The organism is Pseudomonas sp. DWRC2-2 (assembly GCF_049897885.1).
Taxonomy (GTDB): Bacteria; Pseudomonadota; Gammaproteobacteria; order Pseudomonadales; family Pseudomonadaceae; genus Aquipseudomonas; species Aquipseudomonas azotoformans_A.
Map to the genome: position 1 here is coordinate 513,898 of NZ_JAFCXD010000004.1, position 115,343 is coordinate 629,240.

85 protein-coding genes (1 of these 85 running past the window's edge) are annotated in these 115,343 nt (G+C 61.9%); 31 read left to right on the forward strand and 54 right to left on the reverse strand.

Going from position 1 to position 115,343, the window contains the following annotated elements; all coding sequences use genetic code 11:
- Nucleotides 1-382, reverse strand: the 5' portion of a protein-coding gene (locus ACP7EW_RS21160) for a ferritin-like domain-containing protein (RefSeq protein ID WP_016976947.1). Its footprint begins 149 nt before the window's first position; 382 of the gene's 531 nt are visible here — the first part of the coding sequence; its start codon is at nt 380-382; the stop codon falls past the left edge of the window.
- Between the two features lie 98 nt (nt 383-480).
- A complete protein-coding gene (locus ACP7EW_RS21165) occupies nt 481-1,380 on the reverse strand; it encodes a LysR substrate-binding domain-containing protein (protein WP_426219434.1) in 900 nt (299 codons plus the stop codon).
- A gap of 135 nt (nt 1,381-1,515) precedes the next feature.
- Here ACP7EW_RS21165 and ACP7EW_RS21170 point away from each other — a divergent pair, with 135 nt between their 5' ends.
- Nucleotides 1,516-2,157: an FMN-dependent NADH-azoreductase gene (locus ACP7EW_RS21170; RefSeq protein ID WP_426219436.1), complete on the forward strand. Its 642-nt coding sequence runs from the start codon at nt 1,516-1,518 to the stop codon at nt 2,155-2,157.
- An 80-nt stretch (nt 2,158-2,237) separates the two neighbouring features.
- Nucleotides 2,238-3,128 (forward strand): esterase/lipase family protein, encoded by an 891-nt coding sequence (locus ACP7EW_RS21175; protein WP_426219438.1) that lies wholly within the window; start codon nt 2,238-2,240, stop codon nt 3,126-3,128.
- On the opposite strand, the gene ACP7EW_RS21180 is transcribed toward ACP7EW_RS21175, so the two are convergent.
- Complete coding sequence (locus tag ACP7EW_RS21180) at nt 3,125-3,994, reverse strand: DMT family transporter (RefSeq protein ID WP_028615544.1); 870 nt, start codon at nt 3,992-3,994, stop codon at nt 3,125-3,127. The two genes, ACP7EW_RS21175 and ACP7EW_RS21180, sit on opposite strands and share 4 nt — an antisense overlap.
- Before the next feature lie 97 nt (nt 3,995-4,091).
- On the opposite strand from ACP7EW_RS21180, the gene ACP7EW_RS21185 reads away from it, so the two are divergent.
- From ACP7EW_RS21185 to ACP7EW_RS21200, 4 genes are all read left to right on the forward strand, one after another.
- Entirely contained in the window at nt 4,092-4,880 is a 789-nt protein-coding gene (locus ACP7EW_RS21185; RefSeq protein ID WP_033897379.1) for an AraC family transcriptional regulator, read from the forward strand.
- A 71-nt stretch (nt 4,881-4,951) separates the two neighbouring features.
- Nucleotides 4,952-5,251 carry a PsiF family protein gene (locus ACP7EW_RS21190; RefSeq protein ID WP_005784310.1) on the forward strand — a complete coding sequence of 100 codons (300 nt, stop codon included), beginning with the start codon at nt 4,952-4,954 and terminating at the stop codon, nt 5,249-5,251.
- Nucleotides 5,252-5,374: 123 nt separating this feature from the next.
- On the forward strand, nt 5,375-6,388 hold the full coding sequence (locus ACP7EW_RS21195) for an AI-2E family transporter (RefSeq protein ID WP_038851213.1): 1,014 nt from the start codon (nt 5,375-5,377) through the stop codon (nt 6,386-6,388).
- Between the two features lie 60 nt (nt 6,389-6,448).
- On the forward strand, nt 6,449-7,027 hold the full coding sequence (locus ACP7EW_RS21200) for a hypothetical protein (protein WP_426219440.1): 579 nt from the start codon (nt 6,449-6,451) through the stop codon (nt 7,025-7,027).
- Between the two features lie 150 nt (nt 7,028-7,177).
- Here ACP7EW_RS21200 and ACP7EW_RS21205 read toward each other — a convergent pair whose 3' ends face one another.
- Complete coding sequence (locus ACP7EW_RS21205; protein ID WP_426219442.1) at nt 7,178-8,446, reverse strand: Hsp70 family protein; 1,269 nt, start codon at nt 8,444-8,446, stop codon at nt 7,178-7,180.
- Between the two features lie 238 nt (nt 8,447-8,684).
- On the opposite strand from ACP7EW_RS21205, the gene ACP7EW_RS21210 reads away from it, so the two are divergent.
- The 4 genes from ACP7EW_RS21210 (at nt 8,685) to ACP7EW_RS21225 (ending at nt 27,412) form a co-directional block, all read left to right on the forward strand.
- A complete protein-coding gene (locus ACP7EW_RS21210) occupies nt 8,685-9,623 on the forward strand; it encodes a DnaJ C-terminal domain-containing protein (protein WP_426219444.1) in 939 nt (312 codons plus the stop codon).
- 86 nt (nt 9,624-9,709) lie between these two features.
- Nucleotides 9,710-16,483 carry an NEL-type E3 ubiquitin ligase domain-containing protein gene (locus ACP7EW_RS21215; protein WP_426219446.1) on the forward strand — a complete coding sequence of 2,258 codons (6,774 nt, stop codon included), beginning with the start codon at nt 9,710-9,712 and terminating at the stop codon, nt 16,481-16,483.
- Between the two features lie 70 nt (nt 16,484-16,553).
- Nucleotides 16,554-22,271 (forward strand): NEL-type E3 ubiquitin ligase domain-containing protein, encoded by a 5,718-nt coding sequence (locus ACP7EW_RS21220; protein ID WP_426219448.1) that lies wholly within the window; start codon nt 16,554-16,556, stop codon nt 22,269-22,271.
- Nucleotides 22,272-22,348: 77 nt separating this feature from the next.
- Complete coding sequence (locus ACP7EW_RS21225) at nt 22,349-27,412, forward strand: dermonecrotic toxin domain-containing protein (RefSeq protein WP_426219450.1); 5,064 nt, start codon at nt 22,349-22,351, stop codon at nt 27,410-27,412.
- Here the strand turns inward: ACP7EW_RS21225 and ureC are convergent.
- The 11 genes from ureC to urtA form a co-directional block, all read right to left on the reverse strand.
- Nucleotides 27,409-29,109 carry an urease subunit alpha gene (gene ureC, locus ACP7EW_RS21230; RefSeq protein ID WP_426219452.1) on the reverse strand — a complete coding sequence of 567 codons (1,701 nt, stop codon included), beginning with the start codon at nt 29,107-29,109 and terminating at the stop codon, nt 27,409-27,411. The two genes, ACP7EW_RS21225 and ureC, sit on opposite strands and share 4 nt — an antisense overlap.
- Before the next feature lie 15 nt (nt 29,110-29,124).
- Entirely contained in the window at nt 29,125-29,433 is a 309-nt protein-coding gene (locus tag ACP7EW_RS21235; protein WP_426219454.1) for an urease subunit beta, read from the reverse strand.
- Complete coding sequence (locus ACP7EW_RS21240) at nt 29,430-29,963, reverse strand: GNAT family N-acetyltransferase (protein WP_426219456.1); 534 nt, start codon at nt 29,961-29,963, stop codon at nt 29,430-29,432. Before ACP7EW_RS21240 ends, ACP7EW_RS21235 begins: the two co-directional genes overlap by 4 nt.
- 5 nt (nt 29,964-29,968) lie before the next feature.
- Complete coding sequence (locus ACP7EW_RS21245) at nt 29,969-30,481, reverse strand: GNAT family N-acetyltransferase (RefSeq protein ID WP_426219589.1); 513 nt, start codon at nt 30,479-30,481, stop codon at nt 29,969-29,971.
- A gap of 9 nt (nt 30,482-30,490) precedes the next feature.
- The gene (locus tag ACP7EW_RS21250) at nt 30,491-30,793 is read right to left on the reverse strand and encodes an urease subunit gamma (protein ID WP_010213535.1); all 303 of its coding nucleotides are present in this window, start codon (nt 30,791-30,793) and stop codon (nt 30,491-30,493) included.
- Between the two features lie 3 nt (nt 30,794-30,796).
- Nucleotides 30,797-31,636, reverse strand: coding sequence for an urease accessory protein UreD (locus ACP7EW_RS21255; protein WP_426219458.1), 840 nt, complete (start codon nt 31,634-31,636; stop codon nt 30,797-30,799).
- A gap of 31 nt (nt 31,637-31,667) precedes the next feature.
- Nucleotides 31,668-32,366, reverse strand: a complete 699-nt coding sequence (urtE, locus tag ACP7EW_RS21260; protein ID WP_033897371.1) for an urea ABC transporter ATP-binding subunit UrtE — start codon at nt 32,364-32,366, stop codon at nt 31,668-31,670.
- A 12-nt stretch (nt 32,367-32,378) separates the two neighbouring features.
- Nucleotides 32,379-33,212, reverse strand: a complete 834-nt coding sequence (gene urtD, locus ACP7EW_RS21265) for an urea ABC transporter ATP-binding protein UrtD (protein WP_426219460.1) — start codon at nt 33,210-33,212, stop codon at nt 32,379-32,381.
- Nucleotides 33,209-34,276: an urea ABC transporter permease subunit UrtC gene (gene urtC, locus ACP7EW_RS21270; protein WP_177001547.1), complete on the reverse strand. Its 1,068-nt coding sequence runs from the start codon at nt 34,274-34,276 to the stop codon at nt 33,209-33,211. Before urtC ends, urtD begins: the two co-directional genes overlap by 4 nt.
- Complete coding sequence (gene urtB, locus ACP7EW_RS21275; protein ID WP_426219463.1) at nt 34,276-35,778, reverse strand: urea ABC transporter permease subunit UrtB; 1,503 nt, start codon at nt 35,776-35,778, stop codon at nt 34,276-34,278. The genes urtC and urtB overlap by 1 nt, the downstream gene beginning before the upstream one ends.
- A 140-nt stretch (nt 35,779-35,918) precedes the next feature.
- On the reverse strand, nt 35,919-37,184 hold the full coding sequence (gene urtA / locus ACP7EW_RS21280) for an urea ABC transporter substrate-binding protein (RefSeq protein WP_065874307.1): 1,266 nt from the start codon (nt 37,182-37,184) through the stop codon (nt 35,919-35,921).
- A 263-nt stretch (nt 37,185-37,447) separates the two neighbouring features.
- Here urtA and ACP7EW_RS21285 point away from each other — a divergent pair, with 263 nt between their 5' ends.
- Complete coding sequence (locus ACP7EW_RS21285) at nt 37,448-43,336, forward strand: DUF4329 domain-containing protein (RefSeq protein ID WP_426219466.1); 5,889 nt, start codon at nt 37,448-37,450, stop codon at nt 43,334-43,336.
- A 127-nt stretch (nt 43,337-43,463) separates the two neighbouring features.
- Nucleotides 43,464-48,053 carry a DUF4329 domain-containing protein gene (locus tag ACP7EW_RS21290; RefSeq protein WP_426219468.1) on the forward strand — a complete coding sequence of 1,530 codons (4,590 nt, stop codon included), beginning with the start codon at nt 43,464-43,466 and terminating at the stop codon, nt 48,051-48,053.
- Between the two features lie 2 nt (nt 48,054-48,055).
- Here the strand turns inward: ACP7EW_RS21290 and ACP7EW_RS21295 are convergent, their stop codons facing one another.
- From ACP7EW_RS21295 to cbiE, 13 genes are all read right to left on the reverse strand, one after another.
- Entirely contained in the window at nt 48,056-49,066 is a 1,011-nt protein-coding gene (locus tag ACP7EW_RS21295; protein WP_426219470.1) for a FecCD family ABC transporter permease, read from the reverse strand.
- Nucleotides 49,063-50,010 carry an ABC transporter substrate-binding protein gene (locus ACP7EW_RS21300; protein ID WP_426219472.1) on the reverse strand — a complete coding sequence of 316 codons (948 nt, stop codon included), beginning with the start codon at nt 50,008-50,010 and terminating at the stop codon, nt 49,063-49,065. Before ACP7EW_RS21300 ends, ACP7EW_RS21295 begins: the two co-directional genes overlap by 4 nt.
- Complete coding sequence (locus tag ACP7EW_RS21305; RefSeq protein WP_426219474.1) at nt 50,007-50,795, reverse strand: ABC transporter ATP-binding protein; 789 nt, start codon at nt 50,793-50,795, stop codon at nt 50,007-50,009. Before ACP7EW_RS21305 ends, ACP7EW_RS21300 begins: the two co-directional genes overlap by 4 nt.
- The gene (locus tag ACP7EW_RS21310) at nt 50,795-52,903 is read right to left on the reverse strand and encodes a TonB-dependent receptor (protein ID WP_426219476.1); all 2,109 of its coding nucleotides are present in this window, start codon (nt 52,901-52,903) and stop codon (nt 50,795-50,797) included. Before ACP7EW_RS21310 ends, ACP7EW_RS21305 begins: the two co-directional genes overlap by 1 nt.
- A 150-nt stretch (nt 52,904-53,053) precedes the next feature.
- On the reverse strand, nt 53,054-54,436 hold the full coding sequence (locus ACP7EW_RS21315) for a PepSY-associated TM helix domain-containing protein (RefSeq protein ID WP_426219478.1): 1,383 nt from the start codon (nt 54,434-54,436) through the stop codon (nt 53,054-53,056).
- 43 nt (nt 54,437-54,479) lie between these two features.
- Nucleotides 54,480-56,540: a TonB-dependent copper receptor gene (locus ACP7EW_RS21320; RefSeq protein ID WP_426219480.1), complete on the reverse strand. Its 2,061-nt coding sequence runs from the start codon at nt 56,538-56,540 to the stop codon at nt 54,480-54,482.
- A 93-nt stretch (nt 56,541-56,633) separates the two neighbouring features.
- On the reverse strand, nt 56,634-57,023 hold the full coding sequence (locus ACP7EW_RS21325) for a DUF2946 domain-containing protein (protein ID WP_016976979.1): 390 nt from the start codon (nt 57,021-57,023) through the stop codon (nt 56,634-56,636).
- Nucleotides 57,024-57,034: 11 nt separating this feature from the next.
- Nucleotides 57,035-57,517 carry a copper chaperone PCu(A)C gene (locus ACP7EW_RS21330; RefSeq protein ID WP_426219482.1) on the reverse strand — a complete coding sequence of 161 codons (483 nt, stop codon included), beginning with the start codon at nt 57,515-57,517 and terminating at the stop codon, nt 57,035-57,037.
- A 47-nt stretch (nt 57,518-57,564) separates the two neighbouring features.
- Nucleotides 57,565-57,960: a DUF2946 domain-containing protein gene (locus ACP7EW_RS21335; protein ID WP_426219484.1), complete on the reverse strand. Its 396-nt coding sequence runs from the start codon at nt 57,958-57,960 to the stop codon at nt 57,565-57,567.
- A gap of 97 nt (nt 57,961-58,057) precedes the next feature.
- Complete coding sequence (locus ACP7EW_RS21340; protein WP_038842899.1) at nt 58,058-58,348, reverse strand: addiction module antidote protein; 291 nt, start codon at nt 58,346-58,348, stop codon at nt 58,058-58,060.
- 3 nt (nt 58,349-58,351) lie between these two features.
- Nucleotides 58,352-58,654 carry a type II toxin-antitoxin system RelE/ParE family toxin gene (locus ACP7EW_RS21345; RefSeq protein WP_426219486.1) on the reverse strand — a complete coding sequence of 101 codons (303 nt, stop codon included), beginning with the start codon at nt 58,652-58,654 and terminating at the stop codon, nt 58,352-58,354.
- A 429-nt stretch (nt 58,655-59,083) separates the two neighbouring features.
- Nucleotides 59,084-59,803, reverse strand: a complete 720-nt coding sequence (locus tag ACP7EW_RS21350; protein WP_426219488.1) for a cobalt-precorrin-6A reductase — start codon at nt 59,801-59,803, stop codon at nt 59,084-59,086.
- Nucleotides 59,800-61,005: a precorrin-6y C5,15-methyltransferase (decarboxylating) subunit CbiE gene (gene cbiE, locus ACP7EW_RS21355; RefSeq protein WP_426219490.1), complete on the reverse strand. Its 1,206-nt coding sequence runs from the start codon at nt 61,003-61,005 to the stop codon at nt 59,800-59,802. The genes ACP7EW_RS21350 and cbiE overlap by 4 nt, the downstream gene beginning before the upstream one ends.
- A 38-nt stretch (nt 61,006-61,043) precedes the next feature.
- Here cbiE and cobG point away from each other — a divergent pair, with 38 nt between their 5' ends.
- The 5 genes from cobG to ACP7EW_RS21380 all read left to right on the forward strand — a co-directional run bounded on the left by cobG (nt 61,044) and on the right by ACP7EW_RS21380 (nt 66,393).
- Nucleotides 61,044-62,390, forward strand: coding sequence for a precorrin-3B synthase (gene cobG / locus ACP7EW_RS21360; protein WP_426219492.1), 1,347 nt, complete (start codon nt 61,044-61,046; stop codon nt 62,388-62,390).
- Nucleotides 62,383-63,009, forward strand: a complete 627-nt coding sequence (locus tag ACP7EW_RS21365; protein ID WP_426219494.1) for a precorrin-8X methylmutase — start codon at nt 62,383-62,385, stop codon at nt 63,007-63,009. Before cobG ends, ACP7EW_RS21365 begins: the two co-directional genes overlap by 8 nt.
- Nucleotides 63,009-63,740, forward strand: a complete 732-nt coding sequence (locus tag ACP7EW_RS21370; protein ID WP_178918436.1) for a precorrin-2 C(20)-methyltransferase — start codon at nt 63,009-63,011, stop codon at nt 63,738-63,740. Before ACP7EW_RS21365 ends, ACP7EW_RS21370 begins: the two co-directional genes overlap by 1 nt.
- Entirely contained in the window at nt 63,740-65,377 is a 1,638-nt protein-coding gene (gene cobJ, locus ACP7EW_RS21375) for a precorrin-3B C(17)-methyltransferase (RefSeq protein ID WP_426219496.1), read from the forward strand. The genes ACP7EW_RS21370 and cobJ overlap by 1 nt, the downstream gene beginning before the upstream one ends.
- Before the next feature lie 236 nt (nt 65,378-65,613).
- Nucleotides 65,614-66,393: a hypothetical protein gene (locus ACP7EW_RS21380; RefSeq protein WP_426219498.1), complete on the forward strand. Its 780-nt coding sequence runs from the start codon at nt 65,614-65,616 to the stop codon at nt 66,391-66,393.
- On the opposite strand, the gene ACP7EW_RS21385 is transcribed toward ACP7EW_RS21380, so the two are convergent.
- The 13 genes from ACP7EW_RS21385 to ACP7EW_RS21445 all read right to left on the reverse strand — a co-directional run bounded on the left by ACP7EW_RS21385 (nt 66,390) and on the right by ACP7EW_RS21445 (nt 83,146).
- On the reverse strand, nt 66,390-66,986 hold the full coding sequence (locus ACP7EW_RS21385; protein WP_003171467.1) for a MarC family protein: 597 nt from the start codon (nt 66,984-66,986) through the stop codon (nt 66,390-66,392). The two genes, ACP7EW_RS21380 and ACP7EW_RS21385, sit on opposite strands and share 4 nt — an antisense overlap.
- Before the next feature lie 165 nt (nt 66,987-67,151).
- The gene (locus ACP7EW_RS21390) at nt 67,152-69,923 is read right to left on the reverse strand and encodes a hybrid sensor histidine kinase/response regulator (protein WP_314531990.1); all 2,772 of its coding nucleotides are present in this window, start codon (nt 69,921-69,923) and stop codon (nt 67,152-67,154) included.
- Between the two features lie 100 nt (nt 69,924-70,023).
- Nucleotides 70,024-71,316 carry a phosphoribosylamine--glycine ligase gene (gene purD / locus ACP7EW_RS21395; RefSeq protein WP_426219500.1) on the reverse strand — a complete coding sequence of 431 codons (1,293 nt, stop codon included), beginning with the start codon at nt 71,314-71,316 and terminating at the stop codon, nt 70,024-70,026.
- A gap of 20 nt (nt 71,317-71,336) precedes the next feature.
- On the reverse strand, nt 71,337-72,944 hold the full coding sequence (gene purH / locus ACP7EW_RS21400; protein ID WP_177077401.1) for a bifunctional phosphoribosylaminoimidazolecarboxamide formyltransferase/IMP cyclohydrolase: 1,608 nt from the start codon (nt 72,942-72,944) through the stop codon (nt 71,337-71,339).
- An 82-nt stretch (nt 72,945-73,026) separates the two neighbouring features.
- Nucleotides 73,027-73,347 (reverse strand): DNA-binding transcriptional regulator Fis, encoded by a 321-nt coding sequence (gene fis, locus ACP7EW_RS21405; protein ID WP_002555375.1) that lies wholly within the window; start codon nt 73,345-73,347, stop codon nt 73,027-73,029.
- On the reverse strand, nt 73,344-74,357 hold the full coding sequence (gene dusB / locus ACP7EW_RS21410; protein WP_016976994.1) for a tRNA dihydrouridine synthase DusB: 1,014 nt from the start codon (nt 74,355-74,357) through the stop codon (nt 73,344-73,346). The genes fis and dusB overlap by 4 nt, the downstream gene beginning before the upstream one ends.
- A 185-nt stretch (nt 74,358-74,542) precedes the next feature.
- Nucleotides 74,543-75,775, reverse strand: coding sequence for a DUF3426 domain-containing protein (locus tag ACP7EW_RS21415; RefSeq protein WP_426219503.1), 1,233 nt, complete (start codon nt 75,773-75,775; stop codon nt 74,543-74,545).
- Nucleotides 75,776-75,805: 30 nt separating this feature from the next.
- A complete protein-coding gene (gene prmA, locus ACP7EW_RS21420; RefSeq protein ID WP_426219505.1) occupies nt 75,806-76,684 on the reverse strand; it encodes a 50S ribosomal protein L11 methyltransferase in 879 nt (292 codons plus the stop codon).
- Between the two features lie 310 nt (nt 76,685-76,994).
- On the reverse strand, nt 76,995-78,356 hold the full coding sequence (accC, locus tag ACP7EW_RS21425; RefSeq protein WP_010213490.1) for an acetyl-CoA carboxylase biotin carboxylase subunit: 1,362 nt from the start codon (nt 78,354-78,356) through the stop codon (nt 76,995-76,997).
- A gap of 17 nt (nt 78,357-78,373) precedes the next feature.
- Nucleotides 78,374-78,835, reverse strand: a complete 462-nt coding sequence (gene accB, locus ACP7EW_RS21430; protein WP_017136744.1) for an acetyl-CoA carboxylase biotin carboxyl carrier protein — start codon at nt 78,833-78,835, stop codon at nt 78,374-78,376.
- A 24-nt stretch (nt 78,836-78,859) separates the two neighbouring features.
- Complete coding sequence (gene aroQ / locus ACP7EW_RS21435) at nt 78,860-79,315, reverse strand: type II 3-dehydroquinate dehydratase (RefSeq protein ID WP_010213488.1); 456 nt, start codon at nt 79,313-79,315, stop codon at nt 78,860-78,862.
- Nucleotides 79,316-79,460: 145 nt separating this feature from the next.
- Nucleotides 79,461-80,009 carry a methyl-accepting chemotaxis protein gene (locus ACP7EW_RS21440; RefSeq protein WP_405045891.1) on the reverse strand — a complete coding sequence of 183 codons (549 nt, stop codon included), beginning with the start codon at nt 80,007-80,009 and terminating at the stop codon, nt 79,461-79,463.
- Between the two features lie 1,466 nt (nt 80,010-81,475).
- A complete protein-coding gene (locus ACP7EW_RS21445; RefSeq protein WP_033897341.1) occupies nt 81,476-83,146 on the reverse strand; it encodes a response regulator in 1,671 nt (556 codons plus the stop codon).
- Between the two features lie 324 nt (nt 83,147-83,470).
- On the opposite strand from ACP7EW_RS21445, the gene ACP7EW_RS21450 reads away from it, so the two are divergent.
- The 5 genes from ACP7EW_RS21450 (at nt 83,471) to ACP7EW_RS21470 (ending at nt 88,590) form a co-directional block, all read left to right on the forward strand.
- Complete coding sequence (locus ACP7EW_RS21450) at nt 83,471-84,448, forward strand: DUF2333 family protein (protein ID WP_370468598.1); 978 nt, start codon at nt 83,471-83,473, stop codon at nt 84,446-84,448.
- A gap of 2 nt (nt 84,449-84,450) precedes the next feature.
- On the forward strand, nt 84,451-84,987 hold the full coding sequence (locus tag ACP7EW_RS21455; protein ID WP_426219508.1) for an NUDIX hydrolase: 537 nt from the start codon (nt 84,451-84,453) through the stop codon (nt 84,985-84,987).
- A 182-nt stretch (nt 84,988-85,169) separates the two neighbouring features.
- The gene (locus tag ACP7EW_RS21460; RefSeq protein ID WP_426219510.1) at nt 85,170-85,541 is read left to right on the forward strand and encodes a translation initiation factor Sui1; all 372 of its coding nucleotides are present in this window, start codon (nt 85,170-85,172) and stop codon (nt 85,539-85,541) included.
- Nucleotides 85,542-85,684: 143 nt separating this feature from the next.
- On the forward strand, nt 85,685-87,598 hold the full coding sequence (gene speA / locus ACP7EW_RS21465; RefSeq protein WP_028615582.1) for an arginine decarboxylase: 1,914 nt from the start codon (nt 85,685-85,687) through the stop codon (nt 87,596-87,598).
- A 98-nt stretch (nt 87,599-87,696) separates the two neighbouring features.
- Nucleotides 87,697-88,590 carry an alpha/beta hydrolase gene (locus tag ACP7EW_RS21470; RefSeq protein WP_426219513.1) on the forward strand — a complete coding sequence of 298 codons (894 nt, stop codon included), beginning with the start codon at nt 87,697-87,699 and terminating at the stop codon, nt 88,588-88,590.
- Here ACP7EW_RS21470 and ACP7EW_RS21475 read toward each other — a convergent pair.
- Nucleotides 88,535-89,872, reverse strand: coding sequence for an MATE family efflux transporter (locus ACP7EW_RS21475; RefSeq protein WP_426219515.1), 1,338 nt, complete (start codon nt 89,870-89,872; stop codon nt 88,535-88,537). The two genes, ACP7EW_RS21470 and ACP7EW_RS21475, sit on opposite strands and share 56 nt — an antisense overlap.
- Before the next feature lie 112 nt (nt 89,873-89,984).
- Entirely contained in the window at nt 89,985-90,866 is an 882-nt protein-coding gene (locus ACP7EW_RS21480; protein WP_426219517.1) for a hypothetical protein, read from the reverse strand.
- Between the two features lie 338 nt (nt 90,867-91,204).
- On the opposite strand from ACP7EW_RS21480, the gene ACP7EW_RS21485 reads away from it, so the two are divergent.
- Nucleotides 91,205-96,103 (forward strand): alpha-2-macroglobulin, encoded by a 4,899-nt coding sequence (locus ACP7EW_RS21485; RefSeq protein ID WP_426219519.1) that lies wholly within the window; start codon nt 91,205-91,207, stop codon nt 96,101-96,103.
- Between the two features lie 36 nt (nt 96,104-96,139).
- Here ACP7EW_RS21485 and ACP7EW_RS21490 read toward each other — a convergent pair whose 3' ends face one another.
- On the reverse strand, nt 96,140-96,433 hold the full coding sequence (locus ACP7EW_RS21490) for a hypothetical protein (RefSeq protein ID WP_016977007.1): 294 nt from the start codon (nt 96,431-96,433) through the stop codon (nt 96,140-96,142).
- Nucleotides 96,434-96,523: 90 nt separating this feature from the next.
- Between ACP7EW_RS21490 and pbpC the strand changes: the two genes are divergently transcribed.
- The 6 genes from pbpC (at nt 96,524) to ACP7EW_RS21520 (ending at nt 103,242) form a co-directional block, all read left to right on the forward strand.
- Nucleotides 96,524-98,854, forward strand: coding sequence for a peptidoglycan glycosyltransferase PbpC (pbpC, locus tag ACP7EW_RS21495; RefSeq protein WP_426219521.1), 2,331 nt, complete (start codon nt 96,524-96,526; stop codon nt 98,852-98,854).
- A 53-nt stretch (nt 98,855-98,907) separates the two neighbouring features.
- Nucleotides 98,908-99,216: a MazG-like family protein gene (locus ACP7EW_RS21500; RefSeq protein ID WP_276196331.1), complete on the forward strand. Its 309-nt coding sequence runs from the start codon at nt 98,908-98,910 to the stop codon at nt 99,214-99,216.
- Entirely contained in the window at nt 99,209-99,958 is a 750-nt protein-coding gene (locus ACP7EW_RS21505) for a methyltransferase (RefSeq protein WP_033897334.1), read from the forward strand. The genes ACP7EW_RS21500 and ACP7EW_RS21505 overlap by 8 nt, the downstream gene beginning before the upstream one ends.
- A 24-nt stretch (nt 99,959-99,982) precedes the next feature.
- Nucleotides 99,983-100,585, forward strand: a complete 603-nt coding sequence (locus ACP7EW_RS21510) for a DUF4136 domain-containing protein (protein ID WP_016977011.1) — start codon at nt 99,983-99,985, stop codon at nt 100,583-100,585.
- Nucleotides 100,586-100,630: 45 nt separating this feature from the next.
- On the forward strand, nt 100,631-101,188 hold the full coding sequence (locus ACP7EW_RS21515; protein ID WP_426219523.1) for a DUF4136 domain-containing protein: 558 nt from the start codon (nt 100,631-100,633) through the stop codon (nt 101,186-101,188).
- Nucleotides 101,189-101,292: 104 nt separating this feature from the next.
- On the forward strand, nt 101,293-103,242 hold the full coding sequence (locus ACP7EW_RS21520) for a pilus assembly protein TadG-related protein (RefSeq protein WP_426219525.1): 1,950 nt from the start codon (nt 101,293-101,295) through the stop codon (nt 103,240-103,242).
- Here the strand turns inward: ACP7EW_RS21520 and ACP7EW_RS21525 are convergent.
- Together ACP7EW_RS21525 and ACP7EW_RS21530 are read right to left on the reverse strand one after the other, a co-directional pair.
- A complete protein-coding gene (locus ACP7EW_RS21525) occupies nt 103,239-105,956 on the reverse strand; it encodes an ATP-binding protein (RefSeq protein WP_426219528.1) in 2,718 nt (905 codons plus the stop codon). The genes ACP7EW_RS21520 and ACP7EW_RS21525 overlap by 4 nt on opposite strands.
- Nucleotides 105,953-106,402 (reverse strand): TadE family protein, encoded by a 450-nt coding sequence (locus tag ACP7EW_RS21530; protein ID WP_426219530.1) that lies wholly within the window; start codon nt 106,400-106,402, stop codon nt 105,953-105,955. The genes ACP7EW_RS21525 and ACP7EW_RS21530 overlap by 4 nt, the downstream gene beginning before the upstream one ends.
- Before the next feature lie 72 nt (nt 106,403-106,474).
- Here ACP7EW_RS21530 and ACP7EW_RS21535 point away from each other — a divergent pair, with 72 nt between their 5' ends.
- On the forward strand, nt 106,475-106,924 hold the full coding sequence (locus ACP7EW_RS21535) for a prepilin peptidase (RefSeq protein ID WP_426219532.1): 450 nt from the start codon (nt 106,475-106,477) through the stop codon (nt 106,922-106,924).
- 126 nt (nt 106,925-107,050) lie between these two features.
- Nucleotides 107,051-107,839, forward strand: coding sequence for a response regulator transcription factor (locus ACP7EW_RS21540; protein WP_033897327.1), 789 nt, complete (start codon nt 107,051-107,053; stop codon nt 107,837-107,839).
- Nucleotides 107,840-107,842: 3 nt separating this feature from the next.
- On the opposite strand, the gene ACP7EW_RS21545 is transcribed toward ACP7EW_RS21540, so the two are convergent.
- Genes ACP7EW_RS21545 through cpaB form a run of 8 tightly spaced genes read right to left on the reverse strand, consistent with a single transcriptional unit; the run spans nt 107,843 to nt 115,264 of the window.
- On the reverse strand, nt 107,843-108,112 hold the full coding sequence (locus ACP7EW_RS21545; protein WP_061435169.1) for a DUF3613 domain-containing protein: 270 nt from the start codon (nt 108,110-108,112) through the stop codon (nt 107,843-107,845).
- A 10-nt stretch (nt 108,113-108,122) separates the two neighbouring features.
- Nucleotides 108,123-108,833, reverse strand: a complete 711-nt coding sequence (locus ACP7EW_RS21550) for a hypothetical protein (protein WP_426219535.1) — start codon at nt 108,831-108,833, stop codon at nt 108,123-108,125.
- 10 nt (nt 108,834-108,843) lie between these two features.
- A complete protein-coding gene (locus ACP7EW_RS21555; RefSeq protein WP_033897324.1) occupies nt 108,844-109,731 on the reverse strand; it encodes a type II secretion system F family protein in 888 nt (295 codons plus the stop codon).
- Nucleotide 109,732: 1 nt separating this feature from the next.
- Nucleotides 109,733-110,614, reverse strand: a complete 882-nt coding sequence (locus tag ACP7EW_RS21560) for a type II secretion system F family protein (protein ID WP_426219538.1) — start codon at nt 110,612-110,614, stop codon at nt 109,733-109,735.
- 10 nt (nt 110,615-110,624) lie between these two features.
- Nucleotides 110,625-111,896: a CpaF family protein gene (locus ACP7EW_RS21565; protein ID WP_426219540.1), complete on the reverse strand. Its 1,272-nt coding sequence runs from the start codon at nt 111,894-111,896 to the stop codon at nt 110,625-110,627.
- Entirely contained in the window at nt 111,893-113,086 is a 1,194-nt protein-coding gene (locus ACP7EW_RS21570) for a pilus assembly protein (protein WP_269132752.1), read from the reverse strand. Before ACP7EW_RS21570 ends, ACP7EW_RS21565 begins: the two co-directional genes overlap by 4 nt.
- Nucleotides 113,083-114,300, reverse strand: a complete 1,218-nt coding sequence (locus ACP7EW_RS21575) for a type II and III secretion system protein family protein (RefSeq protein ID WP_033897320.1) — start codon at nt 114,298-114,300, stop codon at nt 113,083-113,085. The genes ACP7EW_RS21570 and ACP7EW_RS21575 overlap by 4 nt, the downstream gene beginning before the upstream one ends.
- 19 nt (nt 114,301-114,319) lie before the next feature.
- Nucleotides 114,320-115,264 carry a Flp pilus assembly protein CpaB gene (gene cpaB, locus ACP7EW_RS21580; protein WP_269132753.1) on the reverse strand — a complete coding sequence of 315 codons (945 nt, stop codon included), beginning with the start codon at nt 115,262-115,264 and terminating at the stop codon, nt 114,320-114,322.
- Nucleotides 115,265-115,343 lie beyond the last annotated feature (79 nt).

Sequence of the window (115,343 nt, forward strand, 5' to 3'; positions counted from 1 at the left end):
CCAGGTCTTCGTAGACCATTTCCTTGAGGTCCTTGCCGGCCACGTATTGGGCGTGGGAGTTCTTGGTCAGCAGGTCCGGGTTGAACTCCGGCTCACCGCCCAGCTGCACGATGCGCTCGGCGAGTTTGTCCGCGTGTTCGGCTTCCTGGGTGGCGTGTTCGAGGAACTCGTCGGCGGCGACGGACGCTTTGATACCGCTGGCCATGAAGTAGTGGCGCTTGTAGCGCAGCACGCAGACCAACTCGGTGGCCAGCGATGCGTTGAGCAGGCGGATGATTTCTTCGCGGTCGGCGTCATAACCTTCGGTCACTGCACCGTTTTCGACGTTCTGGCGGGCGCGGCTGCGTAGGGTCGCAACGTCAGTCAAGTTTGCTTCGGTCATCTCAATCTCCTGGTACTAATCCGGTTTTGCGCCACGCTCTGCCGGCGTGATCGCTCCAAGTTGTGAGTCCCGCGTCACGCAAAAAGTTTTATCGGATTTTACAAGGCGTGACCGCAAAGCCTGACTTCCTCCTGCATCCACTGGAAAAATGCCCGCACTGGCGGATGGCGCTCGCGGCCCGGTACGCACAAGGCGCTGTAACCGGCGCCATCCACACTGATCTGCGGCCGGTAAGGCACCAGTAAACCCGACGCGAGACTTTCCGATACCAAAATGTTGCTGGCCAGGACCAGGCCCTGACCGGCGATGGCGGCTTGCAAGGCGTAATGCTCTTCATCGTATTCGCGCAATGCCGGCGCATCCTGCAACCAGCGTTCCCCAGCCTTTTCGCACCAGGCTTGCCAACCCAGTGCGTAGAGCTTGGAGTTGTGCCAGCGCACGCTGATCAATGTGGGGGGTTGCGTTTGCGCCAGCGCCGCCTGCTCGGGGGAGCCGTATACCGCAAAATATTCATCGAACAGGCACAGCCCGTAGAGGTTGGGGTAGTCATCAAGGCTGTAGCGGATCACCAGATCGACGCTGGCATCCTGCTGCAGGTCGACCACGTCGCATTGGGTATCCAGGCGCAGGTTGATACCGGGGTGCGCGGCATAAAAACGCCCCAGCCGTGGCACCAGCCATAAGGCGGCGAAGGCTGGCGTAGTGGATACGGTGAGGTGCCCGACGCTGCGTTGTGGGCGCAGGGTGTCGAGGCTTTGCGCCACGTCCAGCAGGGCGCCGTGCAAACTGTGGAACAGTCGCTCACCACACTCCGTCAGGCGCACCTGGCGTGGCAGGCGTTCGAACAGTGGCACCCCCAGCCAGGTTTCCAAACTGCGGATCTGGTGGGAGACCGCTGTCGGCGTGACCGACAGTTCCTGGGCTGCGGCCTTGAAGCTGAGAAGGCGCGACGCCGATTCAAAGGTGCGCAGGGCGGTGAGGGGCAACGAGGCAAACATCTCAGCTCCATGGATGAAATGGATTCATCCAGATCAACTATTGCTCATTTGTCGGAAGTACCACGCAACTCTAGATTTGCTGCAAGAACGGCGGCCATCCAGGTCGTCTGAGTCTAACTCGCGAAGGTCCTACAGATGAAACAAATGCTTGTCATCCACGCTAGCCCCCGTGGCGAACGCTCCCACTCGCGGCGTCTGGCCGAATCGTTCCTCGACGTGTGGCAGGCCGCCAACCCTGGTGCGCAGATCACGCGGCGCGAAGTGGGCCGAGCGTCCATTCCCCACGTCAGCGAAGCCTTCGTGGCAGCGAATTTCTACCCTGAGCCACAATCCATGCCCAAGGTGATGAAGGCTGACCTGCAACTGAGCGATCAACTGGTCGGTGAGTTGATCGACCACGAAATCCTGGTGATTTCCATGCCCCTGTACAACTTCGGTGTGCCCAGTGGCCTCAAGGCCTGGATTGATCAGATCGTGCGCATGGGGCTGACCTTTGACATCACCCAGGACAGCCAGGGCATCGCGCAATACCAACCTTTGCTTCAGGGTAAGCGCGCGCTGATCATCACCAGCCGGGGCGGCAATGGCTTTGGTCCGGGCGGTGAGTTCGAGTGGATGAACCATGCCGACCCGCACCTGCGCACAGTGCTGGGCTATATCGGCATCGATGACGTCCGGGTGATTGCTGCCGAGGGTGAAGAGTCTGACAAGAGCGTTTTCCAGCGGGCCTATGCAGAAGCCGAACGCCAGTTGCACGACCTGGCTGGGCATTTCTAAAAAGGCCCGGATGTCATAGGGCGGTCACGTCGATTAGTCTAGGATGGACCTCTCACCTCGTCGCCCTGGACGCCTGCTCCATGCCTCAATCCCTCGCCACGCGTTACCCCCTGGTGCTGGTCCCCGGCATGCTCGGGTTTGTGCGCCTGGGTTGGTTCCCCTATTGGTATGGCATCGTCCCGGCGCTACAGGCGGGCGGGGCGCAGGTGATTCCCGTGCAGGTGGCGCCGCTGGACTCCAGCGAGGTGCGTGGCGAGCAGCTGCTGGTGCAGATCGAGCGCATTCGCCGTGAAACAGGTGCCGAGAAGGTCAACCTGATTGGCCACAGCCAGGGCTCGCTTACAGCGCGATATGCAGCAGCCAAGCGCCCGGAGTGGGTGGCCTCGGTGACGTCCGTGGCCGGGCCCAACCATGGCTCGGAGCTGGCGGACCATATTCACCTCAATTACCCCGTGGACGGCGTGAAAGGTCGAATCATGAGCGCGCTGTTTCACTTGGTTGCCCGGGTGATGGGCGTGCTGGAAACCGGCTATCGCGGACCGCGCTTCAAGGCGGACTTGCAGGCCTCCCACCATTCGCTGACCAGTGCGGGCGTGGCGCTGTTCAATCAGCGCTATCCACAGGGGTTGCCGTCGACATGGGGCGGGCAGGGGCCCGAAGAGGTCAACGGCGTGCGGTATTACTCATGGTCCGGCACCTTGCAGCCGGGCATCACCGACCGGGGGCGCAACCTGTTCGACGGTACGCATCGCAGTTGCCGCCTGTTCGCCCGCAGCTTTGTGCGCGAAAAGGGCCAGTGCGACGGCATGGTCGGACGCTACAGCTCACACCTGGGGTTGGTGATCGGCGATGACTATGCCCTGGACCATTTCGATATCGTCAACCAGTCCATGGGGTTGGTGGGCAAGGGCGCCGAGCCGATCCGACTGTTTGTCGAACATGCCCGGCGCTTGAAGGCGGCTGGGGTTTAACGCACCGGCGTGGTCCAACGCTCCGACAAAATCACCCCGCCCAGCGTCAGCAAACCGCCCACCAGGTGGTACAGCGCCAACTCTTCCTTCAGCACGACGGCCGCAATCAATGCGGTAATCAGCGGCAGCAGGTTGAAAAACAACGTAGTGCGGCTCGGGCCCAAGGTCTTTACCGAATGCATCCACGCCAGCGGCGCGACCATCGAGGCCAACAGGCACGCATACAGCACCAGCGGAATGTTCGCCCAACCCAAGCCGGCCTTCGCCGAGAACAGAAACAGCGGAAACAGCACCACCACCGCCACCAGCACCTGCAGATACAGCAACACCAACGGCGGCAGGCGCAGCTGCCATTTCTTCAACAGGGTGCTGTAGACCGCGTAGGCCAGGGTCGCGACCAGCATCATGCCGTCGCCCAGATTGACCCCGTGTTGCAGCAGTGCGTCGAGGCTACCGGCGGAGACCACCACCACCACGCCGGCGAATGACAGCACGGCACCAGTCATCGCGCCGTAGGTGAGGCGTTGGCCGAGGCTGATGATCGCTGCTGTGAGTGCCATCAATGGCATCAACGACAGGATGATGCCCATGTTGGTCGCTGTGGTCAGCGACGCGGCGTAATACGCCAGGCTCTGGTACACCGCCATGCCCAGCACGCCGAGGATGAACACCTTGCCCAGGTTCGGACGGATCAACGCCCAGTTGGCGATCACCGGCTTGATCATGAACGGCGTGAACAGCAGCGCCGCCAGCAACCAGCGGTAAAAGCCGATTTCCGCCGGGAACAGTGCGCCCACAGCCAGCTTGTTGACGACGGTGTTGCCGGCCCAGATGAAAATGGCCAGCAAGGGATACGCGTATTGCATCGAAAGGAACCCAGTATGTTGATGAGGCAGGATTATCCATTGTCTGGATCGAAGCCTATACTGCGATCCAGACAAACCACCTCTGTATCCAGACAATATGGCCAAGCACAACGTACGCCTTGCGGATTTCCCCCAGCTGCCGAGCCCGGTGTACTTCCGTTATTCGGATTTCGCCCCCGACACCGAGTGCACCCCGCACCAGCATTTCTGGGGTTCGTTGGATTACTCGGCCAGCGGTGTAATGCGCATGGAAGTGGCTGGCAACCGCTTTATGTCGCCGCCGCAATACGCGGTGTGGGTGCCGCCGCATACCCAGCACAGTTCCTACAACGCCGAGGCGATCGTCTATCACTCGGTCGGGTTGGCGCCGGAACTCTGCGAGCAGTTGCCCCAACAGCCGTGCACCCTGGCCATCAGCGATATCCTCAAGGCCATTCTCAGCGATTTCGCCGGGCGTGACGTGAACATGCCGCAGACCGAGTCCGACATCCGCCTGGCCCAGGTGCTGGTGGACCAGCTCAAGCAGGCGCCGATCCACGAATGCTTTTTGCCTTACGCCCGTCACCCCGGCTTGCTTGGCGTACTCGAAGGCATGCAGGCCGACCCTGCCGACAACCGCCCCTTGGCGCACTGGGCCGAGCAAGTCCACGTGAGCGAACGCACCCTGGCGCGCCTGTTTGTGCGGGAGCTGGGCATGAGCTTCGGCGAATGGCGTCAACGCCTGCGCTACCTGGCGGCCATCGAAGCCCTCGACAGCCCGCGCAGCGTGCAACATGTGGCGTTTGACCTGGGCTATAGCACCGCCTCGGCCTTTATTGCCATGTTCCAGCGCCAGGCGGGCTGCACGCCGGAGCAGTACCGACGGACGCATATCCGTAGCCGGTGAAGTTGTAACAGGCTTTGACTACACTGCTGGGTAGGCCGTGCCGCCCGGCACGGTAACAGGGAGAAAACTCCATGAAGATGCTGCGAATTCCGCTGTTGATGATGGGCCTGCTGCTGTGTTCCCAGGGTTTTGCCGCCACTGCCCAGCAAAACAAAATGACCACCTGCAATGCCGAAGCCACCACCAAGACGCTCAAGGGTGATGACCGCAAGGCCTTCATGAAGACCTGCCTGTCGGCCCCGGCGGCCAATGACGCCAAGACCCTGACGCCGCAGCAGCAGAAGATGAAGGATTGCAATGCCTCAGCGAAAACCAAGGCGCTGACCGGCGATGCGCGCAAAACCTTCATGAGCACTTGCCTCAAAGGCTGATCACACAGGTGGGAGCAGGCTGCCTGCTCCCACACTTGATCGCATTCACCACTGACCCACTCGCTTGATTCTCTCAAGGCTGGCAGACTGCCCATCCTTTAACGCCGTTCGTTTTGAGGCTGTATGCCAACGTTTTCTCAGCGTCACGTGATATTGCTGGCCAGCTACATCATCATTTTCGGCGGACTGCTGCTGGTACTGCCGCTCAAATTACTGCCCAGCCTGCTGGCCGGTCTGTTGGTGTTCGAGCTGGTCAACATGCTCACTCCCCAACTGCAACGGCTGATCGAAGGCCGGCGCGCGCGCTGGCTGGCGGTGGCCTTGCTCGGCACCTTGATCGTCAGTGTGCTGACTTTGATCTTCGCCGGCGCCATCAGCTTCCTGCTCCATGAAGCGGAAAATCCTGGCGCTTCCCTGGACAAATTCATGGGGGTGGTCGACCGCGCGCGCGGCCAGTTGCCGCCGTTTATCGACGCCTACCTGCCCGCCAGCGCCGCCGAGTTTCGCGTGGCCATCGGCGACTGGATGAGCAAGCACCTGAGCGAACTGCAGCTGGTCGGCAAAGACGCCGCCCACATGTTCGTCACCCTGCTGATCGGCATGGTGCTCGGTGCGATCATCGCCCTGCAACGCGTGCCCGACCTGACCAAACGCAAACCCCTGGCTGCCGCGTTGTTCGACCGCCTGCACCTGCTGGTCCAGGCCTTTCGCAATATCGTCTTCGCACAGATCAAGATCGCAGCGCTCAACACCGCCTTCACCGCCGTGTTCCTCGCCGTGGTACTGCCGCTGTGCGGGATTCACCTGCCGCTGACCAAAACCCTGATCGTGCTGACCTTCCTGCTGGGCTTGCTGCCGGTCATCGGCAACCTGATGTCCAACACGCTGATCACCATCGTCGCGCTGTCGCTGTCGATCTGGGTGGCGGTGGCGGCGCTGGGCTATCTGATTGTGATCCACAAGATCGAATACTTCCTCAATGCGCGGATCGTCGGCGGGCAGATCAGTGCCAAGTCGTGGGAGTTGCTGCTGGCGATGCTGGTGTTTGAGGCGGCATTCGGGCTGCCTGGTGTGGTGGCGGGGCCGATTTATTATGCGTATCTCAAGAGTGAGTTGAAGCTCGGCGGGATGGTTTGACGCGATAACGCAAGTGCTTTGGCTTCACAAACTTTAAAGGGACTTAGAGGGAAACCCGCAGTGAGCGACAATATCTATGCACCGCCAACGGCGCAGTTGAGCGATACGGTTAAGACGTCGCCTGAGTTTTACGTCATTTCCAAAAAGAAGCTGCTGATTCTCAGCGTGCTCAGTTTTGGGCTGTACACCTATATCTGGTCGTATAAAAACTGGCGCTTGTACAAGGATTTCCACCAGTTGGATATCAGGCCTTTGGCGCGGGCCATTTTCTTCATCTTCTTCATGCATCAGTTGTATCGCCGGGCTGATGATCGGGTAGCCCGTAGCGGTCGGAAATTCGATTTTGACTTCGAGCAGTGGGCGACCGTGTTTGTGGTGGTCACCGTAGGGTCACGGGTTTTCGAGATGGCGGCGAACCGGATCGACAGCTGGTTGGCCTACAAACCCCTGGTCATCCTGGCAGTGCCGTTGTGTGCCTATATCCTCCAGCAAGCCCAGGGCCTGATCAATTTTGCAGCGGACGACCCGGAAGGCGTGAGCAATAACCGTTTCACGCTATGGAACTACCTGGTGATCGTGCCGGGTGTGGTCATGTGGTGCCTGACAGGGCTTGGGCTTTGGGCCATCTACCACCCTTAGGCACCACTCTAAAAAGGACTGCGCCATCACTACGGATTTGAAACTTGCGTTTTGCGCCATGGCGTTTAGAAAGTAGTGTGCCGAACTGAGTCTTTGTGGTGAGCGGGGCAAGCCCGCTCACTACAGGAAGCTCGCTCAGCATTCGACAGATCAGTGCCCGTAGCGCTTGCTGGCCTCAATTGCCAGACCACTGCCGATACTGCCAAAGATATTGCCTTCCACATGCCGCGCATTCGGCAACATCGCCGAGATGCTGTGGCGCAGCGCCGGGATCCCGCTGGAACCGCCGGTAAAGAACACCGTGTCCACTTGCGCCACACTCACCGAAGCGTCGTTGAGCAGCTGCGTCACGCTGCCGCGCACACGCTCCAGCAAGGCGTCAATGGACGACTCGAACAACGCCCGGCTCAGGTCCACACTCAGGCCGGCTTCGATACGGTCCAGCGCCACGTGGCGGCTGTCTTCGTGGGTCAGCTGGATCTTGGTTTCTTCCACTTCCATGGCCAACCAATGCCCGGCGCGCTGTTCGATCAACTTGAACAGGCGGTCGATGCCGCCGGTGTCTTCGATGTCGTAGCGCATGCTGCCCAGGGCCAGCTGGGATTTTTGCGAGTACACCGAGTTGATGGTGTGCCAGGTCGCCAGGTTCATGTGGTGGCTGGTGGGCATGTAGGCGCCACTCTTCATGCGGCTGCCGTAGCCAAACAGCGGCATCATGCCGTTGAGCGAGAGTTGCTTGTCGAAGTCGGTCCCGCCGATGTGCACGCCGCCGGTGGCAAGGATGTCGCTCTGGCGGTTGTCGTTGTGACGACGGTCCGGCGACAGGCGCACCAGGGAGAAGTCAGACGTACCACCGCCGATATCGACGATCAGTACCAGCTCTTCCTTCTGGATGGTGGACTCGTAGTCGAACGCGGCCGCAATTGGCTCGTACTGGAACGAGATGTCCTTGAAACCGATTTTGCGCGCCACGTCCACCAGGGTGTTCTCGGCTTCCTGGTCGGCCATCGGGTCGTCATCGACGAAAAACACCGGGCGGCCCAGCACCACTTCTTCGAACTCACGGCCAGCGTTGGCTTCGGCGCGGCTCTTGAGCTGGCCGATAAACAACGCCAACAGGTCGGTGAACGGCATCGCCGTGCCGAGCACGCTGGTGTCGTGCTTGATCAGCTTGGAACCCAGCAGGCTCTTGAGCGAGCGCATCAGCCGGCCTTCGTAGTTTTCCAGGTACTCGTGCAGCGCCAGGCGACCGTACACCGGGCGGCGTTCCTCGAAGTTGAAGAACACCACTGACGGCAGGGTGATCTTGTCGTCCTCCAGCGCAATAAGCGTCTCCTCGCCGGGGCGGATCCAGCCGACGGTGGAGTTGGACGTGCCAAAGTCGATGCCGCAGGCACGGGCTGGGGATGAGTTTTCCATGACAATCAGGTTCCGGTTGAAAAACGGCCGCGCAGTGTATGCCAGTCGGCGGCGGATGCGTAGGCCGACCATCTGTTAAATCTTCCTTGAAACCTGGGGATTCGCCCCCACATCTGCTGCATACGGCAAGCGCCGATAACACTTTGACGCACCCCCAGGCCACAAGACTCAACAGGTGCAAACCACCGCACGTTGTGCCCCGGGCTGTGCGATCTCGATTAAGGATGGTGAACCGCCGATGGATTTCAAAGATTACTACAAGATATTGGGCGTAGAGCCGACGGCCGACGACAAGGAAATCAAGGCGGCCTACCGCAAGCTCGCGCGTAAATATCACCCGGATGTCAGCAAGGAAAAAGACGCCGAAGCCAAGTTCAAGGACGCGTCGGAAGCCTACGAAGCGCTCAAGAGCGCCGATAAACGCGCCGAATACGACGAGCTGCGCAAATACGGCCAGCATGGCCAGCCGTTCCAAGGGCCACCGGGCTGGCAGAGCCGTGGCGGTTTTGGCGGCGGTGGCGGCGGTGAGGACTTCTCGGACTTCTTCAGCTCGATCTTTGGCTCGCGTGGCGATGCCTTTGGTGGCGGCCAGCGCCGTCCAACCGGGCGCAAGGGCCAGGACGTGGAGATGCAACTGACGGTGTCCCTTGAAGAGACGCTGTCCACCGAGTCCAAGCAGATCAGCTTCCAGGTGCCGCAATACGACGCCTCGGGCCGGCACGTGACCAACACCACCAAGAGCCTGAACGTGAAGATCCCCGCCGGCGTGGCCGACGGTGAGCGCATCCGCCTCAAGGCACAGGGTGCTCCGGGAATCGGTGGCGGGGCCAATGGCGACCTGTACCTGATCATCAAGTTTGCGCCCCATTCGAAGTTCGAAGTCGAAGGTGAAAACCTGGTGATCACGCTGCCGCTGGCGCCATGGGAACTGGCGTTGGGCGCAGAAGTGGCCGTGCCGACGCTGACCGGCAAGATCAACCTCAAGGTGCCCGCCGGCAGCCAGAATGGCCAGCGCATGCGCGCCAAGGGCCATGGCTTGATGAACAAGGCAGGGGAGCGGGGTTTCCTGTACATCCAGCTCAAGGCCGTGATGCCCAAGCAGGCCGACGACGAAACCATCGCCCTGTGGCAGGAACTGGCGAAAAAGGCCGCGTTCAACCCACGGGAACACTTCTGAAAAAAAGCGGCCCGGCGCTAACTATCTAGCGCGGCTGTCTGCCTCGGCCATGGTGTGCTGATGCTCCCTTTAACTGGAGCAACATCATGGCTGATCTTCCTGCCGCACCCCCTGCGGCAACCCTGAGCATTCACCGCGACTACCTTGAACAAGCCAGCCCTGCGTGGCTCACCGATGCCACGCCGTCACGGCGCGCCCAGCTCAAGCAGGCAGCGGCGCCGGTGCCGGACTGGTACCGCAACGCTACCCCCACCCAGCGCCAGACCCTGCACGACAAAACCCGCGCCAGCTTCACCGCGCAAACCGCCCTCGACAAGGCCATGGCCCCCGTGCAAGACATCGACGCTTTTGCCGAGCCCTTGCTGGTCAAGGCCTTGAGTGAGCAGTTCAAGGTCGATCTGGATGTGCATAAAACCCTGCTGGTCCTGAGAAAACCCCTGGAAGTGACACTCTTCGACATTCGTGTGGGCCGCTTCGAAGTGCTGCGTATCCCGCTGTTGCAGGCGGCGTTGCACAATTTCGAAGAGGGCGAATGCACGGCCGACGCCTTTGATCGAACGTCCGGGTTTTTCACGCTCACGGCGGCTGGCGATCACATCGAACCGGTCACTACTCCGTTGACAGTGATGCAGTTCACCAGCCTATGCCGCTCCCTGGATATCGGCGCGCAGTATCAACGTTATCTCAAAGACTTTCTGCTACCAAAGGACTCAGTGGCGGAGCAGGTGCTGCGCCACAAATTCATCAGTGCGCGCAAAGCCGACCTGGCAGCTGCGGCCGAGGCAGCCTTGTTGAGCAAGGATATCGAGCCTGCGGACCATGCGATGATCCTGTCGATGATCAACGGTGAGCGGCATCCCTGGATGGGGGATAAGCAGGTGTGGCTGCGCGACCTGGGCTTGATGAAAAAACGCATGATCGGCTGCGTGGCCTTCGTGATCGTGAAGAAATATCGCTATGGCGACGAGGTGATTGTCTACATCCCCAACGATCCGTTTCATCCCCTGAAGCGCTATAACTGGGCGCAGTTCGCCGCCATGTTCAAACAACGCTTCAACGCCCGCGACCAGCCCGATCCCGGCGATGGCACGCCCACTGCCTACCAGCAGTTTTTCAGCCAGTTCGTGGCCTATGCCGACCTTCCCGACTATTTCGCCGGGCTGACCGAAGAAGCCCCCGCCGCCAATTTCGGCGCAGCCTTGGCGCCTTATGCGCCGTTGCTCAATTCACTGAACAAAGGCATCAATCCGTTCGCCGGGCTGACCGGCATCAAGGAGTTGCCCCCCATTGCGCCCCGGGCCAGGCTGCCCAACCCGGACCCTTACCTCAATCCCGGTTCCATTCTGATCAAAGGCCGTGGGCTGTGGGAAGAAAACCCCGACCTCTGGGACCACCTCTACACCCGTCACCGCGACAAAATCCTCAACGACGCCGCCGCCCATGCGGTGCCAACGGCGGATGTGGACGCCCGTGTGCGTTCGGCCAAGATCGCCGCTTTGCTCAATGCCGGTCTGATGGTGCTCAACACCGTGTCGATGTTCGTGCCCGTACTGGGCGAAGTGATGATGACGGTGATGGCCGGTCAGTTGTTATACGAAACCTTCGAAGGCAGCCTGGAATGGGCCGAAGGCGACCGCCGCGCCGCCAAGGCGCACTTGGTGGATGTTGCCGAGAACCTGGCGACCCTGGCAGTAATGGCGGGTGTCGGCAAGGTCGTTTCCAGCTTCGCGGCGGCCAGGCCCGCGCCGCTGATTGAGGCCCTCGACCCCGTGACGTTGCCCAATGGGCAGGTGCGCTTGGGCAAGCCAGACCTCAAGGGTTATGCCAGCCCCGACCCCCTGCCGGCCAACATTGCCGCCAATGCCCGGGGCCAATACCTGCACGCCGGCAAAAGCTATATCCGCCAGGGCGACGAGTTTTATGAAAAAACCTACGACTCAGCCCTCGGCCGCTGGCGTATTCGCCACCCCACGGACCCGAATGCCTACCAACCGGTCTTGATGGATAACGGCGTCGGGGCCTGGCGGCACACCCTGGAGCGCCCGCAGGCCTGGGACCGGCTGACCCTGATGCGCCGCCTCGGCCCGCTCACGCACGGGTTCGACGATGAGCAACTGCTGAAAATCGCCGATATCAGCGCCACGTCCGATGGCGCCTTGCGCCAGATGTATCTGGATGAGGCGCCGCTTCCGGCAGCATTGGCCGACACCTTGCGCCTATTCAAGGCCGACCGGGATGTTGCGCAGGTCATCGAGCAAGTCAGCACCGGCAAGGCCGTGGACGGTCGCTACCTGTACGTCCTGCCGTTGCTCACCGACATGCCGCGCTGGCCCATGGGCCGGGTGCTGGAGGTATTCGAGGGGGCGGATCTTGCCGGTCCCGTCCAGCGTTACGGCACCGAGCGCCTGTATCACGGGGTCGAACGCAAAGCGCCGATTCGCATCAGCCGCGCCGACGTGCTCGGCAGCCAATTGCCGGCCCGCATCCTGGCGGCGCTCGATGAGTCGGAAATTGTCGGCATGCTCGGTGGCGAGCCTGCACGAGTGCCCGAGAACCGGCCTCTGGAGCTGCGCAAACAATTGGCCGATTTCGCCCGCAGCCGCCAGCCGGCGCTGTTCGACAGTCTCTATAAAGGCGCCGAGTTGTCCGACCCCGTTGTCGCCAAACTGCAACGCCTGTACCCCGGTCTGAGCGAGCACGCCGCGCAACGGGTGCTGACCGACGCCGACGCCGAGCAAATCGCCCGGCTGCGCGCTACCGGCCGCGTGCCCCTGGCCATGCAGGAACATGCCCGCTGGCAGGTCATCCAGGGCCGCCTGGGGCGCGCCTACACCGGCTTGCACATGCAAAACCTCATCTCTGCCGACAGCAAGCGCCTGGCCTTGCACACGTTGAGCAAATTGCCGGGCTGGTCGGATCAACTGCGCCTGGAGGTGCGCGAGGGCTCCATCAGTGGCGCGCTGCTCGACGGAATCGGCAGTGAGACGGCCACCCAGCGCAAGTATCTGGTCAAGCGCGGGCCGCAATACCAGGCGTTCAACGAGCGTGGCGAGGCCCTCAACAGCCTGGGGCGCGATGGCGACAACTTCTACGCCTCGTTGATGCATGCCATGCCCGACGAGGCGCGTCAGGCACTTGGCCTGCCCCATGTCGGCCAGAGCCTCGACCTGCGCCGCGCCATCATCGACTACGCCACCGCGCACCGGTTGGAGTCGGCGCGCCTGATCGAGCAACAGTCGGTGCTGCGCAACGCCTTCAAGCCGCCCCAGCGTATCGCCGGCAAAGGGCTGGGCTATCCCGCCAGCGGCCGAGGCCAGGGCACATCGCCGTCATTGGTCAGTCGTGTGCAGGATGTGTACCCGCAGATGACCGACGACCAGGCCAACGGTTTTATCCTCAGGCAAATACTTGCCGGCCAGAGCAATGCGCAGATCCTTACGCTGCTCAACAATCGCCTGAGCGAATGGCGGCAGTTGGAGTCGACCCTCAACACCTGGATGCTCACCGAGCCGCCTGACCCGTATCTGGACCTGCGCCCCCGCAACGTGCGAGCGCTCAAGGACTGCTGGCGCAATGCCCCTCTGGCCGAGCTGGCCGGGCAAGCCGAGTTGCATTTGGACGATTGGGTGCCCTTGCCGCCCCTGAGTGCAGACTTTTCCCATGTGCGCACCTTGTTTCTCGGTGGAGAGGGCATGATCAATGAGCAAGTCGACCAGCTCCTGGGCTACTTTCCCAATGTGCAGGAACTGACATTGACGGGCGCCGATACGTCACCGTTCATTGTGCCTCAGGCTCTGGAGGGGATGGTGAAGTTACGGCGGCTCAGGATTCAACCTTGTGCCGATTTGTCGATCGAGGAGCTGAACCGGCTGCAAGGTCTGACCGGCCTGGAAACGCTGGAACTGGACTCATCCTACAGTGCACCCCAGCCGCTGGATGTGAGCCGGCTAAGGCGCCTGCGTGGCCTGAGGATCGCGGGGTACGGGCAAACGCAGTTCCCGTTGGGCGCACTCGAACTGCCCCAGTTGCAACGCCTGGACCTGAGGGCATCGTATATCGATCAACTACCGCAACAAATGTTTGCGCCTGGCCAGGAGAGGCAGTGGGCCAAGCTGTCAGTGAACTGGGGGCACTTCAATCGCGAGCGGTTCAAGGCAGCCTATGAATTTGTGTGCACCCATCCGGAGCACTTGATGGACCAGGACGAGATGGTCTACCAGTACTGTCTCAAGCTGCTGGAAGAGGGCCTTGGCTATAGAGTCGCCTCCGACACAGGGTTGAACCGGCCACTCGCGCGCTTGTTCTTCGAGCGCTGGACCAGCGCGCAGACACGGTTCGACGCCATAGAGGCACTGAGCAGCGAATATGCCGAGTTGTCCCGCAACCTGGACGAGTGGTTAACCCAGGATGCCCGCGATCAGGAACTGTTTGCGCGCACGGAATTTGCCAATGCCTTGCGCGAGGCCTGGAACGACAATCTGTTGCGGCGCTACGGGCGGCCCGACCCCGTCACATTGAAGGTGCCGAGCCTGGTCGTCAGCGACATGCCCCACTTGCCCACCGGCCTATTCGATGGGGTAGCCACCCTGCAGATGCCGGATGCCAAAGTCCCCTCGGCGCAACTGAGCCGCTTTCTGCGCGGCTTCGGCGGGTTGCGCAGCCTGGATGTCTCTGGCGCGAGTCTGACCGAACTGACGGTGGCGCCGGGCGAGTGGCCGGCGCTGGAGCACCTGAACCTGCGCGCCAGCCACTTGAGCCAATGGCCCACCGGCGCCGAGCACCTGCCGCAGCTCACCTGGCTGGACCTGCGCGATACCCGGATTACCCAACTGCCGGCCACGATACTGGCCGAAGACCGGCTGTTGCTCGACAGCCAGTTGTCCGGCCTGCCCCTGACACCCAAGGCTCAGGCCGAACTGGCCACGGCGTACCAGCGGGTCGAGCGCAACCTGGGGCTTGAAGACTCAAGCTTGAGCCGGTTCCATGAACAGCCAATGCGCGACATTTTCCCGCCCCGCGAGAGTGGCAGCGCCATTGCCCGGCAGTTGTTGCCAATGCCTGCAACCGATGCGATCGAGGCCGGGTTGACCCGGTGTCTGAATAGCTGGCTGTTCACCCGTGAGTTCTCGTTCAGTCGCACTCTGAAGGTGACTGCCGGCAACCGGCGAGTGGCCGCGCAACGCCTCCTCGATTGCTGGCGCGCGAGCCAGTCCACGCCGGTGGGAGAGGCGGCCGTCGAGCTCAACTTGCACGGTCTGACGCTTGGCGAGCTGCCAGCGTTGCCCGTTACCTTGCACCCTGTCGAGCGCCTGAACCTTAACGGTGTGCAGCTTACCGGGCCTGGGTCCGACGCTTTCCTGCGGGCCTTCCCCGAGGTCAAAACCCTCACTCTCAGCGGTAATCAACTGGTGTCACTGCCGCCGGCTCTGGAAGGCATGGCCTTACTGGAGAGGCTGGACCTGTCGGGGGTTGGCATCAGCGATCCCGAACAGCTCTATCCCACGCTGGAGCAAATCGAAAACCTGCGCTGGCTGGATGTCAGTTACTGTGATCTGGAAACCTTCAGCCTCGACACTCTGGACGGCCTGGAGTCCCTGAACCTGAGCAACAATGAGCTGGCCCATTGGCCTGACGGCGTGCTGCGGGCCACGCAGCTGCGTACCCTGGACCTGAGCAGCAACCCGCTCGAAGCGATTCCGCCCGGCGCGCTTGAGGGCGAACACGACGCGTTGATGGCCGGCATCGACCTGTCCGAAAACTTCAATTTTGACCTCGAAGACCTGCGCCGCTTGCAGGCCTATGCCCGGCGCGTCGGCAGCGACACTGCCCTGGGCATGAGCCGTGCCGATGTGCAGCAGCAAATCAGCGAGCTGGAGCATCCCACCTCCAGTGACACCGAAAGCGAGCGGGATGAGGACGACGAGTTTTGGGCATTGTCTGATGAAATCCTGGGGGAAGCGCCTGTCACCGCTGTCGACCGTGAAACCTGGCTACGCAACCTGCCGGCCGATGAGCAGGCACGACTGGGCACGCTGTGGGATCAACTGGTGCACGAGCCGGACAATGCCGCGTTCTTCAACTTGCTGTCGCTGCTGCCCCAGACCAAGGACTTCGACCTGGCCCGCGCCTCACTCTCTGCGCGGGTGTGGCGGGTGATAGAAGCGGCGGGCAGCAATGCCGAACTGCGTGAAACCCTGTTCGGCATGTCCAACACCCACGGCACTTGCAGCGACGGGCGGATCCTGACCTTCAGTGCCCTGGAGATCAAGGTGCTGGAGTTCGACACCTTGCGCGACCTCGACCCCACCGATCTTGCGGGCAAGGGCCCGGCGCTGCTGAGGTTGTCGCGCAATCTGTTTCGCCTGGAGCAGGTCGAGCAATTGGCGGCCAGGCATATCCGCCCCAACGCCGACGCCGCCGAAGTGCGCCTGCAATACCTGATCGGTCTGCGCCAGCGCCTGGACCTGCAAGGCGTGCCGGAAAAAATGCGCTACGCCATCCCCATCAGCGGCGCGACCATGGAAGCCCACGCCCGCGCCATCGAGGCCCTGGAACGCACCGATACGTTCCACGAAAACCTGATCAGCCGCGACTATTGGGTGGCCTACCTCAAGGAGCGCTACCCCGAGGACATCGCCGCGCTGGAGCAGCGCAACGCGCAAAAGCGCGACGCGCTGGAGGACGCGTTTGCCAGCGTCAATGACGTGGGCTACGTCATGGGCCTGGAGACCCTCAACGTGCAACTGCTGGCGGATGAAACGCACACCCTGATGGCCCTCTCGCGCAGGGCGGACGAGGCGTTGAACCCGTCTGCGCACGACCCCAGCCAGCCAGGCACGTCCGCAGGCCTGACACGCTAACTACCTACCGCAGCGAGGGCTGCCGGGCATGGTCTGCTGATGCTTTCCTTGGCATCAGTGAGGAGTCACCATGCCCGTTGATACATCCAGCCTCGAACCGCAAACCGCCGCTCACGAGGTGATCAAACAAACAGTGCCCGCCTGGCTGACCCAGGCGTCGGCCAGCACCCGCGAGGCCCTCAAGGCCGCGCCCACCCATGAAGTCGATTGGCTCGACCGCCTCAACGGCAGCGAACGCCGCCAGTTGCAGCAGTACACCAGTGCCTGCGCGCACTCGCAAAATGCCCTCGACCAGGCCATGGCCGGCCTGCCCAGCGCCGAGGCGTTCGCCAAGCCGTTGCTGGCGGCGGCGCTCAAGGCGCAGTTTGGTATCGAGCCGGACCTGGACAGCACTTACCTGGACTTGCGCAAGCCCGTGGAGCTGGGCGCGTTTGGCATCCGCATCGGCAGTTTTTCGGTGTTGACCCTGTGCCTGCTGCAAGCGGCACTGCACAACTTCGAAGAGGATGAATGCGCGTCAGGTGCCTTTGCCTCCACGTCACGTTTCAAGCGCGGGCCGGCTGAACACGACGCCAGTGTGACCCTGGGCATGAGCATCGAAGCCTTCCTGAGCCTGTGCCGTCGCCTCGACATCGGTGCGCAGTATCAGGCGCGGCTGACGGCGTTTTTCCACAACGCCAGCGGCCTGCGCGACCTGGTGATCCAGGCCCAGAAAGACGCCCTTCAAGCGGCCGCCTACACCGCATTGCTCAAGCACGACATCGGGCCCGGTGACTACGCCGTGATGGGCGCGGTGATCGCAGGGGAGCGAGAGATCCGCGCCAACGGCAAGCCGGTCTGGTTCAACGACCTGAGCCTGATGGGCCTGCGCCTGTCGGGCTGCACCGCGTTCGTGGCCGTCGACAAATACCAGCACGCCCAAGAGGTGCTGGTGTACATCCCCCACGACCCGCAACACCCGCTGAAAAAGTACCCCAACCTTCAAGCCTTGCAGGCAGAGCTGACCCGCCAATTGATGGCCGATGCCAAGCGGGGCGCGGGGCTCACTGCCTATCAAGGGTTTCTCAAGAACTCCATCGCCTACACCGACCAGCCGACCTACCTGCGCCGCCTCACCGAGGACGCATCCGACGCGCCCGGTGATCCCTACGGCACCCTGCGCATCGGTCAATACATCTTGCCGTTCGTCTCGGCGACCCTCTCGCTGCTGATCGGCCCCAAACAATTGCCCCCCGCGCCCACCGCTCGCGAGCCGATCAAGGACCCGAACTTTTACGTCCAGGTCATTGCCAAGCGCGAGCCGTGGCAGGACAACGTCGAACTCTGGGGGGATAACTTCGATAAGCTGCGCGACAAGCTGATCGCCGACGCCCGTGGCCATGCCGTGCCCACGGCGGATGTGGACGCGGCGGTGCGCGCCAGAAAGGTTGCCGCCCTGGAAAGCGCCGGGCTGCTGGCGCTGAACCTGGTCTCAATGTTTGTGCCGGGGCTTGGGGAAGTGATGATGGCGGTCATGGCCGCGCAACTGCTCTACGAGACCTTCGAAGGCGTGGTGGAGTGGCATGAAGGCGACCGCGAGGCGGCGTTGGGGCACCTGGCCGATGTGGCCGAAAACCTGGTGTTTATCGGCGTGATGGCGGCTGGCGGCAGGGTCGTGCACAAGGCGCTCAGCACCCCGGCGGTGGTTGAGTCACTCAAGCCTGTGAGGCTGCCCAATGGCCAGCAAAAACTGTGGAAGGCCGATCTGGCTCCCTACAAGGTGCCGGTGCAGCTGGCACCCGATGCCAAGCCGGATGTACTGGGCCTGTATGCCCATCAAGGGCAAACCGTGTTGCCATTGGAGGGCGACCACTTTGCCGTGGCCTACGACGCGCAAAGCGCCGAATACCGCATCCAGCATCCGACCCGTCCTCAGGCCTACGCGCCGCGCCTGGCGCATAACCATGAGGGTGCCTGGCAGCATGAGCTTGAACACCCGTTGACCTGGGATGCTCCGACGACCCAGCGCCGCCTGGGGCAGCCTGCGCAAGGCCTGAGTGCCGAGCGCCTGCGCCAGGCCTGTGAGGCCAGCGGCATCGACGCCGATGCCTTGCGCGCCGGGCATCTGGACCAGGAACCGGTGCCCCTGGCGCTCGCCGATACGTTGCAGCGCTTCAAGGCAGCGGACGAGGTGGCCGACTTTATTGCGCAGATGAGGTCGGAGAGTGCCTTGGTGTACGCCAAGGCCGACCCGGTGCTGCAAATGGACCTGTTGCGCCGCCGGGGCATGCTGCCGAGTGAGTCGTACGTGGTGCTTGAGCGCGATGGCACACACGTCTGGAGTGATCCGGTGCTGCCCGGTCAGTCTCGCCAGACGTGTGTGCTTGCCGAGGGTGCGCAAGCGCGTGGTGAGTTGTTGCAAGAGGTGCTGGGTTACTTTCAAGCGGATGATCCGGCGCTAAGCGAGTTTCCCGGCCAGGCGAGTGAGTCGTTGCCCGAGCGCGCACGCCAACTGCGCCACTACCTCGGTGCGCAGGCCCAATCCTTTGAAAACGCGCTGGTGGAGGAGCGCTATAAGGCGCGCAATTTCAGCGCCAACCCCGATGTCACGCGGCTCCAGGGGCAGTTCCCCAGCCTGCCGGGCGCGATGGCCGAGCACATGCTCAAAACCCTCGATGACGACGCATTGCAGCGTTTTCGCAGCGCCGGCCAGTTGCCGCCCAACGTGCAGGAGCAGGCCCAATGGCAGGTCCAGGAGTTGCGCCTGACCCGCGCCTGGGAAGGGCTGTTCGTCGACTCGCTGACCACCGACGACACCCCGCGCCTGCAAGCCCTGGGTACCGATTCACGCGCGAACCTGCGCACGGCATTACTCGAACAGCCGCTGCGCAAGCCGGCCTACGACCCTTCGATGCGCTTGCTCGGCGGCGGTCGTGGTGTACGGCAACTGATGGACACGGCCGCCAACGCCCTGCGCTCACCGGCCGAACGCGTGCGCCGGCTGTTCCCGGACTATACCGCGGACCAGACCCAGGCCTTGCTGCACTCACTGGGCTCCGAGGTGCGCAGCGGGTTGTCGCGCCTGGAGGACGAATACGCCACCCTGGAGCGTGACCTCAAGCACTGGGTGCGTGACAACGCTCCGCCGGTCAGCTTCACTGCCTTTGATCGCCAGGGAGGTTTCGTCAAGACGTTCGCCGATGCGATCAAGCGTTGCTGGCGTCGCCAGACCAACACCCTCAGCATCGTCCCTGGCCATCCGCTCAACCTGCCTGCGCTCACGGCGGATTTCAGCCATGTCGAAGCGCTGGAGCTGGCCAATACGCCGTGGAACCGCGATGCCCAGACCTTCCTGAATAACTTCAGGCAGCTCAAGCGCCTGAGTATCTGCGAAGCAGCCCTCAGCGAAATGCCCGAAGGCCTGGAGCAGATGAATCAACTGACTCAGTTGCAGTTGCGCAAGAACCGGATTCGCCTGACGCCTCAGGCTGTGGAGCAACTGGGGAGTCTCAATCGGATGGAGTGGCTGGACCTGTCGCAGAACCCCCTCGGCCTGGCCCCGGATTTGAGCAACATGCCGCACTTGAGGTACGTGTTCCTCATGAACACCGAACTGGAGCACTGGCCCACCGGGTTGCGGGATCAGAGTGGCCTGCGCGAACTCAACCTGGAGGACAACCACCTACGCACGATCCCGCCCGAGCACCTGGAGCCGTCGGCCGAGTACGCTGAGCAAATGATCAAGATCAACCAGGTAACGTCGATCAGGGGCAATCATTTATCCGCCCAGGCGGAACAGGCGCTGGACGATTATTGGCGGCGGTTGTCCCAGAGCCATCCCGAGTTGTTGCTCAACGGTCGCGGGGACAGTTTCTCGGTGGAGTCTCCCACCATCGCCCAAGTGCGCCAGATGAACCCCAATTACGATATTGGCCGATGCCGACAGTACATCTGGAACCTGGGGGAGGACGCCGAGGGGCAGTTGTCTCGCCAGTTCCAGGAATACAGCGACCTCAAGGCGCAACTGGACGGTTGGGTGTTTTCCGGCGGCGGCGCGCGCCAGCGCTACGTGCGCATGAACCAGGTCCTGGAAAACCTGGCGCAACGTGATGACCGCGTCATGGCCCGTACCCGCATCCTGGCGTGCTGGCGCCAGGAAACCCCGATGAAATTTGCCGCCGACGGCACGCCTATCGGGCTGGAGCTGGACCTCAGCGGCCTGGCGCTGCCGAGCCTGCCCGACCTGGAGGCGGACTTCAGCCATGTCGCTTCCCTCAAGCTCACGGGCATGAACCTGAGCACCTCGCCGGAGGGGTTTCTCTCCGGTTTTCAAGGCGTGCGCTGGCTTGATCTGTCGAACAACCAGTTGCGCGAATTGCCGCCTGCGGTGGGGCAGATGCACGGTTTGACACGGCTGTTTCTGGACGACAACCAGATCCGCTTGACCGCCGGCAGCGCCCGGGTCCTGGCCGAGCGCACCACGTTGCGGGCACTGTGGATGAGCCGCAATCCGCTGGGCATGGTCCCGGACTTCAGCCGGATTCCGGATATCCGTTCGGTGCGCTTGAGCGGTACCGACATTCCGCGCTGGCCCGCTGGGCTGGAATCACAGATGTTGCTCGACGAAATCGACCTCAGCCATAACCAGCTGACCACGCTGCCCGAAGGCCTTATTGCACCCACCGAGCAGCAACTGGAGCGCTCCGTACGCCTGAGTACCATCACCAACGTCGGCAACAACCCGTTGACCGAAGCCACCCTGCAGCAGGTGCGGGCGTATGCCGAACGCCTGGAAGAGGGCGGCCAGTTGCAGGGTGGCCGCCCCTTGAGGCTGATCAGCACGGCATTGGGCTTGCGCTCACCTGTGGTGGTGAGGCCTTTGGGCGCCCCTTTCGAGCGCTGGGCGCGGGGCTTTGATGCGCAGGAGCTGGCCGGCCGTGGAGTCCAATGGTCCACCCTGCGGGATGACCCCGGCAGCCAGGGGTTTTTCGAGGTGCTTGCTGATATGGAAGCGCCCCCGGCCGGCCGTGAAGACCTGCAACGGCGTGTGTGGGAGGTGATCGACAGCATCACCGAACCCAGCGCCGAGTCGGCGGCGCTGCGCGAAGACATGTTCACCTGGGCCGGACGGGCCGCGTGCTGTGACCGCGCCGCCTTGTCGTTCAGTAACCTGGAAGTGATGCAGTTGGTTTACCGCGCCAAGGCGGCTGCAGGTGATGCGGCGCAAGGGCCGGCCCTGCTGAAGCTGGCCCGCGGCCTGTTTCGTCTGGACGAGGTGGAAAAGACTGCGCTGCAACGGATCGCCGAGCGCACCGAGCAGATCCGGAACGACCCGCAGTTGTCAGACCAGGCCAAACGCCGGGCAATCGGTCGCCTTGAAGAGGTCGAGGTTCGCCTGGCCTATCGCTATGGGTTGAAGGACGATCTGGAGCTACCGGGCCAGCCCGGCCAGGCGCGGTTCATTGCCATGGGTAACGTCACACCGCAAGACCTGACAAACGCCCGCGAACGCATCCTGGCCTTGAACAACTCCCCGCAGGAACGCCAGGCCCTGCTATCCCGGGACTTCTGGAAAGACTACGTCACCAGCAAGCACCGCGCGCAATTCGACGCGCTGAGCAAGCCTTTCCACGAGCAGCTTGCACAGCGGTTGGAGCAGGTCGAAGCCGGCACCTTGTCCCGTACCGACTACGACACCCAGGCGCGGGGCTTGCAGGATCAACTGGGCATTGCCGAGGCCGACTTGATCGAGCATTTGACCACTACCGAGCTGGAGGAATATCCCCAGCCCGGTCCTCCCGAGGCCTGATGCAATATCTATCTAGGCTTTAGCGGCGCAGCCATTGGTTAGGCTCGTGGGCTTTGAATCCTGACGGATGTGATGCGATGCCTACCCTGACCAATGGTGCCCCGCTCGGCACTCACTACGACTTTATCAAGGCGAAAATCCCGGACTGGTTTACCCAGGCCAACGCCCGGCGCCGCGAGGAGCTGGGCAGCCATACCCTGCAATTGCCGCACTGGTTCGGGGAGGCCACGCCGGCCACGAGAGCCACATTGGGCCTGGGCCATGCCCGTTATCGCGACAGCTTGAATGCCGTCGATCAGAGCCTGGGCCGTATCGAAGACATTGCGGCATTCGCCGAACCGCTGCTCAAGGCAGCGATCCGGCAACAGTTCAACCTGGACCTGGATGTGCGCAGTGTGTACTTCGCGCGCAAATACGCACCCCAAGACCGCAGTGGCGTGTCGGCCTTCCTGGACATTGACGCCACCCGCGACGCCTCACTGCAGGCTCGCTACCTGGGAACCTCATTGCTGGAAACGGCCCTGGCCAATTTTGAACCCAGTGAAGAACACGCTCTGCCATGCGCCGATTGCCAGATCATAACCACCTGGGGCTCCTACACCGATGAGGCCATCCCCTCGTTCTCGGTGCTGCAGGATCACGCCATTGCCATCCCCGCCCATGAGTTTGCGCGCCTGTGCCGCCAGCTCGACCTGGGGGCGCAGTACCAGGCGCATATCCAGGCACAGCTGCAACCTGATGACCGCGTCCGGCGTACCGCCCTGGAACAATCCCTTGAACAGCATCACCGCGAGCAACTGACGCTAAGCCTGCAAATCGCTGCGATGCAGCAGACGGTGAGCGCCAGTGCTCGCCGCATGCTGGAACAATTACTGGTTGATCCGACAACCGCCACGCTCGATGGCCGGCCCGTCACGCTTTCTGCATTGGTGGTTTTCGACTCGGTACTGGTGGGGCCTTTGCTCATTGGGGCAGCGCGTAAAGGCAGTGGCAGGACGGAGCGTCTGGTGGTCTACCTGCCCGATGACCCGCTACACCCCCTCAAGGAATACGCGAGCAGCGGTGCGTTCATGGCCGACCTGCGAGCACGCTTGCACAGCGCGTCTTATCGCGAGTATTTCAGCCGCTTTATCCCCCTGCGCGAGCAAGGCACCTTCTTTCATCGCTTCAAGACGTTGTATCGACTCGACGGCTTGAATGGCGATTACCCATTGCAGGCCCACCCACCCAGGTTGCCCATGGACGAACAGGCGATCGGTGCAACCCCCTGGAACCAACTGCGCGAGGCCCGGACCCGCAAGATTTTCGCCGATGCGCGGGCGATGGCCGTACCCACCGGCGATGAGGATCGCGTAGCACGTCTGGCCCGGCTGTTGAGCTTTTACGATGCGGTGGTGGATGTGTTTAACCTGGCCGCATTCGTGGTGCCCGGCCTGGGGCCGCTTATGTTGCTGGTGGGGGCCGCGCAACTGTGCGACGAAGTGTTCGACGGCATCGAAGCGTTCGAGCACGGTGAAGTGCAGGAAATATGGGCGCACCTGGCCAGCATCGCGTTGAATGTCGCGGCGGCCGGCACTGCGGCCAAGGTGTTGCCGCAGGTCCGGCTGTCGAGTCTGGTGGACGGTTTGCAGCCGGTGACCCTGGCCGACGGCAAGCAGAAGCTGTGGCGAGGCGACCTTGAGGCCTATCGAGTACCTATTACGCTGCCGGTTGATGCCCTTCCCGATGCGCTCGGGTTGTACACCGACAATGGGCACACATTGCTCGGCATTGAAGACGGGATGTATCGGTTGGTCCGGGACCCGGCCAAAGGTGAGTACCGCATACGTCACCCATCCCGCGAAGGTGCTTATGAGCCCAGGCTTTCCCACAATGGTCAGGGTGCATGGAGCCACGAACTGGAGCAGCCCCAGACATGGCAAGGCGCGCGCCTGATGCGGCGGTTGGGGCCGGTGGTGCGCGGTTTCAGTGATGCCGAGCTGGAGCAGATCCGCCATGTCAGCGGAGTCGATGAAGACGCGTTGCGCCGGTTGCATGCAGAGCACACACCCGTGCCCGCGATTCTGCTCGATACCGTACGCCAGTTCCGCGCCTATGCCAGCGCGGTTCAGGTTGCCGCGGGCATTGGCGCCGGTGGCCTGCCGGACGTTTTGTGCGGTTACGCGGCGAGCGTGGCCGTCGAGCTGCCGGGCTGGCCGGCTGGTTATGCGATCGAGGCGTTTGCGGGCGCTGACCTCGGCGGGCCGTCGGTGAAATACGGTGACGTCGACGCGCTTGCCGGGCGAACCTTGAAAATCCATCGGGCAGAATTGATGGGCGGGAAGTTGCCGGAACGCATCACGGATTTTTTCGACGAGCAGCAAATGGATCGGCTGGTGGGGCGCTATACCGCGCGTGACCGCACGGCACGTATCGGCGCGGTGAAAGGCCGCCTGCAAGACCAGGCAAGCCGAATGCGCGCACGCCTGATGCGCAGCCTCTATGCCGACCAGCAACCTGCGACCGACGCGGCAGAAGCGCTGGTGCAGCGTGACTTCAAACACCTGCCCACGCTGATGGTACAGGAGATGCTGGACAGGTTGCCGCCTGCACAACGAATGGCCCTGGACCATGCCACCCGCCTGCCGTTGGACGTTGCCCAGCGTGCGCGCCAGCTGCAACAGCAGGCGCGATTGGCCCATGCCTACGAAGGACTGTACCTGGACGCACTGGTCAATCAGGACACCGAGGCGCTGGTACTCAATACGCTTCACCGGCTGCCGGGCTGGAGCGACAGTCTTCGCCTGGAAGTACGCGAGGGTGACCTGCAGGGCGCGCTGCGTGCCAGCTATGGCAACCCCGACGCCGCTGAACGCAAGGTGCTGGTGCGCGTGGGTGACGGCCGTTACGAGGCGCGTGATGAGCGCGATCAGCACCTGCATGGTGTCGACGACCTGTACGCCTCCCTCCAGCACGCCTTGCCCGACCGGCACCGCCGGGCCCTGGGGTTACCCCATGTCGGGCAGGGGGCGCAGCTCAAGCAAAAAATCATCGCCAATGCCCTGTCCCGCGAGTCGCTGCGGGCGGTGTTGAATATGCAGACGCCGACGCGCTCGTTTTTCCACACACCAGTACGGGTTGCCGGCAAGTTGGGTTACCCGTTGACCGGGCGTGGCGTAGGCACCAGCCCAGTCACCATAGAAAGTCGGGTGCGTGAGTTGTTTCCGGCGATGAGCGATGCGGCGCTGGTTGACTACCTGCAAGGAAAAGACCTGGAAAACACCGCGTGGCTATTTGCATTGGAAGTGGATTACAAACGACTCGGTGATGTACTGACGGAATGGCGTTGGGCCAACCGAGATTACGCTTCCTTGCGCACGCGACGCCGGATTTCCAGTGCGATCAAGGCGGCGTGGCGTAACAGCAGCCCGCACTGGGATTACGATGTCAGGGGGGCTTATCGCGGGCAATGCATTGAACTCTCCGGTGAAGAGTTTGGCCCTGAGCTGGCGACACTGCCGGTGCTGCCGGGCAATTTCAATCATGTCACGAGCATAAGGCTTATTGACTGCGCATTGACTGAGGCCGGTACGGAGTTTTTATCGACCTTCCGCAAGCTGCGTGCGCTGGATCTCTCGAACAACGCGCTTACGCGTTTGCCGCCGGTCGTGGACGAGCTGCCGTTCCTCGAACACTTGGCCCTGGAGGACAATGAGATTGTGCTGACCACCGAATCGGTCGCCAGCCTGCGCACTAAGCGGGCGATGGAAATGCTGTCTCTGGACGGTAACCCACTTGGCATGCCGCTCGATATCAGCCGCATGGGGCGCTTGAAATTTTTGATGTTAGCCAGTTGCGAACTGAGCCAGTGGCCCACGGGCCTGTTTGCCATGCATCGGTCGCGGGAGTTCGTACTCGACCTGTCGTACAACCCGCTCAGTCAGATTCCAGAGGTGGCGCCGGGTTCCGAGCGGGCCGAGACACTTGCCAGGACGGCGGTCAGCCATGATCAGGTATCGCCCGAGGTGTCTGCAAAACTCAAGCTGTATATGGAGTCTATCGGGCTGGATCCCGGGCGTGTCTTCCCGCCGCGTCGGTCACAGGGCAGCGGGCATTGGATGGCGGGTCTGACGCCGGAGCAGTGGCTGGAAAAACTGCCCGTCTGGAATGCGGTTGAAGAGGCCGAAGGCGCCGAGCCCTTTTTTAACGAACTGCAAAAACTCAGCACGTCCTCCGATACCCTGGAGCCGAACTACAAGGAGCAACTGACGGCCAAGGTGTGGCGAATGCTGGAGGCGATGGCGGCCGACACGGATTTGCGCGAGCACCTGTTCCTGATGGCGCTGGCGCCCACCACCTGCGTGGATGCTGGGGCGCAGTTGTTCAATGCGATGGGGGTCGAGGTGCTGGTGCAAGAAGCTCGCGGCATTCTTGATGAACCGTTGCGCACGCAAACACTGCTTGGCTTGGCAATCGGCAAGTCGCGCCTGGATGAGTTGGGCAAAATTGCGAAGGCCAGGATGCGTGAGCTCAAGGACGCGGGTATGCCGTATCCGATCTACGATGAGCAGAGCCTGATAATCACCCAATATGACGCGGCCGGTGAGCCACTGGCGACCATTGATGAGGTGGAGATCGACCTTGCTTATCACACTGGGCTGGCGACCGCGCTGGACCTGCCTTGGCAGTCCCGAACCATGATGTTTGTCGAGCCTAATGTCACGCCGGTGCAGCTTGAAAATGCCTACAGGCACATCGAAGCCCTCGAACAGGGGGACTTGTTGAGCGTGCAAGTCGCGCAGCAGCCGTTTTGGGAGAGCTATATCCGAGACGCCTATGCCGAACGTTTTCGCGACGCTGAACGCAGAATTGGTGCGCTGACCGACTTGATCGTCGCGCAAGAGGAATGGCAGGCTGGCAGCGTGCTGTCCGCGCCGCACCGGCAGGCGTTGCGCGACACCATTCTGTCGGCGGGCCAGGTGTTGGGCAAAACGGCGGAGCAATTGGCGCAAGGGCAGGTGATGAGCCAGGAGCAGTACACCGCCGAATTGGCAACCCTGAGTGAGGTGTACAGCCAGTTGCTGGTGACGTTGACGGGTACGATGATCCGCCGATTCCCCAGCAGAGCCCTGGCGCCGTGGGCGCCAGGGCTACTGCCTTAAAACAGGAAATAACGCTGGGCCATCGGCAACACCTCCGCCGGCTCACACCACAGCAACACCCCGTCGGCCTTGACCTGATAGGTCTGCGGGTCGACCTCGATATCCGGCAGGTAATCGTTGTGGATCAAGTCGGTTTTCTGCACCTCGCGGCAGCCCTTGACCACCGCGATCTGTTTTTTCAAACCCAGGGTTTCGGGCACTCCGGCGTCCTGTGCAGCCTGGCTGATAAAGGTCAGGCTGGTGGCGTGCAGCGAGCTGCCGAAGCTGGCGAACATCGGGCGGTAATGCACCGGCTGTGGCGTGGGGATTGACGCGTTGGCGTCGCCCATCAGGCTGGAGGCAATCGCGCCGCCCTTGAGGATCAGGGTCGGCTTAATGCCGAAAAACGCCGGGCGCCACAGCACCAGGTCGGCCCATTTGCCCACTTCGATGGAACCCACAATGTGGCTCACGCCATGGGTGATCGCCGGGTTGATGGTGTACTTGGCGATATAGCGCTTGGCGCGGAAATTGTCGTTGCCGGGGCCATCGCCGGGCAGCGGGCCGCGCTGTTTTTTCATCTTGTCGGCGGTCTGCCAGGTGCGCGTGATCACCTCGCCCACGCGGCCCATGGCCTGGCTGTCGGAGCTGATCATCGAGAACGCGCCGAGGTCGTGCAAGATGTCTTCGGCGGCGATGGTTTCGCGGCGGATGCGGCTTTCGGCGAAGGCCACGTCTTCGGCAATGCTCGGGTCGAGGTGATGGCAGACCATCAGCATGTCGAGGTGTTCGTCGATGGTGTTGCGCGTGAATGGCCGCGTCGGGTTGGTCGAACTCGGCAGCACGTTAGGGAAGCCGCAGGCCTTGATGATATCCGGCGCGTGGCCGCCACCGGCACCTTCGGTGTGGTACGTGTGGATGGTGCGGCCCTTGAGCGCGGCGAGGGTGGTTTCGACAAAACCGGACTCATTGAGGGTGTCGCTGTGGATCGCCACCTGCACGTCGTATTCATCGGCGACGCTCAGGCAGTTGTCGATGCTCGCTGGGGTGGTGCCCCAGTCTTCGTGCAGCTTCAAACCGATGGCGCCGGCCTTGACCTGTTCGATCAACGGCTCCGGCAAACTGGCGTTGCCCTTGCCGGTGAAACCGATGTTCATCGGGAACGAATCACTGGCCTGGAGCATGCGCGCCAGGTGCCATGGGCCAGAAGTGCAAGTAGTGGCATTGGTACCGGTGGCAGGTCCCGTGCCGCCGCCGATCATGGTGGTGACGCCACTGGTCAGCGCTTCTTCGATCTGCTGCGGGCAGATGAAATGCACGTGGCTGTCGATGCCGCCGGCGGTGAGGATCATGCCTTCGCCGGCAATCACCTCGGTGCTGGCGCCGATGGCCATGGTCACGCCGGGTTGGATGTCCGGGTTGCCGGCCTTGCCGATCGCGTGGATGCGACCGTTCTTCAGGCCGACGTCGGCCTTGACGATGCCCCAGTGGTCGATGATCAGCGCGTTGGTGATCAGCGTGTCGACCACTTCATGGGCGAGCAACTGGCTTTGGCCCTGGCCATCGCGGATCACTTTACCGCCGCCGAATTTGACTTCTTCGCCATAGACGGTGAAGTCCTGTTCGACTTCGACAAACAACTCGGTGTCGGCCAGGCGGACCTTGTCACCGACGGTGGGGCCGTACATGTCGGCGTAAGCTTGTCTGGAAATCTTCATGTGTATGTCCTCACGTTATTCCAGATTGCCCATGATGCGGCCGGCAAACCCAAACACCCGCCGCCCACCGCTCAAGTCCACCAACTCCACCTCACGACTCTGCCCCGGTTCAAACCGCACCGCCGTGCCCGCCGGAATATTCAGGCGCATGCCACGGCTTGCCGCGCGGTCAAACGTCAGCGCGTCATTGGTCTCGAAAAAATGGTAATGCGAGCCCACTTGGATAGGCCGGTCGCCGCTGTTGGCCACGCTCAGGGTGACAGTGCGGCGGCCCGCGTTGAGTTCGATGTCGCCAGGCTGGATCTGATATTCGCCAGGAATCATGCAGGTTGTCCCAGGGTCTTGAAGTAGATGGCGGTCGGGCTGTAGCGCCCGTCCGGGCTTTGGCAGTAGTCGGGCAATTCACCGATCTTGGTGTAGCGCAGCGACTGGTAAAAGGCTTCGGCAGGCGAGCCGGCTTCGGTGTCCAGGTACAGCAGGCCACGTTTGTGATGGCGAGCGGCGAGCTCCAGGGTGGTCATCAATTGCTGGCCGAGGCCATGGCGGCGGGCGCGGCTGTGCACCAACAGCTTTTGCACTTCGGCGCGGTTGAGGCCGTTGGCTTTCTGGCACAGCGCCAACTGCACGCTGGCGATCACCTGTTCATCGCGCACCACCACCCAGAGCAGCAGGCTGGTGTCTTCAACGCTCGCCTGCACGCCGCGCAGATACTCGCGGGCCTGGGCCTCGTCGAAGTCGGCCATGAAGCCGACGGAAGCGCCATGCATGACCGCGTCGAGCAACAGCTCGATCAAGCCCAGGCGATAGTGGGCAAAACTTTCCGCATTGACTCGACGCAGTTGCGCGGCGTTCATCGACGTCACTCCTTGGGCGGTTCGGCGCCCGGGTTCAAGGCCAGTTGCATGAAGGTCAGGTCCAGCCAGCGGCCGAACTTGATACCCACCTGCGGCATCTGCCCGGTGGTAACGAAGCCCTGGCGTTCATGCAGGCGGATCGAAGCCTGGTTGCCGCTCTCGATGGCGGCGACCATCACGTGTTTGTCGCAGGCGCGCGCGCGCTCGATTAGCGCTGCCATCAACAAAGGGCCGAGGCCTTTGCCGCGTTGGTCGCTGCGCACGTACACCGAGTGCTCGACGCTGTAGCGAAAACCTTCGAACGGCCGCCAGTCACCGAAGGAGGCGTAACCGGTGACTTCACCGTTTTCCACTGAGACCAGGATCGGGTAACCCTGGGCATGCCGCGCACTGAACCAGGCCTGGCGGTTGTCCAGGTCCACCGGTTGTTCGTTCCAGATTGCCGTGGTGTTCAGCACCGCGTCGTTGTAGATATCGCGGATCGCCGGCAAATCGTGTTGGGTTGCGTCACGAATCATCATCAGGCCTCACGCAATCGGCTGGTGCACGGTGACCAGCTTGGTGCCGTCGGGGAAAGTGGCTTCCACCTGGATATCCGGGATCATTTCCGGGATGCCTTCCATCACTTGTTCGCGGCTGAGCAGGGTGGTGCCAAAGTGCATCAGGTCAGCCACGGTGCGGCCATCGCGGGCGCCTTCCATCAGCGCAGCGGAGATGTAGGCGATGGTTTCCGGGTAGTTGAGCTTCACCCCGCGTGCGAGGCGGCGCTCGGCGACGAGGCCGGCGGTGAAGATCAGCAGTTTGTCTTTTTCCCGTGGGGTCAGGTCCATGGTTCAGGTACTCCAGATTCGGGGGGGGACGGCTTCACGGCCCAGCACGGCGGGGCGTAACAGGCGCCATAAATCGATCAGCCAGGCGCGGGCGTGCAGCGCTTCGCTGGCCAGGCAGCGAGCCACCAGCAAGCCCGGCAATTGGGTCAGGTCGCCGCGCACGGCGTGGGGCAGGGCGCGGCAGGTGTCGAGTAGTTCAGGGTCGATATCGGCCGTCAGCAACAGCGTGGCAAACACCGGTTGCCCATCCAGGCCGATGGGTGAATCGAGCAAACCGTCGGCGCCCACAATGCGCTGGCGTTCATGCCAGAGCAACTGGCCGTCGCGGCAGATATCCAGGTGCGATTGGAAGTGGCCGAGGTCGAAACGTTCGCCGCTGGCCGGGCGGCCCAGGGCAACCACGTCCCAGTAGAACAAGCGCGCATCGCCTTGCAGTTCGATGCGGGTGGTGAGTTCGGCCTGAGCCGCGCTGAACACGATGGTTTCCTGGGGTAGCCATTCCAGCGTGGCGCCGGCTTCCACGGTGAGGTCGAGCTGCTGGAATGCAGGGCCCTTGGCGCGATACCACTTGGCGGCGCCAGGGCTGGTCAATTGGGCCCAGGCGCCGGCGCCGACATGGGCGCTGATGTCCAGGCGATCACCGCCGGCAATGCCACCGGGCGGGTGCACGATGATGTGCTGGCACACCTCGGGGCCTTCGGCGTACAGGTGTTTTTGCACGCGCAACGGGCCGAGGTGGCGGCGCATCACCGGTCGCGTAGTGTCGCCGAAGCGCGCGTAGCCGAGTTCCAGCTCGGCGTGCCAGCTGGGGGTGAACAGGGCAGGAGTAACGGGCAGGTTCATGGCAAAGAGCTTATCGTTAGGAGGCTACAGATTAGATGGTTACCAGGCCGCGCACACCCTCACTTTCCATATTTTCACCTCGGCCCTGCTGCACGATTTCACCACGGGACATCACCAGGTATTGGTCGGCCAGCTCGGCGGCAAAGTCATAGAACTGCTCCACCAGCAGGATCGCCATATCGCCGCGCTCCGCGAGTTTCTTGATCACCGCGCCGATTTCCTTGATCACCGATGGCTGGATGCCTTCGGTGGGTTCATCGAGGATCAGCAGGCGTGGGCGGCTGGCCAACGCGCGGCCGATGGCGAGCTGTTGCTGCTGGCCGCCGGACAAATCGCCGCCACGCCGATGTTTCATCTGCAGCAACACGGGAAACAGTTCGTAGATAAATGCCGGGACTTCCTTGGCCTCCGAACCGGGGAAGCGGGAGAGCCCCATCAAGAGGTTTTCTTCCACCGTCAGCCGCCCGAAAATTTCTCGGCCCTGTGGCACGTAGGCGATACCCGCGTGCACGCGTTGGTGCGGCTTGAACCCGGTGATGGCGCGGCCTTCCCAATTCACCGCGCCTTCTTTGGCCGGCAGCAAACCCATCAGGCATTTGAGCAGGGTGGTCTTGCCCACGCCGTTACGGCCGAGCAGGCAGGTGACTTCGCCGATCTTCACGTCAAACGACAGCCCGCGCAGGATGTGGCTACCGCCGTAGTACTGGTGCAGCTTGTCGACTTGCAGCATGTTCATCTCTCCTCAGCGACCGAGATAGACTTCGATCACCCGCTCGTTTTCCTGCACCTGTTCCAGCGACCCTTCGGCCAGCACGCTGCCCTGGTGCAACACGGTGACGTGGTCGGCAATCGAGCCGACAAACCCCATGTCGTGTTCCACCACCATCAGCGAATGCTTGCCCGCCAGGCGCTTGAACAGTTCGGCGGTGAATTCGGTTTCCGCGTCGGTCATGCCCGCCACCGGTTCATCCAGCAGCAACAGTTGCGGGTCCTGCATCAGCAACATGCCGATTTCCAGGAACTGCTTCTGGCCGTGGGACAGCAACCCCGCCTGGCGCTGGGCCGAGGCGGTCAGGCGGATGGTGTCGAGCACTTCATCGATACGATCTTTCTGCTCGCCGCTCAAGCGTGCGCGCAGGCTGGCCCATACGGATTTGTCGGTCTTCTGCGCCAGTTCGAGGTTTTCGAACACGCTGAGGGCCTCGAACACCGTGGGCTTCTGGAACTTGCGGCCGATACCGGCCTGGGCGATCTGCACTTCACTCATGCTGGTGAGGTCGAGGTTTTCGCCAAACCAGGCGGTGCCGTGGCTGGGCCGGGTCTTGCCGGTGATCACGTCCATCAGCGTGGTCTTGCCCGCGCCATTGGGGCCGATGATGCAGCGCAGCTCGCCGACGCCGATGTACAGGTTCAAGGTGTTGAGCGCCTTGAAACCATCAAAGCTGACGCTGATGTCTTCCAGGCTCAGGATGGTGCCGTGGCGGGTGTTGAGACCCTTGCCGGCCGCCTGGCCAATACCGATGGCATCGCGGCCGCTGCCTGCATCGAAAATAGGTTCAAGCATGACGTTCCTCATTTCTTCAGCAGGCCGATAACGCCCTTGGGCAGGTACAGGGTGACGATGATGAACAGCGCCCCGAGGAAGAACAGCCAGTATTCCGGGAAGGCCACGGTGAACCAGCTCTTCATTCCATTGACCACGCCCGCGCCCAGCAGCGGGCCGATCAAGGTCCCGCGCCCGCCAAGAGCAACCCACACGGCGGCTTCGATGGAGTTGGTCGGCGACATTTCGCTGGGGTTGATGATGCCCACCTGCGGCACATACAACGCACCGGCCAAACCACACAACACCGCGCTCAGTACCCACACGAACAGCTTGAAGCCGCGCGGATCGTAGCCGCAGAACATCAGGCGGTTTTCCGCATCACGCAGGGCGGTCAGCACTCGGCCGAACTTGCTGCGCGCCAGGCGCCAGCCGATGAACAGGCTCGCCACTAGCAACAACACCGTGGCCACGAACAACACCGCCCGTGTGCCCGGTTCGGTAATGCCGAAACCGAGGATGCTGCGGAAATTGGTGAAGCCGTTATTGCCGCCAAAGCCGGTCTCGTTGCGAAAGAACAGCAGCATCCCGGCAAAGGTCAGCGCCTGGGTCATGATCGAGAAATACACGCCCTTGATCCGGGAACGGAAGGCGAAGAAGCCGAACACCAAGGCCAATAGGCCAGGCGCTAAAACCACCAAGCACATGGCCCAGAGGAAGTGCTGAGTGCCGACCCAATACCAGGGTAATTCGGTCCACGACAAAAAGGTCATGAACGCTGGCAATTCATCGCCGGACGCCTGGCGCATCAGGTACATACCCATCGCGTAGCCACCGAGGGCAAAGAACAGGCCGTGGCCGAGAGACAACATCCCGGCGTAGCCCCACACCAGGTCCAGCGCGAGGGCGACGATGGCGTAGCACAGAATCTTGCCCACCAAGGTCAGGGTGTAGGCCGACACATGCAGCGGGTTTTCCGGTGACAGCAGTGAACACAATGGCAGCGCCAGCAGCAGCGCGAGAATCACCACGCCCACCGCGATCGTTACCTTCGGGCCGGCCTTTTGCGTGGCCGTGAGCATCAATGGCTGGTTCATCAGTCGATCACCCGTCCTTTCAGTGCGAAGAGTCCTTGCGGGCGTTTCTGAATAAACAGAATGATCAACGCGAGGATCAGGATCTTGCCGAGCACGGCGCCGATCTGCGGCTCCAGGATTTTGTTGGCGATGCCCAGGCCAAAGGCGGCCATCACGCTCCCGGCCAACTGGCCGACACCGCCGAGTACCACGACCAGGAACGAATCGATGATGTAGCTCTGGCCCAGGTCCGGGCCGACGTTGCCGATCTGGCTCAGCGCCACGCCGCCCAGCCCGGCGATACCGGAACCGAGGCCAAACGCGAGCATGTCCACCCGCCCGGTGGGCACGCCGCAGCAGGCCGCCATGTTGCGGTTCTGGGTCACGGCACGCACGTTGAGGCCCAGGCGGGTCTTGTTCAGCAGCAACCACGTCAGCACCACCACGCACAGCGCGAAGCCAATGATCACAATCCGGTTGTACGGCAGCACCAGATTGGGCAGCACTTGAATGCCGCCGGACAGCCAGGCGGGGTTGGACACTTCGACGTTCTGCGCGCCGAACACCAGGCGCACCAGCTGGATCAGCATCAGGCTGATGCCCCATGTGGCGAGCAAGGTTTCCAGCGGGCGGCCATACAGGTGACGAATCACTGTGCGCTCTAGCGCCATACCGATGGCGGCGGTGACAAAAAACGCCACCGGCAGCGCGATCAGCGGGTAGAACTCGATGGCTTGCGGCACATAACGCTGCATCAGCATTTGCACCACATAGGTGGAGTAGGCGCCGAGCATCAGCATCTCGCCGTGGGCCATGTTGATCACGCCGAGCAGGCCAAAGGTGATCGCCAGGCCCAGCGCCGCCAGCAGCAGGATCGAACCGAGGGACATGCCGCTGAAGGCTTGCCCGAGGATTTCACCCAGCATCAACTTGCGTTTGACCTGGGCCAGGCTGGTTTCGGCGGCGGTATGCACGGCGGCATCGGTTTCGACGCCGGGGGCGAGCAGGGCTTCAAGACGGGTACGCGCCAGTGGGTCGCCGGTGCTGCCGAGCAAGCGCACAGCGGCAAGGCGAACCACGGGGTCAGGGTCGACCAGTTGCAGGTTGGCCAGGGCCAGACTGAGGGCAGTGTGCACCTCCTCATTGGTCTCACTGGCGACTTGCTGATCAAGGAATTTCAGTTGTGCGGGTTGTGCGCTTTTTTGCAGGGTCTGCGCGGCAGCGAGACGCACCATGGGATCGGCGGCGAGCAGTTGTTGGCTGGCTTGGACGTTGTCGATCAGGCTGCGCAGGCGGTTGTTCAGGCGTACGGTCTTGGTTTCACCGTTGACCGTGAGCTGGCCTTGTTGCAGGGCGTCCACCAATTCGATGCGTGCAGGATCGGGCTGGGCGGCCCAGTCCTGGAGCAGCTTGGCTTGTTGGGCCGGGTTGGCGGCGAGAAATTCTTCGGCGTCGCTGGCGTGTGCGGCCAAAGGCAGCACAAGCAGGGCCGTGAGGATGAAGCGGTACAGGGCAGTGGGCATATTCTTGGGCCTTGCTCGAACTAATGTGGGAGCTGGCTTGCCTGCGATAGCGGTGTATCAGATACACCGAGTCGTCTGCATCGCAGGCAAGCCAGCTCCCACAGGGATTGTGCCGGCCTCAAGTGCCGGCACCCCTCGGATCAGTTGCTCTTGACGGCGTAATCCGGCTTCTTGTCATTGCCCGGAATGTACGGGCTCCACGGCTGGGCACGAATCGGCTCCTGGGTCTGCCAGACCACCGAGAACTGCCCGTCAGCCTGGATCTCGCCGATCATCACCGGCTTGTGCAGGTGGTGGTTGGTCTTGTCCATGGTCAGGGTGAAGCCCGACGGTGCTGCAAACGTCTGCCCGGCCAACGCTTCACGCACTTTGTCGACGTCGGTGGACTTGGCCTTCTCCGCCGCCTGCGCCCACATATGGATGCCCACGTAGGTGGCTTCCATCGGGTCGTTGGTCACGGCTTTGTCGGCGCCCGGCAGGTTGTGTTTCTTGGCGTAGGCTTTCCAGTCGGCGACGAATTTCTTGTTCACCGGGTTCTCTACGGACTGGAAGTAGTTCCACGCCGCCAGGTTGCCCACCAGCGGCTTGGTGTCGATGCCGCGCAGTTCTTCTTCACCCACGGAGAACGCCACCACCGGTACGTCGGTGGCCTTCAGGCCCTGGTTGGCCAGTTCCTTGTAGAACGGCACGTTGGAGTCACCGTTCACGGTGGAGATCACCGCAGTCTTGCCGCCGGCGGAGAACTTCTTGATGTTGGCGACGATGGTCTGGTAATCGGCATGACCGAACGGGGTGTAGACCTCTTCGATATCTTTATCCGCTACACCTTTGGAATGCAGGAACGAGCGCAAAATCTTGTTGGTGGTGCGCGGGTACACGTAGTCGGTGCCCAGCAGGAAGAAGCGCTTGGCGCTGCCGCCTTCTTCGCTCATCAGGTATTCCACCGCCGGGATCGCCTGCTGGTTCGGCGCCGCACCGGTATAGAACACGTTCGGCGACATCTCTTCGCCTTCGTATTGCACCGGGTAGAACAGCAGGCCATTGAGTTCTTCGAACACCGGCAACACGGATTTGCGCGACACCGAAGTCCAGCAGCCGAACACGACGGCGACCTTGTCCTGGGTCAGCAACTGGCGGCCCTTTTCCGCAAACAGCGGCCAGTTCGACGCCGGGTCCACCACCACCGGCTCGAGCATCTTGCCGTTCACCCCGCCCTTGGCGTTGATCTCGTCGATGGTCATCAGCGCCATGTCTTTAAGCGAAGTTTCGGAGATGGCCATGGTGCCCGACAGCGAATGCAGGATGCCGACCTTGATGGTCTCGGCGGCCTGGATCGTCCAAGTCATGCCCATGGCGGCAATGGATGCCGAGAGAGTGAAAGCCTTGATCAAGCTGCGACGCTTCATGGTGCTATCTCCGTGACCGATTTTTCTTGGATGGCTGATGAAGAGGAGATAGCAAGGGCTGTGCCGAAGTCGTAAAAGCCTTACAGACAGGGTTGGCGCAGGGCAAGGCAAGTCGAGGGTTGCACCATTGTGGCGCCTGGCGAAGTGGTGCGTGCGCGCCGGTGTGCCGTTGTGGTGCTGACCAACACTATGTAGCGCACGTGCGGGCTGTGACGGACCGAGGATGGGGGAAACCTCAGTCACCCCCCTTACTGGAGCACATGATGAACAGGGACGACCTGCACCTATCCGATACACCCGCGCCTTCATTGGAGGAAAAGCTCGCACTCGAAGGGCCCTTTATCAACGCCGATGACGCCGCATTCTGGGCGCACCAACGCATCGACAAGCACGATGCAGAATACGGCGGCGCGATCCTTCGCAAAGCTGGCCGCTTTTATGCTTCGACGCCTCTGCGCGGCGGCGCGTATGAGTTCTCCCCGTCTGACGTGATTGCCTTGGACGATAAGGGCAAGATGCTGCTGCCGTCCGGCTATGCTCCCTACGCGTTTTATCACTCACATCCTGACGACGACGAGAAGTTTAAAAACATCTTGCTGACGGAGGCGCAACGCAGTGTCATCAAAGGTTTTTTTTCTTACCACGACACGCGATTCATCATCGATTTAGGCTCGGTCGTGCCTGCCCACTATTTGTCTGGGCCCGATGGGGGGCTGCTCAAATATGTGACCAGCAATTCGCCCGAGGAGCGTGCACTTCGCACGCGTATCGCGTTGGACAAGTATAAGGAACTGGACGCCTTTGACGATTTCATCCCTCTGCTGGCCAAGGCGGGTGAACTGACGGTCATCGTGGCCAACACTGCCTGGGGCGGCGAGCGAGGGCGCGTTGGCCGAAGCTGGAAGCTGGGCGACCCGTTGGGCAGTGAAGGGATGCAACCCCTGTTTACCAAAATCCTGCCGACCTCGGGTCTGGGGCATCTTTTACCCGAAGGTGCGGAACCGGTGTTTGGCTACCAGCTCAAGGCCCTCGGCAAAGATGAATACGTCGTGCCCACCCAGGCCTGGGAGCGCAGCGAATTGACGGCCCCGTCGCAACTGTTCCCCAAACGCACGGATGGCGGCGTGAAGCTGCCGTCCGGTTTCCGCATCAGCGCCGTCTACTGCCGGCTGGGCACCGCAGGGCGGTGGCTGAGCCCGGCATTCTTTCCCCCGACACTGCTGGCCGCCGTGGCCGAGCAAGTCAGGACGGCCCCCACGCTGTACAGCAGCGAACCTAAAATGCGCCTGGTCCTGCGTAGCTGGGACGGTCGGCTCTGGGCCTACCGGTATTCCGGTACGGATGCGGAAGCCCGGTATCTCGGTGTTGACGGCGTGGCGATCGAAAATCAACTGAGGGAGGGCACCCTGCCCGTGGTGAAATTCGCCCAGCGCATGCTGGGGATTGGCGAGATCGTGACGTATCAGAAGCCGACAGAACCGACGACGCAAGGCGTGTTGGCCCTGGCATCCTTTGAGCAACTGCAAAAAACCATGAGCCCGGCCTTTATCACGGCCGATGATGCTGCGCGATATCTACACGAGCGTCCTCATGCGCGGGAAGCACTGCTGCTCGGCTATGTTTTACAGCGTGACGATGACCTCTTCGTATCGACGGCCGCCATTGGCGAATCCGCGCTCAGCCAGCAATTGGGTCTCACCTTTGACGGTACGATTGCCACCGAGTTGTTCATGCCGACCGGTTATCGTTATGCCGGTTTTGTGGTGCTGATGCCGAATATCCTCGAGACTGCGAAACAGGGTTTGGAGGGCCGGACGGACGACGAGGTGCAGCAAGGTAAAAAGCTGTCGCTGGATGATGAAGCCAAGCTCTATTTGAGTACGCCCAATTATGAGTTCACCGCGAGCTTCCTGGCCGCGGGCGTTAAAATTCCCGCCTTGTATTACTCAAGTCCATTTGAATCGCTGGTCAAATACGTGCGTAGCGACACTCAACTGGAGCGCGATTTCAGCGGGTTCCTGAGAGAGGCCCTGCGTGTGCGAAGCTTCAAGCCGCAGCTGGATGGCTTTGATGGCAGTGTGGTTGAAATGGTCCGCAAACTGGTACGCCTGGGCGAGTTGCATGTGTTGCAAAGCAGCCTCGCCTGGGGTGGCTCCCTAGGCAAGATCCCGAGCATATGGGCCGCCTACCAGCCGTTTACCTCTGCAGCACCTGTTTCGCCGGTCTACAGCTGGGTATTTGAGCATGCCGATACGGCCGCCACTTATGGTCAAGACCAGCAAGCGGCGAGCGGGGGGCAGTTGTCGTTCATCCTCAAGTCGCTGAAGGCTGACGCCTATGTGGTCACCCGCCCTGTCGCCCCGCGTCCTGGCCTGCCGGTATTTGATCAATTGCATGTTTTCAACGGCCTGCCGACGGGTTACGTGCCCTTCGGCGTCTGCCATGTGCCACGTCCGCCGCTGGGCTTGAAGCTCGAGCAACACTGGCTGTATGAAAGCTTTATTTCGCCTGGGGAGTTGGCGGCTGCCATTGCCGAATCGCGCCAGCCGACGAACCCGCTGCGCGTGCTTTACTTGAGTACCCGCGACGGTGCGCGGCTCAAGTACACCTTTTCCGGCAACGCCTTGGAGAGCCAGCTCTACGGTGTGACCCCAACGGGCATCGTCACCGACAACGGCCACCTGGCATCGCTTATCGCCCGGCACTCGACGCCTCAACAATTCGTGCGGCAAGTAGCAGCGGCGGGGCGCCTAGCCGTGCAGCAGGCAGGTTTGATGTGGGATGTCGAAGGTACGGTCGACAGCACCTGGGTGCCGTTCTTCCGCTATCCGAAGCTGATCCTCAGCCGACATTTCCTGAGCGCCGATGACGCGGCGGCGTTTGCCCATGAGCAGGTTGGCTTCCAGCGCGATGCACAATATTGCGGGGTAATCCTTCAAACCACCGGGCAACGTTTTGTCGCCACGCTGCCTTGGCTGTGTCTTTATGAGCAGCGGTTCCACCTGGGCGCACTGTTTCCGACGGACCACGCGGGTAACTTGATCGTGCCGCAGGGCTTCACGCTGTATGGGCAGTACGCGTCGTGCACGGCGCTCGCGCTGCTGGATAGCACGCGCATGGCGCGTTACGGCTGGTCGCGCAACGAGGCTTATGTCGACTGGCAGCTATTTGGCGATGAAGACCTGCGTTACCTCATCGGCAACCGGCACCAGGTCGCTGTGGGGTACTTGTCCAGCGCCGAGGACGCGTTGCTCGGTTACGACCTCAGTGGTTCCGCCGCTGAGCTGGCGTTGTTGAAGCAACTCGAGCCGGACGCCAACGGCAGTGTGATGCTGCGGCGGCGCGGTGCTGGCGATGTCCGGCCCGAGAACAGCGTCAATCTGTTAGCGGCCCTGGGTTTGCGCATTGTGCGAGGCAGCAGCCTGTGGGGGGCGCCGGGGGCGCTGCCCCTGCACTGGCGTGCGTTTGCGCCGCCGCGGGCACATGAAGCGCCGCAGCAGGTGGCGTTCGGCGCGATCTTCGCTAGCGTCGAGGAGGCGGTTGCCGATGTGCATAGCCGTGTTTCTCGCGGTCATGGTTCGACGCAAACCTGCTTCGCCTTTGTGCTCAAGCACACGCAAAAGGCTGAATACGTGGTGTCCCAGCGTGTGCCAAGTGATCGGGATATTGCGTTGTTCAGCTTGTCGAGCCTGTTTTCCGCCGCAGATGAGGGCGCCTATGCGTACCCTGACGGCTTCGCACTGCACGCGTTGTTTTATGCCCGGCAGTGGATGCCGCAAGGGTTGTCGAACCCGCAGCAGTGGCTGGCGGCGCATTTCATTTCGTCCGCCGACCTGTACGTCGCGTTCCTCGCCGCCAAACGTTGGCGCCCGGCGAGCAGCGAGACCAGCTTGCCGGTATTTATCTCTACCCTGGATAACGCGTTGCTAAGCTTCCAGGCGCCGGTGTCGACGACGTTGTTCGATGCACAAAAACACACATCCGGCCAATTCGAGGACGTGCATACACGCTTGGCCGGCGGCCTGTTGACGGCTCAGGCGTTCGTCAAACAGGTGGTGGTGCAGTGCAATGTGAGGGTAGTGGTCGGCAATGAGTGCTGGGATGAATCCGGCACGCTCACGGTGGATTGGCTGCCCTACGCCGACTTTAACCGCAGAGTGTTGAGCCCGGCGTTTTTCAGCCAGGCCGATGCGGTGCGGTATGCCCAGATGCGCTTAGGGCCTGCGCGGGAACGTGTCTTCGGCGGGCTGATCCTCAAGCGCCAGGACGGCTTGTTCGTGGCCTCGGAACCGATGCCGGTGCCCACGGAAGACTTCGACCCCAAATGGATTCTACCTGACGAGGACGTGCCACTGGATCGTTTGGCGCCTGGCATGACCCTGGTCGCGCGCTACCGCTCGCGGGTGGATACGCTGCCGGCGTTTCTGTTGGATGAGGACGAGCTGGCGGTCTATCGCGGCATGTTTTCTACCGCCGTGCTGGCCAAGGCGTTCACCTGCAATCATTTGTGGAATCATGAGTACTTGCTAGGGCTCGATGGCTCATTGATCGGTTTCAACTGCGACTACCCTGACAGCAACTTGCTGACGGCCCAGCAGAAAAGCCAGGTGGCGCTGGATCGCCAGGCGTTGCAACAAGCCTTGGCACCCGCTAGCGGCACCCCCCACGACCCACAGAGCAACCTGATCGAGCAGCAACTGCGTGACGGCAGTAAAACCCCCATCGAATTCGTCAATCAGGTGCTCAAGACGGCCTCGATGCAGGTGGTGCAAGGCAGTGAGTTATGGGGGGCTGTGCAGCAGTTGCCGCCTGGCTGGCAGCCGGCCCATGGTTTTGTTGCGCCGCACAGAGGCCACTTCGCTATCGCTGACCGCGCCCTCAGCCCGGTGTTCAGCCATATCGATGACGTCGGCCGTTACGTGCATGAGCTGGCGGGTGAACGTAGCGAACTGACCTTCGGCTTTATCATCAAGGCCGATAACGGGCACTGGATGGCCAGCCTGCCGGTGTGGAGCGACGGCCTGCAGTTCCCCGCCAGCCGAGTGTGGCTGGGCGGGCAATTACCGCCCGGGTGCAGCCTGCAGGGCCTCTATGTGCACGCAACTGCCCTGCAACCGCCTGAGCTGAGCGCTTCGCCGGTCTACGCGGCGTTCGTCAACCCAAGCCTGTTGCGCGGCGCGCTGAATACCGTGCGCGAATACAAAGCCAGCGGTGACACCTTCTTGCCGATATTCCTGTCGTGTGCTGACGGTGGGTTGCTCAAGTACCAGGCGACGGTGCATGACAGTGACTGGGATTCGCACAACCGTTTGCAGGCCTATGTGAAAAAGCTCAACGGTTCGTACAACCCCATCGAATACGTTCGCCAGGTTGCCCGCGCAGGCGTGCTCGAGGTGCTGGTCACCGGGGATATCTGGGCGAGCCAGGGGCCGGTCACGCAGCGCTGGAAAGACCGTGAAGCCATCGTCTACACCCCAGGTGCTCACGAGCGAGTCGCCCTGGGACCGCTGTTTTCCCATGCTGACGACGCGGCGCGCTACCTTTGGCGGCGCCTGCGCCATGATGCAAACAACGCCTGGCTGGGGGCGATCCTGGGCAATGGGACTGCCCCCTCCAGCACATTTTGGGTCACCGACCCCGTGCTGGACAATGGGCCGATCGTGGAGGTGGGGTTACGTGCCGCAACCTTGGCATACCAGCGTTTGTTCGGTCATGTGATGAACCTGCGTGAGCCCAAGCCATCAGCCAAATATCCGGCGGGCTATCACGTGATCGGCGTGCAGCAGATCTACAAGCTTGAACCTGAGCGCGAAGCTCTGAGCGATCAGCATGAGCAAGCGCTTGCCATCAATTTTATAGCGCAAAAGGAAATCAGGGCGTTTGTAGAAATGCTGCGTACCGATAACGTGGTGGCGGCCCGGTACTACATCACACCCCGCAACGGCGCGTTGTTGGTGTACTTGCCCAGTTATCAGCAGAGTGAAAGCAAGCTGCTGCGCGAAGACTGGCCGTATCGCCTCACCGATAAGCCCAGTCAAGTCATCACCACCCTTGCCAGTTCCGGCAAGTTGTACGTCTTGGAACCGGACAGATTCTGGCAGCCTCGCGGGCATGTGTGGTCACGGTACCTGATGGAGCTACGCCAGCAGTAGGTGCCAGCCGCTCACGACCGTCCTGACTACTTATCTACCGATTCTAAGCTTCGCCCGCTGCCCAGAATGAAGCGCCAGGGCATTGTGTCCTGGCGTTTTTTTGCAAGGAGCTATGATGGCTATCAGATTGTCACGCGAAGAGCGGGCCGCCAGTTCGAACCGAGGGGCTGCAAGGCTGCCCACGTTAAGTCCGGCATTTATCAAGGAGACAGATGCGGCCTACTGGGCACATACACACATCGGCGAACGCCGTGATGTGGAGTACGGCGGGGTGATTCTGCGCGATTCAGCCGGCCTGTATTTCGCGAGTTACCCGTTTCAAAGTGGGGTCATGCAATTTGACCTGCGCGATATTTTGGCCGTGGGAGCTGACGGCTACTATCAACAGCCACAGGGCTATACCTGTGTGGCGAGTTACCACTCCCATCCTGCCCAACATGCGCTGATCATGAGCCGAAACCCCAGTTTCGATGAGCGCATGACAAAGGCATTTCTGGGCTTTTTCTCCGGTACGGATTTTTACTCGGATGTGCATGATCGAGACTTTTTTCCGTCGGCTTACTTGTCTGGCCCGGACGGTTCGCTGATTCGTCACACCCCCAGCGGTTCGCCGGCGGAATTCAGTTTTGCGTTGTGGGTGCAGGCCGGCAAACCAGCCAACAATCCTGTCGGGGTTTATGGTCCTTTTGACGAGTTCATCAAGAAGGTTTCCAGCTTCGGTTCGCTGAGCTTTATCGTGTCAACCGAGTGGTGGGGCGGCTCTGTCGGGCAGGTACCCGCCGATTGGGTGGTGTTCGAACCCTTTACTTCCTCCGAGGTAACCGAGCAACCGTTGTGTTCAAGCGTCTTTGATCAGGCGAAGCTGGCGGTGATGACGGCGCTACCTTCGCCGGCGCAAGAGGGGCAGGTCGGTTTTGTGCTCAAGCACCTCACCCAGGAACGCTACGTGGCAACGCTGGCATCCCCCAGGCGCGCACCTTTGTTTGCGATGGATGCGGTGTTTCCAAATGGGGCTGACGGTACGCCGCAATTGCCCTCCGAGTATCGCCTGGAGGCCATTTACTTCAGCGACTGGTATGCCCAAGAGGAAGTGTCGGCCCGGGAAGACTGGCTCTCCAGTGCGTTTTTCTCCCCGGCACAGGTGGTCGCGGCGATTCAACTGGGGCAAAGCACTGAGGCGTTACACGCTCCCAGCCGTGGGCTGGATTTGTACATGCGCGCCTTGGACCACACCCTACTTCAACTCAAGGTGCCTTCGGCGGCGTTGTCCACCGAGCTGTTCAAGCGCGCGAGTGACGGTACGATCAATGATAACGGCGCCCAGGCGGCGCTGATTGCTGGCACCTTGAGCCCGCGCAACTATGTGCGCAGGGTGATCGACGCCACACAGTTGTGGGTTGCGCAGTCCGGCGGGCTGTGGCGTGAGACCGGCAGGGTGGACAACCGCTCGGCGTTGTTGAGCCCACTTTACTCGGCCACACTGAGTCACTCGTTTTTCTCCGCCCGTGATGCGGCGGTGTATGCCCATGAGCAAGTCGGTCAACAGCGCAGTTTTTACTATGGCGGGTATGTACTAAGGGACGCAGATGGTCGCTTTGTGATCACCCAACCGCTGGAAAGTGTCGTGCATCCTTTTGCGTCCACGCTGTTTTTTCCGGTGAACGAATCAGGCCCGCTGATTCCGCCAGAGCCTTATGAGCTGTATGCCCGTTACGGCTCCCACACAGCGCTGTCTATGGTCGACCCCGATTGGGTTAAACAGCGGGGCTGGTCACAGGACGAAGCCTTGATCAACTTGCAGGTGTTTTCCACCGAAGAGATGTACTCGATCATTCAGGATCGACGGGTGGCGTACTTGTCCGGGGCTGAGGACTGCCTGTTGGAGTACACGCCGAATCAGTCGCCTGAAGAAGCGTTGCTGCTGGCCAATATCGCGCCTGGTGCCGGGGAGAACAGCCTGGGGCGGCGCCTCGATCGCGGTGAGATCCGGCCGGGCGATTGGGTACGGCGCCTGGCCGTGGCTGGGGAGTTCAAGATCGTTCAGGGCAATGCGTTGTGGGGGCCGCGCTCGGTGGTCTATAGCGATTGGTCACCCAACTTCACTTATGCTCCTCAATCCGGTCCACCTGATTACGTGATCTATGGCGGTATCTTTACCAGCTCCGATGAAGCGGCCCGAGACCTGCAAAAGCGGGCGCAGGGACGTCGGTTGCCGGAAAATGAGTGCTTTGCCTTTGTGCTCAAGCATAAAAGCCGGCCGCAGTTCATCGCCACCGAAGTGGTGGGTGCGCGTTCCGTAGAAGCTTTGTTCAAACTGAACAGTCTGTTTCCCCGTGTGCACCGCCGGGAAATCTACCGGCTGCCCGAGGGGTTTGAACTGTATGCAATATTCCGCTCACAACAATGGGCGCCTCACTGGCTCTCGGGCGCTTCTGTCTGGCTGACGCAGTATTTCGTCATGCCGGACGTATTGTTGGCCGCGCTCACTCACGCTATGGAGGACCGAAAGACAAGCCTGGCGATTTACTTTTCCATGCTGGATGGCGCGTTATTACGGTACACACCGTCACCCATCAACGTGGAAAGGGGGGGGGAGGCCGACAAATTACTGGGGGATGCAAGGACCCAACTGGCTTCCGGCGTGAAGACACCGCAGACGTTTATCCGCGACTGGGCGGCCAGAGGTGACCTGCAAGTGGTGCGTGTCAGCCAGTACTGGGACAAGGCGGGGCTGGTCGGTACTGCCTGGAACGGCTATGAACACATTGCGCCGCGCCGCTTGACCCCGTGCTTCGCGTTTGCCGATGACGCCGCGCGCCACGCGCAGGCATTGGTGGGCAGTGGGCAGAGGCGCACGTATGGCGGGGTCATCCTCCAGTTGCTCAATGGGCTGTTTGTAGCAACAGAGCCCCTGTTGATTCCTCCTCAGGGCGCAACGCTGAGCTGGATCTACCCCGATGCTACGATTGCCAGCGGGCTCTACCCAGGCGGCAGTACCCTTGTCGCGAGCTACCGGTCGTTACCGGAACGAGAGGTGCAAATACTGCTGTCGCCGACGCAAAAAGCCGTTTACCAAAGCATGATTCCCACTGAGGTACTGGCTCATCTGCTGCGCCAGACCACTAAAATAAAACGCCAATACGTATTCGGCCCCAGCGGTTCGATACTCAGCTATCAGCTGTCAGACTCCATTGATGAGGGGCTGCTCAAAAAAGCCCTGAATTTGAATAGCCGATACACAGGCGACCTCGTTGGCAACGTCGCCGAACAGAAAATGCGTACCCAAGCCTTGCTGCCTCAGGACTTCGTTGAAAGCGTCGTCCGAGCCGGCGAGTTGCGCGTGGTGCAGGGCGATACCCTGTGGGGTAGCCCTAGGCTGTTAAGACCCAGGTTTGCGCTGAATCAATACCAGGTCAAGCCATGGGAGGTTAGGTCGACGTTAGCTCACTCGCCGTGCGGTCCGACTTTTACCCGGGCTCTGGATGCCGTCCGGCACGTTCAGCGCCATTGGCAGCCACAGGCGCGTGTTGCTATCGGTTATGTACTCAGGGCCTTCGCACGGGAGTTTTACATGGCCACCCTGCCCGTGCTCAGAGATAGCCATGAGCATTTGGCGGCGATCTTCCTTAACGGAACAGTCCCACAGGGTTACTCGATCGTTGGTGTGTATTTGTGTGCGTCGACCGAAACGATCGCTACGGCTGACGATGCAATGGCCCAGCATTTTTTCGCACCGGCGAGGATTGCCCAAGCGCTGCTGTTCATGACCACGCCTCGCAACGGGCACACGTTGCCGTTGTACCTGCTGTGCGCTGACGGCGCACTGCTTTGGTATACCGTGCCCAAGAAGGCGTCCGTGTCGGAACGCCTGGAAAAGGTGAGTCAGGACGCAACGCAACTGCGAGATGGCACGCTGACGGTGCGTGACTATGTAGCCAAGTTGGCGGAGGTCGGTGAACTGCAAATCCGGCTCACCAGTGAAATATGGGGGCGCAAGGAGCGTGTCAATGCGCAGTGGCAACCCAAGCGGGCGCCCCACACCTTTACCAATGACCCCTATTTCCATTCGTTCTGCGGGCCACTGTTCTTCTTTGCCGATGACGCCGCACGTTATGCCCAGCAGTTGATTGGAACGTTCAGCGACAAGACGTATCTCGGGGCCTTGCTTATGCCGCCACGGCTATCGGGGTTTGTTGCGATTGACCCGGTCGAAGATCGGTCCGGGCGTGGCAACAGTACGCTGGAGTGGTTCTTCTGGCTCGGGCACGCCGGGTTCAACATACCGGCGGGTCACGACCTGCATGACTACAAAATTGCTGCGGTGCATGCGTTCTTCAAGGCAATCCCGTACACCAGCAGTCTCAAACCGCTGGACATCAGTTTACAGCCCAACTTTGTCTCCACTCAGGCGCTGAACAGTTACTTGTCGGTGTACATCAGTAATCTTCCCGACGCCCAATGCATCTATCTGTCTTGCCGGGGGGGTGGCCTGCTCAAATACGTACCCGCTGTGTCGAGCGCCGAGTCGACACTGCTCAGCGCCCGGCCCGCGCCTTCGCCCAGTGCATTGGTCAGCAACTTGTGCCGTTTGGGCAACCTGTCGGTATTGACGACGGACGCCTTTTGGAAACGGCGAGGGGTGCTGGGAGCTGAATGGGAAAAGCTGAGTCGGGAATCCGGCGAACCCTGGTATGGGCGTGCAAAAGACGAACTCTAATCTCAGCGCCTGCGCATCAACCCGATAAAAAACAACCCGCCTATCGCTGCCGTGGCCACGCCGATGGGCAGGTCTTCGGGGGCGATCAGCGTGCGCGCAGCCACATCGACCCAGACCAGGAACAGGCTGCCGAGCAGCCCGCACACCGGCAGTAACTGCCGATGCTCGGCGCCCACCAGGCGCCGGGCAATGTGCGGGATCATCAGGCCGACAAAACCGATGGAGCCACTGATGGAGACCAGCACGCCGGTCATCAGCGAGGCCACCAGAAACACCTTCAGCCGCACGTTGCGCGCATTCAGGCCCAGGGTTACGGCGGTCTGTTCGCCGGCCATCAGTGCATTCAATGGGCGGGCCATGCCCACCAGTACCAACAGGCCCATCAGCACTGTGGCGGCGGGAATCGACAGCAGTTCCCAACGTGCCAGGCCCAAGCCGCCGAGCATCCAGAACATCACCGCTGAGGCGGCGCGATGGTCGCCCATGAACAACAGCAGATTGGCTGCCGCCATCATTACAAACGACACCGCCACGCCGCACAGCAGCAGGCGATCACTCTCCAGCCGGCCGTTGCGACTGGCCACTGCCAGCACCACCAGCATGCTCAGCAGTGCGCCGATAAAGGCGGCGATGGGCAACGTGAGCAAGCCGACGACTTCGCCCACATGCAGCACCACAATCACCGCGCCGAGGGTGGCGCCGGAGGTCACGCCGAGCAGGTGCGGGTCGGCCAGCGGGTTGCGCGTGACGGCCTGCAATACCGCGCCGATCAATGCCAACCCGGCGCCCACCAACGCGCCCAGCAACATGCGTGGTACTCGGATCAGCCAAACAATGTGTTCCTGCCCGGCGGGCCAGTTCACCTCGCCGATGCCGCAGGTTTTGTACACCACGATCCGCCACACCACCTCGACCGGCACTCGCGCCGGGCCGAAGCCCAACGAGATGACACAGGAGACGAAGAGCACCACAGCCAGGACGATGAGCAGCAAGGCATAGCGACGGCTGATCATTCGCCGTGAAACCCCTTGGCCAGCGTCTCGACGGCCAGTACGTTATCGATGCCCGGCGTGGCTTGTACGTAAGGGATCACGATAAACCGTTGGTTCTTGATCGCGTCCACCGCTTGCAGCGCCGGGTTATTCATCAGGAACGCCTGCTTCTGCTCGGCGGTGATTTCGCTGTAGTCGACGATCACGATCACTTGCGGGTTGCGTTCCACCACGGTTTCCCAGTTGACGCGGGTCCAGCTGGCATCGACGTCATCGAGAATATTGCGCCCACCGGCCGCCTCGATCAGCGCCTGGGGCATGCCGAGGCGGCCTGAGGTCATGGCTCGGTCTTCGCCGCTGTCGTAGAGGAACACCCGGGGTTTGCCTTCGGGCAGGTTTTTCTGCACCTCGTCGACCTGCGCCTGCATTTGCGCGATCAGCGTATTGGCGCGGTCCTGCACGTCGAAAATCTTGCCCAGGTTGCGCAGGTCGTTATAGGTGTCTTCCAGCGTCGCGGCCGGGCGTTTCATCACGAAGGCACAGGATTCGGTCAGCTCGTACACGTTGATGCCCAAGGGTTGCAGGGTACTTGGCGTGAGGTCGCCGCCCACGCGCATGCCGTAGTCCCAGCCGGCGAAGAAGAAGTCCACGTTGGCGTTGAGCAGGGTTTCCACCGACGGGTACTTGCTCGCCAACTCCGGCAGGCCGTCGAGGATCTCGGCCATTTGCGGGGTGACTGACTTCCAGCCGGTCACGCCGCTGTAGCCGGCCATGCGCGGTTTGAGGCCCAGGGCGAGCATCATCTGGGTCATGTTGATGTCGTGGCTGACTGCGTGTTTCGGCGCTTCCTGGAAGGTCACGTCGCGGTTGCAGCTCTTGATGGTGACCGGGTAATGGGTCGCTTCGGCGAACGCTTGTGCAATACCGAACAGCAACGCGAGAGATAGCAGGGAGCGCAGGATCATGGTTGGGTTATCCAGGTGATTCGGGGGTAGCCGGACAAAGGGTGGGTGTCGATCAGTGCTTCGACGCCAAACACCTCGCGCAACAATTCGGCGGTCAGTACATCATGGGGCGTACCGCTGGCGACGATGCGCCCGTGGTTGATCACGTACAGACGATCACAGAAGGCGGCGGCCAGGTTCAGGTCGTGGATGCTGGCCAGAGTGCCGATGTTGAGGCGCTTGACCAGCCTCAGCAGTTCAAGCTGATAGCGTGGGTCGAGGTGGTTGGTGGGTTCGTCGAGGATCAGCAGTTGCGGTTGCTGGGCCAGGGCGCGGGCGAGGATCACACGCTGTTTTTCGCCACCGGAGAGGGTGGCGAAGGCGTGGTCTTCGAAGCCTTGCATGCCGACGGACGCCAACGCATTTTGCACCAGTTGCCGGTCATGCAAGGTGTCTCCATCGAACACGCCCTTGTGCGGCGTGCGCCCCATGGCGACGACTTCATCGACCCGCAGCCCAAAGGCATCGGGAAACTCCTGTAGCACCACCGCGATGCGCTGCGCACACCATTTTGAACTCTGCTTCCACAGGTTCCGATGTTCCAGCCGCACATCACCCTGTTCCGGTTTGCTGAACCGGTAGGCGCAGCGCAACAGGCTGGTCTTGCCGCTGCCATTGGGCCCGATCAGCCCGACGAACTCTCCCGCACCGACCTGCAGGCTTGCATCACGCAGCTGGAACCGGTGATGGCAGTGGCCGTGGTCCGACGGCGTCCAGGCCAGGTCGGTGAGGGTGAGTGAAGTCATCAGAAGCTGTAGTCCGCGGTCACGAAGAATGAGCGCGGCTCGCCGAGGATCCACTGCTGCCCGTCGTTGTACTGGCTGACGGCATAGGTGCGGTTGAACAGGTTGTTCAGTTGCAGGCCCAGGGTGGTGTTGCGTATGGCTTGCCACGACACGCTGGCGTCGACCACGGTGTAGCTCGGCAGCTCGTTCTGGTTGGCCATGTCGGCATAACGGGCATCGACATAACGCACACCGGCACCGGCGCGGATGTCGTCGGTCACGGCTTTGCTCAGCCACAAGTTGGCGGTACGGCGTGGCACGTCCACCGGGCGGTTGCCGTCGCGCGAGACTTGCACGCCGTTGACGTCCTGGCTGAAGTCGTCGTACTGCGCATGCACGATGGCGGCGTTGGCTTGCAGGGCCCAGGCGTGAGGCAGTTGCAGGTCGAGGCTGGCTTCCAGGCCTCGGGAGGATTGCTGGCCGACTTGCTGCTGATGGTCCGGGTCACCCGGAATGTCGGTGAGTAGTTTCTTTTTGACGATGTGATAAGCCGCCAAGGTCCATTCGCCGCGTTGGTCCCAGAAGGCTTGCTTGATGCCGATCTCGGTCTGCTTGGCGGTGGACAGGTCGAACTGCTGCTGGCTCGGGCTCAGGGAGATCAGGCCACCGACGCCGTCGGTGCTGGTGGAATACTGGCCGTACACCGAGGTGTCGGGCGTGATCGCGTAGACCAGGCCGGCTTTCCAGTTATTGCCGGTGAGGGTTTTGTCGGACTGGCTGCCATCGCGCAGGCCCTCACGTTCGACGTGGGCGTAGTCGCGGCGAAGGCCGGTGATCAGCGACAGTTGGTCGGTGAGTTGCAGGCGGTTTTCGGCGAAGCCGGCGACGGTTTTGGTGGTGGTGGCGAACAGTGGCAGGAACACGCTGTTGCTTGCAAACTGCCCCGGTTCCGGGTGGTTGATGTCGATGGGTTGGCCATCGGCAAAGGTATCGGTGAACGGCGAGTTACTGGCCAGGCGGAAGCGAATCCGGTTGTATTCCACGCCGGTCACGGTCTGGCTGTCGAGGCCGAACAGCGTGTGCTTGAAGGTGAAGGTCTGGCGGTCGCCCACCTGCTCCTGATTGTGCTTGATACCAAAGTTGCCACTGCGTGTGAGCTGGCCGTTGGTGAAGTTGTAGTTCTCGGCGTTCTGCCAGCGGCGCTGGTTTTTCAGGTAGAACAGCTCGTTGGTGGCGCTGACGCTGTCGTTGATCTGCCACTCGCTGGTCAGGCGCGTCCATTGGTCGTTGTAGTGCTGGGTGTCGTTGCTGACGTTGTAGTTCTTGTCGCGCAGGCCCTTGTGCAATTGGCCGTTGATCAACGGCGTGCCGAAGTAGTTCTGCGGGCGCTGGTCGCCGTAGTCGCTGGCCAGGGTAAAGCTCAGGTTGTCCGCCGCCTGCCAGCGCAGGGCGCCGCTGACGAAGTCGCTGCTGGAGTCGCCACGGTCGATGAAACCGTTGCTGCGCAGGCGATTGAGGTTCAGGCGATAGCTCAGGGTATCGGTCAGTGAGCCGCCGCTGTCCAGGGCTTGCTGCTGGCGATCATAGGAGCCGTAGCCCAGGCGGATGTGGTTTTCGATCTCGCCTGCAAACGGCTTTTTCGGCACGGTGTTGATCACTGCACCGGTGGCGCCTTCGCCATACAGCACCGAGGCTGGGCCGCGTAAAACGTCCACCCGCTCTACCGACCAAGTGTCCACCGGGAAAGTCGAGGTGCCCATGCCCATGTACATGCGGTTGCCGTCGTACAGCTGCATCACCGAACCCTGGCCGGTAAATCCACGGGCCGATAACGAGGTGCCGCCATCGCCCGGCGTGCCGGTGCGGCTGATGCCGGTGGCGCGGGAGATTGCGTCTTGCACACTGGCATCGCCGCGTTCGCGGATCTGCGCGCCGGTCTGGCTTTCGACGCTGCCAGGGGTTTGCAGCGACGTGAGGTTCAAGCGCGAGCCGGCGGTGGTCGGGGTCTTGAGGTCGACGCGTTCGTCATCCAACGCGGGCGCGATGACGGGGCTGGCGGGCAGGGTCAGGGCTTGGGCACTGTTATGCAGGGCGAGCAGGCACAGCCCGGACGCAAGGTACTTGTTCATCGGTCGATCAGTCTTCTAGGAGGAGTACTCGCCGCAGGGCGCGGCGAGCAACGATAACGCAGAAAGTGTTATAAGTTAACACTTATTCGCTGCGCGGCCAAAGTCCGCGCAAGGCTACAGAAAGGCTCTGTGCCGGGCATCTCGCCTGTTTCATGCAGAACCTGAGGCGGATTCACGTTGCGCAAAAAAGCGTGAAAGCACCAGGCGGTCCAATGCCCACACCAGGATCAACGAGGCACCCACCAGCGGAAAAATGATCGCCAGGGCGAGCATGATCACCATCGCGGTTTTCCACTTCGGCAGGTCATGGCGCAGCGGCGGAACGCCCAGCCCGCCTTGAGGGCGACGCTTCCACCAGATGACCATGCCGCTGACGGCGCTGAGCAAAATCATCAGGCAAATCAGCAGCACGATCAGTTGATTGACCCAGCCGAACATCTTGCCTTCGTGCAGCATCACGCCGGTCTCGGTGGCCCGCGCGACCAGGTTGTAATGTTCCCAACGCACATCGGCCAGCACCTTGCCGGTGTATTGGTCCACGTGCAGGGTGGCGTCATTGCGGGGGTCGTTGGCGAACACCGCGACGGTGAATACACCTTCGGCGGTGGTGGGGAAGGTGATGCTGTAGCCGGGCTCGACGTGACTTGCATTGGCCAGGTCGACCACCTGCTGCAAGCGCAAGGTGGGCGCCGCCGGACCCGAGTGCAGGGCGCCGTGGTTCATGTGTTCGGCATGGTCGCCGGACATCGGCATCGGCGTGTTTTCCATGGCCCAGGGCACGGTCTGGTGACTGGCCGTATTGAGCACTCGCGCCTGCTGATCGGATTGCGGCACGTTGTTCCACATTGCCGCCGGAAAGGTGTTCCACAGATCAGCGTATTGCTTGCCCCAGAAACCGGTCCAGGTCATGCCGCTGAGTAACATCACCAGCAGCAATGACGCGCCCCAGAAACCGGTGACTGCGTGCATATCGCGCCAGAACACCCGGCCACGACTGTTGACGCGCGGCCATAGAACACCCGCCGAGGACTTGCCGCGCGGCCACCACAGGTACAGGCCCGACACCACCAGCATCACGCCCCAACCGGCGGCGAGTTCCACCAGGCGATCACCGACGGTGCCGATCATCAGCTCGCCGTGCAGGGCGCGGGCGATGGCTTGCAGGTTGTATTTCGAGTCCTGCTCGCCGAGGACCGTGCCGCGATAGGGATCGACGAACACGGTCACTTCGCGGCCTCCGTTGTGCATCACGAATTGCGCGCTGCTGGTGGCGTCGGCCGGGGGCAGGTATTTGCTGATCGCAGCGTTAGGGTAAGCAGCTTTGGCGCGCTGCAGTTGCTCGTCGGCGCTCAGGGCGTGCTCGGCGGTTTGGACCTTGAGCAGTTCGCCGTACATCAGCGGGTCGAGTTGGGGTTTGAACAGGTAGATGATGCCGGTCAGTGCCAGCAGCACCATGAAAGGGGCGACGAACAGGCCGGCGTAGAAGTGCCAGCGCCAGGCCAGGTTGTAGAAGGAAATCTTTTGAGTGCTCATCGGGGGCTCCGCAAGGCATTAATTTTTTATGTCCGTGATGCTTTTAGAAGCTCATATCGACTTTGGTCCAGAGCGTGCGCCCCGGCTCCTTGATGGCCTGCGGGTCACTGGCCGGGTAGCCGAACCCGGCGTTGCCGGCCAGGTTCAAGTGCTCGGCGTAGGCCTTGCCGAACAGGTTGTCGACGCCGGTGCTGACCTTGAAGTGTTTGTTGATGCGATACGCCGCGTTCAGCGAGAACACGCCAAAACCGCCGCTCTTGTCGAAGTCCTTGCCGACCACGTTGCCCTTGTTCGGGTCGATGCGGTTTTGTGCGGCGACCACACGCCACAGCGCGCCGGCACTCCAGTCATCTTCGCTGTAGGTGAGGCCCAGGCGTGCATCCAGTGGCGGCATTTGTGGCAGCGCCTTGCCGTCGCTGCTGTTCTTGCCCCAGGCGTAGGCGAGGGTGGCGTCGGTTTTCCAGTGGCGCGTCAGTTTGTACGCCGCGCCCAATTCGCCGCCCATGATGCGCGCGTCGACGTTACGGGCCTGGGAGGTGGTGCCCATCATGCCGGGGCGGTAGTCGAACAGGATGAAGTCCTGCACCCGACCGACGTAACCCGAAGCCCAGGCTTCAAGGTCTTCAGCTTTGTATTGCGCGCCGAAATCGAGTTGGGTGGTCTTCTCTGGCTTCACGCCGTCGAAGGCATTCACTGAACCGCTCGCGCCGGTGTTGGGCGAAAACAGCTCCCAGTAATCGGGGAAACGCTCCGAGTGGCCCAGGCCTGCATAGAGGGTGGTGGGGCTGTCGGCCAGGTCGTGTTCATAGCGCACGAAGCCGGAAGGCAAGGTGTCGGCGCGAGTGTTGTCGGCGGTCGGGTTGGGCCGCGTCATCATGCCGGAGCCGGTGCTTTGCCGGAAGTCCTTGGCCGAGGCGCGGTCCAGGCGCGCACCGGTGATCAGCCGTTCGCGGTCGGCGGCGTACCAGGTGAGTTCGCCGAATACGCCGTAGTTATGGAAATTGGCATCCTTGACCCGTGGCAGGTCCTTGTAGGTGTCGACACCCATGCTGCTGCGCTGGCGATGTTCGTTGGTCTGCGCATCCAGGCCGCTGATCAACTGCACATCGGCCCAGCGCCAGGTGGCCTTGATCCGTGCGCCGAGGGTGCGGCGATCAACGTTGGACGCCATCGGCCCGGCCATCATGCCGGTGCCGGAGGGCGTGCGCAGGCTGTAGTTGTCCATCACATGGTCGGCGTAGTTGTAGTAGACCTGGGCTTCGACCTTATCCAGCACGTCGCCGATATTGGATTTTTCGAAACGCAGCCCCAGGCTTTCGCGCAGGAACTGCGAGCCATCCATGCCGCGTCCGGCGTAGCGCGCTTCGCCATCGCCACGGCCGGCGGTAAGTTCCAAGAGGGTGTCGGCGTCGGGGGTGAAACCGACAGCGACGTCGCCGTTCCATTTGTCGTAGCGCGAGGCGACGGTGTCGTTGTTGCCGTCCTTGTAGTCATCGGCATGGGCCTGGTTGCCGATCACCCGTACATAGCCCAGTGGGCCACCGGCCGCCGCGTCGATGACTTTGTCAAAGCGCCCGTTGGAACCGGCCAGCACGCTGGCGTTGAGTCGCGTGCCCAGCTCGCCGAATTGCTCAGGCTCACGCTCGAACAGCACGGTGCCAGCCGACGCTCCAGGGCCCCAGAGCACGGTCTGCGGGCCTTTGATGACGGTGAGCTTGTCGTAGGTTTCCGGTGAGATGTACGAAGTGGGCGCGTCCATGCGGCCGGGGCAGGCGCCGAGCATCATGCTGCCGTTGGTGAGGATGTTCAGGCGCGAGCCAAACATGCCACGCAGCACCGGGTCGCCATTGGTGCCGCCGTTGCGCACCAGGGCGAAGCCGGGGATGGTCTTGAGGTAGTCGCCGCCATCGCTGGCAGGCACCGGTTGGCGCGGGTCTTTCGGGTTGGTGATCACGGTCAGCGGTGAGCTGGGGGCGATCGCCGTGATGACGGTGGGGCTCAGTTCATTTTCGTCGGCGTGAGCTACCGGGGCCAGCAGTGCGCCGCACAGAACGGCGAACACGGGAGTACATCCCAAACGGGTGTCAGCAGAAAACCTGGACATGACAAATTCCATCAATCAATCGTAAACAACACGGCCAGCAGCCTGCGGCTGTCTGTCTAAAGTCGGCCGGGGTGAAGTAACGCTGTGAAGTGCTTACGAAGCGATGGGCGGCGCGCGGCTGCGGGCGCCGGGGAAGATGCTCTGCCGGGCATGGCCCAGGCGCGTGGCGGGGGTGAGGGCGTTGGCGGGTGGCGGACTGCTCAGGGTGAAGGTTGAAACGCCGCCGGGCAGGGCGGGGCAGCTGTAGAGCAGGTCGCAATAGCCGCACTTGGACCAGAGGGCGTGGTGTTCGTCAGGGGCTTTGGGGTGATGGGAGTCGCCGTGGTCCATCGGCATGTCCATCGACATACCGGCGTGATGATCCATCGGCATCGCTTGGGAAATCAGCGGACCGATAAAAATCATCAGCATGGCGAACAGGCTGATCCAACCGCCGCGCCTTACGCGGGCGTGCGGGGAGAGCCTGGCGCGAGGGGCGCCCATCGAATGTCAGCCTATTGCGGGTGCTTGTGCTCGTGGCCGGCCATCGGCGGTACTTTCTGCACCGACACGTCCACCTCGACCTTGCCGGCTTTTTCGAAGGTCAGGGTCAGCGGGAATTGCTTGCCGTCGGCCAACAGGCTGCGGTCTTTGAGGCCCAGCAGCATCACGTGGTACGCCATCGGCGCGAAGGTCAGGTCACCCTTGGCCGGCACGGCGACGCTGGGCACTTGCTGCATCTTCATCAGGTCGCCCTGCATGACGTGTTCATGCAACTCGGCCTTGTCCGCCACCGACGTCTCGACGCTGAGCAGGCGGTCCGGGGATTCGCCGGTGTTATGAATCACAAAATAGGCGGCAACAGTCGGCGCATTCGGCGGCAACTCTTGGGACCAGGGTTCGCTGACCACCAGGTCGCCGGCCTTGTAGTCCTCGGCATTGGCAGCACTGAACACCGGCAGCAACAACGCAGCCAGAAGCAGGGAAGATTTGAGCATGGCAGTTCTCCAGAACGGTTCTAAACGCAGTTCACTTGCGAAGAAAATCAGACCGCTGGAGAGGCGCGGGGGTTGAGGCTTGGCCATTGCTGGCGCGGTGTGGGGCTTTGCAGCCGGGGCGGCGGCAAGCTCTGTGAAGTGTTGAATTGCGTGAGGTACAACTGCGGCACATGCCCCGGCAACGCCACCAACGGCGCCGAGCCCGAGCAACACCAGCAATGTTGCATGGTGGAGTGATCGTCCTGCTGCGGCGCCGGGATTTCCAGCTGGCCCAGGGCGATGGTCTTGAGCGTCGCACCATTGGACGAGCAGAAACTGCCCCACAACAATTGCTGCACCGGGTCCTGGGATTGCTGCATCGCACTGGCCAGCGGCATGGCAAAGGCGTTGAACAGCACTGCAAGGCAGGCGATCCAGGCGATTGCAAAGCGTTGACGGGCCATGGCGGACAATCCGTAGGGTTAAACGATCAGGCGGGTATTTAGCCTGATCGTAGGGGATAAGTAAAAAGGGCTGGTGTGGTTTGGTGTCGCAGTGCTATCAGATCGCTGTGGCGTGAAGCTTCAGGCCCAACGCTTTCATGACTTTCATGATAGTCGTGAATTCGGGATTGCCAGTTGCGGAGAGGGCTTTGTATAGGCTTTCGCGGCCGAGACCGGCGTCGCGGGCGATTTGGGTCATGCCTTGGGCGCGGGCGATATCGTTGAGAGCGGTGCGAATCAAAAGACCATCGCCTGCATCGTCTTCAAAGCAGGTCTCCAGGTAGGCGGCCATTTCCAAAGGGGTTTTCAAATATTTTGCCGCGTCGAAGCGAGTATAGGATTCGCTCATGAGTCATTCCTCATTGCCAAGGTTTAATGCAATTTGCTTTGCACGCTTGATGTCCCGGCTTTGTGTTGATTTGTCACCACCGACTAGCAGCAGATAAACCGCCTTGTTTCGACGAGTGAAGTAAACGCGATACCCAGGACCGTAGTGGATTCGCATCTCGGACACTCCATCACCTACAGGCTCACAGTCACCGAAGTTTCCGGCTTCTGCCATTCGTATTCTCTTCACAACACGCACTTTTGCGAATGGATCCCGAACGGCCTCCAGCCATTGGACAAACTCAATGGTTTCATTGAAATCAATCATCTCGGATCGTATTCCTTGGGATACATCATGGCAAGTGCGACGCACTGTGAAAACAGTGCATCTCCATCGCGGATGCTGGTGCGAATTCGCGAGGAGAGAGGTTAGGGCGGGGGCTTTTGGCTGAGCCAGCCAGCTGGTTCGGAAGTGTTTGTAGGCGGATTCGGCTTTTATGAGAAGGCCAAATGGTTGGCCATTTAGCGGGTTATTTGAACCGAGAGAAATTGTTCTGCGTTGCGCAGTTGATTGAGCTGGCGCGGTTGCTGGCTGATCGTGTGCACGAGGGGTTTGGACCGACGATGACGGCAGCCTGACAATACAGTCCAAGTGTGGGAGCGGGCTTGCTCGCGAATGCGCAGTGTCATCCAATAGATTTGGTGACTGACACACAGCCTTCGCGAGCAAGCCCGCTCCCACAGGGATTTGTGGTGGTTAGAGAGCGTTGATTGCCTGTAGTACCTCAGGCACGGTGGTAAATTCTCTATCTACCTGAGCCAGAACGGGCCGCTTCAACACCAACACCGGCACTCCACGCTCCCGCGCCACTTCCAGCTTCGGCTCCGTCGCCGTGCTGCCGCTGTTTTTGCTGATCAGCACATCAATCCCACGCCGCTCAAACAACACCCGCTCATCCTCGATCAAAAACGGCCCGCGCGCGCCAATCACTTCGCAGCGTTCATTGCCCGGGTACACATCCAGCGCGCGCAGCGTCCAGAACTGCTCCGGTGGGATTTCATCCAGGTGCTGCAATGGCTCACGCCCCAACGTGAACAGTGGATGCTTGAAGGGTTTGAGCGCTTCAATCAACGCGGTCCAATCACTGACCTCGCGCCAATCATCTCCCGCCTGCGGCTGCCACGCCGGGCGGCGTAAGGCCCAGCAGGGGACGCCGCTCAACTGCGCGGCCTCGGCCGCATTGCGGCTGATTTGTGCTGCATACGGATGGGTTGCGTCGAGAATCAGGCAAATCTCCTCATCCCGAACAAACTGCGCCAAGCCTTCGGGCCCGCCGTAACCACCCACCCGCACTCGGCATATCAGGTCAGTCGGCACTCGGCCCACACCGGCCAAACTGTAGATATGTTCCGGGCCCAACGCACGGGCAATGGCCAACGCTTCAGTCACACCGCCCAACAACAGGATGCGCTTCATAGCGGCTTGACCACTTCCAGCAAGGTGATCGGCAACGCCTGGCGCCAGGTATCGAATTCCCCCAAGGGCTGCGCCTGGGCCACGTGGATGCGCGTCAGGTCGCCGCCATGCCGCGCACGCCAGTCCATCAGGGTCATTTCACTTTGCAGGGTCACGGCGTTGGCGACCAAGCGCCCGCCTGGCCGCAGGTGTTGCCAGCAGGTGTCGAGCACACCGTTGCGGGTGACGCCGCCGCCGATGAAGATGGCGTCCGGTGCCTCCAGGCCGCTTAAAGCCTCGGGCGCTTTGCCGCGAACCAGTTGCAGGCCCGGCACGCCCAGGGCGTCGCGGTTGTGTTCGATCAGGCCTTGGCGACCTTTATCCGCTTCAATCGCCAGGGCGCGGCAGCTCGGGTGAGTACGCATCCATTCGATCCCGATGGAGCCGCTGCCCGCGCCCACGTCCCACAGCAGTTCGCCGGGCATCGGCGCAAGACGGGCAAGGGTCATGGCGCGCACATCGCGTTTGGTCAGTTGGCCGTCGTGTTTAAAGGCTGAGTCCGGCAAACCTGCAAGACGCGACAGGCGCGCAGTATGGGCGTCGGCCAGGCAGTCGATGGCGACGAGGTTCAAATCGGCGACCGAGGTGTGTTCCCACGAGTGCGCCAACCCGTCGATGCGCTGCTCATCCGCGCCGCCCAAGTGTTCAAACACAGACACACGGCTAGCACCGAACCCGGATTCGCTTAGCAGCGAAGCAATCAAAGCCGGACTGCGACCGTCATTGCTCAACACCAAAAAGCGCACGCCACTGGCCAGATGCGCATTCAGCGCCGCCAACGGCCGGGCGACCACGGACAACGTCACCACTTCCTGCAACGGCCAGCCCAACCGCGCCGCCGCCAACGACACCGACGAAGGCGCCGGCAAAATCAGCAGCTCTTCAGCCGCCACCTGCCGCGCCAGGCTCGCGCCCACGCCATAGAACATCGGGTCCCCACTGGCCAACACACACACCGGCTCGCCACGTCGAGCCAGCACCGGCTCCAGGGAAAACGGGCTCGGCCACAACGCACGCTCGCCGCGAATACACACCGGCAACAGGTCCAACTGGCGCTGAGCACCTATAATCCGCGTGGCGCGCAACAGGGCATGCCGGGCATTCCTGCCCAGCCCCTTGAAGCCGTCTTCACCGATGCCTACAACCGTCAGCCAGGGCGACATAACAATTCCTTGAACGACATCCGACGGGCAGGCTTTTCATGCCGCCGGACAAAGCAGGCATAATACCGCGCCTTTACCCATCAACCGGTAGCCCCGTGAACCCAACGCCCGCTGTGAATACCTTGCGCCCCTCGGCTTGTCCGGGGTTGCTGCGTATTGTCCAGGCGTTGGACGGCGGCATTTGTCGGATCAAATTGGCCGGTGGTTCGATCACTGCCGCCCAAGCCCACGCGGTGGCGGATGCCGCCCAGGCCTATGCGGGCGGGGTAATCGAGGCGACCAACCGCGCCAATCTGCAGATTCGTGGAATTGGCGCCGAAGAGGGCGCGTTGATCGCGATGTTGCTGGCAGCCGACCTTGGCCCCAGCAATGCCGCCGGCGACGACGTGCGCAACCTGATGCTCAGTCCCAGCGCCGGTATCGACCCGCAGATGCTCTTCGACACGCGCCCGCTGGCCGAACAGATCCTGAATACGCTGCAAAACCACCCGCGTTTCCATGAGCTGTCGGCCAAGTTCGCCGTGCAGTTGGATGGCGGTGAGGCGTTGGCGATGCTCGAACATCACCATGACCTGTGGCTGTCGGCGTTCGTGCGGGAGGGCGAGACGCTTCTGGCCTTCGGCCTAGCGGGTTGCCCGGGGCTGGATGCGCCGCTGGCCGCCGTGCCATTGGACCAGGGCCATGCACTGGTGGTGGCCGTGCTGGAAGCGTTTCTGGACATCGCCACGCCGGAACAGACGCGTATGCGGCATCTGTCTGTGGATAACTTATTGCGTCGTCTAACACTGCCGCTGCTGCCCTCCGATGGCTTCAACCGCCCGCCCAGTGGCGCTTTGCAGCACCTCGGCACTTATCCACAAGCGCAAAAAAATCAGTACTATGTCGCCGCTATCGCGCCCTTGGGTCGCCTGGATGCGACGATGCTCAAAGGTGTCGCGCAACTGGCCAGTGAATACGGCGACGGCACGCTGCGTTTCACCCCCTGGCAGGGCGTGCTGCTGCCCAACATTGAAAAACCTCGCGCCGTGACCGAACGCCTGGCGCAGCTTGGCTTTCTGTGTTCAATCGACCAGCCTCTGGCGCGCATGACCGCCTGCACCGGCTCCAGCGGCTGCGGCAAGGCCCTGGCCGACACCAAGGCCGACGCGGTGCAACTCGCTGCCCTGGACACCGGGCACAACGTGCACCTGTCCGGCTGCCCGCGCTCCTGCGCCGCCGCACACACCGCGCCGGTCACCTTGCTGGCGGTGAGCCCCGGCCACTACGACCTCTATTTTCGCGAGGCAGCCCACCCCGGTTTCGGTCGGCTGCACGCACGCAACCTTTCTATTGAAGCGACGGGCGCCTTGCTGCGCGCCCGCCCACGGAGCAACACCGATGATTGATTACATCCGCGACGGTCAGGAGATCTATCGCAACTCCTTCGCCATTATTCGCGCGGAAGCCAAGTTGGACCGCATCCCGGCTGATTTGGAGAAACTCGCGGTGCGGGTGATTCACGCCTGCGGCATGGTCGACGCCATCGACGGCCTGCAGTTCTCCGAAGGGGCGGGCAAGGCCGGGCGCGATGCGCTGGCTGCGGGCGCGCCGATCCTGTGCGATGCGCGGATGGTCTCCGAAGGCGTGACCCGCGCACGCCTGCCGGCCAATAACCCAGTGATCTGCACCCTGCGTGATGACAGCGTTCCAGACCTGGCGCGGGAGTTGGGCAACACCCGCTCCGCCGCCGCCCTGGAGCTGTGGCGCCCGCACCTGGAAGGTAGCGTGGTGGTGATCGGCAATGCACCGACCGCGTTGTTCTATCTGCTGGAAATGCTCGATGCAGGCGCGCCGAAACCGGCGTTGATCCTCGGCTTTCCGGTGGGTTTTATCGGCGCCGCCGAGTCCAAGGCGATGCTGGCCGCCGACAGCCGTGGCGTGCCGTTCGTGATCATGCAGGGCCGCCTGGGCGGCAGCGCCATGGCCGCCGCTGCGGTGAATGCCCTGGCCACGGAGGTCGAATAATGCAGGCACGCGGACGTTTGATCGGCCTGGGCGTGGGCCCCGGTGACCCGGAACTGATCACCCTCAAGGCCCTGCGCCTGCTGCGCGAATCGCCCGTGGTGGCGTACTTCGTGGCCAAGGGCAAGAAGGGCAACGCCTTCGGGATCATCGAAGACCACTTGGTGCCGCAACAGACCTTGATGCCGTTGGTGTACCCGGTGACCACTGAAGTGTTGCCGGCGCCGATGTCTTACGAACAGGTGATCAGCGATTTCTACGACGCCGCCAGCGTTGACGTCGCCGCACACTTGGACGCCGGCCGTGACGTAGCGGTGATCTGCGAAGGCGACCCGTTCTTCTACGGTTCCTACATGTACCTGCACGACCGCCTCGCCGAGCGCTATGAAGCGCAGGTGATTCCAGGCGTGTGTTCAATGCTCGGCGGTGCCTCGGTGCTGGGCGCGCCGCTGGTTTACCGCAACCAGAGCCTGTCGGTACTCTCGGGTGTGTTGCCCCATGACGACCTCAAGCGCCGCCTGGCGGATGCCGATGCGGCCGTGATCATGAAGCTGGGTCGCAACTTCCCGAAAGTGCGCCAGGTGCTGGAAGAGCTCGGCCTGGCCGGGCGTGCGCTGTATGTGGAGCGCGCCACCATGGCCAACCAGAAGATCGTGCCGCTGGATCAGGTCGACCCGTCGTCGTCCCCTTACTTCTCGCTGATCATCGTGCCCGGTGAACGGTGGCAAGGTTGATGAGCCCGGCGATTGTCATTCTGGGCCAAGGCAGCCTGGCCACTGCGCGCAAGATCCAGCAGGTCTACCCCGGCGCGTTGATCCACGGCCTGGCCGGACGGATCGACGGCGCGGACCAGACCTACAGTGAATTCGGCGCGACCCTGCGCCAGCTCTATCAGCAAGGTACGCCGCTGATTGCGCTGTGCGCGGCCGGTATCGTCATTCGTACCTTGGCGCCGCTGCTGCTGGAAAAAGGCGAAGAACCCGCCGTGCTGGCCGTGGCCGAAGACGGCAGTGCGGTGGTGCCGTTGCTCGGTGGCCTGGGTGGTGTGAACGTGATGGCGCGCGAAATCGCCGCTGCGTTGAACGTCGCCGCTGCGATCACCACCAGTGGTGAGCTGCGGTTCGGCACCTGCCTGCTCAATCCGCCAGCGGGTTATGAACTGGCCGACCTGGAGCTGGGTAAGCGTTTTGTCTCCGACCTGCTGGCCGGCGAAAGCGTACGCATTGAGGGCGCCGCGCCGTGGCTGGACCAGGCCAACCTGCCCCAGGACCAACAGGCGCGCCTGGCGATTCACGTGGGCAGTAACGAGCGCACGCCTGCCGCCGATGAATTGCTGATCTACCCGAAGAACCTCAGCGTGACCTGCAACCCAGGTGCGCAACTGGCTGAGCGTGTGCGCACGGCGTTGCATGAGGCGGGTATCGCCGTGCAATCCCTGGCGTGCCTGTTGGCCAGTGATACGCAGATGGCCGAAGCGTCGTTGCATGAGGCAGCGTTGGTGCTGGGCGTGCCGCTGCGTTTTGCCAGCGTCACCCAGGACGCCGATATCGTCATCAATATTGCCGAGCAACCCCTGGACTTGTCGCAAGTCGGCCGCGTGCGTGGTCGCCTGGCCGTGATCGGCCTGGGCCCGGGCGCCGCCGAGTTGATGGTGCCAGCGGTGAAAGCAGAACTGGCGCGTTGCACCGACGTGCTCGGTTACGAAACCTACGTGCGCATGGCCGGGCCCTTCCGGGACGATCAGGTGCAGCACTGCACCGACAACCGCGAAGAAATGCAGCGTGCCCGCCATGCCTTCGAACTGGCGGCCCAAGGTCGCTCGGTGGTGGTGGTGTCGTCTGGCGACCCCGGCGTGTTCGCCATGGCCGCTGCGGTGATCGAAGCCCTGCACGAATCCAGTGATCCGGCCTGGCATCAGGTCGACCTGGAAATCCTGCCGGGCGTTTCGGCCTCGCTCGCCACCGCCGCCCAGGCGGGTGCGCCGTTGGGCCATGATTTTTGCGTGATGTCGCTGTCGGACAACCTCAAGCCGTGGTCGATCATCGAAAAGCGCCTGGACCTGGCCTCCCAGGCCGACCTGGCGCTGGCGTTCTACAACCCGATCTCGCGCTCGCGGCCTTGGCAGCTGGGGCGTGCGCTGGAAATCGTCGCACTTCATCGCACGCCTGAAACGCCGGTGGTGCTGGGCCGGGATATTGGCCGGCCAGGCCAGACTCTGCGCGTCACTACCCTGGGGCAACTGACGCCGGAGCAGGTGGACATGCGCACCATGGTGCTGATCGGTTCGTCCACCACCGTCACCTTCCCGCGGGCCGGTGGCGGTGAGTGGGTGTACACGCCGCGCTGGTACGGCGAGAAACCCGCCTCCTGAAAAGGGCCCCTCGGGTGCCTGAAAGCTCCGAATGAACCAGGGATTTTCCTGGCGTTGTCCGGGGCTTTTTCTTTTTTCTGCGACGAAATCCGGAAGCCCGCCAGGCATGCCGCGTGATTGCTGGGCGGTGCGGTTTGACGGGGTGCGCCAAGGGATGTTTGTCGTCTGGAAAACGCCCCAGCCAGTGGACTAGGGTGGACATAAGCCCCGAGTTGGGGTGCTTGTGGAGAACCAAAATGGAGCGACATCACAGAAGGATCAACAATAAAAAAAGGCGCAAATTGATTGCCGCCTACAAGTTGCCGGGAGCGTCTGGAGCGCTTAAGGCTTTGCCGTTGGACATAGAGGACGACTTCAACGCCGCCGTGGTCAACAACAGTGTCATCTCGTTTGCCGAAGGCTTGTCCGGCTTGAACCGGGAGTACGTGCGCAAGAGCTATTTGCTGGCCAGCAGCTATGTCAGCGATGTGTTGAAAGTACAGCGCGGTACCGAGGGTTGGTACGACGAGTTCATCAAGGTGATGGTCAGCCTGGGGTGGCTGCCGGTGCGCAGCCGCTTCGAACGGGTTTCACGTTCCGGCAAGGGCCTGACCGTGCAATGGGCGGCGCTGAATATCATCACCACCCTGCTGGCGTCGACCTCATTGTCCGGGCACTTGCTGAGCACTTTGCCGAAACTGGCGGCCGATGCTTTGGACGCATTGAAGCAGGCGCCCGGGACGTTCGAACTGTTCAAACGCAACAGCGCGGTACACCAAGGCGGCGACTTCGGCCTGGCGTCCTGTGCAGAAACTGAGGGTGAGTTGATGATGGTGCTGGTGACCTACAGCAGCCAAGGCGTGAGCAAGCAGGTAGGGCTGCCCTTCCTGGAGTGGGACAGCTCCTCGTTCGAGGCCTTCAGCGGGCAGACGTGCCTGGTGCTGAATACCTCGGTGGTCAACGAAAAGACGATCCAACTGATGCGCGAGAGTGCGGGTGACAAGGTGCAGTTGGCGATCGCCAAGTACCGGATCTAAGGCACCAGGTAACCGCGCACACCGGTGAAGATGATTTGCGCGGCCAGGGCGCACACAAACAACCCCATCAACCGACTGACAATCTGCAAACCCTGGTCACCGAGGATGCGTTCGATCCGGTTGGACAGGTACAGCACCACGCCCACCGTGAGGCTGGCCAGGGCGATACTGAGGATGGCGGTGAGCTTGTCATCCCAGTGCGGCTGGCTCACCCCCATGACCAGCAGCGCACCGATGGTGCCGGGGCCGACGGTGAGGGGAATGGTCAGCGGAACGATGGTCACATCCTGCTGCACGTTGTCGGTCTGCACCGCCGACTTGCCTTGGGCCATGCCCAGGGCGGAGATAAACAGCACACTGCCGGCACCGATGCGGAAGGCGTCGACGGTGATGCCGAACACGCTGAAAATCACGCGGCCGAACAAGTAGAGCAACACGCTCGATACCAGGGTCGCCAACGCCACCTTCCACGCCAGGCGGCGCCGTTCTTTGCTGGAGTAGCCACGGGTCAGGCTGATAAAGCAGGACAGCACGAAAAACGGGCTGTAGAGCACCAGCATTTTCAGGTAGACGCTGAATAACACGTGGAGCATGTGAGTGGCTCGCGGCAGAGAAAGAGTCGGGGAAGTCTATCAGGCGACAGAGAACAAATGTGGGAGCGGGCTTGCTCGCGAATGCGGTGTGTCAGTCAATGCATCTTTAACTGATCCACCGCATTCGCGAGCAAGCCCGCTCCCACATGGGGACTGTATTTCAAGTCAAGAAGGTGCGTGCTCCGGGCGCTGTTGACGCTGCGCCACCCAGAACTCCACCAGCTCACGCAACTGCGACAACTCCACCGGCTTGGCCATATGCCCGTCCATCCCGGCCTGGCGTGCGCGTTCTTTATGTTCCGACAGGATGTGCGCCGTCAGCGCCACCACCGGTGTGCGAATACGCTGGTGGCTGACTTCCCACGCGCGCAGTTGCTGGGTGGCCGAGAAGCCATCGAGGATCGGCATTTCACAGTCCATCAACACCAAGTCATAGCGCTGGGCTTTCATCGCTTCCAGCGCTTCTTCGCCATTGCTGGCAGTGTCCGGGTTGAGATTGAGCTTACCGAGCATGCCACGGATCACTTTGGTGGAGATGCTGTTGTCTTCAGCCACCAGGATGCGGAAATCCGTCGGCACGGTGATGGCCGCCGGCGTATTGAGGACCGGGCGAGGTGGAACGTTGCCCTTGCTGCGTTGGGTCAGTTCGTCGGCCAGGGTGGTCTTGAGCGTGTAGCCGGCCACGGGTTTGGCGAGGATGCGCTTGATCCCGCAATTGCGCGCGATGATCTTGCTCGGCGCGTTGCTGATGCCGGTGAGCATGATCAGCAGGATGTCGTGGTTCAGGCTCGGGTCTTCCTTGATCTTCGCCGCCAGTTGCATGCCAGTCATGCCGGGCATGTTCTGGTCCAGCAGCACCACGTCGAAGTAATCGCGCAGGTGCGCCTTGGTGCGCAGCAGTGCCAGGGCTTCCTTGCCCGATGGCACGGCGCTGACGTTGAGGCCCCAGGCCGAGCATTGCTGCACCAATACTTTGCGGCAGGTGTCGTTGTCGTCCACCACCAGCACCCGCGCACCCTTGAGCGGGCCGTCGAGGTCGGAGGTTGGGTGTTCGAGGCGTTCCGGGTCGAGTGGCAGGGTCAGCCACAAGGTGCTGCCCTGATGGCTGCCGCTCTTGATGCCGAACTCGCCGTTCATCAGCAGGATCAGTTGGCGGGCGATGACCAGGCCCAGGTGACCGTTCAAGCGGGTGGCCGAGAAGAAATTCTTGCTGTGCAGTTCGCTGTGCAGCAGCGCGTCACGCTCGGCGGCCTCCATCGGCAGGCCGCTGTCCTGCACGGCGATGCGCAGGCGCGGCTTGGTGCTGCGGTCATCCAATGCGACCACGATCAGCACTTCGCCTTCGTCGGTTTTCTGCAGGGCGTTTTCCAGCAGGCTCAACATGGCCTGGCGCAGGCGCGTCGGGTCGCCGCTGATCACGCGGGGCACCTGGGGCTGGATAAAACTGATCAGCTCGACGTTCTGTTGTTCAGCCTTGGCGCGGAAAATACTCAGGCAATCTTCGATCAGCGCGTTGAGGTCGAACTGCACGTCATCCAGTTCGATCTGGCCGGATTCCAGCTTGGAGATGTCGAGGATTTCGTTGATCAGCGTGAGCAGTTCATTACCCGCGCTGTGGATGGTCTGCACGTAGTCGCGCTGTTTCACCGACAGCGGCGTACCCAGCAACAGTTCGGTCATGCCCAGCACGCCGTTCATGGGGGTGCGGATTTCGTGGCTGATCTTGGCCAGGAACTCGGCCTTGGCGGCAATCTCGGCATTGCTCGCCGCCAAGTCGCGGCTGAGGCTGAAGCGCGCTTCGACAATCGCGCGCTGGCGTTCGCCCAGCGCCAGGCTCATCAACAGGCCGCTGAGGCAGATGAAGGCCAGCAACGTGACGATCAGGCCCTGGGGCGAGACCATCGTCAGGCCCAGCAGTGCAGGCAGGATGATCAGCGTGCCGATGTTGAACACCACCATCGCCGCCACGAACAGGCGGGCCGGACGGTAGCCTTTCTGCCAGTGGTAGGCCGAGACGAACAACATGCTCAAGCCGGCCAGGGCCACCAGGGCATAGGTGATGATGTTCAGCGGCAGGGTGTTGACGAACAACAGCAGCAGGCCGCACAGCACGATGAACAGGATGTCGGCCATCAACAGCTTGTTCAGCGGGTGTGGCCCCAAAGGCATGAAGAACCGGTAGGCAAACATCAGCCCGCACGGCGCGGTCAGCAACAGGGCCAGGTAGGCGCCGGGGGTCTGGATAGCGTGCCAGTTCGGCAGCCAAGGGCCGATCAGGTTCAGCAGCAGCGCGAGGCTGAGCATCAGCAGGATTTCGCAGGCCGCCAGCCACAGGCTGCTGCGCGAGCGGTGGTAGGCGAAACGCGTGAGGTTGTGCAGGATCAGCATCAGCAGACAGCCGAACAGCAGGCCGTAGATCAGCGTCTGCGTCTGGTCGGCGGCGGCGAGCACGGCCGGTTCCAGGGTGATATACGGGCGCAGTTCATGTTCCGAGACCAGGCGCAGGTAGACCTCTAAGGGTTTCTGGCTCTGGGGCATCGGCAGCATGAAGTCGCTGCTGGGCAATGGGCGCTCGGCCTGGGGCTGGCGTGTGCCGGTGCTTTGTTGCTCCACCAGGGTGTCGCCGTCCAGTACATAGAGGCTCAGGTGGGACAAATCCGGGGCAAAAACCCGCAGCACTTGTTCGTGCTTGCCGGGTTGCAGCTTGAAACGCACCCACAACGCACCGTCCGGTTCCGCGGCGGTAAGGCGGTCCAGTTCGATGGGGCTGAATTGATTGGTGTAGCGCGAGGAACGGATGTCGCTCAGTTGCAGGTCGGCCTGTTCATCAAGCAATACTGCCCAGCCACTGCCTTGCGCGGCGGCCTGGGCCGGGAACAAGCAGAGCAGTGTCAGCAGACTGACAGTGAAACCTATGGCGATCCTGAGCCAGCGCACGGCGAAATCCCTTCGTAGGTTGATGCACGGTTAACTATGCGCGGGTAGGCCTGCATACGGCAAGGGCCAGAGGCCCTTGCCTAGCCGAACGGATAGCGGCTTACTGGCTTTCGCCACGCTCCCGCGCAATGGCGCGATAGCCGATGTCCTTGCGATAGAAGCAGCCTTTCCAGTCGATTTTTGCAGCCAGCTTATAAGCCTGTTGCTGCGCGGCGTCGACGCTGGCGCCCATGGCGGTAGCGCACAACACACGGCCACCGGCGGTCACGACCTGGCCATCCTTGAGCGCAGTGCCCGCATGGAACACTTTGCCTTCCAGCGTAGCAGCCGCGTCGAGACCTACAATCACGTCGCCCTTGGCGTAATCGGCAGGGTAGCCACCGGCCGCCAGCACAATACCGACGCTCGGACGTGGATCCCACTGGGCTTCTACCTTGTCCAGCGCCTGGGCCAGGGCGGCTTCCACCAGCAATACCAGGCTCGATTGCAGACGCAGCATCACCGGTTGGGTTTCCGGGTCGCCGAAGCGGCAGTTGAACTCGATGACTTTCGGGTTACCGGCTTTGTCGATCATCAGGCCGGCATACAGGAAACCGGTGTACACATTGCCTTCGTCGGCCATGCCACGCACGGTCGGCCAGATCACCAGGTCCATGACGCGCTGGTGCACGTCGGCGGTGACTACCGGGGCAGGGGAGTAGGCACCCATGCCGCCGGTGTTCGGGCCGGTGTCGCCGTCGCCGACGCGTTTATGGTCCTGGCTGGTTGCCATTGGCAGGACGTTCTTGCCGTCGACCATCACGATAAAGCTGGCTTCTTCGCCGTCGAGGAATTCCTCGATCACTACGCGCGAACCGGCGTCACCAAAAGCATTGCCGGCGAGCATGTCGCGCACAGCGTCTTCGGCTTCCTGCAGGGTCATGGCGACGATCACGCCTTTGCCGGCGGCCAGGCCGTCGGCCTTGATCACGATCGGTGCACCTTTTTCACGCAGGTAAGCCAGGGCCGGCTCGATCTCGGTGAAGTTCTGGTAGTCGGCGGTCGGGATCTTGTGGCGCGCCAGGAAGTCCTTGGTGAACGCCTTGGAGCCTTCCAACTGGGCCGCGCCGGCGGTTGGGCCGAAGCAATCCAGGCCACGGCTGCGGAACAGGTCCACTACGCCGGCAACCAGCGGGACTTCCGGGCCGACGATGGTCAGGGACACATTTTTTTCAGCAAAGTCGGCCAGCTGCTCAAGGGCCAGCACGTCGATAGCGACGTTCTCGCACTTGGCTTCAATGGCGGTACCGGCGTTGCCGGGTGCTACGAAAACTTTCTGGACGCGCGGGTCCTGGGCAACTTTCCAGGCCAGGGCGTGTTCACGGCCACCGCTGCCAATGATCAAAACATTCATGTCAAAAACCTCAAATTCTGTCAGTGGCGGAAGTGGCGCATGCCGGTGAAGACCATGGCGATGCCGGCTTCATCAGCGGCGGCGATGACTTCTGCATCACGCATCGAGCCACCCGGTTGGATCACGGCGGTCACGCCAGCTTTCGCGGCGTTGTCCAGGCCGTCGCGGAACGGGAAAAATGCGTCGGAAGCCATTACCGAACCCACAACCTGTAAACCCGCATGTTCAGCCTTGATCGCGGCGATACGCGCCGAGTTCACGCGGCTCATCTGGCCGGCGCCGACACCGATGGTCTGGCGATTCTTGGCGTAGACGATGGCGTTGGATTTAACGTACTTGGCCACTTTCCAGGCGAAGATCAGGTCGTTGATCTCTTGTTCGGTCGGTGCGCGCTGGGTCACGACTTTCAGGTCTTCGCTGCCGATCATGCCGATGTCGCGGCTCTGTACCAGCAAGCCGCCATTGACGCGCTTGTAGTCCCAGGCAGCGGCACGTTCAGCCGACCATTCGCCGCAGGCCAGCAGGCGCACGTTGGCTTTGGCCGCCACGATGGCGCGGGCTTCCTCGCTGACGCTTGGGGCGATGATCACTTCAACGAACTGACGCTCGACGATCGCCTTGGCGGTCTCGGCATCCAGCTCACGGTTGAAGGCGATGATGCCGCCGAACGCCGACTCGGTGTCGGTGGCATAGGCCAGTTCGTACGCCTGGCGGATACCGCCTTCAGCGTCAGGGCTGACGGCCACGCCGCACGGGTTGGCGTGCTTGACGATCACACAGGCGGGCTTGACGAAGCTCTTCACACATTCCAGCGCGGCGTCGGTGTCGGCCACGTTGTTGTAGGACAGCTCCTTGCCTTGCAGCTGGGTCGCGGTGGCGATGCCCACTTCGGCCGGCTTGGCTTCTACGTAGAACGCCGCGCTCTGGTGCGGGTTCTCGCCGTAGCGCATTTCCTGGGCCTTGATGAACTGGCTGTTGAAGGTGCGCGGGAACTGGCTGCGGCCTTCGGTGGACAGTGTTTCAGCCGCCTGGTTAACAGTGCCCATGTAGTTGGCGATCATGCCGTCGTAGGCGGCGGTGTGTTCGAACGCCTTGAGCATCAGGTCGAAACGCTGGGCGTAGGTCAGGCCACCGGCTTTCAGGCTTTCCAGCACGTTGGCGTAATCACTGGCGTTGACCACGATGGCCACGTCTTTGTGGTTCTTGGCCGCCGAGCGCACCATGGTCGGGCCGCCGATATCGATGTTTTCGATGGCGGTCGGCAGGTCGCAGCCTGGCTTGTTGATGGTGGCTTCGAACGGGTAGAGGTTAACGGCCACCAGGTCGATCGGCTTGATGCCGTGCTCGGCCATGATCGCGTCGTCGGTGCCGCGACGGCCAAGGATGCCGCCGTGGATTTTCGGGTGCAGGGTCTTGACCCGACCGTCCATCATTTCTGCGAAACCGGTGTAGTCCGCCACTTCCACTGCGGCCACGCCGTTGTCCTGCAGCAGTTTGAAGGTCCCGCCCGTGGAGAGGATTTCCACGCCCAGGGCTTCCAGCTCCCGGGCAAATTCGAGGATCCCGGTCTTGTCGGAGACACTGATCAAGGCGCGGCGGATCGGCAGGCGGGTAGTCTGGTCGGTCATTTCAATTTCCATCAAAAGCAAAGGAGTCAGCAAAAAAGGCGACCGTTTTTTACGCGGGCGCCTTTCTGGTTTGATTGAATGCTTACAACAAATCGTACTGCTTGAGCTTTTTGCGCAAGGTGCCACGGTTGAGGCCCAGCAGCTCACTGGCTTTGGTCTGGTTGCCCTTGACGTAGTTCATCACGCTTTCGAGCAAGGGCGCCTCGACTTCGGAGAGCACCAGGTTGTACACGTCCGTGACGGAAGCGCCCTCAAGGTGGGCGAAATAATTGTGCAGCGCCTTCTCGACACTCCCGCGAAGGGTCTGGCCTTCTTCGCTCGGCGTGTTGAGGTGCTGTTTCAAATTGACGTTGTCGCTCACGGGTGTTGTTCCACTCACTAAAGTCTCGGTCATCATCGTCATGCGGCCACCCCCTCTCCGTCCCCTGTCCCCAGGCTCTTGTAACGCTCGCTGAAGAACTCACGAACGTTGGCGCACTGTGCTTCCGTATCATCCAAACGATTGAAGTGGGCGCGAAACTCCCTGGCGCCCGGCAGGGTTGCGAGATACCAGCCGACATGCTTTCGAGCAATGCGTACTCCCATCACGTCCCCATAGAAGGCGTGCAGGGCGGCCAGATGCTCTAGCAGAATACGTTCCACCTCGATCAGCTCCGGTGCCGGCAACACTTCGCCAGTACGCAGAAAATGCTCGATCTCACGAAAAATCCATGGCCGCCCCTGGGCAGCCCGGCCAATCAACAAGCCATCGGCACCGGTCGCGTGCAGTACGCGCCGGGCTTTCTCGGCGGAGTCGATGTCGCCATTGGCAAACACCGGCATCGACACCGCCTGCTTGATCGCGGCGATGGTGTCGTACTCGGCTTCACCGGTGTAAAGGTCGGCGCGGGTGCGGCCATGCACCGCCAGCGCTGTAATGCCTGCCTGTTCAGCGATCTTCGCCACTGTCAGGCCGTTCTTGTTGTCCCGGTCCCAACCGGTACGGATCTTCAGGGTGACCGGCACATCCACTGCGGCGACAACGGCCTGCAGGATCTCGGCAACCAATTGCTCATCTTTCAACAGCGCGGAACCGGCAGCCTTGTTACAGACCTTCTTGGCCGGGCAGCCCATGTTGATGTCGATGATCTGCGCCCCCAACTCCACGTTGGCCCGGGCCGCATCCGCCAGCATCTGTGCATCGCCACCGGCGATCTGTACCGAGCGCGGCTCGGGATCACCTTCGTGGATCATGCGCATCCGCGATTTGCGGGTGTTCCACAAGCTCATGTCGCTGGTGACCATTTCCGAGACTACAAGACCTGCGCCCAAACGCTTGCACAGCTGACGAAAGGGCTGGTCGGTAACCCCCGCCATCGGGGCGAGGATCAAGCCGTTCTGCAATGTATATGGGCCGATGCGTACCGCCGACATAGGACTTCCCTGTTGTGGGGCCGGATCATTAGAGTTCGAAAAAGGGTTGGCATGATACCCGCTCTCGATGACTGGATAAAGGCTGAATTGGATAAAATCTGAACAGTTATTTCTTTATCGCCACCGGTTTGGTTGCGCAAAGGAAAGTCAATAACCTGCCGTCAAATCTCAATGCACGAACCGATTCACTCGGGCGAGTGAAAGCTCAGGCTGTAATTCACGGCTTTGTTGCCGGGATCGAGGATGTCCAGGGAGATATGGATCGGGGTTTGCGAGGGCATTTCGCTAACACCGGCCAACTCACCGCTGAGGTATTCAGCGGGCTTGAAGCGACGACTGGCAATCAGGCCGCCATTCAAATCGGCAAACCGCAGCTCCAGCAGCGGAAAGGGCTGGGAGAAGGTCGCGCGGTTATAGATGATCGCGTCCACCACCAGTGCCCCGGCGAAATCCGGGTGGCTGCGTACCACCAGGTTGCTGCTCTTGATGTGGGCGATATCGACCCGTGATGGCACGGTGCAGCCCAGTGTGGGGCACAGTTGCTGGAACCACGGGCGATAGGCGTCCTGGCGGGCCAGGTCGTCGAATTGATAGGCGATGTACTGGCCGGCAAGACCGCCGGCGGCGATCAGGACCAGCAACAGCCAGACCAGGCGACGGCCCCAGCCCGACGAGCGCTTTTGTGCGTAGAGGTGCAGCGGGTCGTCTTCGAGGTCCAACAGTTGGTCGTCTTGCACGCTCGTTTCGGCGCGCGAGCGCTTGCGACGGGGTTTGGGGCGTTCTTCGGGTTCTACGTCATCGGCCGATTGGGTCAGCGGCGTAAACGGCGGGTCGATCTCGTCATCGTCGGGCGTTGAGCGCAGTGGCGGCTCATCGTCGATATCGTCGGTGTGGAACGACATGGAGGGTTCGGTGCGCTGCTGAGTCGCAGGTTCGGGCGCGTCTTCAGTGACGTGAATACGCTCTTCAGGCGGCTCGCTGAACAGGCTCGCCGCCCATTTCTCTTCTTCGGCCTTGACCGTGTCGCGGCTGGCGCTGAAGGATTCTTCCTTTTGGCGGCGGTCGGTGCCGGGCTGGCGACGATCTGCGCCCATCGGCAACGTGTGCTGAATCTCGCGGCGTTCCAGCTTGGCCAGTTCTTCGTCCAGGTCCAGGTTGTCCAGGTCCAGCTCTTCGGCAGTCCACTGCTTCTGGCTGATGGCTCGCGCGGGCTCAGGCGTCAGCTCTGCCGGCACTTCTGGCACTTGCGGCTCAGGCGCGGACGCCTGGCCGCGCTGCTCCAGCAACTGACGAGCGGCATTGAACACTTGCAGGCACGAGCCACAGCGCACCACGCCACGGGCCACGCTCAATTGAGCGTGGTTGACGCGAAAGCGGGCTTGGCAGTGCGGGCACTGGGTGACGAAACTGTCGGTCATGCGGCTATCCGATTCAGGCAAGCGCTCATTCTAGCGCCGACGACCGCTGATGCGTACCCAGCCATCGCGGTTGGCGATCGGGTCCAGCTCGAAATCCTTGGCGTAGGCAGCAGCGACGTCTTCGCCTTGCTCGGCCAGGATGCCCGACAGCGCCAGGCGCCCGCCCGGCTTGACCAGGCTCGACAATTGCGGTGCCAGGGACACCAGCGGGCCGGCGAGGATATTGGCGACCAGTACGTCGGCCTGCACCTGGGGCAAGTGTTCAGGCAAATACAGTGGGAATTTGCCTTCAGGGACATTGTTGCGTCCGGCGTTATCGCGGGAGGCTTCCAGGGCCTGCACGTCGATATCGGTGCCCACGGCTTCCTTGGCGCCCAGCAACAGCGCGGCAATCGCCAGGATCCCCGAGCCGCAGCCGAAGTCCAGCACGTGGCTGTCGGTCAGGTCCTGGCCGTCCAGCCACTCCAGGCACAGCGCGGTAGTGGGGTGGGTGCCGGTGCCGAACGCCAGGCCCGGATCGAGCAGCAGGTTGACCGCGTCTGGCTCAGGCGCGGCGTGCCAGCTCGGCACGATCCACAGGCGCTGGCCGAAACGCATCGGCTGGAAGTTGTCCATCCAGCTGCGTTCCCAGTCCTGGTCTTCGATGACTTCGCTGTGATGCTCCGGCAGCGGGCCGCCGGTGAGCAGTTCCATGTGGGCCAGCACGGCGGCGGCATCGGTGCCGTCTTCGAACAGGGCCAGCAAATGGGTGTGGGACCACAGCGGGGTGGTGTTGAGTTCAGGTTCGAAGATCGGCTGGTCTTCGGCGTCCATGAAGGTCACCGAAACGGCGCCGACTTCAAGGAAAGCGTCTTCATAGGTTTCGGCTTGTTCTGGGCTGATGGCGAGACGGACTTGCAGCCAAGGCATGGCGGGCACCTTTGAAAAAAATGAATGTGCGACTACATCTGTCGCGAAAGCGCGGGAGTTTACGCGAGAGCATGATCTGTGGCGAGGGAGGCTTTTGCTGTGAGTGGGCTTGTTGTGGTGAGCGGGCTTGCCCCGCGTTGGGGCGCGAAGCGGCCCTAATCCAGACACCGCATTCATCCAGTTGAAACGCGTCGGCAGGCTTTGGGGCGGCTTCGCCACCCAGCGCGGGGCAAGCCCGCTCGCCACAGAAATTGTACTGCCTTTCAGAAACAACAAAACCGCCCGAAGGCGGCTTTGTTGGGTGGAGCACTTACTGGTTAGCCAGCTTGTGTTCCAGGTAGTGAATGTTCACACCACCTTCGCAGAAGCCTTCATCACGGACCAGGTCCCGGTGCAGCGGGATGTTGGTCTTGATGCCGTCAACCACGATTTCATCCAGGGCGTTGCGCATACGGGCCATGGCCTCGTCGCGGGTGGCGCCCCAGGTGATCAGCTTGCCGATCAGCGAGTCGTAGTTGGACGGAACCTTGTAGCCGCTGTACAGGTGCGAATCCACACGTACGCCGTTGCCGCCGGGCGCGTGGAAATGCTTGACCAGGCCAGGGCTTGGGATAAAGGTTTTCGGGTCTTCGGCGTTGATGCGGCACTCCAGGGAGTGGCCGTGCATCTTCACGTCGTCTTGGGTGAAGGACAGCGGGTTGCCGGCGGCGATGCTGAGCATCTCCTTGACGATGTCGATACCGGTGACCATCTCCGACACCGGGTGCTCTACCTGCACGCGAGTGTTCATCTCGATGAAGTAGAAACGACCGTTCTCGTACAGGAACTCGAAAGTGCCCGCGCCACGGTAGTTGATGTCGATGCACGCCTTGACGCAACGAGCCAGTACTTCCTGACGCGCTTTTTCATCCAGGCCTGGTGCCGGAGCTTCTTCCAGAACCTTCTGGTGACGACGTTGCAGCGAGCAATCGCGGTCGCCCAGGTGGATGGCGTGGCCTTGACCGTCGGACAGTACTTGCACTTCCACGTGACGTGGGTTGGTCAGGTACTTCTCCAGGTAGACCATCGGGTTGCCGAACCAGGCGCCCGCTTCGGAGCGAGTCTGCTTGGCCGCTTCGATCAGGTCTTCTTCCTTGTGCACCACGCGCATGCCGCGACCACCACCGCCACCGGCGGCCTTGATGATCACCGGGTAGCCGACTTCGCGACCAATGCGCAGAGCGGTTTCCTCGTCTTCCGGCAGTGGGCCGTCGGAACCTGGAACGGTTGGCACGCCGGCCGCGATCATGGCGTCCTTGGCAGAAACCTTGTCACCCATCAGGCGAATGGTTTCGGCTTTCGGGCCGATGAAGGCGAAGCCGGACTTTTCCACCTGTTCGGCGAAATCGGCGTTTTCCGCGAGGAAGCCGTAGCCAGGGTGGATGCCATCAGCGCCGGTCACTTCCGCGGCCGCGATGATGTTCGAGACTTTCAGGTACGAGTTCGTGGCCAGTGGCGGGCCGATGCAGATGCTTTCGTCCGCCAGTTTCACGTGCATCAATTCGGTATCGGCCGTCGAGTAAACAGCGACGGTCTTGATGCCCTCTTCCTTACAGGCGCGCAGGATACGCAGCGCGATCTCGCCGCGGTTGGCGATCAGGACTTTTTGCAGTTTCTTCGCAGGTTTCAACATCGAAGGCGCTCCGCGGTTCAAACGATGGTGAACAGCGGCTGGTCGTACTCAACCGGCTGACCGTTTTCTACCAGGATGGATTCGATGACGCCGGCTTTTTCCGCGGTGATGTGGTTCATCATCTTCATCGCTTCAACGATGCAGATGGTGTCGCCCACTTTCACGGTTGCGCCGACTTCAACGAAGGCTGGCGAGGTCGGTGCCGGGGTGCGGTAGAAGGTACCGACCATTGGCGACTTGACCACGAAACCGTTCAGCGCAGGAGCAGCTGGAGCGGCAGGTGCAGCGGCAGCAGCAGGTGCGGCGGCTGGAGCAGCAGCCGGCGCCGGTGCTTGCATCTGTGGCGCGTAGAACTGTTGGGCCGGGGTCTTGCTGTGGCGGCTGATCCGTACGGACTCTTCGCCTTCCTTGATTTCCAGCTCGTCGATACCGGATTCTTCCAGCAGTTCGATCAGTTTCTTAACTTTACGGATATCCATGAATCATCAACTCCCAAGGGTCGGTCAGGGGCGCTTGGCCGGTTGTTCAAGTTGTTCCAGGGCGGCCTCCAGGGCCAGTCGGTAACCGCTGGCGCCAAGGCCGCAGATCACACCTACCGCTACGTCGGAGAAGTAGGAGTGATGGCGGAAAGCTTCGCGTTTGTGCACGTTCGACAAATGCACTTCGATGAATGGGATGCTCACCGCCAGCAATGCGTCACGTAATGCAACGCTTGTGTGTGTAAAAGCGGCGGGATTGATCAGGATAAAGTCCACGCCTTCGCCACGCGCGGCATGGATGCGATCAATCAATTCGTACTCGGCATTGCTTTGCAGGTAGAGCAGATGGTGGCCGGCTTCACGCGCCCTGCGTTCCAGGTCGAGGTTGATCTGGTCCAGGGTGACTGCCCCGTAGACGCCCGGTTCACGGGTGCCGAGCAGGTTCAGGTTGGGTCCGTGAAGAACCAGTAAGGTCGCCATCGGCTGTTCCTTGTTATTGATGTGGGTACGGCAGAACCCGGCGACTATGCCGCAAAGCCTTTGTGACTGTCCAGTTCTATGCAGTAGGCAGCACGATTAGCGAGGATAGCGCGAAATTTGTGACTGTGAGGCCGGATTCGGTCAGTTACACACGAAACGCCTGCACGGCGGTGTTGAGCTGCCCACCCAGCACCAGCAAGTGCTCACCTTGGCTGCGGCCTTGGCCGATTCGCAGCAAGTTGTCCTCACCCAACTGGTGAATCCGCTCGCTGTTGTCGCGAATCTCACTGACGGCCCCACTCTGCTGTGCCGTCACATCGGCGATGCGCACGGCGGTGTCGGAAATGGTCTGGATAGCCCCGACGATTTCATCCAGCGCGCCGTCCGCTGCCTGGGCTTGCTGGGCGGTGGCCTCGGCGTGCTCGACCTGGGCACGCATGCCTTGCACCGATTGATGGGCGGCGCTTTGCAGGCCGGCGATCAGGGTCTGGATCTCTGCGGTGGCGCCGGCGGTGCGCTGGGCCAGGGAGCGGACTTCGTCGGCCACCACGGCAAAACCACGTCCGGCCTCACCGGCGCGGGCGGCCTCGATGGCGGCGTTGAGGGCGAGCAGGTTGGTCTGGTCGGCAATCGAGCGGATCACCGTCAGCACGCCGCCGATGGTGGCGGATTCTTCGGCGAGTTTTTCGATCATCTGCGCATTCTGCTGCACTTCGCCCACCAGGGCGTGCAGCCCGGTCAGGCTCAGGCCGATCACGCGTTGGCCTTGCTCCACCGCCTGACCGGCACTGCGACTGGCGCCCGCCGCCTGGCTGGCATCGCCCGCCACTTGCTGGATGGTCGCTTCCAGCTCACCCAGCGAATCACGGATCTGCGCGGTATCCCCGGCCTGGCGTTCGGCCCCGTCGTGCAGGCCGCTGCTCAGTTCGGCCAACGCACGGCTGCTGCCGGCGACTTCCTCGGCATTGCCGCGAATGGTGCCGACCAAATCCACCAGGTAAGCCCGTAGGCGGTTCAGGGAGGCTTCGATGTCGTGCAGCTCGCGGTTGGTCTTGCCCAGGGCAATCGGCTGGCTGAAATCACCCTCGGCCCAGGTCGACAGGGCCGGTGCCAGGTTGGTCAGCACCCGTGCCAGGCGGCGTTGCAGGGTGTCGATCAGCAGCGCGATCAGCAGGATCAGGCCGATCATCACGCCTTGCATCAGGCGCACTTCGCCTTGGATCTTGCCGTGCTGCGCGCGCACCACCGGTTCCAGACCGGCGATGGCTTGTTGCACGGTGTCGATTTTCTGGTGGGTCTTGGCGGCCAGGTCGGTGCGTTGCTGGATCTGTTCGCGAGTGCGCTTGAGTTCGGCGGGGTAGCGGGTGAGCAGGCTGTTGAGCTCGCGCTTGAGGTCGACGCCTGTGTCCTGGGCTTCGGTTTTCTCGGTGTTCTCCAGGCCCATCAGCGCGGAAAAGTCGTCGGCGCTGGATTCGGCGCGGGCTTTCACACCCAGCAACGGCAGCTGTTCCAGCACATCGGCTTGGCTGCGGATGTTGCTGACTTCGCGCTCCACATCATCGGCCAGTTCCGCGCGCCCACTGCTCACCAGCTTGTCGCGGGCCAGGGACAGTTTGCCCAGGTGCTGCGACGCAGCCAGCAAAGGCGGCAGATAACGGGTCGCTTCAGCCGAATTCACGCCAATGGCGTACTGACTCAATTGCTCCAGGTTCGCGCCTAATTCGCGTTCGGCCTGGAGCAACAAGGCTTGAGGATCGCCCGCCAGTTTGCCGGCCGCCAGCAAGTCGGTCTTGCTGAATGCATCCAGGTCCACCAAGCTCGGGCGTAGGTTTTGCGCGAGGTCCGCTGGCAACTCATCCAGATGCTGCAACAGGCTTTCCAGGCTTTGGCTGGCGCTGCTCAAGCGCAGGGCGTCGCCGCTGGACAGGTAGTCGTCGATATTGCGCGCGGCCTGGTTCTGGAACGTCTGGGACAACCCCAGGTAGCGCTCCATCAGCAAATACGGCCGTTCCAGCGCGCGCTGCGACCACCACAGGGTCGCGCCCAGTGCCAGGCACACGGCCACCAGAAGAAGGGTGTTCAGATTGGTCAGCAGCTTCAGGCGCATGCGTGGTTTCAACCGACAGCAAAAGATAAGTGCCTGAAGTTATTGCGTTTTCATTACAGGGTTATGACCGAATCAGTGGATTCTGGTGAAAAGGTGGCACTTTGCTTTGATGTGCGCGCGGCTTGCACCCGGTTGCGTCCCGCATCCTTGGCGCGGTACAGCGCCTCGTCGGCCTGGGCCGCCATCATCAAGCTGTCGGAACCATCGCATAGCTCCACCAGCCCGGCGCTGAAGGTGCACCACAAGTCCTGGGGTTGGGCGGGGTAGTGGATTTCGGCAAAGCGCCCACGGATTTCATCCAGTACTTTGCACGCCGATTCCAGGTCGGTGTCCGGCATCACAATGGCGAACTCTTCACCACCGTAGCGCCCGATGTAATCCGTCTTGCGCAGGCGCTGCTTGAGAAACAGCGCCAGGCTCTTGATCACACGGTCACCCATGGGGTGGCCGTGGCTATCGTTGACCCGCTTGAAGTGGTCGATATCGAGCATGGCAAAGCTCAACGGCTTGTTCTCGCGGCGGGCGCGGAAGCTGCAGTCTTCGAGCAATTGCAGGATGTGGGTGTGGTTGTACAGGCCGGTCAGGCTGTCGCGCACCATCCGCGCCTTGAGGTTGCGCGCACGCGCGGCGCGGTTGCGCACGGTGGTGATCAGGTGGCGCGGCTTGATCGGCTTGGTGAGGAAGTCGTCGCCGCCTTCGCTCATGGCGTCCAGCTGTTTGTCCAGGTCGTCTTCGGCCGACAGGTAAATGATCGGCACGCTCACATAACGGTCGTTGTGGCGGATGACCTTGGCCAGTTCGGTGCCGGTACAGGCGGGCATGTACATGTCGAGGATGATCAGGTCGGGCTGGAAGTCCGCCAGTTCGGCCATGGCCTGGATCGGCTCGATCAGCGTGCGGGTGACGATGCCGGCGCTGTTGAGCAGGCGCTCGGTGTGCAGCGCCTGGGCCCGGGAGTCGTCGATGATCAGCACTTTGTACGGTTCATATTGGGCGACGCAGGTCAGCACTTCGATCTTTTCCAGCAGGCTGGAGGCTTCCAGCGTGCCGGTGAGGAATTCCTGGCCGCCAGCGCGCACGGCGGCGAGGCGGGTCGGGGTATCGGTTTCGTGCAGGCTGAAAAACAGCAGCGGCAGCTTTTGCTCCAGGCCTTCCTGGGCTTCGGCGGCGAGCTTGAGGCCCAGGCCAGTGCCACAGAAGTCTACGTCCATCACAATCGCCGAAGGCAGGCGCTCGGCCATTGACGCGCGAAAGGCCGCCACGCTGTCGAGGGACTGAGCACTCATGCCAAAGAATTCCAGCTGCTTGGCCAGCCGCTCGGCGCGGTCGTGATCGGCCAGCATCACGTAGATCGGCTTGCGCATCGGCGGCAGGAAGGTTTGTTCGAGCTGGTCGCCCTGGCGCAGGCCGGTACGGGACAGGCGCTGCATCAAGCGGTTGAGTTCGGTGATCAGGTGGCTGCTCAAGCGGCCACGGTTTTCGTCCACCGCCTTGAGGGATTCACCGATATGACGCGCCAACTGGCCGTGTTCCGGCTGTTCGAAGCGCTCGGCAAAACGCAGCAGGCGCAAATTGGCCTCGCTGAGTTCGGACAGGTCGGCGCCGGACCATTCGCTGCGTTGCAGGCGCTGCCAGATCTCAAGAATTTGACGTGCCTGATGAATTACCCGCTGGGCAAAATGCTGCTTGAGGCGCTCACGGCTGGGGTCTTCTGGCTCGGTCATATCCTGACTACTAGTTAGGGTGCATGCTGAGGTCGACTGATGGCTCTATGCTAGCACCTCTTTTCCATAGGATGAGTGTCATACGTCAATAAACTGCGTCTGGGTAGTATTCAGTTGCCGACTGGGTGGTCGCGCACGGTAAAAAGCCCCGCACGGGTGGGCACGATGCGGTAGGGTTATGGTCGGAGTGTTTGAACGTACGCCCTGAACTCAAGTGATTGAAAGGATATCGCCATGCTGGACTGGAAAAACCGTGCAGGCAGCGCCAAAGGCCCCGCGCCTGAGCCCAAGTCGGCCAACCGCGGCTATTTTCGTACCGTGCTGATGAGCCGTGCCGTGCTCAGCGTGCTCGGCCTGTACCTGTTGGTCACCGGCGCCCTGGGTTGGTACTGGAGCGAAGAGCCGGCGCTGTTTCCGGTGCAGCAGAACGCGCAGCTGGCCGCCGAGAAGGAAGGCAAGCAGATGGTGGTGGGCTACACCACGGTCGAAACCCTCAAGACCGTGGTCGGCACCTTGCTGAACAAGCCCGGTGGCTACATTTCCAACGACCGCTTCCCGCCAGGCCTGTGGATGGACAATATGCCGAGCTGGGAATACGGGGTGCTGGTGCAGGTGCGTGACCTGACCCGTGCCCTGCGTAAAGACTTTGCCCGCTCGCAGTCGCAGTCGGCCGAAGACGCGGACTTGGCCAAGGCCGAGCCACGCTTCAACTTCGACAACAAGAGCTGGGTGCTGCCATCCAGTGAGTCGGAATACCAGGAAGGCATCAATTCCCTGAGCCGCTACGAAGCACGCCTGTCCGACCCGAACCAGCGCGGCGCGCTGTTCTACGCGCGTGCCGACAACCTGAACAACTGGCTGGGCGACGTCGCTACGCGCTTGGGTTCGCTGTCGCAACGCCTGTCGGCCAGCGTCGGCCGGGTGAAACTGAACACCGCACTGAAAACCGAAGCCCTGGCGCCGGGTGAAGTGCCGCAGGTCGATGAGGAAGTGGTGGAAACCCCATGGATGCAGATCGACAACGTGTTCTACGAAGCCCGTGGCCAGGCTTGGGCCTTGTCGCACTTGCTGCGCGCCATTGAAGTCGATTTTGCCGATGTACTGGCCAAGAAGAACGCCACGGTCAGCGTGCGCCAGATCATTCGTGAGCTGGAAGCCTCGCAGGAACCGGTTTGGAGTCCTATGATTCTTAACGGCAGTGGCTTCGGGGTACTGGCGAATCATTCGCTGGTGATGGCCAACTACATTTCCCGGGCCAACGCTGCAGTGATCGACTTGCGTCAGCTCCTCAACCAGGGTTGATGATGGACGCTACTCAAAAGGAGGCCGCACACCGCGCGGCTTCCGATGCTGAACTGATCTGCTGGGTCGACGAGCAGGACAACCTGCTCGGTCACCTCGTGCGGTCCGACCTTCGCCAGCGCGGCCTGATTGGCCGTTGCACTTTCATATTCCTGTTCAACTCCAAGGGTGAGCTGTGTGTGCATCGGCGCACCCTGAGCAAGGCGTTGTACCCCGGTTTCTGGGACACGGCGGCGGGCGGCATGGTGGCGCAGGGAGAGTCGTATGCTGTGTCGGCAGCGCGGGAGTTGGAAGAGGAGTTGGGTGTCGGTGGCGTGGAATTGGTCGAACATGACCACTTCTATTTCGAAGATGGCGACAGCCGGCTCTGGTGCACCTCCTACTCTGCCGTCTGGGACGGGCCACTGTGTCTACAGCCGGAAGAGGTCATGGAGGCGCGCTTTTTACCCCTTGAAACAGTCCTGCAGGAGGCTGGGCAAAAGCCTTACTGCCCGGATGCCCAGGAAGGGTTGCGGCGTTATCTGGCCTCGCGTCGCTAAAGTTGCATAAATTGGCGCCATTTGACTCTTAGCAAGTCGGCTTTTTGTGGTTACACTGCGCGACTTTTCACCCGAACCGCCTTGGCGGTCCGGTAGCGCTGCCCCTGCCTGAGTGGGGCTTCGCGGTCGGTTCACCGCTTTGCGGGTGCCGATCAGTCTTCATCCTCCCAAGAGGATTGCCGGTGGCCAAAAAAGCCGCATCCTTCGCCGCCCTTGGTGGCCTGGTATTTTCCACCGACGCAGGTCGACACTGCCCGGACTGTCGTCAGCCCGTGGATTCGTGTACCTGCAAACAGACCCTGATCCCTGAAGGCGACGGTATTGCCCGCGTACGCCGCGAGAGCAAAGGCCGTGGCGGCAAGACGGTGACTACCATCACCGGCGTGCCGTTGGCCGAAGAAGCCCTGAAGGAACTGGCCACGACGCTGAAAAAACGCTGTGGCACCGGAGGCGCGTTGAAAGACGGCGTCATCGAGATCCAGGGCGATCACGTCGAGTTGCTGTTGGCCGAGCTGATCAAGCTCGGGTACAAGGCCAAGAAGTTCGGCGGCTGAAAGCCTCTTCCCGACCTGTGTCTAAACTCTGTCCTGCGCGTGGGGTCCTACCTTGCACGCAGGCAAATCGTCATTTTCATTCTTTAGACTGCGCCAGCCTCTGATAGGGGCGGTGCCTTCGACTTCATTTATAGGGGACTTCGATGTCCGTACGACGCACACGCAAAGACGATGGCAGCCAATGGACAGTTGCGGACAGCCGCAGTGTTTACGGGATTCGCCATTGGGGGGCCGGGTATTTCGCGATCAATGATGCCGGTCGCGTTGAAGTCCGTCCGAACGGCCCGAACAGCACGCCGGTCGACCTGTACGAACAGGTCGACGAGTTGCGCAAAAGCGGTCTGTCGTTGCCGTTGCTGGTGCGCTTCCCCGACATCCTGCAAGACCGTGTACGCCAGCTGACCGGCGCTTTTGATGCGAACATCGAGCGCCTGGAATACCAGAGCAAGTACACCGCGTTGTACCCGATCAAGGTGAACCAGCAGGAAGCGGTGATCGAGAACATCATCGCCACCCAGAACGTGTCGATTGGCCTGGAAGCCGGCTCCAAGCCTGAGCTGCTGGCTGTGTTGGCCCTGGCGCCGAAGGGCGGCACCATCGTCTGCAACGGTTACAAGGACCGTGAGTTCATCCGCCTCGCGCTGATGGGCCAGAAACTCGGCCACAACGTGTTCATCGTGATCGAGAAAGAATCCGAAGTTGAACTGGTGATCGAAGAAGCCGCCAGCCTCAAGGTCAAGCCACAGGTCGGCCTTCGCGTACGTTTGTCGTCGCTGGCATCGAGCAAGTGGGCGGACACCGGTGGCGAGAAATCCAAGTTCGGCCTGTCGGCGGCGCAACTGCTGTCCGTGGTCGAGCGCTTCCGCGCGGCTGGCCTGGACCAGGGTATCCGCCTGCTGCACTTCCACATGGGCTCGCAGATCGCCAACCTGGCGGACTACCAGCACGGGTTCAAGGAAGCCATCCGTTACTACGGCGAGCTGCGCAACCTTGGCCTGCCGGTGGACCACATCGACGTCGGCGGTGGCCTGGGCGTGGACTACGACGGTACGCACTCGCGTAACGCCAGCTCGATCAACTACGACATGGACGACTACGCCGGCGTGGTCGTGGGTATGCTCAAGGAATTCTGCGACGCGCAGAGCCTGCCGCACCCGAACATCTTCTCCGAAAGCGGCCGCTCCCTGACCGCCCACCACGCCATGCTGGTGGTGCAGGTGACCGACGTCGAGAAACACAACGACGAAATCCCGACCATCGAAAACAAGGAAAGCCTGCCGGAAACCGTGCAATGGCTGGTGGACCTGCTCGGCCCGACCGACATCGAGATGGTCACCGAAACCTACTGGCGCGCCACTCACTACATGAGCGACGTGGCTACCCAGTACGCCGACGGCAAGCTGACCCTGGCCGAGAAAGCCCTGGCCGAGCAATGCTACTTCGCCGTGTGCCGCCGCCTGCACAACTCGTTGAAGGCCCGCCAGCGCTCGCACCGCCAGGTACTGGACGAACTCAACGACAAGCTGGCCGACAAGTACATCTGCAACTTCTCGGTGTTCCAGAGCCTGCCGGACACCTGGGCCATCGGCCAGGTATTGCCGATCCTGCCGCTGCACCGCCTCGATGAAGAGCCGCTGCGCCGCGCCGTGCTGCAAGACCTGACCTGCGACTCCGACGGCAAGATCAAGCAGTACGTCGACGAGCAGTCCATCGAGACCAGCCTGCCAGTGCACGGCTTGAACGAAGGTGAAGACTACCTGCTGGGTATCTTCCTGGTCGGTGCTTACCAGGAAATCCTGGGCGACATGCACAACCTGTTCGGTGACACCGACTCGGTGAACATCTACCAGCGTGAAGACGGTTCGGTGTACAGCGCCGGTATCGAGACCCACGACACCATCGAAGACATGCTGCGTTATGTGCACTTGTCGCCGGAGGAGTTGATGACGCATTACCGTGACAAATGCGCGAGCGCGAAGATCAGTGCGTCGGAGCGTACCCAGTTCCTGGATGCGTTGCGTCTGGGCCTGACGCGTTCTTCGTACCTGTCCTCGTAACCGCGTAAAACTCGGTCATTGTGGTGAGCGAGCTTGCCTCGCGCGGGGCAAGCCCGCTCACCACATTAGTCTGTCTTCACACGTATAAGGGGTTGGCGATGTCGAGAGTATTCTTGCAAGCGTTCACCCTGGCCGTCGCGGCATTCCTCGCGGCCTGCTCCCCCATCAAAGTGCTCAACGCACTCACCCCCTCCAACACCTTCACCAAAACTTCAGCCATCGCCTACGGCGATGATCCCCGGCAAAAACTCGATATCTACCGGCCTGTCCCTGTTATCTCCAATGCTCCAGTCGTGGTGTTTTTCTATGGCGGCAGTTGGAACAGCGGCTCCAGGGACGACTACGGTTTCGTCGGCGAAGCCCTGGCCTCACGCGGCATCGTGGTGGTGATCGCCGATTACCGACTTTACCCGCAAGTGCGTTATCCCGCTTTCCTCCAAGACAACGCCCACGCCGTTGCCTGGACCTATCAACACGTCGCCCAATATGGTGGTGATCCCCAACAGCTCTATGTCATGGGGCATAGCTCCGGCGCCTATAACGCGTCGATGCTGGCGCTGGATGCGCGTTGGCTGAAAGAGGTTGGCCTGACGCCGTCAATTTTCAAAGGCTGGATCGGCCTGGCCGGGCCCTATGACTTTCTGCCGATTGAAAACACTGACGTGAAACCGGTGTTTTTCTTCCCTGATTCACCGCCGGATTCCCAGCCGATCAACCACGTTAGCCGTGACGCACCGCCCAGCCTGCTGATCGCTTCGACGGACGACAAGCTCGTCAACCCCAAACGCAACACCGGCGGGCTGGCCCAGCAATTACGGGCGGCGGGTGTGCCGGTGGAGGAAGTCTATTTCGGCAAGACCAACCACCAGACGCTGGTGGGGGCGATCGCCAGACCTTTGCGTTGGTTGGCGCCGGTGCTGGACCGTGTCACCGCGTTTATCCAAGCCACTGGTCCTGCCGGTTCAAGCGCCAGGCAATCGCCCACAAGGTAAGGCTGCGCAGGGCCATAAATAGAAGGAAGGTTATCCACAGCCCGTGGTTGCCCAAACCCTGCAACGCCCAGGCGAAGGGCAGTGTCAGCAAGACAGTCAGCAGCATGCCATTGCGCATCTCCCGCGCGCGGGTGGCGCCGATGAACAAGCCATCCAGCAAGTAACTCCACACCGCAATCAACGGCAGAATCGCCAGGTAAGGCAGATAGAGGTCGGCGGTTTCGCGCACGCTGGGGATATCGGTCTGCATGGCGATAAACAGGTGTCCGGCTACGGTGAACAGCAGCGCAAAACCGACGCTGGCGATCAACGACCAGCCGCCGGCCACCACCAATGAACGACGCAAGGCCTGGCGGTCATGGGCGCCGATGGCATGCCCGCACAGGGCTTCGACCGCATGGGCCAATCCATCCAAGGCGTGGGCGGCCAGCAACAGGCCGTTGAGCAGCAGCGCATTGGCGGCCACGGTGGCATCGCCCAATCGCGCGCCTTGCACCGTGATCATGAAAAACACCGATTGCAGCGCGAGGCTGCGGATAAAAATGTCGCGGTTGACCGCCAGCAACGGGCGCCAGCTTTCCCACAGCTTTAGCGCCGCCCAGGCGATATGACCCGGGTAGGCGCGCAGGGCTTTTTGCGTCATGGCCAGGCCGAGCAAAGCACCGGTCCATTCCGCCACGACGGACGCACGCGCCGAACCGACCACACCCCACTCCAGCCCGAGTACGAACCACAGGTTCAGGGCGATGTTGACCAGGTTGGTGGTCAGCAGGATCGCCAGAGGCGCGCGGGCGTTCTGCGTGCCGAGAAACCAGCCGACCAGCGCATAGCTGGCCAACGCAGCCGGCAGGCCGAACAGACGGGTGTGGAAGAAATCCTGGGTCAGTTGATTGAGTTCGGGAGAGGGCTGCATCCACTCCAGCGCGAGATGGCTCAGCGGAATGCCTATTGTGCCCAATAGCATTGCCAGGCCCAGTGCGAGCAACAGGCCTTGCAGGAGGATTTGCCGCAGCGCCGCCCCATCATTGCGCCCGGCAGCCTGGGCGGCGAAACCGGTGGAACCCATGCGCAGGAAACCCATGGCCCAGGCGAGGAAGGTGTACAGGCTGGCGCCGACCGCGACGGCGCCCAACTGGTGGGCGTGGGGCAGGTGGCCGATGACCATGCTGTCCACCAGCGCCACCAACGGCACCGAGATATTCGACAGGATCATCGGCGCGGCCAGGGCCCAGACGCGGCGGTGTGTGGGGCGGTGGCGCCAGTCGGTGAATAAGGTGGGCATGCAGGCTCCTTGGGGGAGCAGTATTGTAGCTGCACCAGCGGTATGTAGGGCCTGAGCGTTACGACAAATGGGGGGAGCAAGCCCCCCAACTAGCTTGGAAGTAAGCGAAAGATTACATAGCAAAGCATATGGTGTTGGGGTAGGGATATCCGACCTCTCTCATGTCTCTGATATCTGCGGTCTTGCTGGTATGGTGTGTCACTGTAATGGTGACATTTTTGTTTGTGGAGTGATGATCAAACGTTAACTCTGCTTCCCCTTCAGATAATCCGTCTTTTATGAGTAGTGTTGTAACGCCGTCAGGGTAAAGTTTGTTTGGGTCGTCAGTGAGCGCGAAAATACCTCCAAAACTCAGGTAGCTGTTAAGAAGTGAGCTGTCGATTTTTTTAAACTCCTCGCCAATTTTCTGATAAATGTCGCCTGTAAAGTAGATATGAACATTCTGCAGGAGTGAAAAGGCTTCTGTATCGGGTATTGTTTTGGAGTTGGAGGCGCTGGTGCATGGAGTGCCTGCGAGGGAGTGGGAGTTTTCTTTGACTTCGTACTGATTGTTATTGTTTTCTTCTGGCTTGTAATCTTTGCGTTTTGGCGCGATTTTATCCTTTTCCGTAATCGTCAAAAACACGCCAGACGAAATGTCTGGGTAAATAGGGGTGTATTGTTCAACGTGGCCATGTTCATTCAATGAGGAATAGAGAACCTGATTTCCATTTTTTTCTAAACTAAACAGGCAGTCTACTGTTGTGCCTGAAAGGGATAATGGCTGAGTAATATTCATGTAGCCAACTTTCAGTCCGTACTCGTTGAGGCGCGTTCCCGTTGAGAGACTGCCTCCAGATTGTCCGCCGTCCCACGTGTCTGTGATGTGAAGTTTTAAGTCTTTTCTTGTTCTGTAATAGATTGGGGGGGTGGTGGTGAGTTTTTCGAATGTCGCATAATTGTTAATGGAGAAAGGAATTTGGGCGGAGTTTTGATATGCGGCTTTTGTGCTCATGTCTGTTGTCCTTTGATGTCGCAACTAGTTTATTGATGGTCATGTGCCTGAGTTCTATGAGGATGAAACTAGTCAGTATTGTTTTTACGATCTACTGTCAATTTTGACAGTTCAGACAAGCGGTCGCCGATTTTTTGTTTGCTTCTTTAGTGGCTGAGGCCACAGCCACTGAGGACAAGCCCATACGCGCGACTCTAGTATTTGTGGGGTTTAGCTTAGGTTCTGGTTTCCGCCAGAACCAAACCACCCTCCGTCGGTCAATGTGACCAGCACCCCATCGGCACCTTGCGGGCTGATATATAGTTCACCTCTCGGACCCCCTCACAAACGAGTGCCCCATGCTTAACAAAGGACTGTTCCTTGCTTGCGCGCTGGCCCTGCTGAGCGCCTGCGATTCCTCCGATAAACCGGCGGTACCGACCGCTCCTGCAGCAGCGACAGTGGCGCCAAAACCGGCCAAGGCCGCGGTGGATGTGGCGGCGCTGAAGCAGCGTTACGCCGGGCGCGAGTTGAGCGTGGTGGACGTGTCCGAAGTGCAGCTCGACGGCGCCAGCACGCTCTCCGTGAGCTTTTCCATCCCGTTGGACCCCGATCAGAAATTCGCCGACAAACTTCACTTGGTGGACAGCAAGTCCGGCAAGGTCGATGGCGCCTGGGAAATCTCCGACAACCTGATGGAATTGCGCCTGCGCCACCTGGAACCGCAGCGCAAACTGGTGCTCACGGTCGACGCCGGTGTGAAGGCCGTCAACGACAATACCCTCGCCGCCGAGTACAGCGCGCGCCTGGAAACCCGCGACCTGCAAGCCACTGTCGGCTTTGCCAGCCGTGGCACCTTGCTGCCGACGCGCCTGGCCGAAGGCCTGCCGGTGATCGCGCTGAACGTCGACAAGATCGACGTCGAATTCTTCCGCATCAAGCCCGAATCCCTGCCCACCTTCCTCGCGCAATGGGGCCGCAACACTAGCCTGCAAAGCTATGAATCCCGCGAACTGCTGCCGTTGGCCGACCTGGTCTACGGTGGCCGTTTCGACCTGAACCCGGCGCGCAACACCCGCGAAACCCTGCTGCTGCCGATCGCCGGCCTCAAGCAATTGCAACAGCCAGGCGTGTACCTGGCGGTGATGCGGGCTTCGGGCACCTACAACTATTCTCAACCGGCCACGCTGTTTACCCTGAGCGATATCGGCCTGTCGGTGCACCGTTACGCCAATCGCCTGGACGTGTTTACCCAGGCGCTGGAAGGCGGCAAGGCACTGGATGGTGTCGACCTTGAGGTGCTCGACGCCGAAGGCCGTGTGTTGGGCCAGGGCAAGACCGAGAAGGGTGGCCACGCCGAGTTGCCATTACCGAAAAAGGCCCAGGTGCTGCTCGCCAAGCAAGGTGAACAGACCAGTATGTTGCGCCTCGACAGTGCGGCGCTGGACCTGGCCGAGTTCGACATCGGCGGCCAGCCCTCCCACCCTTTGCAGTTCTTTGTGTTCGGCCCGCGTGACCTGTATCGCCCTGGCGAAACCGTGCTGCTCAATGCCCTGCTGCGGGACAAGGACGGCAATGCCGTCAAGCCGCAGCCGGTGAGCGTCGAAGTGCGTCGACCCGATGAGCAGGTCAGCCGCAAATTCGTCTGGGATGCCGACGCCTCTGGCCTTTATCAATATCAACTGCAACTGGCTGGCGAAGCACCGACCGGGCGCTGGCAGTTGGTGTTTGACCTGGGCGATGGCAAGCCGCAGTTGTATGAATTCCTTGTCGAAGACTTCCTGCCCGAGCGCCTGGCGCTGGAACTCAAGGGCAGCGACACCCCGCTGAAGCCGGCGGACGACGCGGTGATCCAGGTCAACGGCCGTTACCTGTACGGCGCGCCTGCCTCGGGCAATCGCGTCAGCGGCCAAGTCTATGTGCGACCGTTGCGCGAAGCGGTCAAGTCGCTGCCGGGCTATCAGTTCGGCTCCGTCACCGAAGAAGAGCTGAGCCAGGATTTCGAACTGGACGAAAGCGTACTCGACGCCAAGGGCCAGGAAGCGCTGACCCTGGAAAGCAAATGGGCCGAGGCCAAGTCGCCGCTGCAACTGATCGTGCAGGCCAGCCTGCAAGAGTCAGGCGGACGGCCGATCACCCGGCGCCTGGTGCAGCCGATCTGGCCCGCCGAGCAACTGCCGGGCCTGCGCGGACTGTTTGATGGCAAGGAAACCAACGGCGACGGCCCGGCGGAATTCGAAGTGCTGCTGGCCAACCAGGACGGGCAGAAGCTCGCCGCGCCGAACCTCAAGGTGCGCCTGGTGCGTGAGCGCCGCGACTACTACTGGAACTACTCCGAGAATGACGGCTGGAGCTATCACTTCAACGAGAAATTCCTCAACCTCGACGAACAGACCCTGAACATCAAGGCGGGCGACACTGCCAAGGTCAGCTTCCAGGTGGAGTGGGGCCCTTACCGCGTCGAGGTTGAAGACCCGCAGACCGGCTTGGTCAGCAGCCTGCGTTTTTGGGCTGGTTACCAGGCCCAGGACAACACCGAAGGCGGCGCCGTGCGACCAGACCAGGTCAAGCTGGCGCTGGATAAACCGGCCTACGGCGATGGCGATACGGCTAATGTGACCGTCACGCCGCCGGCGGCCGGTAAGGGCTACCTGTTGGTGGAGTCCGCCGAAGGCCCGCTGTGGTGGCAGGAAATCGAGGTGCCGGCTGAAGGCAAGAGCTTCGCCGTGAAGCTCGATCCGAAATGGTCGCGCCATGATTTGTATGTCAGCGCCTTGGTGATTCGTCCTGGCGAGCGTAAAGCCAACATCACGCCCAAACGGGCGGTGGGCCTGCTGCACCTGCCGTTGGATCGCACCCAGCGCAAACTCGGCGTGACCCTCAGCGCGCCGGAAAAAATGCGCCCCAAACAGCCGCTCACCGTGAAAATCGCCGCCAAGAATGCCGATGGCAGCGTGCCGAAACAGGTGCATGTCCTGGTCGCTGCCGTGGACGTGGGCATCCTGAATATCACCGAATACCCGACGCCGGATCCGTATTCCAGCCTGTTCGGCCGCAAGGCCTACGGCGTGGACCAGTTCGATATCTACGGTCAGTTGATCGAAGCCGGGCAAGGCCGATTGGCCAGCCTGGCATTTGGTGGCGATGCGGCACTCGCCAAGGGCGGCAAGCGCCCGGACACCAGCGTGACCATCGTCGCCCTGCAAAGCGCCCCCGTGACGTTGAACGAGCAAGGCGAGGGCGAAGTCAGCGTCAGTATTCCCGACTTCAACGGCGAACTGCGCCTGATGGCCCAGGCCTGGAGCGACGATCGCTACGGCATGGCCGAAGCCAAGACGGTGATTGCCGCCCCGCTGATTGCCGAGCTGTCGGCGCCGCGCTTCATGGCAGGTGGCGACCAGACCACGTTGGCGCTGGACCTGTCCAACCTGTCGGGCAAACCGCAGAAACTTGATGTGCAATTGAGCGCCGATGGGCAGTTGGAGCTGGTCAACGGCGGCGCGCAAACCGTCGAACTCAAGCAAGGCCAGCGCACCACCCTGCGCATTCCGGTGAAAGCCTGGGGCGGGTTGGGGCAGGGCAAGGTCAAGGTGACGGTGAATGGCCTGGATCTGCCGGGTGAGAACCTGCCGCCGTTTACGCGCGAATGGACCCTGGGCGTGCGCCCGGCCTATCCGGCGCTGCTCAAGCACTATCGCGCAGTGCTGAAGGATCAACCGTGGAGCTTGCCGGCGGGGACGCTGGATCAGTTCGATGCCTCGGGACGCCAGGCGCTGCTGAGCCTGTCGAGTCGACCGCCGCTGAACCTCGGTGCGCAGATCAGTGCGCTCAAGGCCTACCCTTACGGTTGCCTGGAGCAGACTGCCAGCGGTCTATATCCGTCGCTGTACGCCGATGATGCGCTGCTCAAGCGCCTGTCGATCAAGGGCGAGTCGGACAGTGAACGCAAACGCAAGATCGAGCTGGGCATCGAACGCCTGCTGGGCATGCAGCGCTACAACGGTAGCTTCGGGTTGTGGGGCGCGGATGGCGAAGAGGAATATTGGCTGACGGCTTACGTCACCGACTTCCTGCTGCGCGCTCGCGACCAGGGTTTCGCGGTGCCGCCTGAAGCCTTGAAAAAGGCCAGCGAGCGTCTGCTGCGTTACGTGCAGGAACGCAACCTGATCGACGTCGACTACAGCGACAACGCCGACCACACCCGCTTTGCCGTGCAGGCCTACGCGGGCATGGTGCTGGCGCGCAGTCAGCAGGCGCCGTTGGGCGCGTTGCGCAGCATCTTCGAACGCCGCAGCGATGCGCGCTCCGGTCTGCCGCTGGTGCAGTTGGCCATCGCGTTGCAGAAGATGGGTGACCAGCCGCGTGCGGACCAGGCGTTGCTCGCCGGCCTGGCGGCGCAGCGCAATGCCAATGAATGGCTGGCCGACTACGGTAGCCCGTTGCGCGACCAGGCGATGATCCTGGCCTTGCTGGAAGAGAACGACTTGGCCAAGGGCAAGCGTGAGGAGCGCTTGTTCACGCTGTCGGATCAACTGGCGGCTAGCCCGTACCTGTCGACCCAGGAGCGCAACTCGCTGTTCCTGGCCGGGCGCCTTGGGTTTGCCAAGCCTGATGCGAACTGGCAAGTGTCATTGACGGGCAGTGGCGGTGTGCAGCAACTGAACAATCAGCAGTCGACGCTGGAATTGGAGGGCAAGTGGCTGTCCAGTGATCTGACCTTGAGCAACCAGGGCGAGACGCCGGTGTATCAGCAATTGACGATTTCGGGTTATCCACAGGTGCCACCGGCAACGGGTGGCGACAACCTGAACATCCGCCGCGAATACCTGGGCATGAACGGCCAGCCGTTGAACCTGCGCAGCCTCAACAGTGGCGATCTGGTGCTGGTGCATTTGGCGGTGAGTGCCAAGCAGCGGGTGCCGGATGCGTTGGTGGTGGACCTGTTACCAGCTGGCCTGGAGCTGGAGAACCAGAACCTGGCGCAAAGCGCCGCCAGCCTGGAAAACGCCAGCAGCCAAGTGAAGGAGTGGCGTGAGTCGATGCAGAACGCATCGCTCAAGCACCAGGAATTCCGTGATGACCGTTACGTGGCGGCGATCAACCTGGAAGGCTCCGGCACCACGCACCTGCTGTACCTGGCACGTGCCGTGACACCGGGTACTTACCGTGTGCCACCGCCGCAAGTGGAGTCGATGTACCGGCCGAACTGGCAGGCGGTGGGTGAGACGCCGGCGGATCTGGTGATCAAGGGGCGTTAATGTAAAACGGGGCCATGTTCGTCATGGCCCCGTTAGTTAATGCACAACCCAGCTCAGTAGCCACAGGCCCAACAGCAACCAGATAATCCCCATGATGATCGACGCCCGCATAAAGGCGCGCACCGCCGAGTACAGCAGCATCAGGCCGATGATCAGGGTGATGATGCTGATGATCGAGGTGTCCATGCCCAAGGTGCGGGACAGGCCATCGATAAAGTTGCCACCGGCATTGGTCAGCGCACCGAACAGGCCGCTGAGCCCGTCGACGATAAAACGGATGATGGAACCGAGCGCCTGGCCCAACCAGCCGAAAAAGCTTTCTACCTGCATATGTGTGTCCTGATGAGAAGGTGGGCGTATCTGTGCCTTTGGTTGTTATTGCAACAGGCTAGTTCCCTACCAGCATAGAGGTTTGCCCGTTTGAGTTTGCGTTTAGTTGCCCGTTGGACCTTGGCCGGCCTGTTGTTGGTGGTGGCCTTGCTGTGGCTGGCCGACCGCATCTGGCCGCTCCCCTTGCCCAAGGATGACCTGGCGCGGGTGGTACTGGCCGAGGATGGCACGCCGTTGTGGCGGTTTGCCGATGCCAATGGCGTGTGGCGCTACCCGGTGCAAACCAGCGAAGTATCGCCGTATTACCTCGACGCGCTGCTCACGTATGAAGACCGTTGGTTCTACCAGCATCCCGGCGTGAACCCGCTGGCGCTGGCGCGGGCGACCTGGCAGAACCTCGCGGGTGCGCGGGTGGTGTCGGGCGGCAGCACTTTGTCGATGCAGGTGGCGCGGTTGCTGGATCCGCATTCGCGCACCTTCCACGGCAAGTTGCGTCAGTTGTGGCGCACGGCGCAGTTGGAATGGCACCTGTCCAAGGGCGAAATCCTCAACCTCTACCTGAACCGCGCACCGTTCGGCGGTACGTTGCAGGGTGTGGCGGCGGCCAGTTGGGCCTACCTGGGCAAATCCCCTGCGCAACTGACCCACGCCGACGCCGCCTTGCTCGCCGTTCTGCCCCAGGCGCCCAGCCGTTTGCGTCCGGATCGCCATCCCCAACGTGCCCAGCAAGCCCGCGACAAAGTCTTGCGCCGCCTCGCGGAGTTCCAGGTCTGGCCACAATCGGCCGTCGATGAAGCCCTGGAAGAACCGTTGCTGCTCGCCCCACGCCTGGAGCCGAGCCTGGCGCCCTTGCTCGCGCGCCGCCTGAACCGCCCCGACAGCCCGCCGCTGATCCGCACCACCCTGGATGCCACGTTGCAACGCCGTCTTGAAGACCTGCTGCTGGGTTGGCGCGCGCGGCTGCCGGAGCACACGTCCGCCGCGATCCTGGTGGTGGAAGAGGAAAGCATGGCCGTGCGCGCCTACCTCGGCTCGGTGGATATCAACGATGCCAAGCGCTTCGGCCACGTGGACATGATCAGCGCCTTGCGTTCGCCGGGTTCCACCCTGAAACCGTTCCTCTATGGCATGGCCCTGGATGACGGGCTGATCCACTCCGAATCCTTGTTGCAGGATGTGCCCCGGCGTTATGGCGATTACCGGCCGGGCAACTTCTCCATGGGGTTTACCGGAGCAGTGCCGGCGAGTACGGCACTGTCGAGTTCGCTCAACCTGCCGGCGGTGCAGTTGCTGGAGGCCTATGGGCCCAAGCGCTTTGCTGCGCAAATGCGCATCGGCGGCGTGCCGTTGGCGCTGCCGGCGTTGGCCGAACCGAACCTGGCGCTGATCCTGGGCGGCGCAGGCAGTCGCCTCGAAGACCTGGTGAGCGGCTACAGCGCCTTCGCCCGGGACGGCAGGAGCGCCGCTATTCGATTACAGCCGGACGATACGCTCAGGGAGCGGCCGTTACTGTCGCCAGGGTCCGCCTGGATTGTGCGGCGTATCCTCAGCGGTCAGGCGCGGCCCGACCGTGACCCGCGTGCCGAACTGGTGCAACGCCCGGTACTGGCCTGGAAAACCGGCACCAGCTACGGTTTTCGCGATGCCTGGGCCATCGGCGTGGGCCCGCGTTATTTGATCGGCGTATGGATCGGCCGCCCGGACGGCACGCCGGTGCCGGGCCAGTTCGGCCTGGCCTCGGCCGCGCCGTTGATGTTGCAGGTGCATGACGTGCTGACCAACCGCGACAGCCAGCGCGGCATCAGCGCCCCCGTCAAACCGGTGCCGGCCAATGTCGGCGTGGCGGCGATCTGTTGGCCGCTGGGCCAGCCCATGAGCCGCAGTGACCCCAATTGCCGGCGCCAGCGCTTTGCCTGGACCCTGGATAACACCACGCCGCCCACCTTGCAGGCATTGGACCAGCCGTTGAGCGTGGGTTTGATGGAAAGCGTGTGGGTCAATGCCAAGGGCTTGCGGGTCGACGCCCATTGCCCCGGCGCCGAGCCGAAAAATATTGCCCTGTGGCCCGCGCCGCTGGAACCCTGGCTGCCACGGGTCGAGCGCCGCGAAGCGCGTATCCCGGCCGCCGATCCCGAGTGCCCGCCTCCGGCATTGGCCGCGTCGTCGCCCTTGTCGATTGTCGGCGTGCGCGAAGGTGACCAACTGCGCCTGCCCGCCGCCAGCCAACAGGCCCTGCGCCTGAAAATCTCCGCCTTGGGAGGGAGCGGGCGACGCTGGTGGTTCCTCAATGGCGCGCCGCTGGGGGACAGCGCCAACCAGGACTTTATCAACACCAGTTTCGAGCGCCTGGGCCGCTACCAGTTGAGTGTGTTGGACGAGGCGGGCCAGACCGCCAGGATCGAATTCAGTGTGGTGGATTAACTTGCCTTCCCGCGCTTTCGGCCCGAAGCTATCCCCCTTCAGGAGCCTGCCGCATGAACCTCGAACACCTCACCGAACGCCTGCACCGCATCCGCGATACCAACAATTGGAAACAATTCCACAGCCCGAAAAACCTGGCCATGGCCGCCAGCGTGGAAATGGCCGAGCTGGTGGAAATCTTCCAATGGCTGACCGAAGACCAGTCGCGTCAGTTGTCGGCCGACACACTTGCCCATGCCGGGCAGGAAGTCGGCGATATCGTGCTGTACCTGCTGTTGCTGTGCAGCGAGTTGGGCTTGGACATGAACGAGGTGGTACGCGCCAAGTTGGCCGACAGTGAACGGCGGTTTGCCCATGAGTGATCGTCATTTCGACCAACTGGCCACGCGTTTCGCCGAGAAAATCTACGGCGGTGCCAAAGGCGCGATTCGCCTGGCGGTGCTCCAGGCCGACCTGACCGAGGCCCTGCCGAAACGCCCTTTGCGCGTGCTGGATATCGGCGCGGGCCTGGGCCATATGTCGCTGTGGTTGGCCGAACAAGGCCATGAGGTCACCCTGGCCGAGCCCGCCGAGCCGATGTTGGAAGGCGCCCGTCAACGCTTCGCGGATGCCGGGCAAACCGCCACCTTTATCCATGCACCCTGGCAAGACCTGCTCGGCCAACTCACCGAACCCTACGACCTGGTGCTGTGCCACGCCGTGCTGGAATGGCTGGCCGAGCCCCACGCGATCCTGCCGGTGCTGCACCAACTCACGGTGCCCGGTGGTTGGCTGTCGCTGGCGTTCTACAATCGTGATGCGCTGATTTACCGCAACCTGCTCAAAGGCCACTTCCGCAAAATGCGCAAGAACGACATGGCCGGCGAAAAGCAGAGCCTGACGCCGCAACAACCCCTCGATCCCCGTGAATTGGCGGCGCAACTCGATGGCCTTTGGCAGGTCGAAAGCCAAAGCGGCGTGCGGGTGTTTCACGACTATATGCCGGTGGAATTCCAGGCCCGCGCCAATTTGCAGGACCTTTTGGAGATGGAACTCGCTCACCGTCGTCACCCAAGCTTTGCCGGACTTGGGCGTTATTTGCACTGGATTTGCCGTCCGGTTTAAGCGGCCCAGTCTGCGGAGGTCGAAATGCGTCGTCTCTGTTTGATCCTGTTGTCCCTGGGTTTGGGCGCGTGTTCCAGCCCGAACCCCTATGTTGCCGCTTCGGCGCCGATCCCTCCGGCGCCGCCCCAGGCGGCCAATACCTTTGATGCCAGCGCCTACCCGGCGCCCGTGCGCGACTACGGCGCCTACCGCAATTGGGCCTGGCGCAACGGCCAGTTACCGGCGGGCACGGCCTGGGCCGATTCAGCGCAGATTGCCGAAGCGGTCAGCGGTGCCCTTGACCAACGCGGGCTGCGCCCCTTGCATGACAATCGCCCGGCGGACCTGTTTGTCAGCGCCGATGTGCGCCTGGAGAAGCGCCTCAAGCAAGTCCAGGATGACTACGGCTACGGTTATGGCGGCTACAACCGCTATGGCAATGGTTACGGCATGTACAACTCGGTGCCGATCGTGCGCACCTATGAAGTGCAGGTCGTGGTGGTTCGCGTCAATCTGTTCGATGCCCGCACCGGCCAGCCGGTGTGGAGTGCCAGTGCGGAAACCGGCAGCCAGGGAAGCCTCAGTGAGCGGGGAGATGCCTTGCGCCAGGCGGTGCAAAAGGCAATGACGGCGTATCCTCCCAGTTAACAGCTATTCTCATCTTTAGCGCGGGTCGCTCTTTGGAGATAAACCATGTTTCGTCGTATCGCTACGCTTGCTGTTGTAGTGCTGCTGGGCGGCTGCCAGACCAGCCAGGTCAACCACGATTTTGACGCCAGCCGAGACTTCGGTGCCTACCGCAGCTGGGCCTGGAAAGACCCGGCGCTGCAATACCGTCCGGATGATCCGCGCATCAAGAGTGACCTCACCGAACAGCGCATCCGCCAGGCCGTCGGCGAGCAACTCGGTCAGCGCGGCCTGCGCCCAGCGGCGCCGGGCAGCAAGGCTGACCTGAATGTACAGGCCTACCTGATCGTCGAAGACCGCCAGCAACAAGTCACCACCAACTACGGTGGCGCCTGGGGCGGGCCGTGGAACGGCTATTGGGGCGCGCCGATGTACAACGAAACGCGCAACATCACCTACAAAGTCGCCACCCTCCAGATCGACCTGCTCGACGGCAAGGACGGCAAGTTGGTGTGGCGCGGCAGCGACGAACAGATGATGGCCACCTCGCCCAACCCCCAGGACCGTGACAAAGCCATCCGCACCACCGTCACCCGCGTCCTTTCCAGCTACCCACCGCACTAGAAATACCTTCCGCCAGTCGCCAATGTGGCGACTGGCCAGCGCGCACCTGAAGCCTTGTCTACACTCCAACCCAACAATGGAGAGTAAGCGCTAAGGAGTGCCTGATGTCTCCCCGACTTGGTTCCCGGCAGCGTGGTGCGATTGGCTTGATGGCGGCAGGCACCCTGGCGGTGGCCATGGTGTTCATGCTGCTGGCGGTGGACAGCGGCCGCCTGTACCTGGAAAAACGCCGGTTGCAGTCCATCGCCGACACCGCCGCGTTGGAAGCCGCCGGTCGTGGCGGCCTGTGCACGCCCTCCACCACGGCCAATGACTACGCCAAGGAAAACGCCGCGCGCAACGGTTTTACCGTGGTCGCCGGCGACAACAGTCGGGGCCTGGCCGTGACCTGTGGCACCTTGCCCACCAATGCTAGCAATATCCGTGTGTTCGTCGCTGATGCGACCAAGAACGACGCCATACGCGTGGTCGCAACGCGCAGTGTCATGACCAGTCTCGCCAGTGGTATCTGGAACATGTTCAGCGGTGCACCGGTTGCCACCCAGACGATATTGAGTGCCACCGCTGTGGCTGCGACTGCGCCACCGGTGGCGCAACTGACGATTCGCAGCAGCCTGGCCTCCGTGAATTCGGCCAACTCCCCGTTGCTGAACATGGTCATCGGCAATCTGTTGGGCGGTAGCCTGTCGCTGACGGCAGCGGGCTGGAATGGCTTGCTGACAACGAACGTGAACCTGCTCAGCTATCTGGATCAGTTGGCGATTCAATTGAACGTGAAGGCGGGGGACTACGACGCGCTGCTGAGCACTGCTGTCTCCGCCAGCCAGTTGCTCGACGCCGCCGTGAAGGTCCTGCAAAAAAACGGCGCGGTCGCCACGGCGGTCATCAACGATCTGATTACCGTGAACGCCATCGCGCCGAACACCCAGTTGCTGAAGGTCGGAGACTTGCTGAAAGTCGCCACCGGAACGCCGGCGGCGGCCTTGAATACCAGTGTGCAGTTGTTTCAGTTGCTGGAGACCGTGGCGCAGCTCTCCAGTAGCAAGAATGCGGTGAGTGCGGCAGCCAAGGTCAATATTCCGCTGGTGGGCACCGTTTCGATCCAGACCAAAGTCATCGAGCCACCGCAACTGTCGGCGATTGGCAATCCGGCCAAGGCCAAGGCGGGGCTTTTGAATAACCCGCAAACGGATCAGATTTTTGTGCGAACGGCGCAGGTACGCACGTTGGTCACGATTGATGCGCCGATCATCAAGGTGGTTTCGGGTGTCACGTCGATTCTTTCCGGGCTGGGGACGCCGGTGTCGAAGGTGGTCAGCGGCCTGTTGAACCTGAACATTCCGGCCGTGGTCGGCGGTGTCTTGTGCCTGGTTGCGTGCAATGTCACGGATGTCGACATCAACCAAACCCTGTCCATTTATATCGAGGCGGCCAGTGCACAAAGCTATGTCACGGACTACAGCTGCGCCACGCCTGCCACCAAGTCGTTGACGGTAAAGACCACCACCTCGCTGGCCACATTGGGCGTGGGTTACGTGGATCCGGTTACTGCGTTTTCTTCATCAGCCCCCGTCACCGTGCAACCGGTCAGGCTGATCGACTTCGGCGAACGCTATTGCATTGTGCTGACGCTGATCTGTGGTCCGCGTACAGCGGGTGTAGGCGGGGGGTTGAATTTGAAGGCGCTGTCTACCGTCGCCGCGCAAACCAACTCGATGCTGTTTTTACCCGTGGCTGAAATGAACGCGACGCCGACCTACAAGAACGCGCCAGGCACCGCCGATATCCTTTATAGCCTGGGGGATACGCTGAACGGTCTGCAGGTCACCTACGTGCCGCCCAGCGGCAGCACACCCAACCCGGCGAACGGCACCGTGACCAGCGCATTGGCGACCATCATCAGCTCGGTGGTCAGCCTTGTCCAAAACGTCCTGTCGCCGATACTCGACCCCATCGTCAACACACTGCTCTCGGCGCTGGGCATCAGCCTGGGCAACGCCGAAGTCGGCGCCAACCTCAGTTGCCACATGGGCCGCGTCTACCTGGTGATTTAACTCACCGGCAACTCCACACAAAACCTCGCGCCGTGCTCGCCATTGGCGACGCTCAGGCGCCCGCCCATGTTTTCCACAATCCCGTAGCTCACCGACAAACCCAAGCCCGTGCCCACGCCGATCGGCTTGGTGGTGAAGAACGGCTCGAAAATCCGCTCCAGCAACCGTGGGTCAATGCCGCCGCCGTTGTCCTCCACCCAGATGCGCACATGTCGGCTGTCATGCTCGCAATGCACCGCGATCCACGGACGGAACGCGGGATCCTTTTCCCGTTTGCTCAGCAATGCGTCACGGGCGTTGACCATCAGGTTGATCAGCACTTGCTCAAGCTGGTCGACATGCCCTTTGACCTGCACCTCGAAGTCCGCAGGCGTGATGCGCAGATCCACGCCCTTGCCACGCAAGCCTTCGCCGAGCAGCGACAGGGTGCCTTCCACTGCCTGTGACGGGTCGAAGGGCTGTTGTTCGATTTCCGAGCGGCGGCCGAACACACGCATATGGTCCACCACCCGTGCCGCGCGCTGTACCTGGGTGTCGATGCGCTGGAGCTTTTCGGTGAGGTAGTCGATCTGCGCATCGCCGTTGCTAAGGCGCTTGAGCACGTTGACGATGGCCATGCGCATCACGTTGAGCGGCTGGTTGATCTCATGGGCCAGGCCGGTGGCCATTTCGCCAAGGGTGGCCATCTTGGCACTTTGGGTCAGTTGCTGCTGGGAGCGGCGCACTTCGGTGTTGTCGCGGCCCACCGCTTGCACTTCCACCAGCGTGCCCTGTTCGTCGAACACGCCCCGGTCCGACCACACCCACCAGGCATGTTCGCGGCCGGGCAGTTCCAGACTGATTTCGGCGGTGCTGACCGGGAATTCCGGGGTCAATTGTTCGATGCGTTGCACAAAGGCCTGGCGTTGTTCGTCCGACAGCCAATGCCCCAGGTTCAGCCCCGGCAATTGCGCCGGCGGGCATTCCAGGTAGTTGGCCAGCGGTGTGTTGCCGAAGGTCAGGGTCAGGTCCGGGCGATAGCGGCAGATCATCGCCGGGGAGTCCTCGACCAGGATGCGGTAGCGCTCTTCGCTCTGTTTGATCTGCTCGGCGGCCAGGGTCGCCTCGGTGACATCCAGCCACAGCCCGACGGCTTCCACCGGCAGGCCGAGGTCGTCGCGCAACAGTTTGGCTTCGTCCAGCAGCCAATGGTAATGGCCTTGTTTATCGCGCAGGCGGTAACGGCTGCGCACGTTGCCTTCACGCAGTAACTGGCGGCTGCGCTCGAAGTACAGTTCGCGGTCGTCGGGGTGGATCAGCGAGGCCAGGTTGTCTGGGTTGCAGTCGGCCAGGGTCCAACCCAGCAGCGGCAGCAGGCTGTCGCTGAAGAACGCCGGGTGCAGGGCGCCACTGACATAGCGCTGCACATAGATCACCGCTGGCGAGCTGGCGATCAGGTTGTCCAGGCGCGCATGGGCGGCGGCGGCTTGCAGTTGCTGGTTCTTGATGTCGCTGATGTCGAGCATGAAGCCGATCCAGCGCCGGTGATCACCCACGCCCAGCACCTGGCCCTGGACGCGATACCACAGGGGGTTGTGCTCGGCGTCAGTGCGTTGCAGGCGCACACTGGTCATCAAGGGTTTGCCCAGGGCTTGCAGGTCGTGCAAACGGCTGTTGAACGCCTGGCGGTCGGCGGGGTGGATCAGTTCAAGCCACTGGTCCAGCGGCTGGCGGGTCGGGCCGTCTTCCAGGCTGAGATTGTGCAGCAACTGCGGGGCCAGCTGGATCTCCTGAGTGGCAGGCAGCAGTTCCCACCAGCCGGTGCCTAGCAGGCCTTGCAGGGCTTCCATGCGGTCAAGCTGTTGGTGGTTGCGTTGCTCGCGCAGGCGACTCAGCAGCGGGGCGGCGAGGGCGGCGGTGAGGTTCAACCAGTCCCGTTCGCTAGTGTGTTGCTGGCCGCTGTAGAACCCGCAGAGTAACCAAGCGGCGACGCCCTGGCTGTCACGATAAGGCACCAGGAACCCATCAGCATTCCCGAAAATGCTCTGCAGGCGCGGGTTGTCACTGCGCTCCTGGGCCAGGCTCAACGGCGTGTTGCCATTGGCACTGTCCAGGCTGGTGCCCAGGTGCTGGCCGGTCTGCCACAAGGCGGGTGCATCGTGGGCGGCGTAGTGGTTGTAGATCCGCCAGCCCTGGTTTTCTTCGTCGAGCAAGGCCATGGCCACGCAGGGGATGTGCCAGCGCTGGGCCAGGCTGCGCAGGTGCTCATTGAACACCTCGGGCAGGCGGGTCAGGCTGCACACCCGCAACTGCTCGCTCATCTGGCAGGCCAACTGATGGTTCTGCTCGCGATGCTGGGCCAGTTGTCTACCGGCCAGCAAGTCGCTGACGTCTTGCAGGTGCAAGCGCCAGCCGTCGTCTTCGGGCTCGATCCAGCCCCGGGTGTGCAGGGTCCGGCCGGCGACGCCCTGGAAGTCCAGGTCCAGGCTCTGGTGTTGCCAGTCGGCGGGCTGGCCTTCGATACTCAAGGCGCTGCTGGCGCACAACAGTTCGCGCAGCAAGGGGCGTGATTCATGGGGGGCGAGCAGTGCGCGCAGGGTGCCACTGAAGTCCAGCACACGGCCCTGAGCATCCAGTAGCAGGTGCAGCCCTGGCACAGGGGCGCCGGCCGTATCGAGTGCGAGCGCGCTGCTGCGGCCGAGCAGGCGCCCGAAGAGCTTGTCCCCCGAAGTCAAAGCTGCAGACTCGAACTGACCAACAGGTTGGCCGGCAGATTCGGCACGGTGCCGATGAACGGCAACACCAGCGCCGGGAACACCGAGTTGAGACGGCTGGTGGGGTACTTGATCGTGACGGTCAGCGGGGTGCCGGTGCCGGAGTAGGTGGCGGTGACCAAGTCATCGGTAAACTGAAAGCTGCTGGGGATCCATTTCAACTGTTTTAACGCGGTGGTTTTGGCGAGTGTGGTCACTTGAGTGGGATAAGTAGTGCCGGCGGCCACAGGGTCCACCGACATCGCCTGGCGCACGCCTTCCGCCGCCGCCTGGTTGAACGACTGCAACATCAGCAGCGGCAGGCTATAGCTGATCAAGCCATAAAACACCGCAAAAAAGATCCCGAAGACCAGGGCGAACTCAATCGCGGCTGCACCTTTTTGCTTTCCAGGCAGGCCTGTTTTCATGACTGCGTCTACCCTGACGGCTACTACTTGATATCAGCATAGAATCATTCAGCGAAAAGGGATGTTTTTTACGTGATCCATAGCGTGGTGATACTGGTCTGGTTGGGACTCTGCGCGTTGCAGGACATGCGTCAACGGCAAATCGCCAACCGCTTGACCCTGGGGGCGGCGTTTTTGGCCTTGATCTACCTGGTATGGACGGGTACGACCTGGTTGGGTGCGCCCGCCACCGATGGGGGCTGGGCCTTCGCCGTGGCGCTGTTGCTGACCTTGCCGGGGTATGCGCTGGGCCGCTTTGGCGCAGGGGATGTGAAGCTGCTGGCCGCCCTGGCCCTGGCGAGCAATCTGGATGCCTTATTGTGGTCGTTGATCGGTGCCGCCGTGTTCCAGGGCGCCTGGGTGCTTATCCATCAACGGCTTAGCGTGCGCCGCGAGGTATCGTCACCGGGCGTGTCAACAAAGCAGCCTTATGCCCCCTTTGTATTGACAGGGTTTGTGCTGTACTGGCTTTGGATCCATTAGTCGCACAAGGCCTCTATCGCTATGTACATAGTCGGAAAGTAGGTCTAGGTTTATTGAGTGGATGCATAGGATTCTTCGTCAAAATGGATAGGTCAATCTTTTGGCTGGCCAGGCATGGAGTAACGCGTGAACAAGCTTACCTCGGCGGTGAAAGTGCTCGTGGTCGACGATCAACCGTTGATCGTTGAAGAGCTCTGCGAATTTCTTGAAAGCAGTGGTTACCGCTGCGTCCCGTGTGAATCCAGCCGACACGCCTTGCAGCGCTTCAGCGAAGACGCCGAGATCGGCCTGGTGCTGTGCGACCTGCACATGCCGGACATGGACGGCATCGAGCTGGTGCAGGCCATGCAGAAGGTGGCGGGCAAGGCGCGGGCGTTCGAGGCGATCATGCTCACTGGGCGGGCCGACAAACAGGACGTGATCAAGGCCCTGCGTGCGGGGATCTCGGACTACTACCAGAAACCGATCAATCTCGACGAGTTGCTCGAAGGCCTGCAGCGCCAGGAAGCGGCATTGGAGGAGCGGCAGAAAGAACTGCAACTGGGGCACCTGAACCAGAAGCTGCAATACCTTTCCGAATCCATCAATGACCTGTACCAGGACCTCGACAAAGTGCGTCGCAGCCCAAGCGCCGGGTTGGCCGATGAGGCCGATCTGGTTGCCGAAGACGCCGGGCCGATGGAAATTCCGACCATCTTCAACCAGCTGTCACCGCGCCAGCTTGACGTTGCGCGCCTGGTGGGCAAGGGCCAGACCAACTACCAGATCGCCTGCGAACTGGGGATCACCGAGAACACCGTCAAGCTGTACGTGTCCCAGGTATTGCGCCTGACCCATATGCATAACCGCACCCAACTGGCACTGGCCTTGTCGCCGAGCAACTCGGCGATGCGCCAGCGAGTGACCGCCCATTGAGTGTCACTGGCTCTTGCCGCCTTTAGAACCCCCACCCGACTCCGATTCATAAAACTCCGGAATCGGGTGCTTGTGACTGTCCAACCAACGCTGCAAGGACTGCTCCCGTTCCGCGGGCGTGGCCCTTTGCGGCGTCGGCGAAGCGGCCCGCCCATTGATCTGCAACGCCATCCAGTTTTCCGTTTCCGCCTGCTGCGGTGATGACGGGCCGGGTTCGATGGCCATGGCACCCAGTGGTAATAGCGCCAGCCCGATCAGGTAATGTGCTTTCATCGATCACTCCTTACTTGAGGCTCACCGGCAGGCCATCGCGGACTGTCGCGACTTTGCGCGCCGCCGTGCGGGCACCCTTGAGTTTTTCCGCACGGGCCTGGGCGTCCGTGACTTGCTCGCGGCTCAGGCCCAGTTGGCTGACCACTTTGGCCGCTTGCCCCCAGTCATCCTGATAGATCAACAGCGTTACCAGGTTGACGGCGGCCAACGGGTCGCCCTGCTTGAGTTCGATGGCGGTCATGAACTCAAAGCGAGCGTCTTCCACGCGCAATTGGTTGAGGTACACCACGCCCAAGTCATTGCGGATCTTTTCGTCGGTGGGCGCCAGCTGCGCCGCCCGTTGCAGGTGCGCCGTGGCCAGTCCGTTGTCGCCCTTGGCAACCGCCAACTGCCCCAGGCCGTGCTCGCCTTCGGCGGTCATGCAGGTGCCGAGCAGGCTGCGGTACAGCGGCTCGGCTTCACTGCGCCCGAGCAGGCGGTACGTGCGGGCCTTGCGTTGACGCACCTGAGGCAAGGCGTCGGGCAGGTTCTGCAGGTTCGCCAGGCTGGCGTGCAGCTTGCCTTCGTTGGCCAAATCATCGGACAGGTTGAGCGCCAGTTCCTGCTCCGAACTCGGCTTGGCGCAACTGCCCGGCGAGGTCAGCGCGGCCCAGGGCGATTGGCCGTTGGTGGCGCAGCCGCCGAGCATCAGCAAGGCCATGCCGGCAATCAGTACTTTCATCAACGTCTCCTCAAAAATGGACCAACGCACGGGCGATGCCGATAAAGGCTGGGCCGCCGAGCACGATCAGCAACGCAGGGAACAGAAACACCATCATCACCACTGACATCTTTGCCGACATCTTCGAAATGTATTCCTGCAGGCGGGTCAGGCGGCGGTCGTCGAGCAGTTGCTTGAGCGCCAGCAAGGACTTCATCGCGCCGCCGCCCTGCTGGATCAATTGTTGGAGGATGATGCAGGTATCGGTGAACTCATCCACCTCCAGCAAACGCGCGGTCTTGCCCAGTTCTTCGCCCAGCTCTAGCCCGGAGTCGACCCGCGCCAGGATCAGGCGCAATTCATGGGTGAGGTGAGGGAGCAAGCGTTGGGCTTCGGTGCCCAGTACGCGCAATGACTGTTCAACCGCCATGCCCGATTCGAAGAGGATGCGCAGCAGCGGAATGAAGGTTGAGATTTCTTTGGCGATGGCCTGCTGACGATGCCTGGCGGCGGCGGCCAGCACGCGTTTGGGTAGCAGGTAGCCGATGCCCAGGCCAAACAGGGGCGCAATCCAGGCGGGGTCCATGTCAGGGAAAAAAATCTGCTGGCCGAGAAAAGTCAGGCCCAAGAGCACGATCGGCAAGCCGATCTGAAAGGCCGCAAACAACGAGCGTTGGCTGGCCTTGCGCCAACCGATGCGGTTGAGCAACACCTGGGTCTCGTTGTCCAGGCTGACCGAGCGCTGCGCCAGGCTGCTTGCGCCGAGTTGACGCAACAGCGTACCGAACTTGGCATCGCCACCCATGCGCCCTTGCAGACGTTCAGCGACCTGGCGATCACGCCGGCGGTTTTCGAGCAACTGGCCGCCCACCAAGACCAGGGCGGCGAGTAACAACAAGGCACACGCCAGCAGGGCCATCTCAGACACTCCTCAGCATGCGCCACATGAGCAAGGTGCCGCTGATGTCCATGGCCAGCGCGCTGAACAGCATGATGCGCCCCGTGCCGTCGTTCCACATGGTCATCAGGTAATCGGGATTGACGATGATGAAGTAGCCCACGATCAGTATCGGCAGCCCGCCGAGCACGTAGGCGGTCATGCGGGTTTCACCGGTCATGGCCTTGAGTTGACGGGCGCCCTGTTCCCGTTCGCGGATCATCTTGATCAGGTTTTCCAGCAGCTCACTGGCATTGCCGCCATAGCGGTGGTTGACCTTCAAGCCCAGGGCGAACAGGCGGAATTCGTCCTGTTCGTAGAACTCAGCAAAGTCGCTGACCGAGTCCGGCAGGCTGACGCCCATGCGCACGTTGCGCTGCACACGGCCCATGGCTTCCTTGAGCGGGTTTTCAGTGCTCTCGACGCCACCCAATACGGCATCGGCCAAGGTTCTGCCGGATTTGAGGCTGCGCACGCTGTGGTCGAGCAACTGCGGCAGTTGCTCGACCATGCGTTGCACCCGGCGTTGATAACGCCAACTGATGTACACCCGCAGAAACAGCGGCGGCCCCATGATCATTGCGATCAGGCCCAAGCCGTCGGCGAGCAGCCAGCCCAGCAGTACGCCGATCACCCAGGCGCTCAACCAGAGGCCAAGGCGGTCGGTGGGTTTGCCCAACCCGGCGCGCTGAAACATCCGCTCAAGGCCGGTCCACGTGGTGTTGACGTCCTGTGCTTCGGGCTGGCCCTGGCCGAGGCGTTCCAGTACGCGGTCGGTCTGGGCCTTGCGCAGGCCATGCTGAAGTTGCCAGAACGACAGGCCGATCAGCAGCAGGCAAACAAGCAACAACACCGGTCCTATCATCACGCGCTCCCTATGACTGCAAGGCCGATTCGCGGCGCAGTTTGTCGCCGGCCGGGTTGACGGCCTCGCGCAGGAAACCGAAGCCGGTGCGCCGGTCCAGGCGGAACAGGGTGTTGGTGACATACACGTCTTCGCGCACGCCGACCACTTCCACCACTTCGCTGACGCAACGGCGGCCATCGGGCATGCGCGTCAGCTGGATGATCACGTCCAGCGCAGCGCAGATCATCTGGCGCAGGGTTTTTTCGGCGACCACACGGCCGGTCAAACCCACCAGGGTTTCCAGGCGCAGCAGGGCATCCTGGGCATTGTTGGCGTGCACGGTGCTCATGGAGCCGTCGTGGCCGGTGTTCATGGCGGTCATGACGTCGAGTACTTCCACGCCACGGATTTCCCCGAGGATGATGCGGTCCGGGCGCATCCGCAGGGCGTTGCGGATCAGGTCGCTGGAACGCACTTCGCCATGGCCCTCGGCGTTCGGCGGACGGGTTTCCAGGCGCACCACATGGGGATGGCCCAGTTGCAGTTCGGCGACGTCTTCGATGGTCACAAGGCGTTCATGGGGGTTGATCAACTGGCTGAGGATGTTCAGTAGGGTGGTCTTGCCGGTGCCGGTGCCGCCGCTGATCAAAATATTGCAGCGCTTGCCCACGGCCTCCTGGAAGAACTCGAAGATGCTTTGATCAATGGTCTGCATGGCGACCAAGTCGCTGCTCTTGAGCATGTCCTTGCGGAATTTCCGGATCGACAGGCACGGGCCATCCAGGGCAATCGGCGGGATGATCGCGTTGACCCGGCTGCCATCGGGCAAGCGCGCATCCACCATCGGTGAGGACTCATCCAGGCGCCGGCCCAGCGGCGCGAGGATGCGTTGCATCACACGCTCCACGTGGTGGTCGTCGATGAACCGCAGGTCACTCTGGTGCAACAGGCCATCGCGTTCGATAAACACCCGATGTGGCCCGTTGACCAGGATTTCCGTCACCGAGGGGTCACGCAGCAGCACTTCCAGCGGGCCGAAACCGGTGAGTTCGTCGACGATTTCTTCGGCCAGGCGCTCCATCTCATAACGCGAGATCGCCAGGCGCATGCGCGTGATGTATTCGGAAACCTTGTCGATGACAAATTGCGCCAGGGACTGGCGCGTGCCTTCGAGCAGGTTCTTACCCGACTCCTCGATGGCGTCGATGATGTAGCGGTGCAGCACCAGCTTCAAGCCATCGTGATCGCTGTTGCCACCGGCAGTGCGGGCCGGGCCGCCAAACAGTTTTTCGCCGTTCATCGTCCCGACCCCAGGATGCGTTCAAACCAGCGCATTGAAGGTTTTGCCAAGCCTTCGGATCGCTTCGCCAGGCGCTCGCCCAAGGTGCGCACGGCTTGGGTCAAGGGTTCACGCGGGGCCAGGGCAAACAGGGTCTGGCCCTGGTTTTTCACGTTCAGGCGCAGTTCGGCGCTCAGGGGCAATACAGCGATGCACTCAAGGCCGAAGCTTTTTTCCAGGGCTTCGGTGTCGGGGGCGCACGCCTTGATATAGCGGTCCACCACCAACTTGGCGTGATCGAGCTTCATGCCTTTTTCGCGCCAGCGGTTGAGTATTGCCAGGTTGCGGCGACAGTCCAGCACACTCTGGTCGGTGCACCACAGCAGCTTGTCGCAGTGGCTGACAAAGGTGCGCAGGGCTTCGCTGTCGGGTTGCCCGGTAATGTTCACGACGATGTGCTGGAAATGTTGGCGCAGCGCACTGAGCAACATGAACAGTTCGGCGGCGCTGGTGAGTTTGAGCGGTTCGTCACCGGTGGCGTAGGCCAGGATGCGCAGCCCGCCCAGGGCCGTGGTGAAGGCGCTGTTGATCAGGGTGGTATCGAGGCGGCGCAAATGCCGCAACGCATCACCGAAATTAAACGTGCTCTCCAGGCCCAGCAAGGCCAGGCTGTCGCTGCGCGGCAGGCCCAGGTCGAGCAGCAGGGTTTGCTGCCCGCTCTTTTGCACGACCAACGCCAGGTGGGTGGCGAGCATTGCTCCATCGGCATTGCTCTGGGTGCCAAACAATACGGTCAGGCCGCCCAGCTGTGTGTTGGGCGTGACGGTGGGCAGGCGCTTGCTCAAGCGTCGCACCAGGCCCGCCACTTCACTGGAGCGCGAACCGTAGGCGACGAAATCGCGGGCACCGGCGCGCATCGCATTCAGGACCAACTGGTTGTCCATGCCATCGCCCAGGGCGACCACGGCGAGCATCGGCTTGGCTTCCAGTGCGCCTTCGATGAGTGCGCTCTGGGCCACAACGTTTTCGCGGTCCAGGCCGACGAACACCAGGTTGGCGAAGGTCACGTCCACCAGCGCCAGCAGTTCGTCGAGGCTGCCGGTGCCGGCGCTGACGACTTGGCCCAGGGGCGCCAGGGCGCCCTGCAGCCACTCCAGGTCTGTGGTGTTGCGGGTGATGGCGAGAAAGGTCTGGCTCAGGCTATCGCTCATTGGGAAAGTCCACTGCGACGGTCGAAGTTGCCGTTTTCCAGGAAGAACAACCGATACCAGTTCGGATCATAGTTGCGCAGTTTTTCGCCCGGCAGGGAGGGCAGTTGCGCGTTGGCCGCCAGCGGTTGCACCAGATGCGGCGTGACGATCATCAGCAGTTCCTTCTCTTCGCGGCTGATGTTGGAGTCACGAAAAAATGCGCCAAGGATCGGGATATCGCCCAGCCCCGGAAACTTGCTGATGGTTGAGCGGTTATTGGTGCTGATCAGGCCGCTGATCACAAAGCTTTCGCCATCGGCCAGGGACACGCTGGTGTCGGTTCGACGGACCGTCAGGGCCGGCACCTGGATGCCTTCGATCTGGACCGCGTTGCTGTAGTCCAACTCGCTGACTTCCGGCGCCACCTTGAGGGTGATGCGGTTGCGGTCAATCACTGTAGGGGTCAGGGTCAGGCGAATACCGAACTCTTTGTATTCGATGGAAATGGTGTCGCTGCCGGCACTGGGTACCGGCACTGGCACCTCGCCGCCAGCCAGAAAGGAGGCACTCTGGCCGCTCATGGCCACCAGGCTTGGCCGTGCCAGGGTGTAGGCAAAACCGCTGCGTTCCAGAGCGTTGATCATGGCTGAGACGCGACCGCCGCCAAAACCGATATTGAAGTTGCTGCTGCTGATCGCCAGGGCCTGGGTGGTGGGCGTAGGGAACAGCAAGTTAGGGCTGCCGAAAAAAGCGTTCTTGGCGGTGCCGAGGATCGTGGTGCTGGCCTCTTTGAGCTTGGTACGACTGACCTCGACAAAGCGGATATCCGTCTGCACCTGGCTGGGCAACAGCGGATCGTCCGACGGCGACAGCGACAAGCTGGTCAAGGCCGACGTCGCCTTGCCTTTGACGAACACCATGCTCTGGCGCGGCGTGCTGGCGCAGGCGGTCCAGACCATCAGGCTGGTGGCGCCGGACGAGACACCGGTCAGCAGAAAATTGCGGTCACCATTGACCCGCACATCTGCGATTCTCGGGTCGCCGATGGCCAGGCGCGTAATTGCCACTGGCGATTGCAGCTCTTGTTGCAGGCCTTCTCCCACCTCGACCACGGCGGGCAACTGGCCCAAGGCGCTGCAGTTGCCCGGCGCCGCCACGGCCATGCCGACCGGCAGGCTCGACAGCATCAGGGCCCAGGCCAGTTGCGTGAACAGGGGTGCGTAGCGATGGCTCATTCAAGGCATCCTTGCTCGATCACGGAGTTTGTGGCGCCGCTTGGGCGCCGCGAATCACTTCAATGCCACGGCGTACGCCGGGCCCAGCGGTGGAGGTTTGGGCGACGCGTTTGGGCGGGCCGACCAGGGCCAGTTGGGTGAATTGGTAGAGGTCGCGGTTGGCGCTTTCCAATCGCTCTGACGCATCGCTTTCGCCGGCCCAGTAGCGGCTGAGCAGTTGTTCCTCGGCGCTGCGTACGGCCAGGCGCAACACGCCAGCTTGGGCCGCGAGCATCAGGCGGCTTAACAGTGGCTCCGGCACGGCCAGCACCACGGTGCGTGCGCCGGCTCGGCGTTGGGCAGCTTGGACGCGTTCTTCAGGCGTGGCCGGAGGAGGAACCGCAGGTTTGCCATCGTTGGCCAGGCCCAATTGGTCACCGACGCTGAGCAGGCGCATGGCCGGAAGAACGATCTGCGCCGACTGCTCGGCGTTGCCCGCATCTTGACGCAGGAACAGCAGCACATCCACGTAGTCGCCGGGCGTCAATTGACCTCCGGCGCCGCTCACTTCATCCACCGCTACGGCCAGGGCGCGCTCGTTCGGGCGGATCATGCGTGCGAGTGGGCCGCCGGCGCTGAAGCTTTCTTCGGTGAGCCACGTGCCCGCGCCCAGCGTACGCAGGGGCGTGCGGCCGATGGCCTGGTCGAGTTGGGTGAGGCTGCCGGCGGGGGCGGTGAGCAGTTTTTCGACCGCCAGGTCGGCGGCGGTCAACGGAGTAAAGGCGGGCACGTCATGCACCAAGACCACCACCGGTTGGCGGGTTGGGTCTTCAACGGCAGCGGCAGTGTGATCAACAGAAACGACAGGTGCGGCAGGGGCGGCTACAGGCTCCGGTGCGCGGCTTAAAACAAGCCCCCAGTACCCGGCGATCAAGGCCCCGATCAGCAGCAAGCCGGCCAGGACCATGCTGATGCGACTGTTCATGACGGCTCTCCCTTTCCCGTTGCACTGCACACCCGCTTAATCCGAATGGGTTAATCCGCAACCTGGCTGTGATGAACAT

What these genes read in the sequence shown, in the direction of transcription:
- urtB (WP_426219463.1), bottom strand. Translation starts at nt 35,778, where the DNA reads ATGCCCACTGCCCTGTACCGCTTCATCCTCACGGCCCTGCTTGTGCTG.
- ACP7EW_RS21365 (WP_426219494.1), top strand. Translation starts at nt 62,383, where the DNA reads ATGATTGATTACATCCGCGACGGTCAGGAGATCTATCGCAACTCCTTC.
- ACP7EW_RS21340 (WP_038842899.1), bottom strand. Translation starts at nt 58,348, where the DNA reads ATGAGCGAATCCTATACTCGCTTCGACGCGGCAAAATATTTGAAAACC.
- ACP7EW_RS21180 (WP_028615544.1), bottom strand. Translation starts at nt 3,994, where the DNA reads ATGCAATACGCGTATCCCTTGCTGGCCATTTTCATCTGGGCCGGCAAC.
- ureC (WP_426219452.1), bottom strand. Translation starts at nt 29,109, where the DNA reads ATGAAGATTTCCAGACAAGCTTACGCCGACATGTACGGCCCCACCGTC.
- ACP7EW_RS21515 (WP_426219523.1), top strand. Translation starts at nt 100,631, where the DNA reads ATGTTTCGTCGTATCGCTACGCTTGCTGTTGTAGTGCTGCTGGGCGGC.
- cpaB (WP_269132753.1), bottom strand. Translation starts at nt 115,264, where the DNA reads ATGAACAGTCGCATCAGCATGGTCCTGGCCGGCTTGCTGCTGATCGGG.
- ACP7EW_RS21550 (WP_426219535.1), bottom strand. Translation starts at nt 108,833, where the DNA reads ATGAAAGTACTGATTGCCGGCATGGCCTTGCTGATGCTCGGCGGCTGC.
- ACP7EW_RS21325 (WP_016976979.1), bottom strand. Translation starts at nt 57,023, where the DNA reads ATGGGCGCCCCTCGCGCCAGGCTCTCCCCGCACGCCCGCGTAAGGCGC.
- ACP7EW_RS21255 (WP_426219458.1), bottom strand. Translation starts at nt 31,636, where the DNA reads ATGAACCTGCCCGTTACTCCTGCCCTGTTCACCCCCAGCTGGCACGCC.
- ACP7EW_RS21305 (WP_426219474.1), bottom strand. Translation starts at nt 50,795, where the DNA reads ATGACTTCACTCACCCTCACCGACCTGGCCTGGACGCCGTCGGACCAC.
- urtD (WP_426219460.1), bottom strand. Translation starts at nt 33,212, where the DNA reads ATGAGGAACGTCATGCTTGAACCTATTTTCGATGCAGGCAGCGGCCGC.
- ACP7EW_RS21470 (WP_426219513.1), top strand. Translation starts at nt 87,697, where the DNA reads ATGTCGAGAGTATTCTTGCAAGCGTTCACCCTGGCCGTCGCGGCATTC.
- ACP7EW_RS21520 (WP_426219525.1), top strand. Translation starts at nt 101,293, where the DNA reads ATGTCTCCCCGACTTGGTTCCCGGCAGCGTGGTGCGATTGGCTTGATG.
- dusB (WP_016976994.1), bottom strand. Translation starts at nt 74,357, where the DNA reads ATGTCGGCGGTACGCATCGGCCCATATACATTGCAGAACGGCTTGATC.
- ACP7EW_RS21445 (WP_033897341.1), bottom strand. Translation starts at nt 83,146, where the DNA reads ATGACCGAGCCAGAAGACCCCAGCCGTGAGCGCCTCAAGCAGCATTTT.
- ACP7EW_RS21345 (WP_426219486.1), bottom strand. Translation starts at nt 58,654, where the DNA reads ATGATTGATTTCAATGAAACCATTGAGTTTGTCCAATGGCTGGAGGCC.
- ACP7EW_RS21205 (WP_426219442.1), bottom strand. Translation starts at nt 8,446, where the DNA reads ATGGAAAACTCATCCCCAGCCCGTGCCTGCGGCATCGACTTTGGCACG.
- ACP7EW_RS21440 (WP_405045891.1), bottom strand. Translation starts at nt 80,009, where the DNA reads ATGATCGAAAAACTCGCCGAAGAATCCGCCACCATCGGCGGCGTGCTG.
- ACP7EW_RS21285 (WP_426219466.1), top strand. Translation starts at nt 37,448, where the DNA reads ATGAACAGGGACGACCTGCACCTATCCGATACACCCGCGCCTTCATTG.
- aroQ (WP_010213488.1), bottom strand. Translation starts at nt 79,315, where the DNA reads ATGGCGACCTTACTGGTTCTTCACGGACCCAACCTGAACCTGCTCGGC.
- ACP7EW_RS21505 (WP_033897334.1), top strand. Translation starts at nt 99,209, where the DNA reads ATGAGTGATCGTCATTTCGACCAACTGGCCACGCGTTTCGCCGAGAAA.
- ACP7EW_RS21480 (WP_426219517.1), bottom strand. Translation starts at nt 90,866, where the DNA reads ATGAGCACAAAAGCCGCATATCAAAACTCCGCCCAAATTCCTTTCTCC.
- ACP7EW_RS21555 (WP_033897324.1), bottom strand. Translation starts at nt 109,731, where the DNA reads ATGGCCCTGCTGGCGTGTGCCTTGTTGTTACTCGCCGCCCTGGTCTTG.
- ACP7EW_RS21570 (WP_269132752.1), bottom strand. Translation starts at nt 113,086, where the DNA reads ATGAGCGATAGCCTGAGCCAGACCTTTCTCGCCATCACCCGCAACACC.
- ACP7EW_RS21220 (WP_426219448.1), top strand. Translation starts at nt 16,554, where the DNA reads ATGCCCGTTGATACATCCAGCCTCGAACCGCAAACCGCCGCTCACGAG.
- purH (WP_177077401.1), bottom strand. Translation starts at nt 72,944, where the DNA reads ATGACCGACCAGACTACCCGCCTGCCGATCCGCCGCGCCTTGATCAGT.
- accC (WP_010213490.1), bottom strand. Translation starts at nt 78,356, where the DNA reads ATGTTGAAACCTGCGAAGAAACTGCAAAAAGTCCTGATCGCCAACCGC.
- urtC (WP_177001547.1), bottom strand. Translation starts at nt 34,276, where the DNA reads ATGAACCAGCCATTGATGCTCACGGCCACGCAAAAGGCCGGCCCGAAG.
- ACP7EW_RS21455 (WP_426219508.1), top strand. Translation starts at nt 84,451, where the DNA reads ATGGACGCTACTCAAAAGGAGGCCGCACACCGCGCGGCTTCCGATGCT.
- ACP7EW_RS21215 (WP_426219446.1), top strand. Translation starts at nt 9,710, where the DNA reads ATGGCTGATCTTCCTGCCGCACCCCCTGCGGCAACCCTGAGCATTCAC.
- ACP7EW_RS21475 (WP_426219515.1), bottom strand. Translation starts at nt 89,872, where the DNA reads ATGCCCACCTTATTCACCGACTGGCGCCACCGCCCCACACACCGCCGC.
- accB (WP_017136744.1), bottom strand. Translation starts at nt 78,835, where the DNA reads ATGGATATCCGTAAAGTTAAGAAACTGATCGAACTGCTGGAAGAATCC.
- ACP7EW_RS21385 (WP_003171467.1), bottom strand. Translation starts at nt 66,986, where the DNA reads ATGCTCCACGTGTTATTCAGCGTCTACCTGAAAATGCTGGTGCTCTAC.
- ACP7EW_RS21315 (WP_426219478.1), bottom strand. Translation starts at nt 54,436, where the DNA reads ATGAGCACTCAAAAGATTTCCTTCTACAACCTGGCCTGGCGCTGGCAC.
- cbiE (WP_426219490.1), bottom strand. Translation starts at nt 61,005, where the DNA reads ATGTCGCCCTGGCTGACGGTTGTAGGCATCGGTGAAGACGGCTTCAAG.
- ACP7EW_RS21335 (WP_426219484.1), bottom strand. Translation starts at nt 57,960, where the DNA reads ATGGCCCGTCAACGCTTTGCAATCGCCTGGATCGCCTGCCTTGCAGTG.
- ACP7EW_RS21560 (WP_426219538.1), bottom strand. Translation starts at nt 110,614, where the DNA reads ATGATAGGACCGGTGTTGTTGCTTGTTTGCCTGCTGCTGATCGGCCTG.
- ACP7EW_RS21310 (WP_426219476.1), bottom strand. Translation starts at nt 52,903, where the DNA reads ATGAACAAGTACCTTGCGTCCGGGCTGTGCCTGCTCGCCCTGCATAAC.
- ACP7EW_RS21245 (WP_426219589.1), bottom strand. Translation starts at nt 30,481, where the DNA reads ATGATTCGTGACGCAACCCAACACGATTTGCCGGCGATCCGCGATATC.
- ACP7EW_RS21485 (WP_426219519.1), top strand. Translation starts at nt 91,205, where the DNA reads ATGCTTAACAAAGGACTGTTCCTTGCTTGCGCGCTGGCCCTGCTGAGC.
- ACP7EW_RS21250 (WP_010213535.1), bottom strand. Translation starts at nt 30,793, where the DNA reads ATGGACCTGACCCCACGGGAAAAAGACAAACTGCTGATCTTCACCGCC.
- ACP7EW_RS21415 (WP_426219503.1), bottom strand. Translation starts at nt 75,775, where the DNA reads ATGACCGACAGTTTCGTCACCCAGTGCCCGCACTGCCAAGCCCGCTTT.
- ACP7EW_RS21295 (WP_426219470.1), bottom strand. Translation starts at nt 49,066, where the DNA reads ATGATCAGCCGTCGCTATGCCTTGCTGCTCATCGTCCTGGCTGTGGTG.
- ACP7EW_RS21225 (WP_426219450.1), top strand. Translation starts at nt 22,349, where the DNA reads ATGCCTACCCTGACCAATGGTGCCCCGCTCGGCACTCACTACGACTTT.
- ACP7EW_RS21545 (WP_061435169.1), bottom strand. Translation starts at nt 108,112, where the DNA reads ATGAAAGCACATTACCTGATCGGGCTGGCGCTATTACCACTGGGTGCC.
- ACP7EW_RS21575 (WP_033897320.1), bottom strand. Translation starts at nt 114,300, where the DNA reads ATGAGCCATCGCTACGCACCCCTGTTCACGCAACTGGCCTGGGCCCTG.
- ACP7EW_RS21185 (WP_033897379.1), top strand. Translation starts at nt 4,092, where the DNA reads ATGGCCAAGCACAACGTACGCCTTGCGGATTTCCCCCAGCTGCCGAGC.
- ACP7EW_RS21210 (WP_426219444.1), top strand. Translation starts at nt 8,685, where the DNA reads ATGGATTTCAAAGATTACTACAAGATATTGGGCGTAGAGCCGACGGCC.
- urtA (WP_065874307.1), bottom strand. Translation starts at nt 37,184, where the DNA reads ATGAAGCGTCGCAGCTTGATCAAGGCTTTCACTCTCTCGGCATCCATT.
- ACP7EW_RS21190 (WP_005784310.1), top strand. Translation starts at nt 4,952, where the DNA reads ATGAAGATGCTGCGAATTCCGCTGTTGATGATGGGCCTGCTGCTGTGT.
- ACP7EW_RS21330 (WP_426219482.1), bottom strand. Translation starts at nt 57,517, where the DNA reads ATGCTCAAATCTTCCCTGCTTCTGGCTGCGTTGTTGCTGCCGGTGTTC.
- cobG (WP_426219492.1), top strand. Translation starts at nt 61,044, where the DNA reads ATGCCGCCGGACAAAGCAGGCATAATACCGCGCCTTTACCCATCAACC.
- ACP7EW_RS21320 (WP_426219480.1), bottom strand. Translation starts at nt 56,540, where the DNA reads ATGTCCAGGTTTTCTGCTGACACCCGTTTGGGATGTACTCCCGTGTTC.
- ACP7EW_RS21240 (WP_426219456.1), bottom strand. Translation starts at nt 29,963, where the DNA reads ATGAACGCCGCGCAACTGCGTCGAGTCAATGCGGAAAGTTTTGCCCAC.
- cobJ (WP_426219496.1), top strand. Translation starts at nt 63,740, where the DNA reads ATGAGCCCGGCGATTGTCATTCTGGGCCAAGGCAGCCTGGCCACTGCG.
- ACP7EW_RS21565 (WP_426219540.1), bottom strand. Translation starts at nt 111,896, where the DNA reads ATGAACGGCGAAAAACTGTTTGGCGGCCCGGCCCGCACTGCCGGTGGC.
- fis (WP_002555375.1), bottom strand. Translation starts at nt 73,347, where the DNA reads ATGACGATGATGACCGAGACTTTAGTGAGTGGAACAACACCCGTGAGC.
- speA (WP_028615582.1), top strand. Translation starts at nt 85,685, where the DNA reads ATGTCCGTACGACGCACACGCAAAGACGATGGCAGCCAATGGACAGTT.
- urtE (WP_033897371.1), bottom strand. Translation starts at nt 32,366, where the DNA reads ATGCTGCAAGTCGACAAGCTGCACCAGTACTACGGCGGTAGCCACATC.
- purD (WP_426219500.1), bottom strand. Translation starts at nt 71,316, where the DNA reads ATGAATGTTTTGATCATTGGCAGCGGTGGCCGTGAACACGCCCTGGCC.
- ACP7EW_RS21350 (WP_426219488.1), bottom strand. Translation starts at nt 59,803, where the DNA reads ATGAAGCGCATCCTGTTGTTGGGCGGTGTGACTGAAGCGTTGGCCATT.
- ACP7EW_RS21500 (WP_276196331.1), top strand. Translation starts at nt 98,908, where the DNA reads ATGAACCTCGAACACCTCACCGAACGCCTGCACCGCATCCGCGATACC.
- ACP7EW_RS21170 (WP_426219436.1), top strand. Translation starts at nt 1,516, where the DNA reads ATGAAACAAATGCTTGTCATCCACGCTAGCCCCCGTGGCGAACGCTCC.
- ACP7EW_RS21235 (WP_426219454.1), bottom strand. Translation starts at nt 29,433, where the DNA reads ATGATTCCTGGCGAATATCAGATCCAGCCTGGCGACATCGAACTCAAC.
- ACP7EW_RS21530 (WP_426219530.1), bottom strand. Translation starts at nt 106,402, where the DNA reads ATGAAAACAGGCCTGCCTGGAAAGCAAAAAGGTGCAGCCGCGATTGAG.
- ACP7EW_RS21370 (WP_178918436.1), top strand. Translation starts at nt 63,009, where the DNA reads ATGCAGGCACGCGGACGTTTGATCGGCCTGGGCGTGGGCCCCGGTGAC.
- ACP7EW_RS21300 (WP_426219472.1), bottom strand. Translation starts at nt 50,010, where the DNA reads ATGATCCTGCGCTCCCTGCTATCTCTCGCGTTGCTGTTCGGTATTGCA.
- ACP7EW_RS21380 (WP_426219498.1), top strand. Translation starts at nt 65,614, where the DNA reads ATGGAGCGACATCACAGAAGGATCAACAATAAAAAAAGGCGCAAATTG.
- prmA (WP_426219505.1), bottom strand. Translation starts at nt 76,684, where the DNA reads ATGCCTTGGCTGCAAGTCCGTCTCGCCATCAGCCCAGAACAAGCCGAA.
- ACP7EW_RS21490 (WP_016977007.1), bottom strand. Translation starts at nt 96,433, where the DNA reads ATGCAGGTAGAAAGCTTTTTCGGCTGGTTGGGCCAGGCGCTCGGTTCC.
- ACP7EW_RS21165 (WP_426219434.1), bottom strand. Translation starts at nt 1,380, where the DNA reads ATGTTTGCCTCGTTGCCCCTCACCGCCCTGCGCACCTTTGAATCGGCG.
- ACP7EW_RS21195 (WP_038851213.1), top strand. Translation starts at nt 5,375, where the DNA reads ATGCCAACGTTTTCTCAGCGTCACGTGATATTGCTGGCCAGCTACATC.
- ACP7EW_RS21510 (WP_016977011.1), top strand. Translation starts at nt 99,983, where the DNA reads ATGCGTCGTCTCTGTTTGATCCTGTTGTCCCTGGGTTTGGGCGCGTGT.
- ACP7EW_RS21450 (WP_370468598.1), top strand. Translation starts at nt 83,471, where the DNA reads ATGAGCCGTGCCGTGCTCAGCGTGCTCGGCCTGTACCTGTTGGTCACC.
- ACP7EW_RS21175 (WP_426219438.1), top strand. Translation starts at nt 2,238, where the DNA reads ATGCCTCAATCCCTCGCCACGCGTTACCCCCTGGTGCTGGTCCCCGGC.